Genomic DNA, 112713 nt, shown 5'->3' with positions numbered 1-112713 from the left:
ACACCATCTCCTGGTCGGTCAGTATGCAGGCCGCGATCATCGGCAGGATCGCGTTCTTGTTGCCGGAAGCGCGCACGGTGCCGCGCAGCGCAACGCCGCCTTCGATTTCAAAAGTAGACATGGTGTGGGTGGGTAGGGGGAGTGAGAGCCGAGTCGGGGTTTTTTTGCGACTAGCGCAGCCCCGGAATGGCGAAGCAGGCGATTACTATGGCAAAGGATGCGATTTTGCCACGCCGAGGGCCAGCTCCCGCGTCAGCTGCGCAGCCGGTACCGCCTTGCAGCCGCTCACGTTCTGGCCCGACCACAGCGGCGAGAAGTCGCCCAAGCCTTTGGCTTCGGCCTTGGCCCGCAGCGGGGCGATGGCGGTGGTGGCGGTTGGGAAGGCGGGTGCGGCCGGGTTCAGCGGCCCCAGCTCGCGCATCACGCGGTTGACGATGCCGCGGGCCGGCCGCCCGGTGAAGAGGTGGGTCAGTGCTGTGTGGCGTGCCGCATCGCTTTGCAACGCGGCGCGGTGCACGGCGCTGGTGGTGGCTTCGGGGCACAGCATATAGGCCGTGCCCACCTGCGCACCGGCGGCGCCCAATGCCATGGCGGCGGCCACGCCCTGGGCGTCGGCAATGCCGCCGGCGGCGATCACGGGCACCTGGAGCGCCCGTACCAACAGCGGCACCAGCGCAAACGTGCCCAATTGCGCGCTCAGGTCGTCGCTGAGGAAATGCCCCCGGTGGCCGCCGGCCTCCAGCCCCTGGGCGATGACGGCATCCACCCCCCGCTCTTGCAGCCACAGTCCTTCTTCTACCGTGGTGGCCGACGCGATGACCTTGGCCCCCCAGCCGCGCACCCGCGCCAGCAGCGCGGCGCTGGGCAGGCCGAAGTGAAAGCTCACCACCGGCGGTGCAAACGCGGCCACGATGTCGGCCACCTTGTCGTCAAAAGGCATACGCCCCAGGCCGGGGGCAATGGTGTCGGCGTCTATGCCGTATTCGCCGTAATAGGGTGCCAATGCGGCGCGCCAGGTAGCCTCACGCTGCGCGTCGGGCTCGGGCGGCGTGTGGCAGAAGAAGTTGACGTTGTAGGGCTTGTCGGTGCGGGCGCGTATGGCCGCCAGCTCCTGGTGCAGCGCCTCCAGGCTCAGCATGGCGCAGGGCAGAGAGCCCAGACCGCCGGCCTCCGAAACGGCGATGGCCAGCGCACTGGCCTGCACGCCCGCCAGGGGTGCTTGGATGATGGGGAGCTCAATGCCCAGAAGTGTTTGCAGCGTCATGGCAGTGTGTGGCTGGAGTGGGGTGGTGGTTGCAGGCTTGACTGCCCAGTGTGCACCAAGTGGCATAGCCCGACCCGGTGGGCAGGTCTTTTTGAGGCCATAGGCATTTGGCTGGTTTGGCTGCAGCCCTCGTACAATATGCGTATTCAGCTACTGAATTGGTAGCAAGCCACTTTTACAGTCTATTCCCATGACCTTCCACGCCCCCCTCATCATCGACATCGCCGGCACTGCACTGACCCGCCAAGACCGCCAGCGCTTGAAGCACCCGCTGGTGGGCGGGCTGATTTTGTTTGCCCGCAACTGGCAAGACCGTGCCCAGCTCACCGCTCTGTGCCACGACATCAAAAAGATACGCGCCGATCTGCTGATCTGTGTGGACCACGAGGGCGGCCGCGTGCAGCGCTTCAAGACCGATGGTTTCACCCACCTGCCGCCCATGCGCGCGCTGGGCGAGATGTGGATGCAGGAACCCAAAGGCAAGGGCCACACCGGCCCCATGGATGCCACCAATGCCGCCACCGCCTGCGGCTACGTGCTGGGCGCCGAGCTGCGCGCCTGCGGCGTGGACCTGAGCTTTACGCCGGTGCTCGACCTCGACTATGGTGGCAGTAGCGTCATCGGCGACCGCGCCTTTGCCCGCGACCCGCGCGTGGTCAGCCTGCTGGCCAAGAGTGTGATGACGGGGCTGCTGCAAAGCGGCATGGCCAACTGCGGCAAGCACTTCCCCGGCCACGGTTTTGTGGCGGCCGATTCGCACACCGCCATCCCCGTGGACAAGCGCAGCCTCAAGACCATTCTGGCCGACGACGCAGCCCCTTACCGCTGGCTCAGCAACACGGTGCGCAGCGTCATGCCCGCCCATGTGATCTACCCCAAGGTGGACACGCGCCCGGCCGGCTTCTCCAGCCGGTGGCTGAACGACATCTTGCGCGGCGAGCTGGGCTTTGGCGGCGCCATCTTCAGCGACGACTTGTCCATGGCCGGCGCGCGGCAGTTGGAAGGGCAGAGCCTGAGCTACACGCAGGCCGCCTTGGCTGCACTGGCTGCCGGCTGCGACATGGCCTTGCTGTGCAACCAATCACTGGCCAGCAGCGAAGGCGGTGGCAGCGCTATCGACGAGTTGATAGACGGGCTGACCGAGGCCCAGGTCAAGGGCCATTGGCAGCCCAACGACGCCAGCGAACTGCGCCGCCGCGCGCTGCTGCCCACCAGCCCTGCGGTGGAGTGGGATGCGCTGATGGTGCAGAGCACCTACATGCACGCGCTGGACTGGATCGTCTGACGTGGTGAAAGCCCCCCACACCCACCTGCGCCCGGCAGTGGCAGCGTGGGCGCTGGGTTTCGTTGCCTTTACCTTGGCGGCGCAGATGTGGCTGGGCCTGGCAAGGGCTTGGCAGTTTGACCGCGGCGCTTATGAAGCAGGAGCTGTGTGGCAACTGCTGAGCGCGCAATGGGTGCACTGGGGCATGCTGCACGCAGTTGCCAATGCGGCGGGCTTGGTGGTCTTGTTGCTGGCTTTTCAAAACCTCGTTGCCGGGTGGCTGCAGGCCCTTGCTTTGGTGGGGGGTTACGTGGGGGTGGCCGCTGTGCTGGCACTGAACGCCCATTGCACCCACTACGCGGGCGCTTCGGGCGCACTGCATGGCCTGCTGGCCGGCAGCGCGCTGGCGCTGGTGCTTGCGCAGGGGCATTGGCCGGCAGCATGGACACGAGCCCGCACCCTGGGCTGCCTGGTGTTACTAGGCCTGGCCGCCAAGCTGCTGGTGCAGCACGGGGGGGCAGATGCTTCCGCGCCCGGCTGGCTGGGTGTGGCTACCTACTACCCGGCGCACGAGGCCGGGGCGCTGGGTGGCCTGTTAGCGGTGCTCCTGGCGCATCTGCGGCGCAGGCTGGCTGCGGGCCCAAGCGGCAGCCGCTAGCAATAGCAGCCCGGCCACCAAGTCTAGCCAGCCTAAAGCGCCACCGCCCCCACCACCGCTAGGCGTGGCGATCGGGGTCAAGGTCAGGGGCGGGGCAACGACAGGGTCTGGTACGACCGGTGTCACGGGTGTAGCGGGTATGTTTGTCGTCACCGAAATTTTTACTGAGATGCTTGCGCCCAGCACCGCGCTATCCGTCGGCTGTATCACCACGGTGTAGTCGCCCGCCGGCGTGGCCTTGAGCCAGGTGAAGGTACCGGTCACTGCATTGAAGGTGGCGCCTGCGGGCACGCCGGTGGCAATGAAGGCGATCTCATCGCCATTGGCATCGCTGGCCGTCGCGGTGAACTGCAGCGCGCCATTGGGCAGCACATACTGTGTGGGCAAGGGGTTCATCACCGGCGCGGCATTGGCAATGCCCTGGGCCTGCAGCAGCGTGTGCACAGCCCGGAACGCATCCAGCAGGCCCGCGCCGCAGTCGGTGCGGGTGGCGCACAGCGTGCCAGCGGCATAGGGCCGCGCCGAATTCATGATGTAGGTCTGCACCTCCGCCGGGCTGGCGTCGGGCTTGAGCTGCATCAGCAGTGCGGCCACACCCGCCACCTGGGGCGACGAGAAGCTGGTGCCCGAGCGGGCATCAAAGCTATCCGCCGCGGGTACTGTGGTGCCCGTATTGCTGGTGGTGTAGATGTTGTTGCCCATGGCGCTGATGCTGGTGCCGGGGCCGATGTTGGCGTAGTCGGCATTGGCGCCTGTGGAGGTGTGGGCCGTCACCCCGATCACGCCCGCGCAGTTGGCCGGTTGGGTGATGGCGGTTTGCGAGCCTTCGTTGCCGCTGGACACCACGATGGTGGTGCCCGCATTGCGCGTGGCGGTGACGGCGGCCTGGTAGGTGGCCGAGCAGGCGCCGCTGCGCCCAAAGCTCATGTTCAGCACCTTGGCCGGGTTGGGGTTGGCGGGCACGCCCGGCACTGCCAAGCCTGCGGCCCATTGCATGGCGGCTGTGGTGTCGGACGTAAAGCCGCCGCACACGCCCAGCACGCGCAGCGGCAGGATCTTGGCGCGGTAGGCAATGCCAATGACGCCCGCATTGTTGTTGCCCACGGCGGCAATGATGCCGGCCACACGGGTGCCGTGCCATGACGAGTTTTCCGCGTCACACAGGCTGGTGTTGGTGTTCCAGTCACCGGGGTCCAGCGCATCGGCGTCGCGGCCATTGCCGTCGTTGGCGGTGGTGAAGTCGTTAAAGCCGTCCTGGCTGATGAAGTCGTAGCCAGCCACGATATTGGCCGCCAGGTCGGCATGGGGGCGGTAGCCGGTGTCCAGCACGGCCACCGTGACGCCCGCACCGCTGACCGGCACGCCGCCCACGCTGCGGCCCCAGGCATTGGGCAGGTTGGCGCCACCGGCCACCACATAGGGCGACTGCAGATTGCCTTGCTGGGCGGTGTAGAAGGTGTCGTTGGGCAGAAAGTGCGAATACACCTTTTCGTCCACCTCGGCGTATTCCACGCGCGGGTCTTGCGCCACCGTCTGCGCCAGTGCGCTCAGCTCGGCATGCGTCATGGGTTGGCTGGTGCGCGCCACATGCGTGTGGCCCGATACCGACTTCAGATACGACAGCGCTGCACCGCCGGCCCTACTGGAGACCGAGAAGGTGTTCAAGGCCTTCACACGCTCCTGCGCCGAGGCCACGCTGTGCGCACTGTTCTTGCTGCCGGTGCCCGCATCGTCTTTGAACTTGACGATCAGCCGGTTCAGGCGCGGCTGTTGGGCGCCAGCCCACACAGCTCGCCGCTCGGCTTGTGCGGAAGACTTGACGGCCGTGGCCGGGTTCTGGGTTTGCGCTAGCGCATATAGCGAAACGCTTGTTGCCACCAGCAGGGTGGTGGTGGCCGCCACGCCGTAGATGTGCATTCCTGACTTGGGCATCCCAGTGTTCTCTTGATTGAATGGCTCACTTTGCCAGTTAATTGGCTTTTACTTTTTCATCAATCTCCACCCGCTCCACCGAAGGCAGCGTGCCCAGGCGCTGCAGGGCGCCGGCCGGGTCTTGGTTGGCTGGAATCTGCAGGGTGTAGATATGGGTATCGACCGACACCGAAGCACTGTACTGCACCGGTGCCTGCGCCTGCTTTTGCAAAGTGTTCAGAAATGCAGGGTCGTTGTAGGCCACGCTTTCCTTGAACTGCACGACCACGCGCAGACTCACCAGACTGCCAGGTGGCATGCTGGTGACCAGGTCGGGCGGTGGCAAGGGCGGCGGCGGGTGGTAGCCCGTGTCACGCGCGCAGGCTAGCAAGACCAAGACTGATGCGCCAAGTACCAGAGCGTTACGGATGTTCACAATTTTTCTCCGGTCAGGGTGGGGTGGTGGTGACGACGTCGGTGCTCAGGGCGCACGGTGCAGTCGCGAGCCTTTGAGCGCGGCAATCTGGTCTTGCGTAGCGGCGTCCAGCACTGGGTTGCGCGCCAGTAGATTGGCCTTGGTCAGCAGCGTGCGCAGCTGCTCCACATCGGTGACCGAGGGTGCCACCTTGATCTGTGCCAACGCCGCCTGGGTGTTGCCACCCTGGATCAACGTGACAATCTTGCTGGCCCAAACATGGGGACGGGACATGGGGTAATCCTTTTCTCTTACTTTCGCTCTGCGGCCCGGCCGCTTTTGCTCTTTGCCATTGTGGCACATAGCCCTCGTGAATGGGGTGTGAATAGCTATCAAAACGATAGCGAATTCAGAGGTGACTAGGCGGTATGCTTGACCCCATGCAAGCCCAAGACCTCCAACTGCTGGTGACCCGCGAAATGCCCTTTGGCAAATACCAGGGCCGCCTGATCGCCGACCTACCCGGCGACTATCTGAACTGGTTTGCGCGCAACGGGTTTCCCAAGGGGGAGATTGGAAGGTTGCTGGCGTTGATGCAGGAGATTGATCACAACGGGTTGAAGGATTTGTTGAGGCCGCTGCGGGGTGGGTGAGGGGAGGGGGTAGCCCCCGACCCGTGCCAGCTTCACAACAATGGGTTTCGGATCAACCAACGCAAAGAACACGTACCGTTGCGGGTGATAGACTGACCGCATGGCAAGGATTAACCTTAGAAAATTCATCGCTGAACACTACAAGGGAGGCGTGAATGCCAGGGATGTCATTCGTGAAGCACTCACGAATTCCATTCATGCAGGCGGCAAATTCATTACTGTTGATCTCCACTTTTCTGAGAGGCAACAGGAACTGTCCCCCGGAAGCGAAGAAAGAAGAACGCTAGAGCAAATCACCATTACTGACGATGGTGAAGGCTTCACTTCCGAAAATCTGAATTTTTTCGATGAAATCTGTACAAGCCATAAAGACAGCATAGGCGGCAAGGGCGTGGGGCGCTTGGCATTTCTCAAGTACGCCAATAGGGTCCAAATCAGCAGTCAACTCGCGAATGAGTACGTCGAATTTTGGTACACGCCGGACTTCAATCCGGACGACGTCAAGAAGTCTGTCAAGCCAGGCGTAGCAAGTACCAGCATCACGCTTAGCGGTCTGAAAGAGAAAATCAACACTCAGGTGACCAAGCTGGTGAATTCGATATGTAATGATCTGCGTTTATTGCTTTTCCTGAAGCACCAGATCGGACAAAGCATCACCCTGAAATTCACCCACAATTCAAGACAGCCGTTTGATGACGCCTATGTCTTTTCGGGTGAAAGCATTCAGGCTGAACTAACTAGAGAATTCGAATTTCAGGGCGAGAAATTCAATTGTTACCTTTTCAGGGATGAGCCTCCTAAAAGAGGCATTGTGGCCATGCTCTGCGCTGATGAACTCTGCATTGAAGAGTACGTAATCAGCAAACGATTCGATATTTGTCAGCATCTGATTTTCATTACAGCAGACTACTTCAACAAGCGATCGAATATCGAGCGACAGAGACTGGAACTCCCAAAGACCGACGAGGATGTGGATATGGTTTCCCCCATCAGTCGCGAGACACTCATGCCACGCGTTCACGAAGAATGCATGGCGATGATCAATGAGTCCGCTGAGGGAGACGTTGAGCAGTTCAAGACAGACAACATCGAGAAGCTCAAGAAGTACTATCCCTTCATCAATATCGAGTCGTTGAACGGAGATGCCGCCATCCTAGATGCTGATGAGGTGGTCAAAACATACAGGGCACAGCAAGCACGCAAAGAGGACCAAATCGTAGAAGCGCTTGAGAGCGGGAAACCCGTGTCATGGGATGACGTCTCGCACCTTGCCAGTGAAGACCTAGCCAGATACATCGTTCATCGAGCCTTAGTAATCGACTCGCTTGCGAAGATGCCTCCTGAGAGTGCGGAAGACGCAATCCACAGTGCGATTCTTCCGAAAAAGAGCAATGGCGCTGAAATCCGTGAGAACAACGTCTGGCTTGTTGATGACAAGTTCTTGTCCTATTCGAGCATCTACAGCGATCAGACATTAGCGGCAATCGTTAAGGAAGTCGGGGATTCCGTGGAGTCGAAGCAGCAAAGAAGACCTGATGTTGCCGCCTTCTTTTCTAAGGACAGCGAGAACCATCCGAACAAGCTAGTAATCATCGAGTTCAAGAAGCCCGGTGCAGATATTTTCGACAACAACAAGGCGCTTACGCAGTGTCGCCTTTACGCGAGCGAACTTGCAGACAGGATACCTACCGTTAGGGAAGTGTTCGCCTTCTCGATTGTTGAAATTGACAATGAGTTTTATAGGGACCTGAAGCAAACAGGATTCAAGGACGTCTTTTCATTGACGGAACGAGTTGTCTATAACGACTTCCGGATTGGCTCGAAGGATGAAGTCCCGTTACATCTCTATGTAATGCCTGTGTATTCGCTCATTCAAGATGCACGAGCAAGAAATAGAGTGTTTGAGGAAGTCCTTCAGTTCAACTTGAAAAGTTAGTATTCGATTGCCCAGACTCGGCATTGTTGGCATGTCAGTCTTGATGCAAACGAACTGTTGAGAAATCGCAGCTAGCCATAACGCGCTATAGCCAACGTTAGCAACTCGCTTACCAAGGCACCTCCTCAAACCTCCCTACCAAATAATCGAACAACGCCCTGACCGCCGGCGACAAATTCCGCCGTGACGGATACAGCGCATAGATCGTCAGCGCCGGCACCTGCCAGTCGGGCAGCACCACTTGCAGCGCACCTGCGGCCACGCCGGGGTTGACCAGATAGGTGGGCAGCATGGTGATGCCGCCACCCGCCATGGCAGCCTTCAGCAGTGCGGTGGCCTCGTTGGCGCTGAAGGGGCTGGCCACGGCCACCTGGGCGGTCTCTGTGCCGCGTGCAAAGCGCCACAAACTTTTGCCGAAATTGGCGTGGCTCAAGCAGCGGTGCTGGGCCAGGTCTTGCGGCGCTTGGGGTGTATCGTGCTGGGTCAGGTAGGTGGGTGATGCCACCAGCAGCGAATCGCACCGCGCCAGCGGTCGGGCGATCAGCATGGGGTCGGGCTCGGCGCTGATGCGGATGGCCAGGTCTATGCGGGCGTCCACCAGGTTGAGCGCGCCTTCGCTGATGTTGAGGTCGATCTTGAGTTGTGGGTGCAGGGCCAAAAAGTCCGACAGCACAGCCGCCAGATGGGCATAGGCGAACGATGTGGAGCAGGTCAGGCGCAACTGGCCGCGCAGCGCGCCGCCGTCTGTGGTGGTGGCGGTTTCTTCCTCCACGTCTTCCATCAGCGCCAGCATTTGCTGGCTGCGCCGCAGGCAGGCCTCTCCGGCGTCGGTGAGGGTGACGCTGCGCGTGGTGCGCTGCAAGAGGCGGGCGCCCAGCCATTGCTCCAGCTCGGCCACGTAGCGCGTGACCATGGCGCGGGACATGTCCAGCTTGTCAGCAGTGGCGCTGAAGCTGCCGCTTGTGGCCACCTCGGCGAAGACCTGCATAGCAGTCAGTCGGTCCATGGTTGTGCGTGCTCCGGTATTTGATCGAATAGTGAAACAGTAATGGCCATTTTATGGGGTTTATTTGTCTGTTTATGGAAACTAAACTGGCGGAACTTTAGTTCACAACCCCCTCTATTTTTAGGAGTTCCACACCATGTTCCGCACCACCCTCATCGCTGCCACGCTGGCCATCGCCTTCTCGGGCGCACAGGCTGCCCAACCCTTGCAGATCAAGGTCTATAACGGCGACGGCAATAGCTTCAACGTCAACTCCACACTGGTCTATGGTGAGAAAGAAGCCATGGTCATTGACGCTGGCTTCACCCGCGCCGACGCGCTGCGCATTGCGGCCAACGTGCTGGACAGCGGCAAACAGCTCAAGACCATCTTTGTGAGCCAGGCCGACCCCGACTACTACTTTGGCGTGGAAACGCTGAAGGAAATCTTTCCCCAGGCCGAGGTGTTGGCCACGCCTGCGGTGCTGGAGAAGCTGAGCGCCAAGGTAGCCGGCAAGGTGGCCTTCTGGGGGCCCAAGATGGGCGCCAATGCACCCCGCACACCGGTGCTGCCCAAGCCGCTGGCCGGCACCACGCTGACCGTGGATGGCGAGAAGGTCGAGATCCGCGGCACCACGGGCGTGCTGGCGCACCGACCCTATGCCTGGATTCCGTCCATCAAGGCCATCGTGGGCAATATCGCCGTGTTTGGCAAGCTGCATGTGTGGACCGCCGACACGCAGACCACGGCCGAGCGCAGCGCCTGGGTGGCGCAGCTGGACGAGATGGCGGCTTTGAACCCCGTGGTGGTAGTGCCCGGCCACATGAACGCCGGCACCGCCCTGGATGCCAGCGCCATTGCCTACACCAAGACCTATCTGCAAGCCTTTGAGAAGAATCTGGCCGCTAGCAAGACCAGCGCCGAACTGATCACCAGCCTGCAAAAGGCCTACCCCGACGCGGGTCTGGGCGTGGCGCTGGACATTGGCGCCAAGGTCAACAAGGGCGAGATGAAATGGTGATCTGACCCCCACGCTCCGCCGCTGCGCGTGTCGCTGCCCCCCAAGGGGGCTAATTTTTCCCTGTCGGGGCTGACCGCCAAGCGGTTCAGAGCTTGGGGCGGCCCGGCGAAAAATTGCCGGCATACGCAAAGGGCGTCCGTTGGGGCGGGCCTTTGTGCCCGAACCGGTAGCCCGGATGCGGGGGCTGTGGTACACATGGGGTGTGGGCACCTGGCGTGCACACCCCCACAACCCCCTGCCACTCTCTGCGAAGGATGCGCATGAACCTGCTCAAACACGACATCGCCACCGAGTTTCCCCAGTTCAAGGACAAGATCCAGAACCTGCGGGCCAGCAATGCGCACTTCGCCAAGCTATTTGACAGCTATGACCAACTGAACCAGGCGATCACCAAGGTCGAGACCACCGGTGGTGCTGGCGCCGCCATGACGGATGAGGCGTTGGAGATTGAGAAGAAGAAGCGCCTGAAGCTCAAGGACGAGATTGTCCATATGCTGCTGCAGCCCTGACGGGGCGTTGCAGCTTTAAGCGCTGCTGTCGGCAGCCGACCAGCAGCGCGTGCCCACTGCGTCCAGGTGCGTCAGGTACAGGCGCACTTCAAACTCCAACTGGTGGTAAGCCGGCTCCATGTAGGTGCACAGTTGGTAGAAGGCCTTGTCGTGGTCGCGCTCGCGTAGGTGGGCCAGTTCGTGGACCACAATCATTTTCAAAAACGGCTCGGGCGTGTCCTTGAACAGCGATGCAATGCGGATCTCGCGCTTGGCTTTGAGCTTGCTGCCTTGCACGCGTGACACGGTGGTGTGCGTGCCCAGCGCGTGCTGGACGATCTGCAGCTTGCTGTCGAACGCCACTTTGGCCACGGGCTCCGCGCCACGCAGGTGTTCGGCCTTGAGCGTCTGCACGTAGTCGTACAGCGCACGGTCGGTGCGCACGCCGTGGGCGCTCGGGTATTTATGCCGCAGCCAAGTGCCAATGCGCTGGCCGTCCAGCATGTTCTGCACCTGGGCCAGCGTGTCGGCCGGGTAGCCCTGCAGAAACTTCCATTGCTGGTTTGCTACGTTTTTCATAGCTCTACTGCGAGGTGCGACGAGGGCTAGCGGATAGATTTACCAAATGCGATCTGGCGGCTACCCGCCGAACCGCCTTCAGACTTCCCTGCGCAGCGCCGGGAACAGGATCACGTCGCGGATGCTGGCGCTGTCGGTCAGCAGCATCATCAGCCGGTCGATACCCACGCCGCAGCCGCCGGTGGGGGGCATACCGTATTCCAGCGCGCGCACAAAGTCTGCGTCGTAGTGCATGGCTTCGTCGTCGCCACTGTCCTTGGCGTTGACCTGAGCCTGGAAGCGGGCGGCCTGGTCTTCGGCGTCGTTCAGCTCGCTGAAACCGTTGCCGAATTCGCGGCCGGTGATGTAGAGCTCAAAACGCTCGGTCACCTCGGGGCGCTCGTCGTTGGCGCGGGCCAGTGGCGAGATCTCGGTGGGGTGCTCCATGATGAAGGTGGGGTTCCACAGCTTCTCTTCCACGGTCTCTTCGAAATACAGCACCTGCAGGCTGGCCAGGCTGCGGCCTTCCAGGCGGTTCTTGGCTTCGGTCAGGCCCAGCTTCTTGACGGCGTTGGTCAGCCACACGGGGTCATTCACGTTGTCGCCCGCGTCGGTGTATTTGCGGATGGCTTCTACGATCGTCAGGCGCTCGAAGGGCTTGCTCAGGTCCACAGGCTTGCCGGCATAGGTGAGCTGCAGTGAACCGGTGGCGCGCTGGGCGGCGTCGCGGATCAGGGCCTCGGTGTAGTCCATCAGGTCCTGGTAGTTCCAGTAGGCCGCGTAGAACTCCATCATCGTGAACTCGGGGTTGTGGCGCACGCTGATACCTTCGTTGCGGTAACTGCGGTTGATCTCGAACACGCGGTCAAAGCCGCCGACGATCAGGCGCTTGAGGTACAGCTCGGGCGCGATGCGCAGGAACATCTCCTGGTCCAGCGCGTTGTGGTGGGTCTTGAAGGGCTTGGCATTGGCACCGCCAGGGATGGGGTGCAGCATGGGTGTTTCGACTTCCAGAAAGCTGTTGGCGACCATGAACTCGCGCATCGCCGATACAGCCTTGCTGCGGGCGGTGAAGCGCTTGCGGGCGTCCACGTCGGTCATCAGATCGACATAGCGCTGACGGTACTTCATTTCCTGGTCGGCCATGCCGTGGAACTTGTCGGGCATGGGGCGCAGGCTCTTGGTCAGCAGGCGCACGCTGGTGGCGTGGATGGACAGCTCGCCGGTACGGGTCTTGAACACCTTGCCTTCGGCGGCGACGATGTCACCCAGGTCCCAGTGCTTGAACGCGGCGTACAGCTCCGCGCCCACGTCTTCGCCCTTCACATAAATCTGGATGCGCCCGCCTGTGGTGCCAAAGGACGCGTCTTGCAGTGTGCAGAAACTGGCCTTGCCCATGACACGCTTGAGCATCATGCGGCCGGCTACCTTGGCGGTGGTGCCCAGGGCTTCGAGCTCTTCGGGGGTCTTGGCGTCAAACTCGGCAAACAGAGCCTCGGCCTTGTGGCTGGGCTTGTAGTCGTTGGGGAAGGCCACGCCCTTGCCCTCGGTCTGCTGCTGGCGGATGGCCTTGAGTTTTTCGCGGCGCTCCAGCATCAGTTGGTTTTCGTCCTGGGGTGCGGGGGCGGGAGCAGAGGCTTGGAGGTCAGACATGGAGGTGGGCTCGGAAAATCACAATAATTGGCCAAAGGACTTGGCCGCAACCCTCAATTCTAAGAGGGTGGCAGCCGCTATGATCCTGGCACCCTCCCAAGACACGCCATGCTGTACCAAATCATCTCGCTTTTGCTCGAAGTGGCCGCCGGTCTGGTGGCCAGCACCTGCCTGCTGCGCCTCTACATGCAGTATCAGCGCATCCCCATGTCATCCCGCTCGGGCAACCCCATGGGCAACTTCATTTTTGCGCTGACCGACTGGCTGGTGCTGCCGCTGCGCAAGGTCATCCCCGCGCTGGGCCGCTGGGATTTGGCCAGCCTGGTGGGCGCCTACCTTGTGGAATTGGCCCGCTTCGGCCTGCTATGGCTGATCAGCGGCTTGGCGGGTAGCCCGTTGCCCATGCTCGTCTACACCGTGTTTGCGCTGGTCTATCTGTGTCTGTATGGCATCACCATCCTGGTGATCGCCTTTGCCGTGCTGTCCTGGGTGCAAAACGACTCCGCGGTGGGCGATCTGCTGCAGCGCCTGGTGATGCCCGTGCTCAACCCCATTCGGCGTGTGCTGCCACTGGTAGGCGGCATCGACCTGTCACCCCTGGTGCTGCTGGTGGTCGTGCAGATTCTGTTGATCGTGATGGGGAATGTGCAGGCTGCCGTGCTGGTGGCGCTTTAGATCACTGCGTCGGCAGGCTGGCGCTGAAGCATTGCCAGCGAATTGGCAACCGTCTTGCGCAGATCACGGCGGTCGCAGATCAAATCCACTGCACCCTTGGTCTGCAGGAACTCCGAGCGCTGGAAGCCTTCTGGCAAAGTCACCCGCACGGTGGACTCGATGACGCGGGGGCCGGCAAAGCCGATCAGGGCCTTGGGCTCGGCAATCACGATGTCACCAATGAAGGCAAAGCCGGCACTGACGCCACCCATGGTCGGGTCGGTCAGCACGCTGATATAGGGCAGGCCCTTCTTGGCCAGGCGGGTCAATGCCGCATTGGTCTTGGCCATTTGCATGAGGGAGAGCAGGCCCTCTTGCATGCGTGCGCCACCGGTGGCGGTGAAGCATAGGAAAGGTACTTTTTGTTCGATGGCAGACTCTACGCCGCGCACAAAACGCTCGCCGACAACGGAGCCCATGCTGCCGCCCATGAAGTCGAATTCAAAGCAGGCTGCCACCAGGCTGATGCCATGCACGGCGCCGCCCATGACCACCAGCGCGTCGGTCTCTCCGGTGTTCTCCAGCGCCTCTTTCAGGCGCTCGGGATATTTGCGGCTGTCTTTGAACTTGAGCGGGTCAACGGGCAGCACTTCTTGGCCGATCTCGAAACGGCCTTCGTTGTCCAGGAACACATTGAGCCGGGCACGGGCGCCAATACGGTGGTGGTGGCTGCAGGTGGGGCAGACGTTCTGGTTTTGCTCCAGATCGGTCTTGTACAGCACAGATTCGCAGCTAGGGCACTTGACCCACAGACCTTCAGGGACGCTGCGGCGGTCGGCCGGGTCGGTTTGCTGAATTTTTGGGGGGAGTAATTTTTCGAGCCAGCTCATGGGTTCTCCTTCATCGCGAGGCGGAACCGTCCCCGGTTCCGCAAGGGTGCCATTATGAATCCAAAGCGGTCCGTATTTCTGTGAGGAAATTTTGCGCTATGAAACCGACTTTGTCACGCGGCTGGTCTTCCAGCAGTTGGATGATCTTGCTGCCGATGACCACCGCGTCCGCCACCTTGGAGATGGCCTTGGCCGTGGCCGCATCGCGGATGCCAAAGCCGACGCCCACCGGCGTGCTGATGTGTTTGCGGATGGTGGGCAGCATGGCTTCCACCGCACCGGTGTCCAGTGCGCCGGAACCGGTCACGCCCTTCAGCGACACGTAGTACACATAACCACTGGCCACGCGGGCCACCTGCTGCATGCGGGTCTCGGTGCTGGTGGGGGCCAGCAAGAAGATCAGGTCCATGCCATGGGCGCGCAGGTCGGCGGCGAAGTCTTCGCATTCTTCGGGCGGGTAATCGACGATCAGCACACCGTCCACACCGGCTTCTGACGCATCGCGCACAAAGCAGCTTTTGACACCGGGGGCCATGTGTCTCTGGTCGTAGCGCTCCACCGGGTTGGCGTATCCCATCAGCACTACGGGCGTGGTGCTGTTGGTCGTGCGGAATGCGCGCACCATGGCCAGCACCTGGACCAGGCCAATGCCAAAGGCCAGGGCCTTGTCGCCGGCTTTCTGGATGACCGGACCATCGGCGCTGGGGTCGGAGAAGGGCACGCCCAGTTCGATGACATCGGCTCCGCCCGCCACCATGGCGTGCATCAGTTCAGGCGTCACATCCGCGTAGGGATAGCCGGCGGTGACAAAGGGAATCAGCGCCTTGCGGCCCTGGGCCTTGAGTGCCGAGAAGGTAGTAGTGATGCGGCTCATGTTCAGGCTCCCTTCACCACGTGGCCGCGCATGGACGGCCGGTCATAGACGTCATCACCCGACAGATCAGCTACGGTGCCGATGTCCTTGTCGCCACGGCCGGAGAGGTTGATGAGCACCGATTGATCGGGTCGCATCGTCTTGGCCAGCTTCATGCCGTAGGCCACGGCGTGGCTGGATTCCAGCGCAGGGATGATGCCTTCGGTGCGGCACAGGTAGTGGAAGGCATCCAGCGCTTCCTTGTCGGTGATGCCCACATACTCCGCGCGGCCGATATCGCCCAGGAAGGCGTGCTCCGGGCCCACGCCGGGGTAGTCCAGGCCCGCGCTGATGCTGTGCGTTTCGGTCACCTGGCCGTTGTCGTCCTGCAGCACGTAGGTGCGGTTGCCGTGCAGCACGCCCGGGCTGCCGCGCTGGATGCTGGCGCTGTGTTTGCCGCTGTCCAGGCCTTCGCCGGCTGCTTCCACGCCGATCAGGCGCGTGTTTTCGTGCGGGATGTAGGGGTAGAAGATGCCCATCGCATTGGAGCCACCACCCACACACGCCATCACGGCGTCGGGCTGTTCGGTCTTGCAACCGGCGGCCTTCAGCATCTCGGGCATTTGCACCAGGCATTCGTTGCCGATCACGCTCTGGAAGTCGCGCACCATCATCGGATAAGGATGTGGCCCAGCCACGGTACCAATGATGTAGAAGGTGTTGTCCACATTGGCGACCCAGTCGCGCATGGCCTCGTTCAGCGCATCCTTCAGTGTCTTGCTGCCGCTGGTGACGGGCACCACGGTGGCGCCCAAGAGCTTCATGCGGTAGACGTTGGGGCTTTGGCGTTTGACGTCTTCGCTGCCCATGTAGACCACGCATTCCAGGCCATAGCGCGCGCAGATGGTGGCCGTGGCCACACCGTGCTGGCCAGCGCCAGTTTCAGCGATTACGCGCGGCTTGCCCATGCGGCGCGCCAGCATGGCTTGGCCAATGGTGTTGTTGACCTTGTGGGCGCCGGTGTGGTTCAGGTCTTCACGCTTCAGAAAGATCTGCGCGCCGCCCATTTCACGGCTCATGCGGTCTGCGTGGTAGACCGGGGAAGGGCGACCTACATAGTGGGCCAGCTCGGATTGGAATTCGGCGAGGAAGGCCGGGTCGTGCTGGTACTTCGCATAAGCGTCTTTCAGCTCATTGATGGCGTGGGTCAGTGTCTCGGAGACAAAGCTGCCGCCGTATTTGCCAAAGTGGCCCGTGGCATCGGGTTGTTGGTAGTCGTACATGGTCTTCTTTCCGGAGAGGCCAGTACCGACAATAAAGGACTGACCTGCGGTTAGGTGAATAGCTGATCCGCTGCGCGCACGGCGGCAACGAACTGAAAAATCTTGTTGGGGTCTTTGATGCCCTTGAGGGGCTTACCCTGAGCGTCCACGGCTTCTACACCGGAGCTCACATCCACGGCCAGCGTCTTACAGCGCGGCCGAAGCTGCGCGATCCCATCGCCCACGTTTGCAGGTGTGAGTCCACCACTCAAGACGAGGTGAGCGTCGACGCTTGGAGGAAGAAGTGACCAATTGAATGCCTTGCCGCCGCCGCCGAATCCGTCGACATGGGCGTCGAGCAGAATGGCCTGGGCGTTTGAGTAATCGTGGGCGAATTGTACGAGGTCAAAGCTGGCAGCACCATCGCCCAGCGGAATGCGGGCTGCACGCAACCAGGGGCGCTTGCTCTCCAGCGTGGCCAGATGGCAGTCTAACGGCGTCTCGTCTCCGTGGAATTGAACGGTAGCCCCCGCAATCATTGAGCATGCAGCTATCACTTCTGTAGCAGGTGCATTGACGACCAGGAGCACTGGGGTTACAAAGGCAGGCAGACGTTTGGCCAGCTCGGCCGCGCGCTCCACCGTGACTGCGCGCGGGCTCTTGGCGTACAGCACAAAGCCAATCGCATCGGCACCAGCGGCCACGGCCGCGTCGACCTGGTCTTCGCGGGTCAGTCCGCAGATCTTGATTCGGGTCCGGGATTGGTGTGTCATGGCAAACCATCATACGCAGGTGCTCGGTCGGGGATACCCCATTTGGCGTCGTAGCGTGGGCCCAGGAAGTACAGGCCGTCGGGCGAAAACGTTGGCGCAGCCGCGCGGCGGTCGCGGGCGGCCAGCACCTCGGCCATCCATTCGGGGGGCTTTTTGCCCTGGCCGATTTGTACCAGGCAGCCCATGATGTTGCGGATCATATGGTGCAGGAATGCATTCGCCTCGAACTCGATACGCCAGTACGCGCCACGCTTGCTGAAGGCGATCTCCATCAGGTTCTTGACCGGCGTCAGGGCCTGGCATTGCGAGGCCCGGAAGGATGTGAAGTCGTGTTCGCCGATCAGGATGTCTGCAGCCTTGCGCATGGCATCCAGGTCCAGCGAGCGGAAGGCCCAGCCCACGCGGCCATGGTCGATGCTGGGACGTATCACGGATTCGTACAGCACATAGGCATAGCGGCGCGAGGTTGCGCAGGCGCGGCAATGGAATTCGTCGGAGGTGAAAACTGCCCATTGCACGGCAATGTCTTTGGGCAGGTTGGCATTGGTGCCGCGTATCCAGGAGTAGGTGTCGCGCTCCAGCAGTGTGTCAAAGTGCACCACCTGCATGATGCCGTGCACGCCAGCGTCCGTGCGACCCGCGCACAGCGTGGATACGGGTTGGGCGGCAAAGGTGCTGAGCGCGGCTTCCAGCTTGTCCTGCACGGTCAGGCCCGAGGTCTGGCTTTGCCAGCCCTGGTAGGCCCGTCCGTTGTAGCTGATACCTAATGCGACCCGCACGGCAACAATGCTGCTGCGTCTGAGTTGTCACGAGCAAGCCGCCGTGCCCGCGAGGGCAGAGGGGCTTAGCTCAGATTGGCCAGCGCACGTTGCGCCTTGGCGCGCATCTCGCCCGTGGCTTCGGCAACCACTTCTTCGATCAGCGCGCGGGCGCCGTCTTCGTCGCCAATGGACACGAACTCCTCGGCCAGTGCCAGCTTGGTTTCCAGTGGGTCTTCGCCTACGCTGTCCGGGCCGTCGGTGGGGCGCTCGGTCGTTGGGCCGTCGAGGTCCAGCGACAGGGAGCCCAGGTCGAATTCGAGCATGCCCGAGTCAGGGGCCTCGGGCGGCAGTGGTGCTGCAGCGGCGACGGGGGCGGGTGTCGTGGGGTTGAACTCGGGCAATGGGGCAGGTGCGGGTGCGGGCTCGTCCAGATCCATGGACAAGGAGATTTCGGGCATCTCCACATGGGCTACAGGCTCGGGCTGGTATGCCGGCGCGGGCGCAGGGGCTGGCTCCTCGGCGGGCATCTCGAAGTCCATATCCATGTCCATGGGGGCATGGGCATTGCTGCCGGCCGGCGCAGGCATCTTGACGGTCTGTTCGACCTTGACCTGGCTGAAGTTGTCCTTAGCCATATCGCTGATCGCGCTGGCCGGTTCAGCCGGTTCGTCGAGTGAAAAGTCCAGGTCCAAGTCCAGGTCTACGCCCGATACGGACTCGCCTGCATCCGCCCGTGCGGGTTGGGGTACGGTGCTGCCACCGAAGCCGGAATTGCCTGCCGCAGCCACTGGCTGGGTTGCGCCGTGGACGGGGGCACCGCCGGGCTGGTACAAAGGATTGCCAGGGTCGAAGCCCATGCCCATTTCGCAGATGCGGGTCCATTCGGGGCTATTGGCACCGGCCAGTTGGAAGGCTTGCGTGGCGCTGGCTTCGAAGTTCTTGGCATCACGGCGCTTGGCGAAGATTTCCAGCAGTTTGGTGTGGATAGCCAGGCGACCGGGGTTGGTGCGCACAGCCTCGCGCAGGATTTCTTCGGCTTGCAGGTCACGGCCATAGGCCAGGTACACATCAGCCTCGGCAACCGGATCCACATCGTCTGCGGCATCCAATTGGCTGGCGGAGTAGACCATGGAGGAACCAGTGGCCGAATTCTCGTTGTTGGTGTCTACACGCTGGCCACCGCTGGCGCCGAAGAACGAATCGGGCTGCAGGCGGCTTTCCAGGAAGGAGCTGTCCATGTGGGACTGGCTGTTCTTGCGCTGGCGGGTGCGCCAGAACGCGAAACCACCCAGAGCGGCGATGAAGGCGCCAGCACCATAGGGCAGCCAGGGGTTACCCAGCAGGTCGTCGACGAAACTGGTTTCTTCCAGCGGCTGCGGTGCGGGCACGGCGGGCTTGGGTGCCGGAGCGGGGGCCGCAGAGGCTGGTGCAGATGCGGGTGCCGAAGCGGGTGCCGAAGCGGGTGCCGAGGCAGCCGGCGCAATAGGTGCCGGCGCAGATGCGGCGGGTGCTGGAGTGGAGGCTGGGGCTGCAGGTTTGGACGGTGCAGCGGCCGGTACGGGTGGCGTTACGGCCACTGCCACTGCGGGCATGGAAGGTGCCGCAGCGGGCTTGGGCTGGGAAGCTGGGGCCGCGGGGGCTGTTGCACTGGCACTTCCCAGTTTCTTCAGGTCGCTGATGTTCTTGTTAATCTCGTTGGCGCGGACGGCGGCTTCCTTGTCCGCGCGCTCCTTGGCGATCTTGGCGTCCTCCGACTTGGCTTGCACCGAGCCCTTGGACAGCGTCAATTTGTCGGGTGTGACTGCAGCGGTCTTCTTGTCTTCAACCTTGGTGTCGATGGCACCACTGGTCTTGCGTGCGGGTGCGGCTACGGCTGCGGTGGGTGCATTGGTGGCCAGGTTGCGGCGGAATTCGTTGAAGTCCTTGCTTTGGGCAATAACAGTCTGCGTGGCTTCTGCGGCCGACAGTGCCTGGGCCTGTTCGGTCGAGGGCAGGTCCATGACGGCGCCCGCGCGGATGCGGTTGATGTTGCTGTGGACAAATGCATCGGGGTTGGCACGCAACAGAGCGACCAGCATCTGGTCCAGCGACACACCAGCAGGTTTGTTGTTGGCGGCAATCTTGCCGGCCGTATCGCCCGATTTGACGACGATGCGCTTGGCATCCTCTGCCGATGCCGCAGGCTTGGGCGGGGCACTGGGTGCGGCCGACTTGAAGGGGGGCTGGGTGCGGAAAGGCTCGTTGGACAGCGGCGCCGTTGCGGGCGCACGCGGTGCGCTGGGGGGCGTGGACGTCGCTGCGGAAGTTTGGGGCAATGTGGCTGTCGCCGTGGCAGGCTTGCTGCGCGTCACCGGGGGATCGAACAGCATGGTGTAGTCGCGCAAGATGCGACCGGAAGACCAACTGGCCTCAATGATCATGTCCACAAAGGGATCGTTGACCGGGCGGTCACTGCTCAGGCGGATATAGGCCCGGCCATCGGCGCGGCGTTCCAAAGTGGCCCGCAGGCTGGACATGGCGGAGTTGTATTCCAGGCCGGCGGCAGTGAATGCTTCAGGTGAGGCGACACTGGTCTTGAGCGAAGCGGCCTCTTCGGCATTGATGTCGGGTACGTCGATTTCCGCACGCAACGGCTCGCCCAAAGCTGACTGAACCGTAATGCGGCCAAGCGACAGCGCCCAAGCCCCAGGGGTGGAAAGGCCGAGTAGCGCAATGGCCGCAGCCGCTACAGCGGTTTTTTGCCAACGATGTGACTTTGCTATCAATTTATATGCCTCCGGTGCTGCTCGCGAGCCGCAATTACTATGCTTATCTGCGGCCCAATAGCCAGACTCTCAAAACGTAAAAAGTACCATAACATCAATGTCTTAGGCTGACAAGCTAAGAAAGCGCTTAACTTTGCAAGCGGTGTCAGCCGACCTTGATCTAGGTACTCTTTTGTTGCCTTGCGACAACGACCCGGGAGTGTAATCTGTGTCGATGCTCCCGGGTTTGATTTTAATTACGCGGACAGCAAAATCCGTAGCATGCGGCGCAATGGTTCCGCGGCTCCCCACAGTAATTGGTCACCAATTGTGAATGCGCCCACATACTGCGGACCCATGGCGAGCTTGCGCACCCGGCCGACCGGGATGGTCATGGTGCCAGTCACGGCCACAGGCGTCAGGTCCTTGATGGTGGCTTCGCGGGTGTTGGGTACGACCTTGACCCACTCGTTGTCGGCCGCCATCATGGCTTCCAGGTCGGCCACAGGCACGTCCTTGTTGAGCTTGAAGGTCAGGGCCTGGCTGTGGCAGCGCATCGCGCCCACGCGCACGCAGAAGCCGTCCACGGGGATGGCGGGGCTGTTGAAGCCTTCGCCCATGCCCATGATCTTGTTGGTTTCGGCCATGCCTTTCCACTCTTCCTTGGACATGCCATTGCCCAGGTCCTTGTCGATCCAGGGGATCAGCGAGCCACCCAGTGGCACACCAAAATTGGCCGTCTCAGCGGAAGTTAGTGCTCGCTGCTTGGCGATGACCTTGCGGTCAATTTCCAGGATGGCGCTCTTGGGGTCGTCCAGCAGGGCTTTGACTTCGGCGTTCAGCGTGCCGTACTGGGTCAGCAGTTCGCGCATGTGCTGCGCGCCGCCGCCAGATGCAGCTTGGTAGGTCTGGGTGCTCATCCACTCGACCAGACCGGCCTTGTACAGCGCGCCCACGCCCATCAGCATGCAGCTCACGGTGCAGTTGCCGCCGATCCAGTTCTTGCCGCCCTTGGCCAGGGCGTCCTTGATGACGGGCATGTTGACCGGGTCCAGGATGATGACGGCATCGTCCTTCATGCGCAGCGTGGAGGCGGCATCGATCCAGTGGCCGTTCCAGCCGGCACCACGCAGCTTGGGGAAGACTTCGGTGGTGTAGTCGCCACCTTGGGCGCTGATGATGATGTCGCAGCGCTTCAGCGCGTCGATGTTGAACGCGTCTTGTAGCGTGGTTTCATTCTTGGCTTGTGCGGGCGCCTTGCCGCCGGAATTGCTGGTGGAGAAGAACAGGGGTTCGATTAGATCGAAATCCTTCTCCTGCACCATGCGGTCCATCAACACCGAGCCGACCATGCCGCGCCAGCCGACTAAACCTACCAACTTGCTCATATCAACGCCCTTTCTAGTTAACAACAAACAATGAAATGCATGCTGACCAGACTGGTTTGGCCCGGCTCGTCAGGCCGGGGAGGGCGCACGACGAACCGGGCTGTGTCAGCCTTTAATGGTCGTGGTTTTGGTGGAGATTGCGCGCATAGCCACGCCTGCCAGGGCGGCAGAAGCGGTGTTCAGAGGGAACGGGCGGGCGGCAAACATGAGGCCAGTATAACGGAGATGGCTGCAAATCCCGCCATGGTGGTGACAAATGGGTTACGGACTGTTGGTTGCCCGCTATAGTGGTCGCGCCATCCATGCAGGAGCCTGCCCGCTATGAAGATGATTCTGACCCCCGCCACCACGCCCGACGAATACATCACCTGCTTGAGCGGCTGGCCGCAAAGCTACGCCGAGGCCCTGCGCCACGCGGTGCAAGAGGCTTCGCCCGTATTGGAAGAGCGGCTCAAGTGGGGGCACCTGGTCTACTTCGCGAACGGCCCGGTGCTGCTGATCCGTGCGGAACCCACGCGGCTGTTGTTTGGTTTCTTCCGCGGGCAGCGCTTGCGCCACATCGAGCCGCGCCTGAAACCCGGCGGCAAGTATGAGCTGGCCACGTTCACGATCCTGGAGCAGACGCCCGTGGAGCGTGAGACGGTCTTGCGGCTGGTCCAGGAGGCAGTACACCTGAACCAGACCGTGGGCGACCCGACGCGTGCGGCTCGTTAGGCCAGCGCCTTCACCACCGCATCCCCCATCTGTGCGGTACCGACCTTGGTCGTGCCTTCGCTATAGATGTCGGCGGTGCGCAGGCCTTGGGCCAGCACCTTTTGCACGGCCGCTTCGATGCGGTCGGCGGCGGCGGCCTGGTTGAGGCTGAAGCGCAGCATCATGGCCGCGGACAGGATGGTAGCCAGCGGGTTGGCAATGCCTTTGCCGGCGATGTCGGGCGCGCTGCCGTGGCTGGGTTCGTACAGGCCCTGGTTGGCGCTGTTGAGGCTGGCCGAGGGCAGCATGCCGATGGAGCCAGTCAACATGGAGGCTTCGTCCGAGAGGATGTCGCCAAACATATTGCCGGTCACTAGCACGTCAAACTTCTTGGGCGCCTTGACTAGCTGCATGGCGGCGTTGTCGACCAGCATGTGGTCCAGCGCCACGTCGGGGTACTGCTGGCCGATCTCGACCATCACGTCCTTCCACAGTTGTGAGGTTTCCAGCACGTTGTTCTTGTCCACGCTGGTGACGCGCTTGCTGCGCTTTTGCGCGGCCTGGAAGGCGACATGGGCGATGCGCTCAATCTCGGGGCGGCTGTAGCGCATGGTGTCAAACGCTTCCTCGGCACCGGGGAAGTGGCCATCGGTGGCCACGCGGCGGCCGCGGGGCTGGCCGAAGTAGATGTCGCCGGTCAGCTCGCGGATGATCAGAATATCCAGGCCAGCGATCAGCTCGGGCTTGAGGCTGGAGGCACCCACCAGTTGCTCGTAGCAGATGGCGGGGCGGAAGTTGGCGAACAGGCCCAGGTTCTTGCGCAGACCCAGGATGGCCTGCTCGGGGCGGAACTGGCGCTCCAGCTTGTCGTACTTCCAGTCGCCGACGGCGCCGAACAGTACGGCGTCGGCTTCCTTGGCCAGCTTGAGCGTGGCCTCGGGCAGGGGGTGGCCATGGGCCTCGTAGGCGGCACCGCCGACCAGGGCGGTTTCCATTTCAAACTTCAGGTCCAAGGTGTTCAAGACCTTGACGGCCTCGGCCACGATTTCGGTACCAATGCCGTCACCGGGCAATACTGCGATTTTCATTTGTTAGGTTCTCGTGGAAATGCTCTGTAATTGATAGCTGCTTACGAAGACATGACGTGGGCTAGCCACGGTTTTTGCGCAAGGCGTTGGGCCTCGAAGGCCTTGATCTTGTCGGCGTGGCGCAGGGTCAGGCCGATATCGTCAAAGCCGTTGAGCAGGCAGTACTTGCGGAAAGCCTGCACATCAAACGGGATGGTCTCACCTTGCGGCTTGACAATGACCTGGCGCTCCAGATCGACGGTCAACTGGTAGCCGGGGAAGGCTGCGGCTTCATTGAACAACTGGTCCACTAGTGCTTCGCTCAGCACAATGGGCAGCAGGCCGTTCTTGAAGCAGTTGTTGAAAAAAATGTCGGCAAAGCTGGGCGCGATGATGGCACGAAAGCCGTACTGGTCTATGGCCCAGGGCGCGTGTTCGCGGCTGGAACCACAGCCAAAATTCTTGCGCGCCAACAGGATGGAGGCGCCTGCGTAGCGTGGCTGGTTCAGCACAAAGTCGGGGTTGGGTTTGCGGCTGGCCGGGTCTTGGCCGGGAAAGCCCGCGTCCAGGTAGCGCCATTCGTCAAACAGGTTTTGGCCAAAGCCGGTCTTGCGGATGGACTTGAGGAATTGCTTGGGAATGATGGCGTCGGTGTCGACGTTCTCACGGTCCATGGGCGCAACCAGGCCCTGGTGGATGGTGAAGGATTTCATGGTGTGTCTGTCCTTGGTATGGGGCTCAGGCGAACTTGCGGATGTCGACGAAATGGCCGTGGATGGCGGCGGCTGCGGCCATGGCCGGACTGACCAGGTGGGTGCGGCCACCGGCGCCCTGGCGGCCTTCGAAATTGCGGTTGCTGGTGGAGGCGCAGCGCTCGCCGGGCTCCAGGCGGTCGGCATTCATGGCCAGGCACATGGAGCAACCGGGCTCGCGCCACTCAAAGCCGGCGGCCTTGAAGATCTCGTGCAGGCCTTCGCGCTCGGCCTGTTCCTTCACCAGGCCGGAGCCGGGCACCACCATCGCCAGCTTGATGTTCTTGGCCACCTTCTGACCGAGCTTCTTGACCACGGCAGCGGCTTCGCGCATATCTTCGATGCGGCTGTTGGTGCAGGAGCCGATGAAGACCTTGTCCACGAACACATCGTCCAGCGCCTTGCCGGGCTCCAGGCCCATATAGGTCAGCGCGCGTTCGATGGCGCCGCGTTTGTTGGCGTCTTTTTCCTTGTCGGGGTCGGGCACGCGGGCGTCCACGCCCAGCACCATCTCGGGCGAAGTGCCCCAGGTGACCTGCGGCACGATCTGGGCCGCGTCCAGCTCCACCACGGTGTCGAAATGCGCGCCGGCGTCGGAGTGCAGCGTCTTCCAGAAAGCCACGGCTTGGTCCCACTCTACTGCGGCCGCGCCGGGGCTGGTGGCGTTGGCGCCGGGGGCCAGGGGGCGGCCTTTCACGTAGTCAATGGTTTTTTCATCCACGGCCACCAGGCCCGCGCGAGCGCCCGCTTCGATAGCCATGTTGCAGACCGTCATGCGGCCTTCCATGGACAGCGCGCGTATGGCCGAGCCGCCAAATTCGATGGTGTAGCCGGTGCCGCCCGCGGTACCGATCTTGCCGATGATGGCCAACACGATGTCCTTGGCGGTGATACCGGGGGCGACCGCGCCATCCACTTTGACCAGCATGTTCTTGGCCTTCTTGGCCAGCAGGGTTTGCGTGGCCATCACATGCTCCACCTCGCTGGTGCCAATGCCGTGGGCCAGCGCGCCAAAGGCGCCGTGTGTCGACGTGTGCGAGTCGCCACAGACGACCGTCATGCCGGGCAGCGTAGCGCCGTTTTCGGGCCCGATGACGTGGACGATGCCCTGGCGCTTGGACAGGAAAGGGAAAAATGCCGCGGAACCAAACTCCTTGATGTTGGCGTCCAGCGTCGTGACTTGCTCTTTGCTGGTGGGGTCTGCAATGCCGTCGTAGCCGCGTTCCCAGCCAGTGGTGGGCGTGTTGTGGTCGGCCGTGGCCACGATGGAGCTGACGCGCCAGACCTTGCGGCCCGCCTCGCGCAGGCCCTCAAAGGCCTGGGGGCTGGTGACCTCGTGCACCAGGTGGCGGTCGATGTAGAGGATGGCCGTGCCATCGTCTTCGGTATGGACAACGTGGTCGTCCCAGAGTTTGTCGTAAAGCGTGCGTGCCATGGCGTGGTCTTCCTTGTGAAAAGCAATTTTAGGTCGCGGCCTCGGGCGAGGCGGAGGTGTTGAGATGGTCCACCAGCAGCCGTGCGGTGCGCGGCAACGTGGAGAAATCGCGGGCCACCAGTTCGATGCGGCGGTTGGCCCAGGCATCGCTGAGCGCCAAGGCACTGAGCCCACCGCTGGCGCCGTGCGTCAAGCTGAAGGCGCGCAGCGGCATCACGCCCAGCCCCAGGCCGTTGCGGATCATGCGGCCCATGGCGTCCAGACCACTCACCTGGATGCGCAGTTTGATGGTCTGTCCCGCCGTAGCTGCTGCCTGGCGCATGGCCACATAGATGGAGCTGTTGGACTGCAGGCCCACGTGGTCATAGGCCAGCGTGTCGGCAAATGCCACCTCTTTTTGCGCGGACAGGGTGTGGCCTGTGGGCACGACCAGCACCAACTGGTCCTGCCGGTAAGGCAGGGTCTGCAACTCGCCCGCACCGTCGGCCGTGTTGCACACGCCGAAGTCGGCCGCCCCCTCTTGCACCGCGCGTACCACCTCGCTGCTCAAGTGCTCTTCCAGATCGATCTTGATGCCCGGGTGGGCGTGGACGAAGGCGCCCAGGTCTTCGGGCAAAAACTGCACCGTGGCCGAGATGCTGGCGTGTACCCGCACCTGACCGCGCGCGCCGTCGGCGTACTCACTCAACTCGGCCTGCATGCGCTCGACACTGAACAGCACGCTGCGCGCATGGTGCAGCAGGTTCTGCCCGGCCGGTGTCAGGTGCACGCCGCGCGAATGCCGGTGCAAGAGCGCGCTGCCCACAGCAGCCTCCAGGTCGCTGAGCCGCTTGCTCAGGGCCGAGGGGGCAATGAACTCCCGCTCCGCCGCCCGGCCGATACTGCCCAGCTCGCAGACGGCGGCAAAGAGCTGCAGCGAGGTCAGGTCGATGCGGCGGGCGAAGCTGCGGGTGGGGGTGGTCATTTTTTTCGAAAGCCATCGCTGATGGCGATGAATGTTCGCATTTTGCTACGGTATTGTGTGCTTTGACATCGCGTTTTGCGATGGTAGATGTGGTAAGCCATGTCTGCAGGGGGTGGGAGCGCTAAGAAGACGGAAGTGGGGCAGGCGCCACGCCAGTGGTGGCGGATACCCGCAGAATGGGTTTAAAAATACCTAATTTGGGTTTTTTACAGAAGCTGAATGGCACTTTATTGAAAAAATGGCCTCTAGCCCTCGTCGGATATGAATATGTAGCTATTGAATATATAGCAATCAATTCTCCACGGGTCTTAGAAAAAGCGGCTCGGCCAATAAAAAAGCCCGCCGGCGTCTACCGCCTGCGGGCTCTTTAGATGGATAGTGGCTTAGCGCTGCGCGATAGGCGCCACATCGCGCTTCACCGAGCCGGTGAACAGCTGGCGGGGGCGGCCGATCTTGTACTCGGGGTCGCCGATCATTTCGTTCAACTGGGCGATCCAGCCCACGGTGCGGGCCAGGGCGAAGATGGCGGTGAACAGGCTCACGGGGATGCCGATGGCGCGCTGCACGATGCCGGAGTAGAAGTCCACATTGGGGTAGAGCTTGCGCTGGACGAAGTAGTCGTCTTCCAGGGCGATCTTTTCCAGGGCCATGGCCAGCTTGAACAGCGGGTCGTTTTCCAGGCCCAGGGCCGCCAAGACTTCCTTGCAGGTCTCTTGCATCAGCTTGGCGCGGGGGTCGTAGTTCTTGTACACGCGGTGGCCAAAGCCCATCAGCTTGACGCCGGAGCTCTTGTCCTTGACCTGTTCCATGAACTGGCCAACCTTGGCGATGCCGCCCATCTTCTGGATGTCTTCCAGCATGTTCAGGCAGGCTTCGTTGGCGCCACCGTGGGCCGGGCCCCACAGGCAAGCCACACCGGCTGCGATGGCCGCGAACGGGTTGGTGCCCGAGCTGCCGCACAGGCGCACGGTGGAGGTGGAGGCGTTTTGCTCGTGGTCAGCATGCAGCGTGAAGATGCGGTCCAGCGCGCGCTCGATGACGGGGTTGACGACATAGGGCTCGCAGGGTGTGGCGAACATCATGTGCATGAAGTTGCCGGCGTAGCTCAGGTCGTTCTTGGGGTACATGAAGGGCTGGCCCACGCTGTACTTGTAGGCCATGGCCACCAGGGTCGGCATCTTGGCAATCAGGCGGATCGCGGAGATGTCGCGGTGCTCAGGATTGTTGATGTCGGTGCTGTCATGGTAGAAGGCCGACAGGGCGCCCACCAGGCCGGTCATGATGGCCATGGGGTGTGCATCACGGCGGAAGCCACGCAGGAAGAACTGCATCTGCTCGTTGACCATGGTGTGCTGGGTCACGCGCTTGGTGAAATCGGCCTTGCCGGCTGCGTCGGGCAAGTTGCCGTACAGCAGCAGGTGGCAGGTTTCCATGAAATCGCAGTTGGTGGCCAATTGCTCAATGGGGTAACCGCGGTACAGCAGTTCACCCTTGTCACCGTCGATATAGGTGATGGCTGACTGGCACGAGGCCGTGGACAAGAAGCCCGGGTCATAGGTAAACATGCCGGTTTGCGCGTACAGCTTGCGGATGTCGACGACATCGGGACCGACGCTGCCCTGGTACACAGGCAATTCGACGCTGGGGCTGCCATTGCTGAAGGACAGCGTGGCTTTGTTGTCAGCTAGTTTCATTTTCGACCTTTCAACAGTTTTTTCTCAACATACTCAAAACTTCGTCCACACCGTCTTCGCGGTCTAATGTCTCTGATACCTGTGCCAGTGACTTGCGGGCCAGGTGCAGGTCCAGCAGGTCGTTGTCACTCAAGTCCATCAACAGGCCCAGCGCGTGGGCCTGGCGCACCGTCAACGACGCCTGGAAGTTGTTGAAGAAGCGCTCGATAAACAGGTCGTTCTCCAGCAGCCCACGGCGACACCGCCACTTCAGCTTGCTTAAGCTCCGCTCGTCCAGCAATTCGTTGTCAACTTCAGCCATAAGCATCGCCGTCATCAGACGGTACGCATCACCATCATTTCCTTGATCTTGCCGATCGCCTTGGTGGGGTTCAGTCCCTTGGGGCACACGTCGACGCAGTTCATGATGGTGTGGCAACGGAACAGGCGGTAGGGGTCTTCCAGGTTGTCCAGGCGCTCACCGGTGGCTTGGTCGCGGCTGTCGGCCAGGAAGCGGTAGGCTTGCAAGAGGCCGGCGGGGCCGACGAACTTGTCGGGGTTCCACCAGAAGCTGGGGCAGGATGTGGAGCAGCTCGCGCACAAGATGCATTCGTACAGGCCGTTGAGCTCTTCGCGCTCTTCGGGGCTCTGCAGGCGCTCCCTCTCGGGCGTGGGCTCGTGGTTGATCAGGTAGGGCTTGATCGAGTTGTACTGCTTGAAGAACTGCGTCATGTCCACGATCAGGTCGCGCACCACGGGCAGGCCGGGCAGCGGCTTGAGCACGACGACGTCGGGCAGCGTGCGCATATTGGTCAGGCAGGCCAGGCCGTTCTTGCCGTTGATGTTCATGGCGTCAGAGCCACAGACGCCTTCGCGGCAGGAGCGGCGGTAGGACAAGGTGGGGTCGATCGCCTTGAGCTTGATCAGTGCGTCCAGCAACATGCGTTCGCTGCCATCGAGTTCCACCTCGATGGTTTGCATATAGGGCTTGGCGTCCTTGTCTGGGTCGTAGCGGTAGATGGAGAAAGTGCGTTTTGCCATTTTTGGGATTCCTTAATCTTTCTCGACCTAATCAGAACGTACGGGGCTTGGGTGGCACCGTCTCCGCCGTCAGCGGCTTCATGCGGACGGGCTTGTAGGACAGGCTGTTGCCGTCCTTGTGCCAAAGGGTGTGCTTCATCCATTCAGCGTCGTTACGGCCCAAGGGGCAGGTGGGGTGGTTCACGTCGTGTTCGTAATCGCGCACCAGGTGGGCGCCACGGCACTCCTTGCGGGCGGCGGCGCTGGTCATCGTGGCCTGGGCGGCTTCCATCAGGTTCTCGACTTCCAGCGCTTCGATGCGCGCGGTGTTGAAGACCTTGGAGTTGTCCTTCAGACCGATCTTGCCCATGCGATCGCGCAGGGCGTTGATCTTCTTGACGCCTTCGTCCATGGATTCCTGGCTGCGGAACACGCCGGCATGCGCCTGCATGATGGCGCGCATGTCGTTGGCCACGTCCTGGGCGTATTCGCCGTTGGGGTTGGAATCCAGGCGCGCCAGGCGTGCCTGGGTGGCATCTGTGGCACCGGCGGGCAGATCCTTGTGTGCCGCACCCGGCTTGACGTTGGCGATGATGTGGTCGCCAGCGGCCTTGCCGAACACCAGCAGATCCAGCAGCGAGTTGGTGCCCAGGCGGTTGGCGCCATGCACCGACACGCAAGAGCATTCACCGACGGCGTAGAGGCCGTTGATGGCCTTGTCCTGGCCATCCACTTGTTGAACGACCTGGCCATGGATATTGGTCGGGATGCCGCCCATCTGGTAGTGGATGGTGGGCACGACGGGGATGGGTTCGCGGGTGATATCGACGTTGGCGAAGTTGTGGCCGATTTCTTCCACCGAGGGCAGGCGCTTGCGGATGGTCTCTGCACCCAGGTGGTCCAGTTTCATGTGGATGTAGTCCTTGTTGGGACCGCAGCCACGGCCTTCCAGGATTTCCTGGCCCATGCAACGCGAGACGAAGTCGCGCGGTGCCAGATCCTTCAGCGTGGGCGCATAACGCTCCATGAAGCGGTCGCCGTTGCTGTTCAGCAAAATGGCGCCTTCGCCGCGGCAGCCTTCGGTCAGCAACACGCCGGCACCGGCCACGCCGGTGGGGTGGAACTGCCAGAACTCCATGTCTTGCAGTGCGATGCCGGCGCGGGCGGCCATGCCCAGGCCGTCACCGGTGTTGATGAAGGCATTGGTGGAGGATTGGAAGATACGTCCGGCACCGCCGGTAGCCAACAGCACGGTCTTGGCGTGCAGCACGTGCAGGTCGCCGGTTTCCATTTCCAAAGCGGTTACGCCGACTACGTCTCCTTCGGCGTCGCGGATCAGGTCCAGCGCCATCCATTCCACGAAGAACGAGGTACGGGCCGCGACATTGGCCTGGTACAGCGTGTGCAGCATGGCGTGGCCGGTACGGTCGGCCGCGGCGCAGGCGCGTTGCACGGGTTTCTCGCCGTAGTTGGCGGTGTGGCCGCCGAAGGGGCGCTGGTAGATGGTGCCGTCGGGGTTGCGGTCAAAGGGCATGCCCATGTGCTCCAGGTCATAGACGACCTTGGGTGCTTCGCGGCACATGAATTCAATCGCATCCTGGTCGCCGAGCCAGTCGGAGCCCTTGACGGTGTCGTAGAAGTGGAATTCCCAGCTGTCTTCGCTCATATTGCCCAGCGAGGCAGACACGCCGCCCTGCGCCGCCACAGTGTGCGAACGGGTGGGGAACACCTTGGACAGCACGGCCACGTTCAGGCCGGCGCGTGCCAGTTGCAGCGATGCGCGCATGCCGGAGCCGCCGGCACCGACGATGACGACGTCAAATTTTCTTGTTGTAGGGGAGTAGGTCATGGGTTCAATCTTTATCGTTCGGTGCAATCACAGGCGCCACAGGACTTGGATGGCCCAGCCCGCACAGGCCACGAGCCAGACAATGGAAAACACTTGCAGTGCCAGCCGGATATAGACGGGCTGGATGTAGTCCATGAAGATTTCGCGCATGCCCACCCAGGCGTGGTACAGCAGGGAGATGATGACGCAGAAGGTCAGTGTCTTCATCCATTGGCTGGAGAAGATGCCCGCCCATTTGTCGTACCCCATGGGGCCTTTGCGCAGCAGCACTTGGGCCAGCACGATGAGGGTGAAAAGGGCCATCAGCAAGCCGGTGACACGTTGGGCCAGCCAGTCGCGCAAGCCGTAGTGCGCGCCAACGACAAGGCGCTTGGATCCGTAGTTAACAGACATGATCGGTGTTCCTGTTGTTTATTGTTTTTGAAGAGGGAGCGCGCCGGGCTTAGTACAGCCCAAAAAGCTTGGCGCCGAAGGCCACGGTCAGGCTCAGACTCAGGCCCAAGGTCCACTGGGCGGTGGTGCGGCCGGCTTCTTTGCTGACGGTGTGGAACAGGTCCATGCGGATGTGGCGCAGGCCGGCGAAAAAGTGGTGCAGGTAGGACCAGATCAGCACCAGAGCCGCCAGCTTGACGATGAAGCCGGGAACAAAACCGATGCCGTTGTTGAACGCGGAGGTAAACCGCGCAAACGAATATTCGGAGCTGACGGATGTGTCAAACATCCAGATGACGAAGGGCATCAACAAAAACATGAACAAACCACTGCCACGGTGCAATATCGACACGATTGCTGCCACGGTCATGCGGTAGGTCGGCAAGTCCTTGAAGGCATTGATGTTACGGAACTCAGGCCGCTTGGCCCGGGTTGGAGGAGTGAGCTCAGACATGGATGGGCTTTCTGGTTGTAACCGTATGTAATTATTTTCCGCTGCGGACCAAAATTCTATTGCACTGCAACAGGCTGACGCCGGACTTGCACCAAGTCGGTGTCAAAGTGGCGTCAATTTAGCGCATTTCGATAGTAATGTTTGCTGGTCAGGTACAGGCCCCGGCGCATTTCCATCGGGGCATCGTTATAGGTGTAGGCAATGCGTTCCACGCTGAGTAACGGGGTTTGCGCTTCGGTCTTCAGCAGTGCGCACTGTTCCGCATCGGGCAGCACGGCGCGAATTTTTTCTTCGGCGCGCACCATGCGCACGCCGAATTCGGTTTCAAACAGCGCATACATGGGGCCGTTGTAGTCCCTCAGGCGCTCAGCCGTCAAGCCTTTGAAGGGCGCGGCAGGCAGCCACAGGTCTTCCAGAATGGTGGGCGTGGACGCAAACGACAGTACGCGGCGCACCTGCAGCACGGCATCGCCGGCGCGAATGGCCAGGGCGCGTGCCACTTCCACCGACGCGCGGATGCGCTTGCAATCGATGATGTGGCGCTGGGCGGGGCCCTCGCTATTAGGGTCGCCGTTGTCGGGAATGAGTTTCAAAAAGCGGTACTGGATCTGGCGTTCGGCATGGGTGGCTACAAACGTGCCCTTGCCCTGGCGGCGCACCAGCAGGTTTTCGGCGGCCAGCTCATCAATAGCCTTGCGCACCGTGCCCTGGCTGACCTTGAAACGCGCGGCCAATTCGATCTCGCTGGGGATGGCCGTGCTGGGCTTCCATTCGCCGGCCTGCAGGCTTTGCAGAATCAAGACCTTGATCTGCTGGTACAGCGGGCTGAAGGCCGGCGTGGGCTGCGCCAAAGCGACGGGCTCGCTGGCGTCCGCATAGGGCGCAGCGGCAGCGTCGTTTGGGAAATTGGGCGTGGCGGACATGAAAAGGCTTTTGGGAGGGCAGCTTGGACTCAGTCTCGGATTTGAGGTGCAATCATATCTTATATAAGACATAAGACAAATTGACTTTACCGCAATTTCGGGGGTAAACTCTAGAGCATTCTGAAGGATTCAATCTCCCTCCTTTGGGTCCCCGGACCGTCGCCGTTTTTACATCACTTCCTGGAGTCTTTACCATGAGCAAGAAACCCGTTCGCGTTGCTGTTACCGGCGCCGCTGGTCAAATCGGTTACGCCCTGCTGTTCCGCATCGCGTCCGGCGAAATGCTGGGCAAGGACCAGCCCGTCATCCTGCAATTGCTGGAAATCCCTGACGAGAAGGCCCAGAACGCGCTCAAGGGTGTGATCATGGAATTGGAAGACTGTGCCTTCCCCTTGCTGGTCGGCATTGAAGCCCATTCTGACCCCATGCAAGCCTTCAAGGACACCGACTACGCCCTGCTGGTCGGTTCGCGCCCCCGTGGCCCCGGCATGGAACGTGCCGAACTGCTGGCCATCAACGGCGCCATTTTCACGACCCAGGGCAAGGCACTGAATGCCGTCGCTTCGCGCAATGTTCGCGTGCTGGTGGTCGGCAACCCTGCCAACACCAACGCCTACATCGCGATGAAGGCCGCCCCCGATCTGCCAGCCAAGAACTTCACCGCCATGTTGCGCCTGGACCACAACCGCGCCGCTTCGCAAATCGCCGCCAAGACCGGCAAGGCCGTGGCCGATATCGAAAAATTGGCCGTGTGGGGCAACCACTCGCCGACCATGTACGCTGACTACCGTTTCGCCACCATCGGCGGCCAATCGGTCAAGGCCATGATCAACGACGAAACCTGGAACCGCGAAACCTTCTTGCCCACCGTGGGCAAGCGTGGTGCCGCCATCATCGCCGCACGCGGCCTGTCGTCTGCAGCGTCCGCTGCCAACGCGGCCATCGACCACATGCGCGACTGGGCGCTGGGCACCAATGGCAAGTGGGTCACGATGGGCATTCCTTCCAACGGCGAATACGGCATTCCCAAGGAAATCATGTTCGGCTACCCCGTGACCTGTGCCAACGGCGAATACAAGATCGTCGAAGGCCTGGAAATCGACGCTTTCTCGCAAGAGTGCATCAACAAGACCCTGGCCGAACTGCAGGGCGAGCAAGACGGCGTCAAGCACTTGCTCTAATCCCCAAGGAAAGAGACCGTGCGCAGCGCTGGGCCGCCCCGAGCAAGCACAGCCCCCTCGGGGGGCAGCGCAGCACATGGAATGGCAAGCGTGGGGGCCATGCATCCGCGCGACGTACTCTTAGGCGCCCAGGGCGCGGCAGGCATGTTGCCTGTTTGCGACCACTACAGCGGTGTCGAAGCGCGGATGGTCAAAAGCCTGCAGTTGCAGGCCGACATGACGGCGGAACTCGGGGTCTGCGTCTTCGACGTCACTTTGGACTGCGAAGACGGAGCCCCGGTCGGCGGCGAGAGGGACCAGGCCAATATGGTGGCAGCCCTCGCCAATGCTGCACATGTCGCTCCACAATTGATAGCAAGCGGCGTGAAGCGCCGCGTCGGCGTGCGTGTGCACGCGGTGGACCACCCGGCCTTTGCGGCCGATGTGGACACCATCGTCGGCGGTGCGGCCCAGTCGCTGAGCTACGTCATGGTTCCCAAGGTGGAATCTGTCGCCGACGTACAGATGGCCGTGGCCGCCATGGATGCGGCGGTGCAACCTGGCCAGCGGGCTGATGCATTGCCCTTGCATGTGTTGATCGAATCCCCGGCTGCTGCACACCGCGCGTTTGAGATCGCAGCCCATCCCCGCGTGCAGTCCATCAGCTTTGGCTTGATGGACTTTGTCTCGGCGCATGGTGGCGCCATTCCCCATGCCGCCATGGGTGTGCGTGCGGCAGGCGATGCCGCAGGCCTGGATCAGTTCCACCACCCGCTGGTTGTGCGGGCCAAGCTGGATATCGCCAGCGCCTGCCATGCGGCGGGCAAGGTCCCGTCCCACTGCGTGGTAACGGAGTTGCGCGATACCTCGGTGGTCGAGCGCTCGGCGCAGATGGCTGCAGCGTCCTTTGGCTATACCCGGATGTGGAGCATCCACCCATCCCAGATCCAACCCATTGTGCGGGCCTTTACGCCGTCGGTGGAAGACGTGGATTTGGCGGCGCGCATCATCGAACAAGCCAGCCTGGCCGAGTGGGCGCCGATATCGGTCGATGGCAAATTGCACGACCGCGCCAGCTTTCGCTATTTTTGGCAGGTGCTGGAACGCGCCCACCAAACCGGGTGTGTGGTCCCTGAGACCATGCGCCCGTATTTCCCGTCCCGGCGGGTTCACTAAAACAAAGAGGTTGACTTTCTCATGATGAAACAATGCGTACCGGGCTTGCTGTTACTGGCCTTGACCATGGCTCTGCCAGCTGTGGCTGCCGACAAGGCCGCCAGCAAAGCGGCCCCCAAGGCGGCTGCCCATGCGAGCGCCAAGCCCGCGGCCCATGCCGAGTCCGAGACCTTGGCACCCGTGGCCCTGTCAGCTGAACAAATGGCCGTGGCCAGCAAGGTGCTGGTGGGCAAGATCAATTGCGAACTCGGCACGGTCGTGTCCGTGTCGCCAGATGCCCAATCCCCTGGACGCTTTTTTCTAGAGATGGGCCACAAGCGCTACACCATGCTGCCCGTGACCACCACCACCGGCGCTGTGCGCCTGGAAGAGGAGTCCAGCGGTGCTGTGTGGTTGCAGCTGGGTAACAAATCCATGTTGATGAACCAGAAGGAAGGCAAGCGTCTGGCCGACGACTGCATGAACCCGGACCAATTGGCCGTGGCCCAGGCCATGGAGCGCAACCCCGTGCCGAGCTTGCTGGACGCGCCCAAGGACGCCCTGGTGCCCGTGGGCTCGGGTGGTGCGGTGCAGGAAATGGTGCCCAACCCCAAAGGCAAGGCTACCAAGCCGAAATCAAAATAGATAGCAGGCCAAGCCCTGTTGACGAGGGCTGGCGAGTAATTTGTGTTGCATAAGAAGGAGTGAATACCATGTTGAAAGCCTACCGTGACCATGTGGCCGAACGCGCCGCGCTGGGCATCCCGCCCCTGCCCCTGTCTGCCAAGCAAACCGGCGAACTGATTGAACTCCTGAAGAACCCACCAGTTGGTGAGGAGACCTTCCTGGTGGACCTGATCACCAACCGCGTTCCCGCCGGCGTGGACGATGCCGCCAAGGTCAAGGCCAGCTATCTGGCCGCTGTGGCCCACGGCACCGAGAAGTGCGCGCTGATCAGCCGCGCCCGTGCCACCGAGCTGCTGGGCACCATGCTGGGCGGCTACAACATCAGCCCCCTGGTGGACCTGCTGGATGACGCGGCAGTGGCCGCCGAAGCCGCTGCCGGCCTGAAGAAAACCTTGCTGATGTTCGACCAGTTCCACGACGTGAAGGAAAAGGCCGACAAGGGCAATGCCCACGCCAAGGCCGTGCTGCAAAGCTGGGCCGATGCCGAGTGGTTCACAAGCCGCCCCGAAGTCCCCCAGAGCATTACGTTCACCGTGTTCAAGGTGCCCGGCGAGACCAATACCGACGATCTGTCGCCAGCGCCCGATGCCACCACCCGCCCCGACATCCCGATGCATGCCCTGGCAATGCTGAAGAACAAGCGCGATGGCGCGGCTTTCGTGCCCGAAGAAGACGGCAAGCGCGGCCCCATCAAGTACATCCAGGACCTGGTCGCCCGTGGCCTGCCCGTGGCCTACGTGGGCGATGTGGTTGGCACCGGCTCCTCGCGCAAATCGGCTACCAACTCGGTGCTGTGGTTCACCGGTGAAGACATTCCGTTCATCCCCAACAAGAAGTTTGGCGGTATCTGCCTGGGAACCAAAATCGCCCCCATCTTCTACAACACCATGGAAGACGCGGGCTCCCTGCCCATCGAGCTGAACGTGGACCAGATGAACATGGGCGACGTGATCGAACTGCGTCCTTACGAAGGCAAGGCCTTGAAGGATGGCAAGGTCATCTCCGAGTTCACCGTCAAGAGCGAAGTGCTGTTCGACGAAGTACGCGCCGGTGGCCGTATTCCGTTGATCATCGGCCGTGGCCTGACCGCCAAGGCACGCGAAGCCCTGGGTCTGAAGCCCTCCACGCTGTTCCGCCTGCCACAGAACCCTGCTGACACCAAGAAGGGTTTCAGCTTGGCGCAGAAGATGGTCGGCCGCGCCTGCGGTCTGCCCGAAGGCCAGGGCGTGCGCCCCGGTACCTACTGCGAACCCAAGATGACATCCGTCGGCTCGCAAGACACCACCGGCCCGATGACCCGCGACGAGTTGAAGGATCTGGCCTGCCTGGGCTTCAGCGCTGATCTGGTGATGCAATCCTTCTGCCACACAGCCGCATACCCCAAGCCCGTGGACGTGAAGATGCACCACGAGCTGCCCGACTTCATCAGCACCCGCGGCGGTATCTCGCTGCGCCCCGGTGATGGCGTGATCCACTCCTGGCTGAACCGCCTGCTGTTGCCCGACACCGTCGGCACCGGTGGCGACAGCCACACGCGTTTCCCTATCGGTATTTCCTTCCCCGCAGGCTCGGGTCTGGTGGCCTTCGCCGCTGCAACCGGCGTGATGCCTTTGGATATGCCCGAGTCGGTGTTGGTGCGCTTCAAGGGCAAGATGCAAAACGGCGTGACGCTGCGTGACCTGGTCAACGCGATTCCGCTGTACGCCATCAAGGCCGGTCTGCTGACAGTCGAGAAGAAGGGCAAGAAGAACATCTTCTCCGGCCGCATTCTCGAAATCGAAGGTTTGCCAGACCTGAAGGTGGAGCAGGCGTTTGAATTGTCCGACGCATCGGCCGAGCGCTCTGCCGCCGGCTGCACGGTGCACCTGAACAAGGAACCGATCATTGAGTACATCAACTCCAACATCACGATGATGAAGTGGATGATTGCCAACGGTTACGCCGATGCCCGCACACTGGCCCGCCGCATTGCCGCACAGGAAGCCTGGCTGAAGAAACCCGAGCTGCTGAAAGGCGACGCCGATGCCGAATACGCCGCCGTTATCGAAATCGACCTGGCCGACATCCACGAACCCATCGTGGCTTGCCCGAACGACCCGGACGACGTGAAGACACTGGCCGATGTGGCCGGCGCCAAGATCGATGAAGTGTTCATCGGTTCCTGCATGACCAACATCGGCCACTTCCGTGCAGCCTCCAAGCTGTTGGAAAACAAGCGCGATATCCCGGTCAAGCTGTGGGTTGCACCACCGACCAAGATGGACGCGCACCAACTGACGGAAGAAGGCCACTACGGTGTGCTGGGCGGCGCTGGTGCGCGTATGGAAATGCCGGGCTGTAGCCTGTGCATGGGCAACCAGGCGCAGGTGAAGGAGGGCGCAACCGTGTTCTCCACTTCCACCCGCAACTTCCCGAACCGTTTGGGTAAGAACTCGAATGTGTACCTGGGTTCTGCGGAACTGGCTGCCATATGCTCCAAGCTGGGCCGTATTCCGACCAAGGAAGAGTACTTGGCTGACATGGGCGTGCTGACCGCCGCCAGCGACAAGGTGTATCAATACTTGAACTTCGACAAGATTCAGGATTACACCGAGTCTGCTGCTACTGTGAACGCGTAAGACTTAATTCGTTTTACATCGGAAGCCCTGCGGCGTTTGCTGTGGGGCTTTTTTATTTTGTGACAGTTGTGTTTTGTGTTTCTCGCACGCTACAGGGCGGGCGTGGCTGCTTTGCTCCGTGTCCCCCGCCCGTTCCGGGCTCCTCCTTTTACCTGCGCAAAACAGCCACGCCCGCCCTGCAGCTGGGTTGTGGCACTCCCAGATTGCTTTAAGCGCTGGTGCGCAAAAACCTCGGAGGATCGGATGGTCTGGGCGTTTTGCGCAGGTAAAAGGAGGAGGGCGGAGCCCGGGGGACACGGAGCAAAACGTCCAGGCCATCCGATCCGGAGCGAGAGAGCTAAAAGCCCACGAATGTGAAGCAAACAAGCCCAAGATAATGCACAACATGCAATTCCTCAGCACCATCCCCCTCTCCTGGCAAACCATTCTGCTTTTGCTAGCCAGCAACATCTTCATGACGGTCGCCTGGTACGGCCACCTCAAAAATCTGGCCACCGCCCCCTGGTACATCGCTGCCCTGGTGAGCTGGGGTATCGCCTTGTTCGAATACCTGCTGCAGGTCCCCGCCAATCGCATCGGCTTTCAGCAGGCCGGTTTTTCGGTCGCGCAGCTCAAAATCATGCAGGAAGTCATCACGCTGGTCGTCTTTGTGCCGTTTGCGATGATTTACTTGAACCAGCCTTTCAAGACCGACTATCTGTGGGCCGGCCTGTGCCTGGTCGGGGCGGTGTACTTCATCTTCCGCAGCGCCTGAACTGCGGGAAACCCGGAATGTCCTGGCGGGCTGTGCGGTTACACTTCGCCCCGTCATAAATACGTCATTTTCATGAGAACTGACGGACTCCATCGTTAGGAACCACCACCATGCTGTTTGGCAAACTGCTGCCCCGAGAGGGCAATTTTTTCGAAATGTTCAACCAGCACGCGGACCGCATCGTGGAGGCGGCGCAGGCTTTTTCCCGTTTGGTGGCCAATTACAACGACCTGGATTTGCGCGCCAAGTACAACCAGGAAGTGGACGACGCCGAGCGTGCGGCCGACCGTGTGACGCACGATTGCAACAAGGCCATCCACATCACCTTCATCACGCCCATTGACCGCGAACAGATCCATTCGCTGATCAACACCATGGATGACGTGGCTGACCTGATCCAGGACTCGGCCGAGACCATGGCGCTGTACGACGTGCGGCATATGACCGAAGAAATCGTCCGACTGACTGACCTCAGCGTGAAATGCTGCGAGCGCCTGCGTGATGCGGTCAAGCTCTTGGGCCATATCGCCGAGCCGCACACGGCCGAGGCGGCGCTGAAAACCTGCGAAGAGATCGACCGCCTGGAGTCCGATGCCGACCGCGTGATGCGCACCGCCATGAGCAAGCTGTTCCGCGAAGAACCCGACGTGCGCGAGCTGATCAAACTCAAGGCGATTTACGAATTGTTGGAAACCATTACCGACAAGTGCGAAGACGTGGCCAATGTGATCGAGGGCATCATCCTCGAGAACTCCTGATTCCCCAGGCGGATACGGCTATATGGAAATCGTACCAACGACCCTGTGGGTGGTGGTAATGCTGGTGGTGCTGGCATTGCTGTTTGACTTCATGAATGGCTTTCATGACGCGGCCAACTCGATCGCCACCGTGGTGTCCACGGGTGTATTGAAGCCGGGCCAGGCTATTTTGTTCGCGGCTTTCTTCAATGTCGTGGCCATTTTGATATTCCAGCTCAGCGTGGCGGCCACTGTGGGCAAGGGCATTGTGCAGCCTGGTGTGGTGGATACCCATGTGGTGTTTGGTGCGCTGCTAGGCGCCATCACGTGGAATGTCATCACTTGGTACTACGGCATCCCCAGCAGCTCGTCCCACGCGCTGATTGGTGGCATTGTGGGGGCCGTGATTGCCAAGTCTGGCGCGGGCACGTTGGTATCGGCCGGCATTCTGAAAACCGTGGTCTTCATCTTCGTTTCACCGCTGTTGGGCTTTGTGCTGGGCTCGCTGATGATGGTGCTGGTGGCCTGGATCTTTCGCAAGACCCGCCCATCCAAGGTGGACAAGTGGTTCCGACGTTTGCAATTGTTGTCGGCCGGCGCGTACAGCCTGGGCCATGGCGGCAACGATGCGCAGAAGACCATTGGCATCATCTGGATGCTGTTGATTGCCACGGGCTACACCGCAGCAGGCGCCGCATCGCCACCGACCTGGGTCATTCTGTGCTGCTATGCGGCCATCGGCGCGGGCACCATGTTTGGCGGCTGGCGCATTGTGAAGACCATGGGGCAGAAGATCACCAAGCTCAAGCCCGTAGGTGGCTTTTGTGCCGAAACGGGTGGGGCTATCACGCTGTTCCTGGCGACGGCCTTGGGCATACCGGTATCCACCACGCACACCATCACCGGTGCAATCGTGGGTGTGGGCTCTACACAGCGCGCGAGCGCCGTGCGTTGGGGCGTGGCTGGCAACATCGTGTGGGCGTGGATTTTCACCATCCCGGCCAGCGCCTTTGTGGCAGCTGTCGCTTACTGGATCAGCCTGCAGATTTTCTAAGGCCCTTGTCGGCCGCTGGAAGCCTAGCGCGCAAGCTGTGGCTGCGAAATCAGCTTGCTCTGTTCCACCTGGTATTCAAAATAGTGCTGAAAGCTGAAGGCCAGGCTGGCCATCAGCACCGTGGTGCCCACTAGTAGCGAAACCACCAAGGCGCCTATGGTCAACCAACTCGTTTGGCCCGCGGGAGCATCGGTGGGCGCCCCAGGGTTGAAGCGGGCGTTCCATTTCTCCGTCGCCATCAAGCCATAGACCAAAGCATTGATGGCGCAGCCCGCGATGGTGAACCCCAACAGGGGAATCAGCACCCAGCTTGCCGTGTCTTCTAAACCAAAGGTGCGGGCGCGGTGCACGCCATAGACGCCGAGCAGCGTGGGCAGGGGTAGCAGCCAAGCCAGACGGTTCGTGGCGCCAAAGAGATAGAAGCGGTGCAGTCCCAGTGGGCCACCCAAGAACGTGAGCCAGGCGGCCAGGGTTTTGTTTTTCATGCCCCGGATTGTGCCGGAGCCTGGGTGCTGCCCAGCCCGATGACGCGGTCCATCAGCACCACGTCCAGCCAGCGCTCGAACTTCCAGCCGCAATTGGCCAGCACGCCTACATGCTGAAAGCCACAGGCCTTGTGCACCCCCACCGAGCCTTTGTTGCTCGAATCCCCGATCACGGCGATCAGCTTGCGCACGCCGGCGCGCTCGGCCTGGGCCATCAATTCTTCCAGCAGCAGCCTGCCCAGGCCCTTGCCGGCGGCAGCGGGAGCGAGGTAAATGGAATCTTCGGCTGAAAAACGGTAGGCCGGGCGGGGTTTGAACCAGTTGCAATAGGCAAAACCCAACACGCCGTCCGCAGTCTCTATCACCAGGTAGGGCAGCCCCTTGGACAGCACGTCCGCCCGGCGGGAAGCCATGTCCTGCTCGGTGGGTGGTGTGGTTTCAAAGGTGCCGGTACCGTGCAGCACGTGGTGGGTGTAAATGGCTGTGATGGCGGGCAGGTCGGTATCCCGACTGGGGCGGATCATTGTCATGGATTGGGTTCAGGTTATAATGGAGAGCTATTCAGAGTGTCACTGGCCGGGTGGCCAGTTGCGTGTCTCAACTTTGAATCGAAATTCGGCTGGAAATCATTCCGCCACCCAAAGGATAAATCATGGTCGTCATTCGACTCGCCCGTGGCGGTGCAAAAGCACGCCCTTTTTTCAACATCGTTGTGGCTGACAAGCGCACACGCCGTGATGGTCGCTTCATCGAGCGCATCGGTTTTTACAACCCCATCGCCACTGCCAACGAAGAGAGCATCCGCATTGCGCAGGATCGCCTGACTTACTGGAAGGGCGTTGGCGCCCAGGCTTCTCCCACGGTGGAACGCCTGATCAACCAAGCCGCCAAGAAGGCAGCTTAACAAGCCATAGTGCCGAAAAGAGGGCCGTGTTGTGCCCTCTGACCGGCACACCCTACGCGTATGTTGACCGGACTCGAAGCTGCTGAATTGCCAGCAGACGCCATTGAAGTCGGACGGATTGCGGACGCGTGGGGCATCAAGGGTTGGTTCAAGGTCCTGCCCTACAGCGCCGATCCTGAGGCGCTTTTCTCTTCCAAGCGCTGGTTTCTGATGCCCACCGAACGCGGTGTGCAGACGTTCACGGGTGTGGCACGCCTGTCCGTCAAGGAAGCCAAGGAGCATTCCGACTCTGTTGTTGCATCTGCCCATGGCGTAGACGACCGCACGGCTGCCGAGGCCTTGCGCGGCGCCCGTATCTTTGTCGCGCGCTCCAGTTTTCCCACCGCAGCTGAAGACGAATACTACTGGGTCGATCTGATCGGCCTGGACGTCGTCAACCGCCAGGACGAAGCCCTGGGCACCGTCAAGGAACTGCTGTCCACCGGCCCGCAAACCGTGCTGGTGCTGGAATTCCTGCAAGACGACGGCAAGACGGGTGAACGCATGATCCCGTTCGTATCTGCCTATGTGGACGATGTGGACCTGAAGGCACGCCGCATCCGCGTGGACTGGCAGACCGACTACTGAAGGGTGGTGTGCATGCGCTTCGACGTTGTCACGCTGTTCCCCGAGCTTTTCACCCCGTTTCTGTCGGTAGGCATCAACCGCCGCGCCTTTGAGTCCGGCCAGGTGGATGTGCAATGCACCAACCCGCGCGACTTTGCCACCGGCAACTACCGCCGTGTAGATGACCGCCCCTTTGGTGGCGGCCCAGGCATGGTCATGATGGCCCAGCCGCTGGAGCTGGCACTTGCCCACATCCGCGCCCAGCGCAGCGACGCTGCACCCGTGGTGCTGTTCTCTCCCATTGGCAAACGCCTGGACCATGCCGAAGTGCAGCGTTGGTCCAGCAGCAGCGGCGCCATCCTGATATGTGGCCGCTACGAGGGAATAGACCAACGCTTCATCGACACCCATGTAGACGAGCAGATCAGCCTGGGTGACTTTGTGCTGTCGGGCGGCGAAGTACCAGCCATCGCCCTGCTGGACGCGGTGGCCCGCCTGCAGCCCGGCGTGTTGTCGGACAGCGATAGCCACCACATGGACAGCTTCAATCCCGCGCTGGACGGCCTGCTGGATTGCCCGCACTACACCCGGCCCGAAGAGTGGGCCGGCCAGCGCGTGCCGGATACCCTGCTGTCGGGGCACCACGGCCAGATCGAGCGCTGGCGGCGTGACCAGCGGCTCAAACTGACCGCCCAACACCGCCCGGATGTGCTCGACGCAGCCCGCAATGCCGGCCTGCTCAGCCCGCAGGACGAGGCCGTATTGCGTGCCAAGAACTGAATTTGCTATAATAGAAGGCTAACCAGATCCTCTGTACGGCCAAGACTGCGGGTATTGACCCGACGGTTTCGCACCATTCGGTGCAGGCGCATGCAAGATCTAATGAGGTAACTATGAACCTGATCCAAATCCTCGAGCAAGAAGAAATTGCTCGCATCGGCAAGAACATCCCCGAATTCGCACCTGGCGACACCGTTGTCGTCAGCGTCAATGTGGTTGAAGGCAACCGCAAGCGCGTGCAGGCTTACGAAGGTGTGGTGATCGCCAAGCGCAACCGTGGCCTGAACAGCGGCTTCATCGTGCGCAAGATCTCCAGCGGTGAAGGCGTGGAGCGTACGTTCCAGACCTACAGCCCGCTGATCGCCGGTATCGAAGTCAAGCGCCGTGGTGACGTGCGCCGTGCCAAACTGTACTACCTGCGTGACCGCAGCGGCAAGTCGGCACGTATCAAGGAAAAACTGCCAGCCAAGAAGACAGCGGCTTAATTCTTCAAGCCTTTGTTTTCAGCAAAACCGCCCGGCGCAAGCTTGTGGCGGTTTTTTTATGACCCAACTGCCTTCCCCTCCGCTGAACTTTGACCCGCGCCAGGTGCCGGTGGCCGGTGTCGACGTGCAATTGCCCAAGGTGCCGCCAGAGGCCCTGCAGGCGCAGTCCTTGGTGCAGCGATTCGCCAATGTCCCGCCTTGGACCCCCGAGCTGTTGGCCGAGCCCCGCTTCTCGCAGCGGGCGCCGGTGCATGCCTCGGTGCTGGTGCCGCTGGTGGTGCGCGACAGCGGTCTCACTGTGCTGTTGACTGAGCGCACCACACACCTGTCCAGCCACTCGGGCCAGGTCGCGTTTCCCGGCGGCAAGGCTGACCCCGAAGATGCCGACGCGGTCGCCACCGCGCTGCGCGAGGCCGAAGAAGAGATTGGCCTGGAGCGCCGTTTTGTGCAGGTCTTGGGCACGTTGCCCATCTACACCACGGGCAGCGCCTTTCTGGTGACACCGGTCGTGGCTTTGGTCAATGCGGCGCACCGCGTGACACCCAATCCGCACGAAGTGGCCGACGTCTTTGAGGTGCCGCTGGCCTTCCTGATGGACCCTGCCAACCACCGGCGCCATGTCGTGGAGTGGGCGGGCGCACGGCGTGAATGGCTGTCCATGCCCTATACCGATGCGGTTGCCGAGCGTTTCATCTGGGGCGCCACGGCCGGTATGTTGCGTAATTTCTACCGTTTCCTGCTGGGTTGATCGCACCAGGCCTTGCAGTCAGCGCTTGGCAAGCACGGGCGCGGCAGGCCTCGCTATCATTGGCCCATGAGTTTTCTCGCCATACTTTTCGCACTGCTGCTGGAGCAGGCGCGCCCCTTGGGGCAGGGCAATCCTATCCACCTGGGTGTGCGCACCTGGGTGCGCTGGGTGATCCGCAATCTGGACACCGGCAAGGCCCACCATAGCTGGCTGGCCTGGTGGATTGCGGTGGTGTTGCCGGCCGCGCTGGTATTTGGAATCCATTGGTTGCTGGTGTGGTCCATGGGCTGGATTGCGGCGGCCGTGTGGAGCATCGCCATTCTCTACTCCACGCTGGGTTTTCGCCAGTTCAGCCACCACTTCACCGCCATCCGCGACGCGCTGCTGGCCGGTGAGGAGGACGTGGCCCGCAAGGAGTTGGCAGCGTGGATGCGCATGGATGTCAGCGCCCTTCCACGCAGCCAGATCGTGCGCCATGTCATCGAGCACTCGGTGCTGAACGCCCACCGCCATGTCTTCGGTGTCTTTGCCTGGTACTCGCTGCTGGCGGCCCTGGGCCTAGGGCCAGCGGGTGCCGTGCTATACCGCATTGCAGAGTACATGGCCAGCTACACCAATCGCCCAGCGCGTCCTGCCAGCGCCCCGCTCAGCGATGCCCTCAAGACTGCGGCCAGCCAAGCCTGGTATGTGATGGACTGGATGCCAGCACGCATCACCGCCCTGGGCTTTGCCTTTGTCGGCAGCTTTGAAGATGCCGTGGACAGCTGGCGCCAGCGCGAGGCCCAGTTCCCCGGTGACAACAACGGCGTGGTGCTGGCCGCCACCGCCGGCGCGGTCAATGTCAAATTGGGCGACGCCGACAGCCCTGGCAGCGGTGCCACACCGCAGGCCGTGCACCTGCGCGCGGTGGTGGGCCTGGTCTGGCGCACCGTGGTGACATGGATGGTGTTTCTGGCCCTGCTGTCGCTGGCCCGATTGCTGGGCTAGTAGCGTTTCTCAGACAGCTCTGCAAACAGGTTGCTATATATTTTGTAGCGGCTTGCGCTTATTTCGTGAGGGCTAGGGGCTGAATAGCCATCTTCTGTCTTCTGTACAGCAGCCAACACGCCGCAACCGGGCTCGTGCAAGTGGCTGCAGTTGTAGAACTTGCAATCCGAGGCATGGGCCTTGATATCGGGCATCAGGCTGGCCAGGGCCATGGGCTCGATGTGGTTCAAGCCAAACTCTTGAAAACCCGGTGAATCGATGACGGCCGTCGTGCGGGCCGCGTCCACCCAGTACAGCGTGGTGCTGGTGGTCGTGTGCTTGCCGGAGTTCAGTGCGGTGGAGATGGCATTGGTCAGAACCTGCGCATCGGGGATCAGGCGGTTGATCAAGGTGCTCTTGCCCGAGCCGGATGGCCCCAGCACCAGGGTCGTCTTGCCAGCCAGCACGGCATCCAGGTGGTGCTCGGTCTGCGGGTGTTCGTCGCCCCGGGGCTTGAGCGCCATGGGCAGCACGGTGTAGCCCATGTCGCGGTACACGGCCATGCGGGCCCAGGCGCGGCCGAAGGGCTCGGCCAAGTCGCTCTTGTTCAGCGCGATGATGGGGCGTATCTGCTCGGCCTCCGCGGCGATCAGCGCGCGCGACAGCTGGCTTTCGGAAAACTCGGGCTCGGCCGCAATCAGTATCAGCACCTGGTCCAGGTTGGCGGCAAAAGACTTGGTGCGGATTTCATCCTGCCGGTAGAACAGGTTGCGCCGCGGCTCCACCTTTTCTATCGTGCCCTCGTCTTCGCTGGCCTGCCACAGCACGCGGTCGCCGACCACAGTCTGGCTTTTCTTGCCGCGCGGGTGGCAGATCAGGCGCCGCCCGTCGGGCGTCTCTACCCACACGTGGCGGCCATGGCCCGCAATGACCAGGCCGGGTTCCAGAGGGGCGGGTGCTGCCATGTTTGCCGACGCTCAGCGCGCCGTACCCAGGAAGTGCCCCAAGCGCTCGGTGGCCGGCGGGTGCGAGTAGTAGAAGCGCACGTAGACCGGGTCTGGCGTCACGGTGGAGGCATTGCCTTCAAACAGCTTCAGCAGGGCGCTGGCCAAGGCTTTGCCGTCGGTCTGGGCGACGGCAAAGGCATCGGCCTCGAACTCGTGCTTGCGCGACATCTGCGCGAATGCGGGGCCTATGAACGTGCTGACCAGTGGCAGAACCATCATGAACAACAACAGGGCCAGCGCATCATTGGGTGCACCCAGGTTGGGCAGCACGCCCAGGCCTGTGTAGAACCAGACTTGCTGGCTGACCCAGCCCAGCGCAAACAAGCCCGCCAGGCTCATCGCAAACATCGTGACAATGAGCTTGGTCACGTGGCGGTGTTTGAAGTGACCCAATTCGTGGGCCAACACGGCATCCACCTCGGCGGGGCTGAGCTGGGCCAAGAGCGTGTCATAGAACACCACGCGCTTGGAGCTGCCAAAGCCAGTGAAGTAGGCATTGGAATGGGCGCTGCGCTTGCTGCCATCCATGACGAAAAAGCCCTTGGCGGTGAAACCGCAGCGTGCCATCAGCTGAGTGACCCGTTCCTTGACGCTGGCGTCTTCCAGCGGTTGGAATTTGTTGAACCAGGGTGCAATCCAGGTCGGGTAGATGAGTTGGGCCAGCAGGTTGAAGCCCATCCACACCGCCCACACCCACAGCCACCACCACGGGCCCGTGGCGCCCATCATCCATACCACCAGGGTGATGAATGGGAGGCCGATCAACGTGGAAATCAACAGCGACTTGGCGGCGTCTTGTAGCCACAGCTTGGCCGTCATCTTGTTGAAACCGAAACGCTCCTCGATGACAAAGGTCTGGTACAGCGAAAACGGCACATCCAGCACACTGCCAATCACCACAAAGGCCACCATCAAGGCCACTTGCTGGGCCAAGCCGTGGCCCATCCAGCCGACCAAGGCCTGGTTCAGTGCCGACAAGCCGCCCAAGAGCGTCCACGCGATGCCGATGGCCGCGCCCCAGGCCAGCTCCAGCAGGCCAAAGCGGGTCTTGGTGATGGTGTAGTCGGCGGCCTTCTGGTGGGCCTCCAGCGTGATTTTTTCGGCGAAGGCCGTGGGCACAGCGCTGCGGTGCTGGGCTACATGGCGGATCTGGCGGCTGGCCAACCAGAACTTCAGCACCAGGCTGGCTGTCAGGGCCAGCGCGAAGGCCAAAGTCATATTCAATGAGGCGGCGTTGCCGGTGAAGGGATCATGCATGGGGCTGGAGTTTAGCGCCGCCGGTCAGCAGGGCCTGTTTTGCGCTCGGCGCGGGCATGGGCGACCCTAGGCGACAATGGCTGCCATGGACGCATCCAACACAACCACAACGACGCCCGCATTGGGCAAATCCGACAAGAACCTGGTCTGGCTTGACTGCGAGATGACAGGCCTGGACCCTGAAGTCGACCGCATCATTGAAATCGCCGTCATCGTGACGGGCCCCAACCTGGAGAAGCGCACCGAAGGCCCGGTGTTGGTCATCCACCAAAGCGATGCCCAACTGGACAAGATGGACGCTTGGAACAAGGGTACACATGGCAAGAGCGGCCTGATCGACAAGGTCAAAGCCTCTACCGTGACCGAAGAGCAGGCGCAGGACGCCTTGATCGCCTTCTTGAAGCAGTACGTGCCCGCCAATGGCTCGCCCATGTGCGGCAACTCCATCGGACAGGATCGGCGCTTTCTGGTCAAGTACATGTCCAAGTTGGAAGCCTTTTTCCACTACCGCAACCTGGATGTCAGCACGCTGAAGGAGTTGGCCAAGCGCTGGAAGCCCGAGGTGCATGCTTCGTTCAAGAAGCAGCAGCGCCATACCGCGCTGGCCGATGTGCACGAGTCGATTGATGAGCTGGAGCACTACCGCCAGCACCTGTTGAAACTCGACTAAACGCCATCCCGAAAAAAGGATTAGGTAGAAACCCGAATCCATGGCATAATCGAAGGCTGCGCTGCAAACAGCAGTGCATTTGCACATCTCCCCTCATTCACCGGGTTCGCAAAGTCGGGCCCCAAGCGCTGGAATGTATTCAGACGCAGGTTCCGTTTGATGGTTGATGTTTTTTAACCATTGACGGAGTAGCCGCATATTGCGCGGCACTCGCGTGTGAGTAAAACCATGACTGACGCTTTTGAAGTGGCAGGTGCCTTTGCGCCCGCCGAAATTTCCACCAACACATCTTTCGCCAGCGAAACCGCGGCTGCTGTTGCCGACTCCAGCCTGGAGAACGATGCCCCCGTTGCTACTGAGCAGCCCGAAGAGCCCAATGGCTTTGTGGACTTGGGCCTGGCGCCCGAGCTGGTTGCCGCCGTCAAGGACCTGGGCTACACCCAGCCCACATCGGTGCAGTCCAAGACCATTCCCCTGGCCTTGCCGGGTGACGGCGACCAAGCCGGCAAGTTCATCGACCTGATGGTGTCCAGCCAGACGGGTAGCGGCAAGACGGCAGCCTTCCTGCTGCCCGTGTTGCACACCTTGCTGAAACAGGCAGCCCAGGCCGAAGCCGACGAGCGCGCCGCCTTCGAGCGTGAAACCGTTGAAGCAGTGGCCCGTGGCGAACCCCCCCCCAAACGCACCAAGCGCAAGGACCCCACCAACCCCCGTAACTTCAAGGCGCCCAGCCCCGGCGCGTTGATCGTGTGCCCCACGCGTGAATTGGCCCAGCAGGTGGCCAACGACGCCATCGACCTGGTGCGCCATTGCCGCGGCCTGCGCATTGCCAACATCGTGGGCGGCATGCCCTACCAGTTGCAAATCGCCAAGCTGCAAAACGCCAATCTGGTTGTGGCTACGCCCGGCCGCTTGCTGGACTTGCAGCGCTCCATGCAAGTCAAGCTGGACCAGGTGCAGTTCCTGGTGGTTGACGAAGCCGACCGCATGTTGGATCTGGGCTTTGCCGATGATTTGGCAGAAATCAACCAGCTCACCATCGACCGCAAGCAGACCATGATGTTCAGCGCCACTTTCGCGCCGCGCATCCAGCAACTGGCCGCCCGCGTGATGCGCGAGCCTCAGCGCGTGACCATCGACAGCCCGCAGGAAAAGCATTCCAACATCAAGCAGGTGCTGTTCTGGGCCGACAACGCCACCCACAAGCGCAAGCTACTGGACCACTGGTTGCGCGATACCAGCATCAACCAAGCCATTGTGTTTGCCAGCACCCAAATCGAGTGCGATGGCCTGGCCAACGATCTGCAGCAAGACGGCTTTGATGCCGTGGCTCTGCACGGTGCCCTGAGCCAGGGACTGCGCAACCGCCGCCTGATGGCGCTGCGCAATGGCCATGTGCAAGTGCTGGTGGCCACCGATGTGGCGGCCCGCGGCATTGACGTGCCCACCATCACCCACGTGTTCAACTTCGGTCTGCCGATGAAAGCCGAAGACTACACGCACCGCATTGGCCGTACGGGCCGTGCTGGTCGCGATGGTCTGGCCATCACCTTTGCCGAGATGCGCGACCGTCGCAAGATTTTCGACATCGAAGGCTATACACGCCAGCCCATCAAGGCCGAAACCATCCCTGGTCTGGAACCCCAGCAACGCGCACCCGAATCGCGCCCCAGCTTTGCTGGTCGCGGCCGTGGTGGTGACTTCCAGCCGCGTGAACGCAAGTTTGGCAATGGCCCGCGCGAAGGCGGCCGTGAAGGTGGCGGCAGTTATGGACAAGTACGCGGTTTCGGTGATCGCCCCGCCCAAGCACCCCGTGAATTCGGTGGCAAGACACGCGACTTCGGTGGCGCAGCCCGTGAAGGCTTCAGCTACGAGCGCAAGGGTGGTTTCAATGACCGCTTTGCCGGCCAGGGCGCTCCCCGTGGCGGTGACGCACGCCCCCCCCGTGGTGACTTCCAACCGCGCGGCGACTTCCAGCCCCGTGGCGATTTTGGTGGTGGAGCACCCCGCGGTGACTTCGCGGCCCGCAAGCCTGGTTTTGGCAAGCCCATGGGCGTGAAGCCCGGCAATGCTGGCAAGGTTTTTGTACCCCGCGATGCCAAGAAGCGCACGGCCCGTACGTTTGATTGAGCGACGCTGATGCTTCCAAGAGTGCCGTAGCTGGCACTCCTGAAAAAGAAAAGGACCCGAACGGGTCCTTTTTTTATGGACGCAAGTGCTTCATTCAAGCCATGCCATTGCGGCTGGCCAGCTCCACAAACAAACCCGAGTGGTCCAGATCGGCCAGACCATGCTCAATGCCTTGGGTATAGAGCTGCTCGAAGAGCGCGGTGATAGGCGCGTCAAAACCCACTTCGGCGGCCGTGGCCATGGCGTTGCGCAGGTCCTTGAGCTGCACCGACATGCGCCCGCGCGGTGTGAAGTCGCGCTCGACCATACGCTGGCCATGTACCTGCAAGATGCGGCTGTCGGCGAAGCCACCGGTGATGGCCTCCTTGACCTTGCCCATATGGGCACCGCCGCGCTCGCACAGCAGCAGGGCCTCAGCCACGATGCCAATCGTGCCGCCCACAATCATCTGGTTGGCGAGCTTGGTCAACTGGCCTGCGCCAGTGGGGCCAACGTGCGTGGCCTTGCCAAACACGTGGAACACCGGCAGCGCGCGCTCAAAGCTGCTGAGCTTGCCGCCCACCATGATGGCCAGCGTGCCGTTGTCTGCGCCGATAGTGCCGCCCGAAACAGGCGCGTCCAGGTAGGCAATGTGGCGTTCGTTGAGGCGGGCCGCGTGGTCTCTGGCCTCCACGGGTTTGATAGATGACATGTCCACTACCAGGCAGTTGGGGGGCAGGGCGTCAGCAACACCGAGTTCAAACAACACCTGGCCGACGACGGCACCGTTGTCCAGCACGGTGATGACCATTTCGGCGTCTCGCACGGCGTCGGCGGCCTGGGTGTGGACGACGGCTCCAGCGCTGGTCAGGCGCTGCGCCTTGTGCAGTGTGCGGTTCCAGACGTGGACCGTGTGCCCGGCTTCGCACAGGCGTCGCCCCATAGGGAAGCCCATCAGGCCGATACCCAGTATTGCAATTTTCATGCTGTCTCCCTCCGCATGGCACCAGAATAGCGCCGCTTCCGCAGCGAAGGGGCAGGAATGCTGTCAGGCGACTGACGGTGATGTGTGAGCCCCACGTTCGCCCACTGCGTGTGGCTCTCTGCCCCCGAGGGGCCGCACTTCTCCTTGGGGCGGCCCTGCGGAGAAGCACCGGTGGGTTACATCAGCAGGTGCTCACCTGCGTTGTCACCGCCTAATGTCACGTAATTGACCTTGCGGATGTCCATCAGCTTTTTGCCTCCGGCATAGCTGATGGAGCTTTGCACGTCTTGCTCCATCTCCACCAGCGTGTCGGCCAGCTTGCCCTTGATGGGTTCCAGAATGCGTTTGCCTTCCACGTGTTTGTATTCGCCTTTGTTGAAGTCGCTGGCCGAGCCGTAGTATTCCTTGTACAGGCTGCCGTCCACTTCCACCGTCTTGCCGGGCGATTCCTCATGGCCTGCAAACAGCGAGCCGATCATCACCATGCTGGCACCAAAGCGGATGCTCTTGGCAATGTCGCCATGGCTGCGGATCCCGCCGTCGGCAATGATGGGTTTGGTAGCCACCCGTGCACACCATTTCACCGCGCTGAGTTGCCAGCCGCCGGTGCCGAAACCGGTCTTGAGCTTGGTGATGCAGACCTTGCCCGGCCCGACACCCACCTTGGTGGCATCGGCGCCCCAGTTTTCCAGGTCGATGACGGCTTCGGGCGTGGCCACATTGCCGGCAATGACGAAGCTGCCAGGCAGGTGCTTTTTCAGGTAGATGATCATGTCGCGCACGCTGTCGGCGTGGCCGTGCGCGATGTCGATGGTGATGTACTCGGGGGTAACGCCCAGCGCGACCAACTGGTCCACGGTGGCGTAGTCGGGCTTCTTGACCCCCAGCGAGATGGAGGCAAACAGCCCCTTCGCGTGCATGGCCTGGATGAACTGCACGTTGTCCAGGTCAAAACGGTGCATCACATAGAAGTAGCCGTTCTGCGCCAGCCATTCGCAGATGGATTCATCCACCACGGTTTTCATATTGGCCGGCACTACCGGCAGGCGGAATTTGCGGCTGCCCAGTTCTACGCCCGCATCGCACTCCGAGCGGCTCTCCACGCGGCATTTGCGTGGCAGCAGCAGGATGTTGTCGTAGTCAAAAATTTCCATGGCCCAAGCTCCTCGTCAAAAACACTAAACAAAAGAATAGGCGCTTGGACGGGACCCGGCATAAAAAAACCGGGTCCCAATTGCTTGGGCCCGGTGATTGATTGTATACAAACTCGGCGTATCGCGTGCGGTTCGATTACATATGGCCGAGTAAAGAGTCTTTAACCTTCGGGTCGGCGGGAAACTCACCCATCCAGACCCCCATGGCGGCCTTGAACAGCTCGGGCTCGCGGTAGGGCTGGCCTTGCAGCTTGCCGCCCAGGTAAATGACCAAGCCCGAGATGGGCACCCAGTCCAGGGTCATCACGTCGCCGGGTTTCAGTATGCGGTTGGCCTTGAAAATTTCGCCAATGCTCATCAAGCCGGGGATCAGCTTTGCGCGATCACTCTTGCCGGCGACGTCGTCGACGCTGCGGTTGAACATCTTGACGATGGGCCCCGTGTCCACTTCCTTGATGGCCGTCAGCACCAGCCGTTTGGGGCCGGGCATCGCAAACAGCTCATCCTGGGTCTTGAACTTTTGTTTGGCGTAGATCTGGGCCACATAGGATGGCGTCTTGCCGTTGGAAATCAAGCCGGCGCCATTCAAAACCAGGGTGTTGTTGTAAATGGTGAGCGTGTCTTCGACCTTCACGCCGCCGATGTCCAGGGTAGCGGACATGGCATGCGTGCACAGTAACAGGGCTGCGGTAACAGCCACAAGTGACTTGAAAAGCATGGATGGAGCAGTCATTCAGCACGGTGCCTTAACATGGTGGAGCGGGGTCATGATACTGGTTGTTACATACTTTTTACGGCCATCCGGGAAGACACCTAGTGCACGCAAATACCAGTTATTTCGGTCTTTCTACAATCGCTTATGTTTTCAAGCCCTGCACACGCAAATTCCGCACCATCCCCCCTGTTGGCCACCCTGAACCCTGAGCAATGCGCCGCGGTCACGCTGCCCGCCGAGCACGCGTTGATACTGGCCGGTGCCGGGTCCGGCAAGACGCGGGTGCTGACGACGCGGATTGCCTGGCTGTTGCAAAACAGCTACGTTTCGCCGGGCGGCATCTTGGCGGTTACCTTCACCAACAAGGCCGCCAAGGAAATGATGACGCGCCTCTCCGCCATGCTGCCGGTCAATGTGCGGGGCATGTGGATAGGCACTTTCCACGGTCTGTGCAACCGCTTTCTGCGCGCCCATTTCAAGATCGCCAACCTGCCCCAGGCCTTTCAGATCCTGGACACGCAGGACCAGCTCAGCGCCATCAAGCGCCTGTGCAAGCAGAACAATGTGGACGATGAGCGCTTTCCTGCCAAGCAGTTGCAATGGTTCATCAGTGGCTGCAAGGAAGATGGCCTGCGCCCCAATATGGTGGAAGTGCGTGACGACGAAACCCGGCGCAAGGTCGACATCTACCAGTTGTATGAAGAACAGTGCCAGCGCGAAGGCGTGGTGGATTTTGGTGAGCTGATGCTGCGCTCTTACGAGTTGCTGCGCGACAACGACCCCATCCGCGAGCACTACCAACGCCGGTTTCGTCACATACTGATTGACGAGTTCCAGGACACCAACAAGCTGCAGTACGCCTGGATCAAGATGCTGGCGGGGCAGGGCGACGGCGTGGCCAGCCCGGATACCCCCGGTGGCGCCGTGCTGGCGGTGGGTGACGATGACCAGAGCATCTACGCCTTTCGTGGTGCGCGGGTGGGCAATATGGCCGACTTCGTGCGAGAGTTCAATGTGCAGCACCAGATCAAGCTGGAGCAGAACTACCGCAGCTACAGCAACATCCTGGACTCGGCCAACGCGCTGATCAGCCACAACAGCAAACGCCTGGGCAAGAACCTGCGTACCGATCAGGGCGCCGGCGAGCCGGTGCGTGTCTACGAGGCACCCACCGACTTTGCCGAGGCGCAGTGGATGGTTGATGAAATGAAGCAGCTGGTGCGCGACAACGGCACCGAAGCCGGTTTCGAGCGCAAGGAAATTGCGGTGCTGTACCGCAGCAATGCGCAAAGCCGTGTGATCGAAACGGCGCTGTTCAACGCGGGCCTGCCCTACCGCGTCTACGGTGGCCTGCGCTTCTTCGAGAGGGCCGAGATCAAGCACGCGCTGGCCTATCTGCGCCTGTTGGAGAACCCCAACGACGACACCAGCTTCATGCGGGTCGTGAATTTCCCGGCCCGCGGCATTGGCGCACGCAGTCTGGAGCAACTGCAGGACCTGGCCCGTGCCACCGGTTGTTCGCTGCACGATGCAGTCAGCACATTGAGCGGGCGTGCGGGCACTGCCATTGCCAGCTTCGTCGCCAAGATCGACGTGCTGCGGGAGCAAACCGTCGGCATGAACCTGCGCGACATCATCGCGCAGACTCTGGACCAAAGCGGTCTGATCGAGCACTACAAGGCTGATCGCGAAGGCGCCGATCGGCTGGAGAATCTGGACGAGTTGATCAATGCCGCCGAGAGTTTTGTGATGCAGGAAGGCTTTGGCCGTGACGCCGCTGCGATGGCCGTTACCGCAGGAGCAGGGCAGAGCCCGGCCAGCCAAGGGCTGGATTTGAATGCACCCGCCTTACCCCCCGATGTGGTGGGCGATACTGGCGAGACCCTGTCTCCCTTGGTCGCCTTCCTGACCCATGCCGCACTGGAGGCCGGGGACAACATGGCCGAGGCCGGCCAAGACGCCATCCAGTTGATGACGGTGCACTCCAGCAAGGGCCTGGAGTTCGATGCGGTCTTCATCACCGGTATGGAAGAGGGTTTGTTTCCCCATGAAAACTCGCTGAACGATCGCGACGGCCTGGAGGAAGAGCGCCGCCTGATGTATGTGGCCATCACGCGCGCGCGCAAGCGCCTGTACCTGAGCCATTCGCAATCGCGCATGCTGCACGGCCAGACTCGCTTCAATATGAAGAGCCGCTTTTTTGAAGAGCTGCCCGAGGCCGCGCTGAAGTGGCTGACACCCAAACACCAAAATGCCAACCGCGGTTGGGGTGCGGACACTGCTATGCAATCAGGAGCGGTCTACTCAGGTTTCACGAGGGCTGGCGGCTCATTTGGCCAAAGCGTTCCGCGCAAGGAAGAAACCAACAAGCATGGCCTGCGTCTGGGCATGCTGGTGTTCCACGCCAAGTTCGGCGAGGGTACGGTGTTGACGTTGGAAGGCGCCGGTGACGATGCACGGGCCCAGATCAACTTCCCACGGCATGGCACCAAATGGCTGGCACTTAGCGTGGCTAAGCTGACACCGGTGCCCTGAAAGAGGGCCTTGTGCGCCCGCGTGGGGCCTCCTTTTGCGCGCTCCAGATCCGTGAGGCTGTGCGTTTTGCTCCGTGTCCCCCGCCCTTCGGGCTCCTCCTTTACCTGCGCATAACGCCCAAGCCATGCCCGACGCGTGCGAGTGAAGCGGGCTCTGACTGCACAAAGGAAGTCGACGTAAAAAAGCCCGCACAGAGCGGGCTTTTTGTTGGGGTTTGTAAAGCAGCTTAGGCTTTAGCGACCGTTGTTGGTTGCCACTTGCAGCAGCTTGTTGACGTCCTTGTCATTGGGCAAGGCGTAGTCATAAGCGCGGATGATGCGGCTGTCTTCGGTGCGCACAAATTTCAGGCTGACATAGGTGAAGTTGGCGGCGGCCGAGTAGGTGCCGACCAGCACCATATTGGCGTTGTGGCTGCGGGCAATGTCCTTGATCTCGCGGGATAGCAACAGTTCACCGGTTTCTTCGCGGATGAACACGTCGCCACGCAGCTTCATTTCCTTGACATTGAAGCCGGCGGTCGCCATTTGCGAGGCATATTGCTCGGACAGCGTGCGGCCCAGGGGAGCGGTGCGGCGCATGTCGTTGACGTTGACGATAGTGGCCACCAGAACGGGTTCGCCGCCGGGGCCGTAGTTGGCGATCAACTGGCTGATCGCGTCCTTGTTCAGCGCGACGAACTTGCTGGAAGCGGCTTCGTCATAGGTGGGGTCCGTGCGGACATTGCTGGGGGTGCCGCAGGCACCCAGCACAGCCACCGCTGCGAGTGCGGAGAGGATCAGTTTGTAGTTCATGGGCCCACCACTTTCATGATTTGGGGAGCTTTGTACTGCAGCAAGGTCGTATCCGCTTCTTCGACGTAGTAAATATCGGTCTTGCGCACCAGGTAGCGTCCACCTTGGGAAATCGTGGTGGTCAGGATCAGCTCGGTGGAGGTGGGGCCGCCGGAGTCGACGCTGGCGATGTAGTCGGCCGCCACGGCAGCATGCAAGCCACCCACCATCTTGTCACCCACGGGGGCCAAGCCCAGACCATACGCGGCGTACAAGCCGGTGGTGATCATCGTGAAGCGGCCGGGCACAAAATGGGGACGCGGGCTGTTGTGGCGAACCACTTGGGTCTGGTAGCTGACTTCCAAGGCGCGGTCTGGGTACTGCTGCACCACACGGCCACTTTTCACCAGGTCGGTGATCAGAAACTGTTGGAAGGCCTTGTCAAACTCCGTAGCGTTGGCGGGAAGCGCAACATACAAATTGCCGTTGACGCCCAGCTTGCCCAGGGAGTCCAGGGTTTGCTTCACGACGTCATTCGACAAAAGGCCCCAGTGGCCAGCAGATCGAACTTTGGGCTCAACGGTAAGGGGAAAGTTTGCAGAAACTGGAATCGGCGACGAAGCGCAGCCGACCAGCAACGCTGCGCCGGCACCGATTGCCATCTGCATCAGAGTTTTGGGAATCAAGGTAGCCCCCTTTATCCAAGGTTATTAAAACAAAGACGCCGTTTTCGCGCCATCAACGGGATTCATTATCAGCCGATCGGAACCATAAAAACAAGACAAATCAATACCTTCGACCGCTTTTTTCATGTTGTTTGGGGGATTTGTTGTGGCTTTGGCAACACCTCCCGCCCGGTCAGCCCCCGTATTCCCGTTCCAGCGTCTTGGTGCCCTTGCGGCCGCTGATCTGCCAGGCCGTGCGCTCGCCAATCAGGCGGGCCAGGAACTCCAGCTCCTCGTCGGTGTGGTTGATGGCCCGGGCCGGGGTCAGTGCGGCGCGACCATCCAAAAGGGGCTCACCCCACATGGCCTGGTGGTACTGGGACTCGGACGTTTCGCGGTCGGTGCCGGAGCTCAGGTCCACGGTGCCGTAGCAGTTGCAAAAATAGGTGCGACTTCCTTGCTTGGGGAAAACTTCGGTATAGACCCCAGTGCCGCGGATGCCGGCCGTCAGCGTTGGCGTGGCGATCTGGCGGGAGCTGCCCTTGCCCCAGACGCTGACCACAGCGCCGGTCAGCAGGCGCAGCAGGCTGACGGCATTCAGATTGGGACCGCGTTCGACGGTCAGCGTCGAGTTCTGGCGCACATGGAAGGCGGAATTGCCGACGACGAAGATCAGCGTGGAGCGTGGGCCGGTCATGATCTCATCACCCGTCTGCACCGATTGGTTGGGCAGCAGGGGCTGGCCGTTGACGGTCGCATCCCCCCGCAATTCGACGACATTGCCGCGCGCCTGCGCATGGGCCGCGCTCAGACCGCCCACCGCCGTCCACGCGGCGGCGGCTTGTAAAAAGCTGCGCCGCTGGTACCACAGTACCTCGGTCTCGGTGCGTCCTTCTAGGCTGTGTTGTGTCATGTGTCGTCTCCTGAAGTGAACTCAAAGCTGTCCTGGAACGTGAAATAGATGGATGTGGTCACCATCGCGGCCATCAGCATCGCCGCCGGATACAGCGCGGTAGCAAAGGCTTCGGCGCTGCCAAATGTCCGTACCAATGTTGCCATAACGATGATGAACAGCAGGAAGATGCCCATCCAGGCCAGACCAAAGACGGTGAAGGCGCCGAAGTTGCGCAGGCAGGCCACCAAGCTGAAAAACAGGCTTTTGACGGGGGGGACGCCGTGCCAATGCAACAGCGCCGGCGCGTGCCAGAACATTTGTGTCAGCGGCAGCGACAGAATGGCTGCCACAAAAGCGGCCCACTGTAGGTCACTTTGCTGCAGCATCTCTGCCGTGGCCGGACCACCGAATAAGTAGAGCTTGGCGAACTTGCCACCATCAATCAGCGCAGTGCAGCCCAGCAACAAGAGCAGGCCCAGCGCGTACAGCACGCCCAGCATCAGCATGGAGCGCACCTGCGCGCGGTCGCCGCGAAAGGCGGTCAGCAGCACCCAGGGCATCGGGAATTTGCCATCCGCAGCCTCGCGCGTGGCTGCCATCAGGCCCAAGGTGGCGCCGGGCAGGAGGAGGAGCATCAAGGCACTGCCCAGCACTGGCACGATGCTCAGCACCGACATCACGGCCACAAACAAAAAGAACAAGCCCGACAAGGCCAGGGGTTGGCGGAAAAACGTTTGCAAGCCCAACTTGACCCATTGGATGCCCCTGCTGGCCGGGACGATGTGAAGTTTCATGCAGTAGTGGTGGGTTGGGGATAGGTCAGGGGGTAGAGGATACGCTGACGCAGCACGCGTTGGAAGTGCTCGGGGTCGTGGGCCTGCAAAACGGAGGCCTCGCGCGGCAGGTGCAGGTCCCACAGGCGCGAGATCCAGAAGCGCAGCGCCGCGGCCCGGGCCATGGCGGGCAACAGCTGGCGCTCGGGTGCCAGCAGTGGGCGCACGCTGGCATAGGCTTCCAGAAAGGCCTGGGTACGCTGCGGATCGCTGGTGCCGGTGGGCAGGTCTATGCACCAGTCGTTGAGGCACACGGCGATGTCGAACAGCCAGGTGTCGATGCCGGCAAAGTAAAAGTCAAAGAAACCGGTCAGCACGGGCGCTGTGTCGCCGTCCTCGGCCGTCTCGAACATCACGTTGTCGCGGAACAGGTCGGCGTGTATGGGGCCGCGGGGCAGTGCGCCATAGGTGGAGAAGCTCGCCACGTGGTTTTGGTAGGCCAGCTCGCTGTGCAGCATGGCGGCCTGTTCGGGCGTCACAAAGGGCAGGATGACGGGCACCGTCTCGTTCCACCAGTCCAGCGCCCGCAGGTGGGGTTGTTGCATGCTGAAGTCGCGCCCGGCCAGGTGCATGCGCGCCAGCATGGCGCCGACCTGCTTGCAGTGCGCCACGGTGGGCGCCAGCTCGCTCTTGCCGCGCAAGCGGTTGACCACGGCTGCGGGCTTGCCCTTCAGTGCATGCACCACGTCGCCATCGCGGTTGGTGGCCGGGTCAGGCACCGGAATACCGTGGTGGGCCAGGTGCTTCATCAGCCGCAGATAGAAGGGCAATTGCTCCATGCTCAGCCGCTCGAACAGCGTCAGAACATAGGGCGCCTGGTCGGTGGTGACGAAGTAATTGGTGTTTTCTATGCCGCCCGAGCAACCCGCCAGGGTCTGGAGGGTTCCCAATTGAAGGCCTTGCAAGAATTCGCTGGCCTCGTCGAAAGAGACCTCTGTGTAAACCGCCATGTGTATCAGCCAGCCCGAAAGAGTCAGAATCCCACCGTGCCCCAGACGGGGTCCGGCCGGGCGGGAGATGGAAAAACAATATGTGTGCCCGGATTGTAGGGCCGGCCACAATGCAAAATGCACCCATGACTGACAAGAAAAAACTGCTGCTGGTTGATGGTTCCAGCTATCTCTACCGTGCCTTTTTTGCGGGCGGCGGTGACATGAGCATCACACTGCCCGACGGCACCGTGCAAAAGACTGGCGCGATCCGCATCATGGTCAACATGATGCAGTCCCTGCGCAAGGAATACCCGGCCGAGTATGTGGCCTGTGTGTTCGATGCCAAGGGCCCCACCTTCCGCGACACCATCTACCCGCAGTACAAGGCCAACCGCGACCCCATGCCCGACGATCTGCGCAGCCAGATCGCGCCCATCCACGAAGTGGTGCGCCTGCTGGGCTGGCCGGTGCTGGATGTGCCGGGCGTGGAAGCCGACGATGTGATCGGCACGCTGGCCGCTGCCGCAGCCAGCCAAGGCATCGAGGTCATCGTCAGCAGCGGCGACAAGGACTTGGCCCAACTGGTCAACGAACACATCACCATCATAGACACCATGAACGGCAAGCGCCGCGACCTGGCCGGTGTGGAAGCCGAGTTTGGCGTCCCGGCTAGCCTGATGCTGGATTACCAGACCCTGGTGGGCGACGCGGTGGACAACGTGCCTGGTGTGCCCAAGGTCGGTCCCAAGACCGCGGTGAAGTGGTTGCAGGAATACGGCTCATTGCAGGGTGTCGTCGACAACGCCGCCAACATCAAGGGCGTGGTCGGCGAGAACCTGCGCCAGGCCTTGGCATGGCTGCCTACGGGTCGTTCGCTGCTGACCATCAAGACCGATTGTGATCTGACAGGATGGGTCTCGGGGCTGCCCGCTATGGAATCAATAGCGGTTGGTGCCCAAGATACGAGGGCTCTGCGGGTCTTTTGCGAAAAGTATGGATTCAAGGGGCTGGCTAAATCGCTGGAAGCCCAGGAGGCGGCTGCAGGCGGAAATGGGGCCGCAGGAATTGGGGCCAAGCCACCCGGCGGTGCTCCCGGCTTGTTCGATGAACCCGAAGCCACAGCCGCCGCCCCGCGTACCAGCAATCTGGCCTACGACACCGTTCTGACTTGGGACCAGTTCGACGCCTGGCTGGCCAAGCTGCAGGCGGCCGAGCTGACGGCGCTGGATACCGAAACCACGTCGCTGGACGAGATGCGCGCCGAGATCGTTGGCATCTCCTTTAGTGTCAAACCGGGTGAGGCGGCCTATGTCCCGCTGACACACCGCTACCCCGGCGCGCCCGAGCAATTGGAGCGCGACGCGGTATTGGCCAAGCTCAAGCCCTGGCTGGAAGACGCCACAAAAAAGAAGCTGGGCCAGCACATCAAGTACGACCGACACGTCTTTGCCAACCACGGTATCGAAGTGCAGGGCTATGCCCACGACACCATGCTGCAGAGCTATGTGCTGGAGGTGCACATGCCCCACGGCCTGTCCAGCTTGGCCGAGCGCCATGTGGGCCGCAGCGGCATCAGCTACGAAGACATCTGTGGCAAGGGCGCCAACCAGATTTCGTTCGATCAGGTGGACATCGCCAAGGCGGCGGAGTATTCCTGCGAAGACTCGGACCAGACGCTGGATGTGCACAACGCTTTGTGGCCCAAGCTCGCCGCCGACGCCAAGCTGCAATTCATCTACGCGCTGGAAATGGCCAGCAGCGAGACGCTGTACCGCATCGAGCGCAATGGTGTGCTGATCGACGCGCCCACGCTGGCCAAGCAGAGCCATGAGCTGGGCCAACGCATCCTGCAATTGGAGACCGAGGCCTATGAGATTGCGGGCCAGCCTTTCAATCTCTCGTCACCGAAGCAACTGGGCGAAATCTTCTTCGACAAGCTGGGCATGCCGGTCGTGAAGAAGACCGCCACCGGCGCCCGCAGCACCGACGAAGAGGTGCTGGAGAAGCTGGCCGAAGACTACCCCTTGCCGGCCAAGCTGCTGGAGCACCGCAGTCTGTCCAAGCTCAAGGGCACCTATACCGACAAGCTGACGCTGTTGACGCTGCCCCGCACCGGCCGTGTGCACACGCATTACGCGCAGGCTGTGGCGATCACCGGCCGCCTGTCCAGTAACGACCCCAACCTGCAGAACATTCCCATCCGCACGCCCGAAGGCCGGCGTGTCCGTGAGGCCTTTGTGGCACCTGCCGGCAGCGTCATTGCCAGTGCCGACTACTCGCAGATCGAGCTGCGCATCATGGCCCACATCAGCGGCGATGCGGCCCTGCTCAGTGCCTTCCACAGCGGCCTGGACGTACACCGTGCTACGGCAGCCGAAGTGTTCAGCGTGCCGGTGGATCAGGTGAGCAGCGAACAGCGCCGCTACGCCAAGGTCATCAACTTCGGCCTGATCTATGGCATGAGCGCCTTTGGCCTGGCGCGCAATCTGGGCATAGACAACACGGCGGCCAAGAACTACATCGCCCGCTACTTTGAGCGTTATCCCGGCGTCAAGACCTACATGGAGACAACGCGCGAACTCGCCAAAAAGCAAGGCTATGTGGAAACCGTGTTTGGCAGGCGCTTGCAACTGGCCGGTATCCAGAACGCCAAGGGCGCGCAGCTCGCGGGGTTGGAGCGCGCCGCCATCAACGCGCCGATGCAGGGCACGGCGGCCGATCTGATCAAGCTCAGCATGAACAAAGTGCAGCAGGTGCTGGATGCCGAGCAACGCACCACCAAGATGATCATGCAGGTGCACGATGAACTGGTGTTCGAGGTTCCCGAGGCCGAGGTCGACTGGCTCAAGACCGAAATTCCGCGCCTGATGGCGGGTGTGGCGGAGCTGAAAGTGCCGCTGCTGGCCGAGGTGGGGGTTGGTCCTAACTGGGACAAGGCCCACTGATTACCGTAGACTGTGCCGGTTTCTTCCCCCACCCAACCCCTTGATTGAAGGACTTAAGCGATGCTGACTGCAGACCAAAAAGACGAATTCAACGCCTTGCTCCCCGGCAAGTCCACCGAGGCCGGCGCCACGCGCCGTACCGCACTCAAGACCGCATTGGGTGTGGGCTACGCCGCCACTGCCATGCCCATCATGGCGCAGACCGCGATCAAGACGCCCGACACCGGTTTGATCACCGGCACGCCGGTATTCGAGGTCGACAACTACCCGGTGCCGATGTATTACGCAGCGCCTGCGGGTAAGAAGAACCTGCCCATCATCCTGGTGGTGCAAGAGATTTTTGGCGTGCACGAATACATTGCCGACACCTGCCGCCGCTTTGCCAAGGCCGGTTACCTGGCCATCGCGCCCGACCTCTATGCCCGCCAGGGCGATGCCAGCAAATACACCGACATCAGCAAGCTGCTGGCTGAAATCGTGGCCAAGGTGCCCGATGCCCAGGTCATGGCCGATCTGGACGGCGCGGTGCAGTGGGCCGGCGAAAACGGTGGCAACACCAAGCGCGTGGGCGTCACCGGCTTCTGCTGGGGCGGCCGCATCACCTGGCTGTATGCCGAGCAGAGCAAGAACGTCAAGGCGGCTGTCGCCTGGTATGGCCGCTTGGTTGGGGCTTCGTCGGCCGTCACACCCAAGCATCCTGTCGACCTGGCCGCAGGTCTGAAGGCCCCGGTGCTGGGCCTGTATGGCGGGCAGGACGGCGGCATCCCGCTGACCACGGTCAACCAGATGAAGGACGCCTTGGCCGAGGCGGGCGCCAAAGGCAACAAGGCCGCCAAGGCTTCGGAGTTTGTGGTGTACTCTCAAGCCCCCCATGCCTTCCATGCAGACTATCGCCCCAGCTATGTGAAGGAAGCGGCAGAAGACGGCTTCAAGCGGGCCCTGGAGTGGTTCAAGGGCCACGGCGTCTGACCCACCGCAGACGCCTGATGGCAGGACCGCCCTTCGGGGCGGTTTTTTGTTTTTCGGTTTGATGATTTCGGGCGCTAGCCCTCGAGAAATATACGTAAGCAGCTATGACATTGATAGCAATTTTGGTCGGAACCCTGGTCGCCGGCATTGGCTCGGTCTGGCTGGCCGCAGCCCTGAGCTTTGGTGCCCTGGCCCGCTACACGCAGCACATGCTGAGCCTGGCGGCCGGCGCGCTGATGGCCACTGCCTTCATGCATCTGCTGCCCGAGGCCTTTGAGAGCCGCGTTGCCGCCCACGACCTGTTTTTGACGTTGTTGCTGGGCCTGGTGTTTTTCTTTTTGCTGGACAAGGCCGAGCTGTGGCACCACGGCCATGAGCACCACCATGCGGATGCGGGGCATGACCATGCCCACGGGCACCACCACCATCACCACGCTCCCGCGCACCCCCACAAGCACAGCCATGGCCACCAGGGTGCCGCGGCCGTTCATGTGCATGACCATGCGCATGATGGCCCGGTGCAGCCTGGCAGTTGGGCCGTGCTGACCGGCGACAGCGTTCACTGCTTTGGCGACGGTATCCTGATTGCGTCGGCCTTCATGGCCGATATGCGGCTGGGTGCCATCGCTGCCTTGGCAGTGTTGGCTCACGAGGTGCCCCACCACATGGGCGATCTGATGGTGCTGCGCTCCGGCACCAGCAACAAGCGCATGGCCTTGGTCAAGGTGTCACTCGCCGGAGCTGTTACTGCGTTGGGTGGTCTTGCGGGGTATTGGCTGGTGGACTCCTTGCACAGTTATCTGCCCTACTTTTTGGTTGTGGCATCCAGCAGCTTTGTTTATGTGGCCTTGGCTGACTTGATCCCGCAGTTGCAGAAGCGGTTGACGTTGAAGGAGACGTTGGCGCAGATCACTTGGCTGGCCTTGGGGATTGGGCTGGTGACGGTGATGAGTGGTCTGGCGCACGGGGGGCATTAAGCGGCCAGTGCTTGCGTCGCTGTTGGTTGTATCAGCCGGGTAGCGGGTTTTGCTCCGTGTCCCCGGGCCTTCGGCCTCCTCCTTTACCTGCGCAAAACCCGCTACCCGACTGATACCGCGTGGCGTGGTTTGTGTCGCTCTGCAGAGCCACTTCCAGCGGCAGGGCTGGGGTGAGCGCCAAAGTGAGGTAAAGGGGGAGGCCGAAGGCCGGAGGACACGAACGGCGGCGCTTACCCCAGCCCTGTTGCGGGCGAGTCGTTAAGACGTGGCACTATCTTCAGCCCTGTGCAACGGGCCGCGACGGATCGCTGCACCATTCGCTCCAGCTACCGGCAAACAACTGGGTGCGGCCCAGGCCGGCAATTTCCATGGCGATGATGTTGGGCACAGCGCTGACGCCGCTGCCGCAGTGGTGCACCACGGTGGCGGGGTCGCGGCCGCCCAGCAGCGCGTCAAACTCGGCGCGCAGTTCAGCAGCGGGGCGAAAGCGCCCGTCGGCGGCGATGTTGAGGTTGAACGGGCGGTTCAGCGCTCCGGGTATGTGGCCGGCCACCGGGTCCAGTGGCTCCACTTCACCGCGAAAGCGCGGTGTGGCGCGCGCATCGATGACGGTTTGGCCGCCGGGCGCGGCAGACTTGCCCACCTGGCTTGCTATTGAATCGATAGTGACTAGTACAGTCTTTTCGGGGGCTAGCACGTAGTTGGCCATATGGCGCTGGGTTTGGGGGCCGCTTTCGACTGTTTCACCAGCGGCCTGCCAGGCCTGCAACCCGCCATCCAGCACGGCTACATTGTCATGGCCGGCCCACTTGAGCATCCACCACAGGCGGCCGCAGTAGTTGGCGCCTTGGCGGTCGTACACCACGGCTTGTTGTGTGTTGTCAAAGCCGACCGAGCCCAGCCAGGCGGCAAAGGCTTCGCGCGTGGGCAGCGGGTGGCGTCCGCCCGATGCGCTGGTGCCGGGCGCGGGTTTGCCGGTGGCGGGGTCTTTGGCGGCGCTCAAATGCTTGTCCAGGTGGGCGTAGACGGCGCCGGGGATATGGGCCTCGGCATACATGGCCTCGCCGGCCTGTGGGTCGGTCAGCAAGAAGCTGCAGTCAAACACGGTATGGGGCTGGCCGCTGGTGCGCAGGGCCTGGAGTTGCTCGACGGAGATCAGGGTGGTGTAGGCCATGAATGGTTTCCTTGGTGCAGAACTTGGGTGCTGCCGGTCAGCCACATATGCTAATGGTCTTCGGCAGGGGTATCAGGCAGGGCGCGGGCGCGTAGCGCGGTGGCCAGCACGCCACTGATCACGATGACTGCAATACCGGCCCAACCTATGGGCGCAATGTATTCGCCAAACAGTGTCAGGCTGTAGATGGAGGCGAACACAATGCCGGTGTATTGCATGCTGGCCACCACCAGCGTGGCGCCATGGCTGTAGGCGCGTGTCATGCACCACTGGCCCAGCGATGCAAGCACACCGATGGGAATCACCCAGGCCGCCGCCGTCCAACTCACCGCGGACCACGGCGTCAATCCGGTAAACAAAGAGCCCACCGCTCCGACGACGGCCGTGCCGATGGAGAAGTAGAACACGGTGCGCACTTCGGGTTCACCCACTTTGCCCAGGGCGGTCACCTGCATATAGGCGAGCGCGGCACCCATGCCCGACAGCAGTCCGATGACACCAGCAAACAACTGGTCATGGTCTATCGTGGGGCGCAGCGTCATCACCACACCGGTAAAGCCCAGCAATACCGTGCCCAGGAGCGGCCCCTGGCGTTGCGACTGTCCATAGAGCAGGGCACCGCCCACGATAAAGGCCGCCACCCAGACGCCGCTCATGTAATTCAGTGTCATAGCCGTGGCCAGCGGCAGATGGGCAATGCCATAGAACCAGGCGCTGAGCGATAGGATGCCGATGGTGCTGCGCCACACATGCATCATGGGCACGGGTGTGCGCAGGCTGGTGCCGCGTGCGCGCAGCACCACGGCCATGAAGACCACGCTGACGATGCCGCGGTAGAACACCAGCTCCAGCGTGCCAAAACTGGCGGATGCGAACTTGATTCCGACTGCCATGGTGGCAAACAGAAACGAGCCCAGCACCATCCAGAGGGCTTGCACTAGATATTGCCCATTTGGCGGCGGTACCAGTTGTGGAAGTGGGGCATGCCGTCTTCCATGGGAGTCTGGTAGGGGCCGACTTCGTTGTCGCCGCGGGCATAGAGGGCGGCGCGGCCGGCGTCCATGCGCTCACCGATCTCATCGTCTTCGAGGCAGGTCTCGTTGTAGGCGGCTTGCTGGGCCTCGACAAACTCGCGCTCGAACGCGGCTATCTCTTCGGGGTAGTAGAACTCCACCATGTTCATGGTCTTGTTCGGCCCCATGGGGTGCAGCGTAGAGACGGTCAGCACATGGGGGTACCACTCGACCATGATGTGCGGGTAGTAGGTCAGCCAGATGGCGCCCTGCTGGGGCGGCACGCCGTTGCGGTAGGCCAGCAGGGCCTTTTGCCAGCGTTCGTAGACCGGCGAACCGGCGCTGGAGCTGGCGCGCGCCAACTGGGCGGCCACACCCACGGTCTGCACTGAGTAGTGGTCGGCGAACTGCCAGCTCAGGTCTTCGCAGGTCACAAACCCACCCAGGCCGGGGTGGAAGGGGCCTACGTGGTAGTCCTCCAGGTAGACCTCGATGAAGGTCTTCCAGTTGTAATTGCACTCGTGCATGACCACCTTGTCCAGCACAAAACCGTCAAAATCCAGCGCCGCGCGCGGGCCCATGCCGGCCAGATCGGCCGCCACATCGCGCCCGTTGTGCTCAAACAGCAGGCCATTCCACTCTTGCAGCGGGTAGTTCTTCAGGTTCAGGCAGGGGTCTTGGTCGAAATGGGGCGCGCCGATCAACGTGCCGGCCTGGAAAGGGGCGCCATTGGTGTTGGCGCCGCTGTAGGTCCAGCGGTGCAGCGGGCAGACGATGTTGCCGCCGGCACTGGCCACCTGGCGGCCGTGGTCGGTGCTGGGGTGTATCAGTGAATCGCGGCCCTTGAGCATCAGTGCCTGGCGGTGGCGGCAGATGTTGGAGATCAGTTCCACACCGCCGGTATTGCGCACCAGGGCCCGGCCCTCTTTCTCTTGGGGCAGGGCGTAGTAATCGCCCACATTGGGGACGCTCAGGGCATGCCCCACATAGCGGGGGCCATTCTGGAAGATGGTCTGCATCTCGCGCTGGTACAGCGCGGTGTCAAAATAGCTAGAAACTGGTAGTTGGCAAGAAGCCTGCTGCAGTTGAAGACTTAAATCAGACATGTTGTCCTGACCTAAAGACTCCCCACAGGGAGATGCGCTTCATAAGGCGCGTTACAAAGGGAAGGCCGGTCGCAGTGAAGCGGGGTTACCGGGGGCGGGTTGGGCATTGTACCCGGGGGCGACAAGCCCCTAGCCCTTGCAAAGGCCTAAAATCGCGATTCACAGTTTTCTGTCCCTATTCCACTCCTCCTCCCAAGCCGCCCATGCCCAAGGCCCCCGCCAAATCCGACACGACCGTTGACGCCACCTCCAGCAGCCCCGTGCCAGCCACCTACGAAGCCGCGCTGCAGGAGTTGGAGCAACTGGTCGGCCAATTGGAGTCTGGCACCATGCCGCTGGATCAATTGCTGTCGGGCTACCAGCGTGGCGCCCAGTTGCTGCAGCTGTGCCGCGACAAGCTGCAGGCGGTGGAAGACCAGATCAAGGTGCTGGATGAAGGCATGCTCAAGGTATGGAAGCCACAATGAGCGCGATGATGACCACCGATACCTTGGCCCCACCAGCCCGCCAACCCGCTGCACCGGCGCGTACCGGCTTCGATCTGGACGCCTGGAGCCGCGCCCGTCTGCAGCAGGTCGAGCAGGCGCTGGACCGCTGGGTCACTGCCGATGTGCCCCAAGGCCTGAGCCATGGCGCCCCCGCCCAGTTGGTTGAGGCCATGCGCTATGCCGTGCTCGATGGCGGCAAACGTCTGCGCCCCTTGCTGGTGCTTGCGGCGCATGAGGCCGTGTGCGAGAGCGCCAGCTCCGTACAAGGCGACGCCATGTACGAGGCGGCCCTGCGCGCCGCCTGCGCCGTGGAGTTGATCCACGCCTATTCCCTGGTGCATGACGACATGCCCTGCATGGACAACGATGTGCTGCGCCGGGGCAAGCCCACTGTGCATGTGCAGTTTGGCCAAGCCAGCGCCTTGCTGGCCGGTGATGCTTTGCAGGCCTTGGCATTTGAATTGTTGACCCCGCAAGACGGCACGGTGCAGCCGGCCACCCAGGCCCGCTTGTGCGCCTTGCTGGCCCGCGCCGCCGGTAGCGCCGGTATGGCAGGCGGCCAGGCCATTGACCTGGCCAGCGTGGGCCTGCCGTTGAACGAAACGCAGTTGCGCCAGATGCACGAGCTCAAGACCGGTGCGCTGCTGCAAGCCAGCGTCGTGATGGGTGCCCATTGCGGCGTGGCCACGGCCCAGGCACTGGCGTCTTTGCAGTCCTATGGCGCCGCCATGGGGCTGGCGTTCCAAGTCGTGGACGACATACTGGATGTCACCGCCGATTCCACAACGCTGGGCAAGACCGCCGGCAAGGATGCCGACAACAACAAGCCCACCTATGTCTCGCTGATGGGCCTGCAGGCCAGCCAAGCTTATGCCCAGCAGTTGCTGGAGCAGGCCTTGCAGGCGCTGGACAGTAGTGGCCTGCCCCACACCGAGGCGCTGCGCGCCTTGGCCGATATGGTCGTGAACCGGGCCCATTGACGGCAGGTGTCATATATAAAAATGGCCGCTAGCCCTCGAAAAATATGCGTAAGCAGCTACTAAAAAGATAGCATATGTCAAAAACCAAGTATCCCCTGTTGCAGACTATCAACGATCCTGCCGACCTGCGCGAGGTGCCGCGTGCGCAACTGCGTGAGTTGAGTGATGAGCTGCGCGCCTATTTGCTCGACAGTGTGGCCAAGACCGGTGGACACCTCAGTTCCAACCTGGGCACGGTGGAGCTGACCGTGGCCCTGCACTATGTCTACAACACACCGCGGGATCGCATCGTCTGGGACGTGGGCCACCAGACCTACCCGCACAAGATACTGACCGGTCGCCGCGACCGCATGGACACGCTGCGCCAATTGGGCGGGTTGAGCGGCTTCCCGCAGCGCGCCGAAAGCGAATACGACACCTTTGGCACGGCGCACTCCAGCACCTCCATCTCCGCTGCGCTGGGCATGGCCCTGGCCGCGCGCATACAGGGCGAAGACCGCCATGCCATCGCCGTCATTGGCGACGGTGCCATGACGGCCGGCATGGCCTTTGAAGCCTTGAACAACGCGGGCGTGTCCGATTGCAACCTGTTGGTCATCTTGAATGACAACGACATGAGCATCAGCCCGCCCGTGGGTGCGTTGAACCGCTACCTCGCGCAGTTGATGAGCGGCCGTTTCTACGCAGCGGCCAAGAATGCCGGCAAGTCCGTGCTTAAGGGTGCGCCGCCATTGTTTGAGCTGGCCAAGCGCCTGGAAGAGCATGCCAAGGGCATGGTCGTTCCGGCTACGCTGTTCGAGAAATTCGGCTTCAACTACATCGGCCCCATCGATGGCCATGATCTGGATTCGCTGATCCCCACGCTGGAAAACATCCGCCAGCTCAAGGGTCCGCAATTCCTGCACGTGGTCACCAAGAAGGGCCAGGGCTACAAGCTGGCCGAGGCCGACCCGGTGGCCTACCATGGCCCCGGCAAGTTCGACCCCAGCGTGGGTTTGCAAAAGCCCGCAGTGGCACCCAAGCAAAGCTTCACCCAGGTGTTTGGCAACTGGCTGTGCGCCATGGCCGAGGCCGATCCGCGTCTGGTCGGCATCACTCCTGCCATGCGCGAGGGCTCGGGCATGGTGGAGTTCGAACAGCGCTTCCCCGAACGCTATTTCGATGTCGGCATTGCCGAGCAGCACGCCGTCACTTTCGCCGGCGGTTTGGCCACCGAAGGCCTCAAGCCCGTGGTGGCGATCTATTCCACATTCCTGCAGCGCGGTTACGACCAGTTGGTGCACGACATCGCCATCCAAAACCTGCCGGTGGTGTTCGCACTGGACCGTGCAGGCCTGGTCGGTGCCGATGGTGCGACCCATGCCGGCGCCTACGACATCGCCTACCTGCGTTGCATTCCCAATGTCAGCGTGGCCTGCCCGGCCGATGAGAACGAATGCCACCAGTTGCTGAGCACGGCCTTTGCGCAAAACCACCCCATCGCGGTGCGTTACCCCCGCGGTGCCGGTGCGGGCGTAGCCGTGCAGGCGGGTCTGGAGACCCTGCCATTCGGCAAGGGAGAAGTGCGCCGCACCGGCAAGGGCATTGCCATCCTGGCCTTTGGCACGCTGCTGTACCCCGCGCTGGAGGCGGCCAACGCCTTGAACGCCACGGTGGTCAATATGCGCTGGGCCAAGCCGCTGGATACCGAACTGCTACTGCAGGTTGCCCGCAGCCACGATGCCCTGGTGACGGTGGAAGAGGGCTGTGTGATGGGTGGCGCCGGCAGTGCCGTGCTGGAGGCCTTGCACGCCGCCGGGGTGGAGTTGCCCGTGCTGCAACTGGGCCTGAAAGACCAATTCATCGAACACGGCGACCCTGCACGCCTCTTGACCCTGCAAGGTCTGGACGCCGCCGGCATACAGGCGTCCATCGCGCGCCGCTTCGCAGCGCTGTTGGCGCCCATCGTGCGAGCGGCCTGATCAAGCAAGGCTCCACCCGCTCCTACGCACCGGTCTACGGTGTGCGCGAGTGCCAAAACAAGCACTCGCGTTTCAATCCTTTCAGAATCCTGAAGAGCCCTTTTTCAGGGCTGTTATCGAGGGAAAACCCCCAGGGTTGGGGTAATACCGGTTCCTACAATGCGCAGTGACTCATAGCAGTCCTTGCTGGGCGGTATTGGCTGGCCGGCGAGATTGTTTCAAACCTCTTTTGGAGTACACGGAATGGATCGTCGTTCGATTATTAAAAACGCTGGCATGGCCGGTGTGTTGGCTGCAGGTGTCGCGCCAGCCGTGCATGCGCAAGCGGCTGTGCGCTGGCGCCTGTCATCGAGTTTCCCCAAGGCCTTGGACACCATCTTTGGCGCAGCCGAAACCTTTGCCAAGCACGTCAAGGAATTGTCGGGCGGCAAGTTCGAAATCTCGGTCCACGCTGCGGGTGAAATCTCCCCCGCGCTGGGTGTGGTCGATGCCGTGCAACAGGGTTCGGTGGAATGCGCGCACACAGCGCCCTACTACTTCTTCGGCAAGAACGAGGCATTCGCCCTGGGCTGTGCCATCCCCTTCGGTCTGAACAGCCGCCAGATGACAGCCTGGATGTACCAAGGCAATGGCTTGACGCTGATGCGCGAGTTCTATGCCAAGTACAGCATGATCAACTTTCCCATGGGCAACACCGGTGCGCAAATGGGCGGCTGGTTCCGCAAGGAAATCAAGACGGTCCAGGACCTGAAGGGCCTGAAGTTCCGTACCGGCGGCTTCCCCGGCAAGGCCATCGAACGCCTGGGCGTGATCCCGCAAAACATTCCTGGCGGCGAAATCTACACCGCGCTGGAAAAGGGCACGATCGACGCCTGCGAATGGGTCGGCCCTTACGATGACCAGAAGCTGGGCTTCAACAAGGTTGCTCCGTTCTACTACTACCCCGGCTGGTGGGAAGGCGGTCCCCAGTTGGACCTGTTCGTCAACCAGAAGGCCTACGACGCGCTGTCGCCCGAGTTCAAGTCCATCGTGCAAAACGCTGCGGCCTATGCCCACACCGACATGCAGGCCAAGTACGATGCCAAGAACCCCGCGGCACTGAAGCAGTTGGTCGGCTCCGGCACCAAGCTGCGCCAGTTCCCCAAGGAAGTCATGGAAGCCGCCTTCAAGGAAGCCATGGCCCTGTACGAAGAGCTGAACCAGAAGAACGAAGACTGGAAGAAGATTTACGCCGACTACTCCAAGTTCCGCGCCGATTCCAACCTGTGGTTCCGCTTCACCGAAGCCACCTTCGACCGCTTCATGCAGTCGCAAAAGCTGTAATCCATTCAGCTTGTTGCATTAGAAGACCGCGCCTCGGCGCGGTTTTTTGTTTCTGGGGCATGGTTTTTTAGGTGACTGGCCTCGCTTTTTTTGACAACCAAAGAGCCAAATAGCCGGACTCCCCACTCTCCCCCCGCCCTCTCGCCCCCGTCGGGCGAGAGGGAGCCTTCAACAGCCGATTTTGCTTCTGTGCTCCGGCTGTGGCATTACGGCAGTGAGGTTGCGTTGCAGGTTGGCGCACATAGGCTTTGAACCAACTGTCCTAGAGACCTCGTGTACGGTGGCGTGGAGCCGCTGGCGCGCGCAGCGGCCAGTGTGGGTGCACCCAAGTGGCAGCCGTTTACTCCAACCGCAGCGCCAGGGCCGTGGTGTACCAGTAAGTACCGCGCCGCATCGCCAGTAGCGCCTTAGCCGGCGCGACGTAACCTAATCGGCTGTTAAAGGCTCCCCTCGCCCGACGGGGGCGAGGGGTTGGGGGAGTGGGGAGTCCGGATATTCGGCTATCCAGCGGTTTGGCTGTTTAAACCCGGCCTCGTTAACCAGAGACCCAGGTGCCCAATGCCGATCACTGAGTGACCACCATCAACGCCGCTCACGCGCCGCCTGCAGCGCGCTGGCCAGACGTTCAAACTCCAGCAACATCTGCGGCGAGGCCGCGTAAAACACCGTCAGCTTGTTCGAGAAGGTGCGGGTGTACAGGCGCGGTGCAATCAACCAATCCAGGCCCCGCACCCGCATCAACCGGGCATAGGCCAGGTCGCCAATGGCCACCTTTTTGTGCGATACCCAAGTCTGCTGCAGCGCCGTGCCGTCCAGCGTGGTGGTGCCGCGCAAGATGTGCCATTCGGTATAGACCATCATGGCCAGGGCCGCCACCAGCCAGCCGCTGGACTGCAATGTGGGTGCCAGTTGGCCGCTGCTCCACAGCTGCACACCCCACAGCACGGCCGCTGTCACGATGACCACCGCCATGCACTTGAAGGCTGGCGAATAGGCTGGGCTGCGCACCACACCGCCCGTGGGTTCGAAAGTAAAGGCGGCTGGCAATGCTGCGGATGCCGGTGTGTTGTCGGTTGAAGTGGTCATAGGGGCCTCTGGCAAAAAAATACCCCACACACGATCAGGTGGTGGGGCAGGGGCTGGCCGAAGTACCGTGCGCGTCACTTCGGCGGTTCAGCCATTTGCTATTTCTTGAACAGCTCGTCGATGCGCTTCTGTTCTTCGTCCGCTTCCTTGTCGGCGGCGGCCTTGCTGGCAGCTTCGGTCTTGGCGGGGGCAGCAGCAGCGTCGGGGGCGGACGCGCCCTCTGCAGGCTTGGCGTCGCTGGCTGCTGGGGCTGGGGCGTTGCTGCTCTCGTCGGTGGGCATGTCGATCTTGACCTTGTCCACATCGACGACCACTTCCTTGTCCAGGAACACGGTGACGGACTGGGGCAGGAAGATCACGACCACGACCAGGATGATCTGCATCGCCACCCAGGGCAGGGCGCCCAGGTAGATGTCGTTGGATTTCACCGGCACGGGAATGCGTTTGTCCTTGAACAGCGTGTCGGCAATGCCGCGCAGGTAGAACAACGCAAAACCAAACGGTGGGTGCATGAAACTGGTTTGCAGGTTCACGCACAGCAGCACGCCAAACCACACCAGGTCGATACCCAGCTTGGCGGCCACGGGTGCCAGCATGGGCACGATGATGAACGCGATCTCAAAGAAATCCAGGAAGAAGGCCAGGAAGAACACGAACACGTTGACCACCACCAGGAAGCCCACCTGTCCACCGGGCAGGCCAGTCAGCAAATGCTCCACCCACTTGGAGCCGTCCACACCCTGGAAGACCTGGCTGAACACGCGTGAGCCGATCAGGATGAACACCACCATGGCGGTCAGGCGCATGGTGCCGCTCATGGCTTCCCACAGCAGTGCCTTGGTCAGGCGCTTGGACATGGCGGCCAAAATCATCGCACCCACCACGCCCATGGCACCGGCTTCGGTGGGGGTGGCCACGGCCGAGTCCTGGAAGGGCAGGCCGCCCATGGAACCCAGCACCGTGAAGATCAGCACGGCCGAGGGGATGATGCCTTTGAGGCACTTGCGCCACAGTGGCCAGCCGTTCAGGGTGCGCTCGGTCACAGGAATGGCGGGCAGGTAGTCGGGGCGCGCACGCGTCAGGAAGAAGGTGTACAGCGCGAACATTGCCACTTGCAGGATGGACGGGCCCCATGCGCCCTTGTACATATCGCCGACGGGCTTGCCCAACTGGTCGGCCAGCACCACCAGCACCAAAGAGGGGGGCACCAGTTGCGTGATCGTGCCTGATGCCGCCAGCACGCCGGTGGCATAGCGCATGTTGTAGTTGTACTTCATCATCACCGGCAGAGAGATCAGCGCCATGGCGATCACCTGGCCCGCCACCGTGCCGGTGATCGCGCCCAGGATGAAGCCCACGATGATGACCGAGTAGCCAATGCCGCCGCGGCGTGGACCAAAGAGCTGACCCATGGAGTCCAGCATGTCTTCGGCCAGACCGCACTTCTCCAGGATCGTGCCCATGAAGGTGAAGAAGGGAATGGCCAACAACAAATCGTTGTTCAGAATCGAAAAAATCGATATCGGCAGATTGCCCATGAAGGCCGATGGAAACCAGCCCATATTGATGGCATAGGCCGCGCTGGCCAAGCCCAGGGCCGCTAGCGAGAATGCGACCGGGAAGCCGATCAGCATGATGATGATCATGCCCGCAAACATGACGGGAGGAAAATTTTCCAATTGCATAGTGTTGTGTTCCTGAGTCTCTGATTGCGTGCCTGCTTATTGCAGGGGCTTCTCGTAATGCGTGTCCATCTCGTACTGGCCCATCAGGTAGCCAATGCGCTTGATGACCTCGGACAGGCCTTGCAAGAACATCATGGCAAAGCCCAGGGGCATGGCCAGCACCACGGGCCAACGGATCAGGCCGCCCGCGTTTTCCGACATCTCATGCATGGTGTAGGAGTTGAGGAAGTAGGGCACCGAGAGGTAGAGCAGCGTGCCGGCTGCGGGCAGCAGGAACACGATCAGGCCGAACAGGTCCACATACACCGGCCCTTTGCCTTTGAGCTTGCCGTAGACCAGGTCCACGCGTACATGCTCGTTGAGCTTGAGCACAATGGGGGCGCCCACCATCACGGTGTAGGCAAACAGGTACCACTGCACCTCGATGTAGGCGTTGGAGGTCCAGCCCAAGCCATAGCGCACAAAGGCGTTGAGTGCGCTGATCAAAGCGGCCAACAGCACCGTCCAGGATGCCAGCACCCCGAATTTTTTGCTGATCCAGTCCATGCCCAGCGCGAGTTTCAATAGTCCTGCCACTGCAAACCTCCATCCATCAAATTGCATTTGGCATGCACGGTCATCCCCGTCACATGCAGAGCGCCAATGGTGCCTGAAATGCCTGTGAAAAACCTGACACGCCGTCTTGGTGTTTACCCTTGCGTTCCCTCGGAAAAACAAGCTTGCGTATGCAAGCGCACGGACGGTTTTGCGCGCATTTTCTAGCATGCCCCCATGAATACCCAGACCCCTCGTGACATGCGCTTTGTCCTGTACTCGGCGAGCACCTTGGCCGAGCGCGATGGCGCCGGCTTTTGGTCCAAGGACGTGGGCTGGGTGGAATTTCGCTTTGCCACCCAGTTCACGCTGGACAGCGTGCGGTCCTGCGTGCTGCCGCGTGACATAGCCACAGATGCCCAATGGATGATGTGGCCCGGCACCGCTGCGCCCAGCGCCTCCACGGCCATGCTGGCCAGCGAAGCCCTTGGCGCCGGGGCGGCACCTCGCTTCGCCTCCAACCCTTTTCCGCACACCAACTCGGCGAGAACACTATGCAAAAGACAGCTGACCTGACCCCCGTTGAAACCCTGCGCCGCGATGCCCGCGCGCACCTGGACCAAGGTGCGGTGACCGCCGACTACCGCGCGGACCGTGCCACGGTACTCAAGCTGTTGAATGAGGCGCTGGCCACCGAGTGGGTGTGCGTGCTGCGCTACCGCCGCCACTACTTCATGGCGCGCGGCATCCATGCCCGTGGCATTGCTGCCGAGTTTCTGGCCCATTCCAACGAGGAAATGGGACACGCCGACCTGCTGGCGGCGCGCATCGTGCAACTGGGCGGGGCACCTGATCTGGCGCCGGACAACCTGTCTGGCCGCAGCCACGCGCAGTATGTGGCCGGCAAGACACTGGTGGACATGATCCGTGAAGACCTGGTGGCCGAGCGCATCGCCATCAACAGTTACCGGGACATGATCCGCTACCTGGGCCACGACGACCCCACCACCAGCGACATGCTCAAGACCATACTCGCAGTGGAAGAAGAACACGCTGACGAGCTTGCCGACCTGCTGGAAGATTTGCCACAATCGGAATGACCACCGCACCCCTGCCCGCATGTTTGGCAGGGCGGTAGCGCCAGGAGGCAGGCCGCCATGAAGACTCCGCACCCGCACCGCATTGAGCACGATTCCATGGGCGATATCGCCGTGGCCAGCGACGTCCTATGGGGCGCGCAGACCCAGCGTTCGCTACAACACTTTGCCATTTCGACCGAGCGCATGCCACGGGCCTTGTTGTACGCACTGGCCCGCACCAAACGCGCGGCCGCCCAGGTGAACCGGGAACTGGGGCTGCTGGACGGACGCATTGCAGACGCGGTTGTGCAGGCCGCCGAGGAGGTGCTGGCGGAGAAGCACGCCGACGCCTTCCCACTGTCAATCTGGCAGACCGGTTCCGGCACCCAAACCAATATGAACATGAACGAGGTGCTGGCCAACCGCGCCTCCGAGATTTTGGGCGGCCCGCGCGGCATGGGGCGCCTGGTACACCCCAATGACCATGTCAACATGGGGCAGTCGTCCAACGACATCTTTCCCACCGCCATGCACCTGGCCGCATTGGCAGGCCTGACCCAGAACGTGCTGCCAAGCCTTATCGCGCTGCAGACTACGCTGATCACCAAGGCCGACGCCTTTGCGACGGTGGTCAAGATGGGACGCACGCATTTGCAAGACGCCACGCCGATCACGCTGGGCCAGGAGATGTCTGGCTGGGTGGCGCAACTGGTGCAGGGCCAAGAGGCTATCGAGCGCAGCCTGGATGCGCTGCTGGAGCTGGCGGTGGGCGGCACCGCAGTGGGGACGGGCCTCAATACGCACCCGGAGTTCGGCGCCCGCGTGGCTGCACGCCTGGCCAGGGAATCGGGGCTGGCGCTGCGCTGCGCCGACAACCGCTTTGCCGCCCTGGCCGCGCACGATGGTCTGGTCCATGCCCATGGGGCCTTGAAGACCCTGGCCGTTGCACTGATGAAGATTGCCAACGATGTGCGTTGGCTGGCCAGCGGGCCACGCGGTGGTCTGGGTGAACTGCGCATCCCGGAGAACGAACCCGGCAGCTCCATCATGCCGGGCAAAGTCAACCCCACACAATGCGAGGCGCTGACCATGGTGTGCTGCCAGGTCATGGGCAACGATGTCGCGCTGGCCATAGGTGGCGCCATGGGCAACTTCGAACTCAATGTGTTCAAGCCGCTGATCATCCACAACTTTTTGCAAAGCGTGCGCCTGCTGTCCGATGCCATGGCCAGCTTCGACCACCACTGCGCTCAGGGTCTGGAGCCGGACCGCGCACGCATTGCCGAACTGGTTGACCGCTCACTGATGCTGGTGACCGCGTTGAATCCCCATATTGGCTACGACAAGGCGGCGGAGATCGCGAAATACGCGCACCAGCATGGCACGTCTTTGCGCGACGCCGCGGTGACTTTGGGAACGGTCAGCGCCGCGGACTTCGACGCCTGGGTGCGACCGCAGACCATGGTGTAGGTGCCGCGCATTTCTGCGGCAACATCAGCGGCGCGCGCAGGGTCTGTGGCCGCGGGAATGGGCTCTGGGTATTATCGAGAGCACGTCTTCCTTGTTCTCGACCTCACGCCCCCATGCCAACCGACGAAGCCAAGCCACAGCCTCCCCAGCAGAGCGCCCCCCAGGTGCTGGGTGACTATGTAGTCCCCAGCTACGCGCCCGACCAGCCCAACCGCAAGTGGGTGGTGATGAAGTGGGCCGCGCGTGGGGTGGCAGCCACCGTGATACTGGCCATCCTGCTGGGCGTGGGGGCCAATGGCCGTTGGGCCCGGCGCGTGGATGCGCATTTGCAGGCGCTGGAAGCCGCATCCCCCCCCGCCCGCGCCCAGCGCTACGAGGACGATGAATTGAAAGCCCTGCCGCCCGTGGTGGGCCGTTACCTGTCTCTGGTGCTTAACCCTTACCAGCCCATGGTGCGCGGGCTGTACTTGGAGCAGACCGGCAGCTTCAACCGCAGTAGCGATCCGCAGGCCCCACGCTGGAATCCCTTCACGGCGCGGCAACGGGTGACGACGCAGCGGCCCGGCTTTGTGTGGGATGCCTCGGTCGACATCCTACCCGGGATCAGCGTGCGCGCTATCGACACCTATGCAGCCGGTGCGGGCAGTCTGCAGCCCTCGTTGTTTGGCTTGCTGGACTTTGGGGGCAGCAAGGCCGGTGATCCCGATATGGCGCGCAGCGAGTTGATCCGCTACGTTGCCGAGAGTGTGTGGTACCCCACGGTGCTGCTACCCAGCCAGGGCATGCAGTGGCAGGCAGTTGATGCGCACTCGGCACAAGCCCGCTTCAGCGATGGCCCATTGACCGTCACACTGCTGTTCAGTTTCGACGCCAATGGCCTGGTGGAGCGCATCAGCAGCACCGAGCGCAGCGCTTGGCTCGATGGCGCCATGGTGCCCATGCCGTGGGAGGTGCGGCTGTCCCACTACCACACGCTAGGCGGCATGTTGGTGCCCCTGGAGGCCGAAGTGGCGTGGTCGGCACCGGGTGGCCGCTGGCCCTATTGGCGCGGCAAGATCGAGAAGCTGGAATACGACATGCCCCGATAAGGGGTTGATCGCGGCAGTACCCAGTATTGCGTGCCTTGCAATGCCCGTCAACGCCCTCAGGTGTGGGGCACGATGGTGAAGATGAACATCAAGCTCAACTGGCGGCGGCCTCTCTTTTATCTGCTGTTGCCGGTGCTTTTTGTACTGGCCTTTGTGGGCTTTCCGCCGCCGTTTGCACCGCCGCCACGTATCAAGGCTGCGCAGGAGCAGTCGGTGCCGGCTGACAAGAAGCAGCAGGGTGGTGGATAGGGTTGTATGCGCTTTGCTCTGCATTTGATAGCTGAACCATCAATATGCACAGGGGGCTAGAGGCTGATTCTTTGAAAACCTATTGGGCCACCAATAGGTTTGGCGCGGTGGCGCTAGCCGCCAGCGTTTCAGAAGGATGCTCTTTCAGTTGCCGTAGGCAGGCGCTGCTATCGCTCCATTGGGGCAGGGCTTTGCAGCGTGCAATCGCCGTTGCGTGTTGGGCCAAGGCTTGCTGGCGCAGCGCGCCGGCCTGCGTGGCGCCGTGGACAACACGGTAGAAAACAGCCAGCAGCACCACGACCAGCAGCGAGACCACGAACGTGGTCCAGCGGGATTCCAGCACCCGTAGTGCGGTCATGGGCACAGTGTGTGCGTCGTTCATGGTGGCCGGCTTGCTAGCGCAGCGCGTGCTGCTTGATCCAGTCCACATAGCGGTCCATCCAGCTCTGCAGGAAGGCACGGCTGCTTTCACCTATGCGCCCGCTGGTGTCGAACAGATTGTCCTTGGCCTGGATGAAGGCTTCGGGCTGCCCCAGCGTGGGCACGTCCAGATAGGCCAGCACATTGCGCAGGTGTTGTTGCGCCATGGCCGTGCCCGCGGCCCCGACCGACACGCCCAGCACACCGGCCGGCTTGCCGGCCCAGGCGCTGTGGCCATAGGGGCGCGAAGCATGGTCGATGGCGTTCTTCAGCACACCGGGAATGGAGCGGTTGTACTCCGGCGTTACGAACAGCAGGCCTTGTGCCTTGCTGATCTCCGCCTTCAGCCGCTGCACGCAGGGCGCGGGATCAGTGTCCCCATCCTGGTTGTACAGCGGCAGATCGTCAATCTGGGACTGCTCAAACGTGAAATCCGTAGGCGCCAGCAGCGCCATGGCATGGGCCAGTTTGCGGTTGAAAGAATCGCGGCGCAGGCTGCCCACGAAGACGGCGATGGTGTAGGTGCGGCTCATGGCGTTCTCCAAAAGCTGCATGCTGACCCCAAGCGTGCGGGAATACTGTGCTCTAGCGCACAGTAGCTGGCATAGCCCGCCTTATTTGGAGCGAATCAGGTCGCGGAACCAATCGCGCAGGGCGCGCAATGATTGAGTCATGGCGCGCACCGATGCCGCCATCGTCCGCCAGGTGACGGATGCCTTCAAGCGGGCAATGAGCCCGTCTTTCCAGGGCTTCCAGCGGTTGTAGAGCCGGGCAAACCAGGCCAGGCGCATCAACGCGGGTTGGGTGAGTGCAAACAGGCGCGCCACCGCCGCCGTTCCTAGCATCTTGGCAGCCAACACCACGGCCAGACCCATCAACGCATGGCCGCGGCTGATCCAGTACAGGGCCAGCAGCTTGATCGGCAACAGCAGCAGCGCTGGCACAAAGAAGACCGCCAGAGCCAGGTAGGGCGGCAGGCGCACGATGAACGCTTCCATGCGCGCCCACAGCGGTAGGCGGGCCAGGCGCGCCATCAGGCGCTGCAGCGGCTCCCAACCCCATTCCTCAAAAATCAATACCAGGGCCAGTGCTGGCCCTACCGTGAGGTGGAAGAGACCGCGCAGCAGTCGTTTGAGGAATGACATAGTGTCTTAGTGTGCCCTAAGCGCCTGTGCGGACCAAGTCCGTACGGCGTAGATGGCTATGCGCTGGCCAGCCAATGGTTGGCCGTCCAGATGCCGGCCACGGTCAGCAGCAGCGAGCCCGCCACGTGCACACCGGCTGTGCCCAGCGCCAGCGCATAGCGCTGCTCCAGCAGCATGGTCACCACCTCGGCACTGAAGCTGGAGAAAGTGGTCAGCCCACCCAGGAAGCCGGTGACCAAGGCAAGCCGCCACACCGGGTCTAGCTGGGGCATGGCCTGGAATACGGCCACGCAAATGCCGATCAGGTAGCCACCAACCAGGTTGGCCGCCAGTGTGCCCCAGGGTATGACCCCACCCGGGCTTAGCCACAGACCTAGGCCCCAGCGTGCCAACGCGCCAGCACTGGCGCCCAGACTGATTGCAATGACGGCCAGCATGGTGGTGTGTTCTCGCTTTTGGGTGGTGGATCGGTTAGCTGCAAATCATAATGGGCCATGAACCTGCGTTTTGTGGAAGCCTTTTATTGGGTCGCATCGCTGAAGAGCATCTCGCGTGCGGCCGACAAATTGTTCTTGACCCAATCGGCCATGTCCAGCCGCATCGCCACGCTGGAAGAGGAACTGGGCGTGTTGCTGCTGGACCGGCGCGACAAGCAGTTCAAGCTGACCACGGCCGGCGTGCGCTTCCTGGTCTATGCCCAAAAGCTGCTGGAGCTGCAGCGCGAGGTCAAGACCGAGATGGGCTCGGACGCACCCATGGCCGTGTCCATGCGCATAGGGGCCATCGAGTCGGTGCTGCACTCCTGGCTGATACCGTGGCTGGAAAAACTGCGCCGCGACCAGCCCGGCCTGGAGCTGGACCTGACGGTGGAAACCACGCCCATTCTGATGGACCATATCCGCCACGGTGCGCTGGATCTGGTGTTTGCGGCTATGCCGGCATCGGCCGACGGTGTGCGCAACCGCGCGCTGCCGACGATGGAAATGGCCTTTGTCGGCAACCCGACTTTGCATAAAAAGCGCAAATATCGGCTTGATGAATTGGCCGAAATGGAGTTGCTGACCTTCCAAAAGGGCTCGCAGCCCCATGTCACGCTGCTCGACCTGTTCCGTCAACACCAGTTGGAGCCCAAAAGGGTGCATGCCATCTCGTCGATATCGGCCATGGTGCAGTTGGTGCAAGGGGGCTTTGGTGTGGCTCTGTTGCCACGCGTGGCGGTGCAGCGCCTGACCGGCTTTGCCAGCCTGAAGCCGCTGAGTTGCGATGCCAAATTGCAAGCCCTGCCCATACACGCCAGCTACCGCACCGACCCCACGTCGCAGGCGGTGGAGACCGTCGTCAAGTCGGCCATCGCCTTCGTCGATGGTGCAAGCCGCGCACCAAAACGGGCGGCAAAAACAATTCCAAAGGGTAAACCCTAGTCATCGAAAAAATCGATGCCAGTAGCAAAAAATTTTGAATTTGCGAAACACGGTTTGCGCTTCCACAATCCGCCCATCGTCATGCAATTGACATGTGATTTGAGGATTTCAAGTGAGTACTGTGTCGCAATCCATCGCATCGGTCTTCAGCGCTGAAGAGGCCAAAAACGCGCAGCAGGTGCGCAAGCACATCCGCAGCGGTGACTGGCATTCACACACCAGCGGCCTGGCTAGCGACCATGTGCAAGGCAATGTGGTCATACTGCCCGAAGTGATGGCGACCGACTTTCTGCGCTACTGCCAACGCAACCCCAAGCCCTGCCCACTGTTGGCCGTATCCGAGCCCGGCAATCCGCTGCTGCCTAGCCTGGGTGCCGACGTCAACATCTGCACCGACCTGCCGCGCTACCGCGTGTGGCACCACGGCAATGTGGTCGATGAGCCCACTGACATTACCAAGCTGTGGCGCAACGACCTGGTGACCTTTGTGCTGGGCTGCTCGTTCTCGTTCGAGCAGGCCTTGCTCGAAGCCGGTCTGCCACTGCGCCATATCCAGCAGGGCCGCAATGTGGCCATGTACCGCACCAATATCCAGACCCATGCGGCCGGCGTGTTCAGCGGCCCCATGGTCGTGTCGATGCGACCCATGAAGGCGGCAGCCGCCATCCGCGCTGTGCAGGTCACCTCGCGCTTTCCGAATGTGCATGGCGCACCGGTGCACCTGGGCGATCCGGCTCTGATCGGTATTCGCGACCTGGCCAAGCCCGACTATGGGGACGCGGTCGAGGTGATGGCTGATGAGCTGCCCGTGTTCTGGGCCTGCGGTGTCACGCCCCAGGCGGCGTTGGCCCAAGCCCGCCCCGTTTTCTGCATCACGCACGCACCGGGCGCGATGTTGATCACCGATCTGCTGAACCAGCAGTTGGCGTCTTTTTAAGTGTTGGTACGGTAGTGCGCAAATAGCCCTAATTATTTTCAATCGAGGAGAACAGAAATGAAGAAACTGCTATGGATCAAGATGGCCGCCGTCGCGGTGGGCGTGGGCCTCAGCTGGGGCGTGCAGGCCCAGCAAGAAGTGAAGATCGGTGTGATCTACCCATTGACCGGCCCGGGTGCCGCCGTGGGCGCCGAACTGCGCAATGCGCTGGAACTGGCGGCCGACGTCATCAACAACGGAGCACCCGGCATTGCCGACCTGCCGTTCTCCGCCGGCAAGGGCCTGCCCAACCTGAAGGGCGCCAAGATCAAGCTGGTCTTTGCCGACCACCAGGCCAATCCGCAGATTGGTGCGACCGAAGCCGAGCGCTTGATCACGCAAGAAAAAGTGGTCGCCATCGTCGGGGCCTACAACAGCGCGGTCACCGCCACCGCCAGCCAGGTGGCTGAGCGCGCGGGCATTCCCTTCCTGAACCCCGAGTCGTCCTCGGCTTCGCTGACGCAGCGCAACTTCAAATGGTTCTTCCGCACCACACCGCATGACGATCTGTTTGTGCACAACGCGTTTGAATTCCTGAAGGAGCTGGAGGCCAAGAAAGGCATAAAGCCCAAGACCGTTGCGTCGTTGAATGAAAACGGTTTGTGGGGTTCCGAGACCACCAAGCTGCAAACCAAATTGGCGGCAGAGTTTGGCCAGAACATCGTGAAGCAGGTGTCGTACGCGGCCAAGACCACGCAGCTCACCTCGGAAGTGCAAACCCTGAAGGCGGCCAACCCCAACCTGCTGCTGCAGTCGTCGTACACGGCGGACGCCATCATGTCCATCAAGACCTACAAGGAACTGGGCTTTCTGCCGGACATGATTCTGGCCAATAACGCCGGCTTCACCGACACCGACTTCATCAAGACGCTGGGCAAGGATGCCGAGTACATCATCACCCGTGAAGTCTGGGCACTGGACCTGGCGGCACGCAACCCGCTGATCAAGCAGGTCAACGACTTGTACAACGCAAAGTACAAGATCAACTTCACTGGCAACAGCTCGCGCACCTTCACGGGGCTGATGGTCATGGCCGATGCGGTCAACCGTGCCGGCTCCACCGAGCCCGAAGCCATCCGCAAGGCGCTGACCGAAACCAATATCCGCGCCGACAACCTGATCATGCCGTGGAAGGGTGTGAAGTTTGACGCCACCGGCCAGAACACGCTGGGCCGCGGCATCCTGGTGCAGATCATCGACGGCAAGTACAACACCGTGTGGCCCTTCAACATGGCTGCGAAAGATGTGGTGTGGCCCATGCCGAAGTGGGATCAGCGCAAGTAAGACAGGCTTGATCACAGAGAAATGATCCGAGAAATACCATGACTACCGAAATTCTGTTGCAGACACTCGCCTCGGGTGTGCTGATTGGCTTGATTTACGCGTTGGTTGCCATCGGCCTGACCATGATTTTCGGGGTCATGGACATTGTGAACTTCGCCCATGGCGAGTTCCTGATGCTGGGCATGTACTCCAGCTTCTGGCTGTTCTCGCTGTACGCGCTGGACCCGATGCTGACGCTGCCGCTGACCGTGCTGATGCTGTTTGCCTTTGGTGTACTGCTGTACAAGCTGGTCATTGTGCGCATCATGCAGGCGCCCATGCTGTCGCAGATCTTCACAACCTTTGGCATCATGATCCTGCTGCGCGGCGTGGCCCAGTTCCTGTGGAAGCCTGACTTCCGCTCCATCGAAAACTCCGCCGTGAGCGGCACCGTCAAACTGTTTGATATCCAGGTCGGCATGCCCCAGTTAGTGGCCGGTATCGGTGCCATCCTGGTCACCGGGCTGATCTACTTTTTCCTGAACAAGACCCGCCTGGGCGCTGCGCTGGAAGCCACAGCATCCGACAAGGAAGCCGCCCGCCTGATGGGCATTGATTCGCACAAGATGTTTTCGCTGGCCTGGGGCATTGGTGCCGCCTGTGCCGGTGCGGCCGGTGTGCTGCTGTCCACCTTCTTCCCCATCTTCCCGGATGTCGGCGCCAACTTCATCTTGCTGGCCTTTGTGGTCGTCAACCTGGGTGGCTTTGGTAGCGTCACCGGTGCGTTCTGGGCCGGCATCATCGTCGGCGTGATCGAAGTCATGGGCGGCCTGTTGCTGGGGCCCCAGTACAAGACGGCCATCGTGTTGGTGATGTTCCTGGGCGTGCTGATGTTCCGTCCCCAAGGGCTGATGGGCAAGGCCTGAATCCGGAGCAAAGAACATGAAAAACACTCTCTTCGCAATCGCAGCCGGCGCCCTGGCCCTGGTGCTGCCCATGGTACTGGATACGTCCCACCTCAACATGGTCATTCTGGTGCTGATGGCCGCCCAACTGGGCGTGGCCTGGAACATCGTGGGCGGCTATGCCGGCCAGGTGTCGCTGGGGCATGCGGCCTTTGTCGGTCTGGGCGCCTACACCTCGACTCTCTTGCTGATCAAGTTCGGCATCAACCCCTGGATCGGCGTGCTGGCCGGTGGCTCCGTGGCCGCGCTGTTGAGTCTGGGCTTTGGCTGGTCGTGCTTTAGGCTCAAGGGCCACTACTTCGCGATGGCCACCATCGCCGTGGCCGAGCTGGTGCAGATTTTCTTCACCGAATGGGAATACGGTGGCACCGCGGTGGGCCTGTATGTGCCCATGGACCAGCAGGGTTGGCTGTGGATGAACTTTGCCACCAAGCTGCCCTACTACTGGCTGGCCCTGGGCCTGCTGCTGATCACCCTGGCGGCCAATCTGTGGATCGAGCGCAGCTATCTGGGCTACTACTTCCGCGCGATCAAGGATGAGCCCGATGCCGCACGCAGCGTGGGCGTCAACATCGCCCGCTACAAGCAGGTTGCCTTGTCGGTGAGTGCCTTCTTCTCCGCCCTGGGTGGCAGCCTGTATGCGCAGAAGGAGCTGTACATAGACCCCAACTCGGTGCTGTCCACCGCGCTGTCCATCAAGATGGCCCTGGTCGCCATCCTGGGTGGTGTGGGCACGCTGTTGGGTCCCGTCGTGGGCTCCGTGGTGCTGACCAGCATTGAGGAGTTCACCCGCATCCTGTTTGGCGGTACCGGCCGTGGCACTGATGTGATCATCTATGCGAGCCTGATCATTGTGATCGCGGTCTTCTACCCCACGGGCCTGCTGGGCTGGGTGCGCAGCTTCAAGGAACGCAGCCAGGCACGCGCCGATGCATCACGGCAGTTGGCTGCGCATGCAGCCACACAGCAGCCACAAAAGGGAGAGGCGGCATGAGCTTGCTACAAGTCAACAGCGTCAGCAAACAGTTCGGCGGGCTGACCGCCAACCAGGACGTGTCATTCACCGTGGACAAGGCCCAGGTCGTCGGTTTGATCGGCCCCAACGGCGCCGGCAAGACCACGATGTTCAACTGCGTGGCGGGCTTCTTCGCCCCCACGGCTGGCAGCATCCTGCTGAATGGCCGCAATATTGCCGGCCTGCCGCCCGAGGCCTGCGCCCGGGCCGGCGTGGGCCGCACCTTCCAGGTCGCCCGTACCTTCACCAGCATGACGGCCTGTGAGAACGTCATGACCGGTGCGCTCTTGCGCCAGCACAACGTGGCCAAAGCCCGTGTGTCGGCCATGGAATGGCTGGGCTTTGTGAATTTGAAACAGTTCGCCGACAAGCCAGCCGGCAGCATGACCATCAGCGAGCAGCGCCGCCTGGCTGTCGCCCGCGCCATGGCCATTGAGCCCAGCATCTTGCTGATGGACGAGGTGATGGCGGGCCTGAACCCCTCTGAAGTACGCGAAGCGGTGGACGTGGTGCTGAAGATACGCGACCGCGGAACGGCCTGCCTGATCGTGGAGCACGTGCTGGAGGGCATCATGCCCATCGCCGACAAGATCGTGGTGCTGGACCGTGGTGTCAAGATCGCCGAGGGCACGCCGCAACAGGTGTCGAATGACCCCACCGTCATCACCGCCTACCTGGGAGATTGAGAACATGTTGGAAATCAAGAACCTCAAGGTCTGCTACGACGACGTGCTGGCCATCTCCGATGTCTCGCTGAAGGTGGCTACCGGCAAGATCGTGGCCCTGGTTGGTGGCAACGGCAATGGCAAATCCACGACGCTGCGCGCGGTGGCCGGGCTGAACCCCGCTGCGGCCGGTAGCATCCATTTCAACGGTGCACCCATCCAAGGCATTGCGGCCGACAAGCGGGTGCCGCTGGGCCTGTCGCTGGTGCCCGAGGGCCGCCGCCTGTTCCCGCGCCTGACGGTGCTGCGCAACCTGGAGCTGGGTGCCTTCACCCGCAAGGACAAGCACGAAGTGGCCAGCAGCATCGACGAGATGCTGGGCCTGTTCCCCATCTTGAAGGAGCGCGCCACGCAACTGGCCGGCACCATGAGCGGTGGCGAACAGCAGATGCTGGCCATTGCCCGCGGCCTGATGGCCAAGCCCAAGCTCTTGATGCTGGACGAGCCCTCATGGGGTATCGCACCCAAGTTTGTAACCAAGGTGCTGGACGTCATCCAGCAGGTCAACGCCAAGGGCGTTTCTATTTTGCTGGTCGAACAGAACCTGCAAAAGGCGCTGAACATTGCGCACTATGGCTACGTCATCCAGACGGGCCGCATTGTCATGGAGGGGGCCGGGCAGACCCTGCTGCATGACGAGCACATCAAGAAAGCGTATCTGGGCCTCTAGGCCCGGCCACTGCAGGAGCACGCCATGAAAACCATTTGGATCGCTGCGCTGTGCGCGGCAGGGATGAGCTACGCCTCCACACTGCAAGCGCAAACCCCAAACGCGGTGGTATGGAGGTTTGCAACCGGCTACCGCGCCGAGTCCTTCCACACCGAAAACCTTATGCAGTTTGGCCATGCGGTCGAGGCGGCGACCAACCGGCAACTGCGTGTGGATGTGGCGCCCAACGGCAGCCTGTTCAAGCTGGGCGACATCCGCCAGGCCGTGCAGGACGGCAAGGTGGAGGCGGGCGAGACCATCATGACCAGCATGGTCAAGGACATACCCATTGCGGGTGCGGACTCGGTGCCCTTCGTCGTGGGCTCCTACCAGCGGGCACAGCGCCTGTGGCAGCTGCAGCGCCCCGGCATGGAGCGCGAATTCGCGCAGCGCGGCCTGAAGATCCTGTACGCCGTGCCCTGGCCACCCCAGGGCCTGTACACCACACGGCCGGTCAACTCGGTTAGCGATTTCAAGCACATGAAGATGCGCACCTACAACCAGACTACGGTGCGCATCGCCGAGATGCTGGGCGCCACGCCCGTGGATGTGGCCATGGTGGATGTGGACAAGGCTGTTAAGAGCGGGCGCCTGGACGCCATGATCACCTCGGCCGTGACCGGTGTGGAGAACAAGGTCTGGGGCCCCATCAAGTACTACTACGAGATCAGTGCCTGGTACCCCAAAAACATTGTCTTCGTCAGCACCAAGAGTTTTGATGCGCTGGCGCCCGAGGCGCGCGCCGCCGTGCTCAAGGCCGCGGCCGACGCGGAGAGCCGCGGCTGGATCGCCAGCGAATCCATCGCCCAGACATCGACCAAGGAACTGCAGGCCAACGGCATCAAGGTGGAGCGCATCTCCACCGACCTGGACACCGACTTCAAACGCATAGGCGAGCGCTTCTCCCGCGAATGGGTGCGCTCCGTGGGCCACCAGGCCAGCGACATCTTTGTGCCCTATTACTTCAACTAGACAAGCTCTATCTGTCACTCTCCATCAAAAGGTTCAGCACCATGCAAAACGGCAGCACCCCATCGGACTCCAAGCTCTGGCAATTCTGGATCGACCGTGGCGGCACTTTCACCGACATCGTGGGCAAGCGCCCCGACGGCACCCTGGTCACCCACAAACTGCTGAGCGAAAACCCCGAGCAGTACAAGGACGCAGCCGTGGCCGGCATACGCCACCTGCTGGGCCTCAAAAAGGGCGAGCCGGTCACTCCCGACCGCGTGGCCTGCGTGAAGATGGGCACCACGGTGGCCACCAATGCGCTGCTGGAGCGCAAGGGTGAGCCCACCCTCTTGGTTACCACGCGCGGCTTTCGCGACGCGCTGCGCATTGCCTACCAGAACCGCCCGCGCATCTTTGACCGCAACATCCAGTTGCCCGAACTGCTGTACAGCGCCGTCGTAGAGGCCCAGGAGCGGGTCGGTGCGCACGGCGAGAAAATCGAGGCGTTGAATGAGTTGCTATTAAAAGAAGAGCTGCAGGCTCAATACGGACGAGGGCTGCGCAGCGTTGCGATTGTGTTCATGCACGGCTACCGCTATACCGCACACGAACTGGCAGCCAAGCGGTTGGCAGAGGAGATCGGCTTCACGCAGATCAGCACCTCACACGAAACCAGCCCGATGATGAAGTTCGTCAGCCGCGGCGATACCACGGTGGTCGATGCCTACCTGTCGCCCATCCTGCGCCGCTACGTGGAGCAGGTGGCGGGTGAGATGCCAGGCGTCAAGCTGTTCTTCATGCAGTCGTCCGGCGGCTTGACCGACGCCCACAGCTTCCAGGGCAAAGACGCGATTCTGAGCGGCCCGGCCGGTGGCATTGTGGGTATGGCCCGCACCGCGGCCATAGCCGGCATCCAGAAGACGATTGGCTTTGACATGGGCGGCACGTCCACCGATGTGAGCCACTACGCCGGTGAGTTCGAACGCGAGTTCGAGACCCAGGTGGCCGGCGTGCGTATGCGCGCGCCGATGATGAGCATTCACACCGTGGCGGCCGGTGGTGGCTCGCTGCTGACCTTTGACGGTTCGCGCTTTCGCGTAGGGCCCGAGAGTGCCGGCGCCAACCCCGGGCCGGCCAGCTACCGCCGTGGCGGCACCTTGGCCGTGACCGATGCGAATGTGATGCTGGGCAAGATCCAGCCGCGCTACTTCCCCAAGGTGTTTGGCCCCCACGCCAACGAGGCGCTGAGCCTGGACGCCGTGCAAACCCAGTTTGCGCGCCTGGCCGAGCAGACCAAGCTGCCCGCCGAAGAGGTGGCCGAGGGCTTCATCAACATCGCCGTGCAGCAGATGGCCAATGCCATCAAGAAAATCTCGGTAGCCCGGGGCTATGACGTGACCGGCTACACGCTGCAGTGCTTTGGCGGTGCCGGCGGACAGCATGCCTGCCTGGTGGCCGACGCGCTGGGCATGACCCGCGTGTTTGTGCACCCGCTGGCGGGCGTGCTCAGCGCCTACGGCATGGGCTTGGCCGACCAGTCGGTGATACGGGAGCGTGCCATCGAAATCCAGCTCAGCCCGGAGGCCCTGCCCACTATTGCCGCCCAGCTGGATGGGCTGGCCTCACAGGCCGAAGGCGAGTTGACACGCCAGCAGGTCAACCACGGAGCCATCACCACGCACCACCGCGTGCATGTGCGCTACGAAGGTAGCGACTCGGCTCTGGTAGTGCCTTACCCCGCGGGTGGTGCGGACGCCCAGGGCACAGTGGCACTGATCATGGCGGGCTTTGAGGCAGCCTACCGCCAGCGCTTTGCCTTCCTGATGGAGGGCAAGGGCCTGGTCGTGGAAGCCGTGTCGGTGGAGGCGGTGATTGCCGGGGATGCGCCCGAAGAGCCCCGCCATACCGTGCACCCGGTGCGTGACCTGCAGGCCAGCGGTGCCGTGCGCGAGCGTGTGCGCATGTACTCGGGCGGGAACTGGGTAGAGGCATCGCTGGTGGTGCGCGAGGACCTGCGCCCCGGCGATGTGGTGGCCGGGCCGGCCATCATTGCCGAGAAGAACGCGACCACCGTGGTGGAGCCCGGCTGGCAGGCAACGCTTACGGAGTTTGACCATCTAGCCCTCGTCCGCACTGAAAAACGTGCTATCAAATTTGCAGTAGGCACGACGGTGGACCCGGTGCTGCTGGAGGTCTTCAACAACCTGTTCATGAATATTGCTGAGCAGATGGGCCTGCAACTGCAGAACACGGCCTACTCGGTCAATATCAAGGAGCGCCTGGACTTCAGCTGCGCGCTGTTCGATGCAGAGGGCAACCTCATCGCCAACGCACCCCACATGCCGGTGCACTTAGGGTCAATGGGCGAGAGCATCAAGACCGTGGTGCAGGAGAACGCTGCCACGATGCAGCCCGGTGATGTCTATGTGCTGAACGACCCCTACCACGGTGGCACGCACCTGCCCGACATCACCGTCATCACGCCGGTGTATCTGGATGGCAAGCCGACCTTCTACGTTGGCAGCCGTGGCCACCATGCGGACGTGGGCGGCACCACACCGGGTTCCATGCCCCCGTTCTCCACCCGTATTGAAGAAGAGGGTGTGCAGATCACCAACTTCAAGCTGGTGGACCGTGGTGTGCTGCGCGAGGCCGAGATGGTGGCCCTGCTCAGCAGCGGCGAATACCCCTCGCGCAACACGCAGCAGAACATGGCCGACCTGAACGCACAGATCGCTGCCAACGAAAAAGGCGTGCAGGAGCTGCGCAAGATGGTGGAGCACTTTGGGCTGGATGTCGTGCAGGCCTATATGCGCCATGTGCAGGACAACGCCGAGGAGTCTGTGCGCCGCGTCATCACGCGCCTGAAGGATGGTGCCTTCACGCTGCCGCTGGACAACGGCGCGCAGATCCAGGTTGCGATACGGGTGAACGCCAAGGCACGCAGCGCCGTCATCGACTTCACTGGCACCTCGCCGCAGCAGATCAACAACTTCAATGCGCCCACCGCGGTGTGCATGGCGGCTGTGCTGTATGTGTTCCGCACGCTGGTGGACGACGACATTCCGCTGAACGCAGGTTGCTTGAAGCCCCTGCAGGTCATCATTCCGCAGGGCTCCATGCTCAACCCCAACCCGCCGGCCTCCGTGGTGGCGGGCAATGTGGAGACATCCAGCTGCATCACCAATGCGCTCTACGGCGCGCTGGGTGTGATGGCAGGCAGCCAGTGCACGATGAACAACTTCACCTTTGGCAATGCGCGCTACCAGTACTACGAGACGATCTCGGGTGGCTCGGGCGCGGGCGCGGTGTTGAATGCAGCGGGCGAAGCCGTAGGGGGCTTCAATGGCACCAGCGTTGTGCAGACGCACATGACCAATTCGCGATTGACCGACCCGGAGATCTTCGAGTTCCGCTTTCCGGTGCGGCTGGACAGCTACGAGATCCGCGAGGGCTCGGGCGGCGCGGGCCAATGGCGGGGCGGCAATGGCGGTGTGCGCCGCGTGCGCTTCCTGGAGACCATGACGGCCAGCATTCTGTCCAACGGCCGCACGCAGGGCGCATTCGGCATGGCTGGCGGGGGGGCGGGCGAGGTCGGCCGCAACCGCGTGCTGCGGGCCAATGGCCGCATCGAAGAAATTGGCCACATCGGCCAGGCCGAAATGCAGGCTGGCGATGTGTTTGAAATCGCCACCCCCGGCGGTGGGGGCTACGGGACCTGACCCACGGCGAGCCACCCGATACCTAGGCACTTTGAAGGAGAAACACCATGCAAACCCATTCCTGGATGCGCCGATTCACGATCCGTTTTCGGATGTGGGCCACACTGTGCGTGGTGACAACCCTGGTGTGTGTGTTGGGTGGGGCGGGCTTGTATGGCATGGCGCGCATCTACGGCATGAGCGAGCAGTCCACGCACCAGTCCAATGTGCTGGTAGGGCAGATGAACGCGCTGCGCACCGACATGAACATGGCCCGCCGGCACGACAAGGACATGATCATCCAGTACGAGAGCGCAGAGGGCGTGAAGGCCGCGCAGGCCAAGTGGCAGGCCAGCCTGCAGCATGCCGATGGCGTGGTTCAAGAGTTGCAGACGGGCCTGCAGGACGCGAGCAAGGCCAATGTGCAAAAGGTATCAGACGCGCTGCACGCCTACCGCGACCTGTTCCTGCCCATCGCGCGCCAGTTGGAGGCCCAGGGCTACGACACGGCCACCATCGCCAACCGCCTGAGCGCCAAGGCCTTGCTGAAGTTTGACGAAGCCGAGGCGGCGCTCAACCTGGTAGACACCGCGCTGCGCCAGGACGTGGAGCACGCCGTGGGCGAGCAGGCCGCCGTGGCGCAGCAGATGGAGCGCCTGTTTGCGGTGGCCGTGGTGTTGGGCCTGTTGCTGGTGGTGCCGGCCACCTTGGTCAATATGCGCTCTATCTGCCAGCCCATAGACCGGGCCTTGCAGTTCTCGCGGGCCATCGCCCAGGGCGATCTGACGGACCATGGCATTGACACCGGCGGTAATGACGAGGCGGCCGGTTTGCTGAAGTCTCTGGAGGCCATGCGCCTGGCACTGGGCCATCTGGTGGGCCAGGTGCGCCACTCCACCGACAACCTGTCGACGGCCAGTGCCGAGATCGCGTCCGGCAACCAGGACCTGAGCGTGCGCACCGAGCAGACCGCCATCAACCTGCAGCGCACGGCCTCCAACATGGACCAGCTGACAAACGCGGTGCGGCAGTCGGCCGATGCGTCGCAGCAGGCCAACCAGCTGTCGTCATCGGCCGGTCAGGTGGCCGCACGTGGCGGGGCCGAGGTGACCCAAGTGGTGCGCACCATGCAGGAAATCAACGCCAGTTCCAAGAAGATCAGCGAGATCATTGGCGTCATCGATGGCATTGCCTTCCAGACCAATATTCTTGCGCTGAATGCGGCGGTGGAAGCAGCGCGCGCCGGCGAGCAGGGCCGTGGCTTTGCCGTCGTTGCGAGTGAAGTGCGGTCCTTGGCCGGGCGCAGCGCCGAGGCTGCGAAGGAGATCAAGCAGTTGATCAACGCCAGCGTGGAGCGCGTGGAAGTGGGCACGCAACTGGTGGACAGCGCAGGCCAGACCATGGCCGAGATCGTGCAATCGGTGCAGCGGGTATCGGACATCATTGGCGAGATCACGGCCGCATCGGCCGAGCAAAGCCACGGCATCGATGCCGTCAACACCGCGGTGGCCCAGCTGGACCAGATGACGCAGCAGAACGCGGCGTTGGTGGAGGAATCTGCGGCGGCCGCCGAAAGCATGCGCGAGCAGACCGAGCGCATGGCCGAAGTGATGGCGACCTTCAAGCTGGGTGCGGGCCATACCCCGGGCGGTGTACCGGCGGGTAGCCGGCTATCGGGAGCCGCGCCCGTTGTGCCCCTGGTACCCCTCGCACGTTTGCGCGCGGCCTAGCCGCAAGAGGCGCAGACCGCAGGCGGCCAAGGTGCCGCTGTCCATTGTTTTCAAGAACGGAGAATCACCATGTGGTTTTCAAAGCTACTGCTCGCCTGTGCGCTCGCCACTGCGGGGGCCGCCTGGGCCGACACCTTCAAGCTGGTGACCTTTGAGTACCCGCCCTATGAGTACACCGAAAACGGCGAGGTCAAAGGGATGGCGGTGGACATCATCCGCGCGGCCTTCAAATTGATGAACCACGAGGCCAGCATCGAGGTCTTGCCCTGGACCCGTTGCCAGGTCTTGTTTGAGCGCGGCGAGGTGGATGGCATCTTCACCTTCTTCCAGAACGAAGAGCGGCAGGCCTTCACGCTGTTCTCCAAAGAGGTTGTGGTGACGCAGACGATTGCGCTGTGGACGCTGAAAAACACAAAAATTGAATTCAACGGAGACCTGACCCGGCTGCAACCCTATAACTTTGGCATCACCCCCAAGACCAGCTATGGCGAGCGCTTTGACACGGCGATCAAATACGGGCTCTTGCGCACCGAGCCGGCGGCTTCCATCGAGAGCAATATCCGCAAGCTGGTCAATGGGCGCATCGACATCTGGGTCAGCAACCGCGATGGCGCACACCATGAGCTCAAACGCCTGGGTCTGTTTGGCAAGGTGCGCGAGCTGAAGCAGCCCATCCAGGTGGTGCAGGCCTACGTGGGCTTTTCCAAGCTGCGCAACCATACTGCGCTGCGAGACGCTTTTGACCAGGCGCTGTTGATGCTGAAGCAATCGGGTGCCTACGACAGGCTCGTCAAAAAATACTCAGAGTAGAGAGCCCTGATTTGTCGCCTTGCGGGAACCCACGCGTTCGTTCTTCTTCTCCGCGAACACTTCATCAGGCCACAGTTTCATGTTCAATGCCAGCTTTGACTTCAACAGTGTTTTGCCGATGCCGCCGGAGCTGCAGATTGAGTCCGACAGTATGGTGGAGACGGGATATGCTGCTTTGTACGGAGACTGGCAGTTGGAAGCGCAGCGATGGATGTTCAAGGAGCCGGCGGAAAAGTTTGGATTCCCGTTTCCACTAGAGTCTCGCGAGCAGGTTATCGCGTGTTTGCGTTCATTTGATTGTGCTGACATGTACCTTGTTCCGGCGCAGGCCTTTCGCAGCAATGTCTTGCAACACGGCCATGGTGATTGGTACGGATGGTGCAACGCGCACTGGGGCACCAAATGGAACGCTGAGGAAATTCGCCTGCTCATCGAGCCCGACTGCATCAGCTTGAGCTTTGTTACCGCGGGTGCATATCCCAAGCCCATTCTCAAAGAGCTATCCTTTTCGAATCCCGAGACTGCGTTTCACGTACGTTACTACGACGAACACTACCGATGGGCCAAGGATTTCGTGCTGGTGAAGGGCAAGGAAACCAAGAAGACCAAGCGGTTGCCCAGAGACGTGGCAGCAGAGGTTCAGGCTTTTCGCATGCATGCGTCTTGATACCGAGGTTGATTCTCATGATGCGGATCCCCCATTGTGCAGACGGAAGAAGTCTGACGCTGCACAATGCGGCGCATGAACGATTCTTTCAACGACAACTACCGTTTCCTGGCCCGCTACAACCAGTGGTTCAATGCCAGGCTGTTCGATGCCTGCGAGCGGCTGACCGATGCACAGCGCAAGCAGGATCGCGGGGCCTTTTTCGGCTCCATCCACCACACGCTGAACCATGTGCTGGTGGGTGACCAGATCTGGCTCAAGCGCTTTCGACAATGCGGGTTGGACCACGGTTGGCAGGCACCCAGCCTGAGCGATGCGGTGCTGGATCTGCCAGAAGGTGCGACGCTGAATACGGTGCTGTTTGAGGATTGGACCGCTCTGCGAGTCAAGCGGGCACAGATGGATGCGGCTATCGTGCAATGGGTGGCCGATATGCCCGAGGACTATGCGCAGTTCACGATGCGTTATGCCAATTCCAAGGGTGTGCAGCGCGCCCACCCGGCTTGGCAGGCCCTGACCCATTTCTTCAATCACCAGACCCATCACCGTGGCCAAGTGACGACCTTGCTGATGCAGGCCGGTGTGGACCCGGGGACCACGGATCTGATTGCCTTGCTCAATACCTGATTTGCTCTATTTTTAATAGCAACTCACGCAGTAACGGTGAGGGTTAGTGGCGAGTTTGATAAAAACAAAACCCGCCGAAGCGGGTTTTGGGGTGAAAGCGCAAATAAGGCTTACTTCTTGGGGGTGCTGGCAGCAGCGGCAGGTGCGTCAGTCTTGGCCTTCTTGGCATCTTCCTTGGCTTGCTTGGCAGCCTCTTTCTTGGCCTTGGCTTCTTCAGCCTTCTTTGCCTTTTCTTCGGCCTTGGCCTTCTTGGCTTCGTCGGCCTTCATCTTGGCTTCGGCCTTGGGGTCCTTCTTTTCTTCCTTGGCAGCAGGAGCGGGTGTTGCTGCTGCGGGGGCAGAGGCTGCCGCGGCGGGCTTGGCTTCGGTCTTGGCGGCGGGAGCTGCAGGTGCCGCTGGTGCAGCGGCTGCGCCCTTGAAGCCGGCACCATTGACGGTCAGGCCTTCGGCAGAGAACTTGGTGGCATTGCCTTCACCGACGCCTTTGACGCGCTCGATGAAGTCGTTCCAGTCTTTGAAGTTGCCTTTCTTGCGTTCGTCCACAATCTTGCCGGAGATGGCGGGGCCAATGCCCTTGACGCCATCCAGTTCAGCGGCAGTTGCCTTGTTGACATCGACCGCGGCGAAACTGAGCGAGGCGTACAGCATGACCATAAGGGCCAGAATCTTTTTCAACATGTGCGTGTCCTTCAGGAAGAGGGGGTGAACCGGGGAGGTGTGTGGCACCAGAAGCTGGTGTCCACTGCACAACGTGTGGTCTGTCGCCGTGGTTGACCCGCGCCTCAAACGCCTGCCGTCAGCGCCTGCACATAGGAGCGCACGCCGCTTTGCACATTGGCGAACACATGCTGGCAGCCGGTGCTGCGCAGGGCGCTGAGGTCGGCCTGGGTGTAGCTCTGGTACTTGCCGCGCAAGGCATCGGGGAAGCTGATGTACTCGATCAAGCCGTTGGACACGGCCTCTTGCAGGCTGAGAGCGCCTTGGCCAGCCTGCTCGCGCAAGGTGTTGACCACGGTGATGGCCACGTCATTGAAGGGCTGGGCCTGGCCGGTGCCCAGGTTGTAGATGCCCGATTCGGCCGGGTGGTCGAAGAACCACAAATTGACCGCCACTACATCGTCGATGTAGACAAAATCGCGCATCTGGCCACCGGCCTGGTAGCCACCATAGTCGCCAAACAATTTGACCTTGCCGTCGGCACGGAACTGGTGGAATTGGTGAAACGCCACGCTGGCCATGCGGCCCTTGTGCTGCTCGTGCGGGCCATAGACATTGAAGTAGCGAAAGCCCACGACCTGGTTGGTTTTGCCGGCTTTGGTGCGCTCGAAGTGGTTACCGCACTCGCGGCGCATGCGCTGGTCGAACAGAAGCTTGGAGTAGCCGTAGACATTCAGCGGGCGCTCGAAGGCAGGCTCTTCGCGGAAGGTGTCGGAGCCGCCATAGGTGGCGGCGGACGATGCATACAACAAGCGCGCACCGCGCTTCTGGCAGGCCTGGAACAACTGGCACGACAGCGTGTAGTTGTTGGCCATCATGTACTTGCCATCCAGCTCCATGGTGTCGCTGCAGGCGCCTTCGTGGAACACGGCCTCGATCTGGCCATAGGCACCATTGGCGAAAGCCTCGTAGAAGGTGTCGGCATCCACATAGTCGGCAATGCGCAGGCCGGCCAGGTTGCGGAATTTGTCGCCCTGCTTGAGGTCATCCACGGCGATGATGTCGTCAATGCCGCGTGCATTCAGGCCCTTGATGATGTTGCTGCCAATAAAGCCTGCGGCTCCGGTTACCACGATGCGTGTCATAGCTGGGTTCTTTCTGTGCTGCTCAGTTCAGTGGTTGGCAAACAACTCGTCGTAGCTGACGGTGGCCGTACCAAACTTGCCGACCACGATGCCACCGGCCCGGTTGGCGATGGGCACGGCGTCGCGTAGGCTGGTGCCGCCTGCGACCAGCGCGGCCATCGTGGCGATGACGGTGTCGCCCGCGCCGGTCACGTCAAACACCTCGCGCGCCTGGGCGCTGACGTGCAACTCGCCGTGGTCGTCAAACAGTGTCATGCCTTCTTCGCTGCGGGTTAGCAAGATGGCTTGGAGTTTGGAGGCTTTGCGCAAGTTGTGCACCTTGCTACGCAGATCGTCCTCGTCACGCCATGCGCCAATGACCTGTTGCAGCTCGGCCCGGTTGGGTGTGATGACGGTGGCGCCTTGGTAGCGTATGAAGTCACTGCCCTTGGGGTCTACCAGGATGGGTTTGCCGGCCGTGCGGGCGCGGGCAATCATGTCGGTGATATGGCCCAGGCCACCCTTGCCGTAGTCGGAAAACAGCACAGCGCCATGCACGGGCAGCAGGTTTTCAAAGGCGGCGGTTTGCGAGGCCAGCAGTTCGTTCTTGGGGGTGTTTTCAAAGTCCAGGCGCAGCAACTGCTGCTGGCGGCCAATGACCCGCAGCTTGACGGTGGTCTTGAGGTCGGCGTCACGGCCGAAATGGGGCTGGATGCCGGTCTGCGCGACCAGGGCTTCCAACTTATGGCTGGCCTCGTCGTCACCGACTACGGTCAACAGCGAGGCTTGCGCGCCCAAAGTGACCACGTTGTAGGCGACGTTGGCCGCACCACCATTGCGCTCTTCTTCGCGTGTGATGCGCACCACGGGCACGGGTGCCTCGGGCGAGATGCGGTCCACAGCGCCGTACCAGTAGCGGTCCAACATTACGTCGCCAACCACCAGCACCTGGGCGGTGGCCATTTTTTCTTTGGAAATTGTCATAACTCTTCAACTCTACGGGCGGGATAACTGTCCCAGGCTTGGCAGCCGGGGCAGTGCCAGAAATGCTGCTTGGCCTCAAAGCCACAGGCCGCGCAACGGTAGCGGGTCAGGGGTTTGACGGCCTGGTCCAGCGCGCGTTGCACCTGGGGATGGAATTGCTCGTGCTCCAGCTTTTCGCCTGCAATCCATTTAGCGGCAGCTACCAGCGAGGGCTCGTTCTCCAGATGGCGGGCATACCATTCACGCGCAGTGGCGGTAGGTGCGCCGCTGGCGGCCTCCAGCGCAACGATGGCATCCAACACATCTAAAGAGGGGGTATGGGTATAGACCGCCTTCAGTCGGGCCAGTGTGCGCACGCCTTGACCGGCAGCAATGGCATTGCGGGCCAGCAGCGGCGCAATCAGGGCCGTGGCCGAGGGCGCTGTGGTCAGGGCCTGGGTCAGCGTCTCGCAAGCCAGCGCGTGCTGGCCTTGCTGGCTTTGCAGTTGGGCCAAGTCCATGCGCGCGCGCGGGGCTTCGGGTGCGATGTGCATGGCCTGGTTCAGGTATTCCGTGGCCTGGGTCAGGTCGTTCGCAGCCGCGCTGGTGGCGGCTTGTTCACACAGGTAGTGGGACAGGCGCCCCTTGAAGCTACCCTGGCCCGAGGACTCCAGTTTTTGCGCGATGTGCGCCGCATGTTCCCAGTCACGTGAGCGCTCGTAATTGGCCAGCAGTGCCAATCGGGCCTGGCCTTCAAAGCGGGTGCCATCGAGTTTGAGCAGAGCCTCTTCTGCCCGGTCCAACAAACCGGCCTTCAGGTAGTCCAGCGCCAGTGCATGCTGGGCACGGTGCCGGTCGTCCTGGCTCAGGTCTCCGCGGGACAGCAGGTGCTGGTGCACACGCACGGCGCGCTCGTACTCGCCACGCCGGCGGAACAAGTTGCCCAGTGCGAAGTGCAGTTCGGAGGTGTCGGGGTCGTTTTGCACGGCCTCGATAAAGGCGTCGATGGCCTGGTCCTGCTGCTCGTTGAGCAGGAAGTTGAGGCCTTTGAAGTAGGCCTTGGGTGCTTGGCGGTTCTCCATGCGCAACTGGCGCATATCGAATCGCGATGCCATCCAGCCCAACACAAAGACGACTGGCAGCGCCAGCAGCATCAGGCTGAGATCAAATTCCATACGGGGGCTGTTGGGGTTGTTGTGGGGGCAAAGGGGCTTTTTCCGGCATGGCCGCGGCGGCCGTGGAGGCTGCGGCTGCCGTCTGGCGTGCCTGTGCGGCTTCGCGGCGGTGGCGCCACCAGCGGGGCACCATGCCCAGCACGCCAATGACCAGTCCGATCGCAAAGGCTATCAGCACGACCAGGACCAAGGGGGCCGTCCACTGTTGTCCGAAGAAAAAGCGCACCGTGGCATCGTGCTGGTTGTTCAGCGCGAAGGCAAAAAGGGTAAAAAAAATGGCTGCTTTAAGCATCCACTTAAAGAACCATACAAGTTGTTTCATCGATCTCCCCGGTGTGTGGAGATTCTAATAGCCTGCAAGGGCAGAACGCCCAGTCGGGGTACTACGGTTTGGTCTTGGTTTCCAACTCGGCTGTGCGCTGGTCCACGGATTCGCGCAAGGCTTTGCCCGGCTTGAAATGGGGGACGCGTTTTTCGGGGATGGCGACACTCTCACCGCTGCGGGGATTGCGGCCCATGCGGGGCGGGCGGTGGTTGATGGAGAAACTGCCGAAGCCACGGATTTCGATGCGGTGGCCAGCAACCAGGGCGTCGTTCATCGCGTCCAGAATGGCCTTGACGGCGAATTCAGTGTCGCGGTGCGTGAGTTGCGCAAAGCGGTTGGCGAGTTCTTCAACGAGGTCAGAGCGTGTCATGGGAGAAGATTCTTATCCAAGAAAAACGGCCGGTATCCCAACACCTGTTTGGGGTAACGGCCGTTTGTTCAATTCAACAGCATATTAAAAATCGTGCAGGGCAGGTTTTGCATGCTGCCCTTGCGGATTTTTAGTTGTTGTTGTCGAGCTTGGCACGCAGCAGTGCGCCCAGGCTGGTTGTGCCAGCGTTTTCACGGGCAGATTGCTGGCTCAGCGTTTGCATGGCTTCGCTTTGGTCAGCAGCGTCCTTGGCCTTGATGGACAACTGGATGTTGCGGGTCTTGCGATCCACGTTCACAACCACGGCTGTCACTTCGTCGCCTTCCTTCAGCACGTTGCGAGCATCTTCCACGCGGTCGCGGGAGATTTCGGAAGCGCGCAGGTAGCCGATGATGTCGTCGCCCAGGTCGATTTCAGCGCCCTTGGGGTCCACAGTCTTGACCTTACCGGTCACAACCTGGCCCTTGTCGTTGATCGACACGAAGGTGGTGAAAGGATCGGAGTCCAGTTGCTTGATGCCCAGGGAGATGCGTTCGCGGTCCACGTCCACAGCCAAGACCAAAGCCTCGACTTCTTGACCCTTCTTGAATTCGCGCACGGCAGCTTCGCCGGTTTCGTTCCAGGACAGATCGGACAGGTGCACCAGACCGTCGATACCAGCAGCCAGACCGACGAACACGCCGAAGTCGGTGATGGACTTGATCGGGCCCTTGACGCGGTCGCCGCGCTTGGTGTTTTGAGCGAACTCTTGCCATGGGTTGGCCTTGCACTGCTTCATGCCCAGGGAGATGCGACGCTTGTCTTCGTCGATTTCCAGAACCATGACTTCGACTTCGTCACCCAGGGCAACGATCTTCGAAGGTGCAACGTTCTTGTTGGTCCAGTCCATTTCGGACACGTGGACCAGGCCTTCGATACCGGGTTCGAGTTCCACAAACGCGCCGTAGTCGGCGATGTTGGTGATCTTGCCGAACATGCGGGTACCTTGGGGGTAACGGCGGTTCACGCCCATCCAAGGATCGTCGCCCATTTGCTTCAGACCCAGCGAGACACGGTTCTTTTCGGTGTCGAACTTCAGGATCTTGGCAGTGATTTCTTGACCAGCGGTCACCACTTCGGATGGGTGACGGACGCGGCGCCATGCCATGTCGGTGATGTGCAGCAGGCCATCGATACCGCCCAGGTCCACGAACGCACCGTATTCGGTGATGTTCTTGACCACGCCTTGGACCACAGAACCTTCTTTGAGGGTCTGCATCAGCTTGGCGCGTTCTTCGCCCATGGAGGCTTCGACCACGGCACGGCGGGACAACACGACGTTGTTGCGCTTGCGGTCCAGCTTGATGACCTTGAATTCCATGGTCTTGTTTTCGTACGGAGACAGGTCCTTGGTAGGACGTGTGTCAACCAACGAACCTGGCAGGAAGGCACGGATGCCGTTGACCAGAACGGTCAGGCCGCCCTTGACCTTGCCGGAAGTGGTACCGGTGACGAATTCGCCGGATTCCAAAGATTTTTCCAGAGACATCCACGAAGCCAGGCGCTTGGCGGTGTCGCGGCTGACGATGGTGTCGCCGTAACCGTTTTCCATGGCCACGATGGCGACGGAAACGAATTCACCTACTTGAACTTCGAGTTCACCCTTGTCGCTCTTGAATTCGGACAATGGAACGTACGCTTCGGACTTGAGGCCGGCATTGACCACGACGAAGTTGTGTTCGATGCGAACGACTTCAGCGGTAACGACTTCACCGATGCGGGTTTCCGAGCGTTTTTGTGACTCTTCAAATAGGTCTGCGAAAGATTCTGACATTTGCTTTGCGGTCAAAAGACCACGGGGTTAAGTTGTTGAACCACACAACCGGTGCGCTTGCTGCGCGAGAGGAGTTGTGTGGACCGACAGTCTTCTCAAACGGCTTGAAAAGGCTGTTTGCCCTGCCACCAGTTCAACACCAGATCGACCGATTCTTCAACCGTCAAATCCGAGTTGTCCAGCAACTGGGCGTCTCCTGCGGGCTTGAGTGGCGCAACGGCTCGGGAAGAGTCCCGGGCGTCGCGAGCCTCCAGGTCCGCGCGAAGAGATGGGAGTGTAGTTGAAATTCCCTTAGAAATCAACTGCTTATAGCGCCGCTCGGCTCGGCGCTCGGCGCTGGCGGTCAGGAATACCTTGAGCGGGGCGTCCGGGAAGATCACGGTGCCCATGTCACGCCCATCGGCAACCAGGCCCGGCAACTGGCGGAAACTGTGCTGCAAGTCGATCAAAGCGTCACGCACACGGGGGAGGGAGGACACTTTGGATGCGGCCATGCCGGCTTCTTCGGTGCGGATGGTGTCGCTGACGTCGTCGCTGTCCAGCAGCACGCGGCCATTGGTGAAGTGGATGTGCAGACCCTTGACCAAGTCTGCGATGGCAGCTTCATGGGCGGCATCCAGCCCCAAACCGGCGCGCTGGGCCGCCAAGGCGGTGATGCGGTACAGCGAACCGGAATCCAGGAAGTGGTAGCCCAGCTTCTCGGCCAGCACTGCGGCCAGCGTGCCCTTGCCCGAGGCGGTGGGTCCGTCCACACAGACGACAGGAATGTTCACCTGTGGCGCGTGGGCCAGCGAAAACAGGGCTTCGAAGTAGTCCGGGAAGGTTTTGGCCACGCACTTGGGGTCTTCAATGCGCACCGGGATGCCGGCCGGATTGAAGGCGGCCAGCGAGAAACACATGGCGACGCGGTGGTCGTCATAGGTGTGGATGCTGGCGGCTTTCCACTGGGATGTTGCCCCCACGCTCCCCACTGCGTGTGGTTCGCTGCCCCCCAAGGGGGCGCTCGCGCCTTGGGGCGGCCCGGCGTCGCTCGGTGCATGCCCAGGCGGCGTCACCTGGATGAAATCCGCGCCCTCGACCACGGTGGCGCCCAGTTTGCGCAGTTCGTTGGCCATCGCGGCAATGCGGTCCGTCTCTTTGACGCGCCAGCTGGCGATATTGCGCAGTGTGGTCGTCCCGTCGGCGTACAGGGCCATCACAGCCAGCGTCATCGCCGCGTCGGGGATATGGTTGCAGTCCAGGTCTATGGCCTTCAGCGGCCAGGCGCCTTGAGAGACCTCCAGCCAGTTGGGGCCGCTGGCAATGTGGGCGCCCATTTGCTGGGCCGCATCCATGAAGCGGATGTCGCCCTGGATGGAATCGGCTCCCACGCCGAGTATCCTTATGGAATTTTGGCCGCTAGCCCTCGTCGCTATTGCACCAAGCGCTATGAAATAGCTAGCAGATGATGCGTCGGCCTCCACATGGATATCGCCGGGTGATTGCAACTTGCAACCCGCCGGAATCGTGAAACGCTGCCAGCCGTCACGCCGCACCTGTACGCCAAAGCGTGCCAGCAGGTTCAGCGTGATTTCGATGTAGGGCTTGGAAATCAACTCGCCCACGACCTCAATCACGATATTCTTCCGGGCCACCAGAGGCAGCGCCATCAAAAGAGCCGTCAGAAACTGGCTGGACACGTCGCCGCGGACCTGGATGGGTGCATCGAGTTGCAGTGCTGGCTGGCCGATACGCAGTGGCGGAAAGCCGTCGTTGCCCAGGTAGTCAATGCGGCAGCCCAATTGGCGCAGCGCGTCCACCAGATCGCCAATGGGGCGTTCGTGCATGCGGGGGATGCCGCCCAGCTCAAAGTCGCCACCCAAGACCGCCAGTGCTGCGGTCAGCGGGCGCATGGCGGTGCCTGCGTTGCCCAAAAACAATTTAGCCGTGTTGGCACCCAGTTGACCGGCCAATCCGTCGATTTGCACGGTGTTGCCGTCTTGGCGGATACCGCAGCCCAGCGTGCGCAGGGCGTCCAGCATCACGCGGGTGTCGTCCGAGTCCAGCAGGTCGTGGACGGTGGTGGTGCCTTGGCTGAGGGCCGCCAGCAACAGAACGCGGTTGGAAATGCTCTTGGAGCCTGGCAGTGTGACGGAGCCCGAAGCGCCGGCCAGTGGGGGGAGGTCTAGGAAGGCGGTGGAATACATCAATCAGGGGTTGTGTCTGGAGGTCATGCTCCAGGTGCCACGGGTGTTGCTGGCTTGTTCGATCAAGCCCTCCAGAGCCTCCGTGTTGCCGCTGGAAATCATCAGCTCCAGGGCATGCAGGTTGCGCTGGAAGATCTTGGATTGGGCCAGCAGTTCTTCGCGGTTGGAGATCAGAATGTCGCGCCAGACCTTGGGGTCGCTGGCGGCAATGCGGCTGAAATCCCGGAAGCCTGGGCCGGCCAGTGACAGGTAATCCGCGCCCTGGGGCTGGCCCGAGATGGAGTTCATCAGCGCAAAGGCAATCAGGTGCGGCAGGTGGCTGACGGCGGCAAAGGCGGCGTCGTGCTGCTCGGGCGACATCTTCAGTACGCGGCAGCCCAATGCGGTCCAGACTTCGACGGCTTTTTGCAGTTGCACGGTCAGCGTGCGCTCGATGGGCGTCAGAATGACTTGGCGGCCGGAATACAGATCGGGATCGGCATTGTCCACGCCCGACACTTCCTTGCCGGTGATGGGGTGGGCGGGCACAAAGGAGCCCACATGCTCCCGCAGTGCACGCCGGCCCGCGTCAATGACGTCGCGCTTGGTGGAGCCCACGTCCATGACCAGCATATTGGCGGTGACCAGGTGTTTGATGGCCTTGAAGGTGGCTTCCGTGGCCGCCACGGGCACGGCGATCAGCACGATGTCGGCGCCCGAGACTGCCAGCAGAGCCGAGGGTGCCTCCACGTCGATGACGCCCATCAGGCGGGCTCGCTCGGTGGTGCTGGGGGATTTGCTGTAGCCGACCACGCGCTTGACCAAGCCCGCACGTTTGAGGGCGAGCGCAAAAGAGCCGCCCATCAGGCCGCATCCGATCAAGCCGAGTTGTTCAAACATAGGAATTCCAAAGAATATGCATCCATCAATCGGCCAGTGGGTAGGTTCCCAGCACTTTGTAGAAAGCGCACAGGTTTTGCAAGTCCTGCAACGCGGCCGCGACGTGCGGTTGCGTGGGGTGGCCTTGCAGATCGATGTAGAAAAAGTATTCCCACTGGCCAGAGCGCGCGGGGCGCGACTCAAAGCGCGTCATGGACACGCCATGCAGCTTCAGCGGGACCAGCATGTCGTGCACGGCGCCTGGCTTGTTGGGCACCGACACGACCAGGCTGACGCAGTCTTTGCCAGTGGCCTGCGGCGCCGGCATGGTGCTGGGCAGGCAGACGACGACAAAACGGGTGCGGTTGAAGGCCTCGTCCTGGATGGCGTGGGATGCGATGTGCAAGCCAAATTCCGAGCCAGCCCGTTCGCTGGCAATGGCGGCCCAGGCGGGGTTGCCGGCGGCTTGGCGGGCGCCTTCGGCATTGCTGGAGACGGCTCGCCGCTCGGCGTTGGGCAAATGGGTGTTGAGCCACTGCTGGCACTGGGCCAAGGCCTGGGGATGGGCCAAAACGACCTCAATGCCTTCCAGTGACGCCGATTTGCGCAGCAAATGGTGGCGCACCAGCAGACTGATCTCGCCCACGATGTGCAGCGGCGAATGCAGCAGCAGGTCCAGTGAGCGGGTGACCACGCCCTCGGTGTTGTTTTCCACCGGTATGACGCCAAACTCGGCCGCGCCCGAGGTGGTCGCATGGAATACTTCGTCGAAATTGGCGCAGGGGATGTGCTGGATGCTGGAGCCAAAAAAGCGCAGCGCCGCCTCTTCACTGAAGGTGCCGGTCGGGCCCAGGTAGGACACCCGCTGCGGTGCCTCCAAGGCCCGGCAGGCCGACATCACTTCGCGCCAGATCATGGAGACGCTGGCATTCTTCAGCGGGCCGGCATTGGCCTCCTGCAGGTGGTGGATGACCTGGGCCTCACGCTCGGGGCGGAACACCGCAGAGCCCTCCAGGCGCTTGATCTCGCCCACTTCGTTGGCCAACGCCGCACGCTGGTTGAGCAGTTTCAGCAATTCCCCATCGACTGCGTCAATCTGGATGCGAAGTTCGGCGAGCGTTCGGGCCATGGATGGGAAGTGTGCGCTAAGTTACGGGATAGTGTTACAGAAATAGGCCGGCTATGCTTATGGCGCCTCGGTCTCACCGCCGTCGGTGCTCGGAGTCTCTTCGCCTGTTGCATTGGCATCGTTCTCGACGATGCGCTGCAGGCCGCTGAGCTTGGAGCCTTCGTCCAGGCCTATCAATGTCACGCCCTGCGTGGCACGGCCCAGTTCACGGATCTCGGCCACGCGGGTGCGTACCAGTACGCCCTTGTCGGTGATCAGCATGATTTCGTCATCAACATGGACCAGGGTGGCGGCCACGACCTTGCCGTTGCGCTCCGACTGCTGGATCGCAATCATGCCCTTGGTGCCACGGCCGTGGCGGGTGTATTCGACGATGGATGTGCGCTTGCCGTAGCCGTTTTCGGTGGCGGTCAACACGCTCTGTTGCTCGTCTTCGGCCACCAGCATGGCGATCACGCCCTGGCCGTCTTCCAGCATCATGCCGCGCACGCCGCGGGCATTGCGGCCCATGGGGCGGACATCGTTTTCGTCAAAGCGTACGGCCTTGCCGCCGTCGCTGAATAGCATCACGTCGTGCTTGCCGTCGGTCAGTGCCGCGCCGATCAGGAAGTCGCCAGCGTCCAGGTCTACGGCAATGATGCCGGCCTTGCGCGGGTTGCTGAATTCGTCCAGCGCCGTCTTCTTGACCGTGCCCATGCTGGTTGCCATGAAGACGTACTGGTCGGCGGGGAATGTGCGCTTTTCGCCGGTCAGCGGCAGCACCACCGTGATCTTCTCGCCCTCTTGTAGCGGGAACATGTTGACGATGGGGCGGCCGCGCGAGCCGCGCGAGCCCTGCGGCACTTCCCAGACCTTGAGCCAGTACAGGCGGCCGCGGTTGGAGAAGCACAGGATGTAATCGTGCGTATTGGCCACAAAGAGCTGGTCGACCCAGTCGTCTTCTTTGGTGGCGGTGGCCTGCTTGCCGCGGCCGCCGCGCTTCTGGGCGCGGTATTCGTTGAGCGGCTGGCTCTTGATGTAGCCGCTGTGGCTCATGGTGACCACCATGTCGGTGGGGGTGATCAGGTCTTCGGTGGATAGGTCAAACGAGGAATGCTCGACCAGGCTGCGGCGTGTGCCCAGCTTGTTTTGGCCGAATTCTTGTTTGATGGCACCCAGTTCTTCACCAATGATGACCGATACGCGCGCGGGCTTGGCCAAGATGTCCAGCAGATCGTCGATTTCGGCCATGACTTGGCGGTACTCGGCAACGATCTTGTCCTGCTCCAGGCCAGTCAGGCGTTGCAGACGCATCTGCAAAATTTCCTGGGCTTGGGTTTCAGACAGGCGGTACAGGCCGTCGCTGCCCATGCCGAATTCTTTTTCCAGGCCATCGGGGCGGTAATCGTCGGCATTGATCAGGCCACCGTCGGCACGGGTCCGGGTGAGCATTTCGCGCACCAGCTTGCTGTCCCAGGGGCGGTTCATCAGTTCCTGCTTGGCCACCGGTGGGGTGGGCGATTCGCGGATGATGCGGATGAAGTCGTCGATATTGGCCAGCGCTACGGCCAAGCCTTCCAGCACATGGCCGCGTTCGCGCGCCTTGCGCAGGTTGAAGATGGTGCGGCGCGTCACCACTTCGCGGCGGTGGTCCAGGAAAACCTCGATCAGGTCCTTCAGGTTGCACAGCTTGGGCTGGCCATTGACCAGGGCCACCATGTTCATGCCGAAGGTGTCCTGCAACTGGGTCTGCTTGTACAGGTTGTTCAGCACTACCTCGGGCACGGCGCCGCGCTTGAGTTCGATGACCAGGCGCATGCCGGATTTGTCGGACTCGTCCTGGATGTGGCTGATGTCCTCGATCTTCTTCTCGTGGACCAGCTCGGCCATGCGCTCCTGCAGCGTTTTTTTGTTGACCTGGTAGGGCAACTCATCGACGATGATGGCCTGGCGCTGGCCCTTGTCAATGTCTTCAAAATGGCAACGCGCACGCATCACCACCTTGCCGCGGCCCGTACGGTAGCCGTCCTTGACGCCATTGATGCCGTAAATGATGCCGGCGGTGGGGAAGTCGGGCGCAGGCACGATTTCCATCAACTCGTCGATGGAGGCTTCGGGGTTCTTCAGCAGATGCAGGCAGGCATCCACCACTTCGTTCAGGTTGTGCGGCGGGATATTGGTGGCCATGCCGACCGCAATACCGCCCGAGCCATTGACCAGCAGATTGGGCAGCCGCGTGGGCAGCACCAGGGGTTCTTTTTCGGAGCCGTCGTAATTGGGGCCGAAATCGACGGTTTCCTTGTCCAGGTCGGCCAACAACTCGTGGGCGATTTTGGACAGGCGGATTTCGGTGTAACGCATCGCCGCAGCGTTGTCGCCGTCGACCGAACCGAAGTTACCCTGACCGTCGACCAGCATGTGGCGCATGGAAAAGTCCTGCGCCATGCGGACGATGGTGTCGTATACCGACTGGTCGCCGTGCGGGTGGTACTTACCGATCACGTCGCCGACGATACGTGCGGACTTCTTGTACGCGCGGTTCCAGTCGTTGTTGAGCTCGTGCATCGCGAACAACACGCGGCGGTGCACTGGCTTCAGGCCATCCCGCGCATCGGGTAGGGCGCGTCCCACGATCACGCTCATGGCGTAATCGAGGTAGCTGCGCCGCATTTCCTCTTCGAGGCTGATTGGCAGGGTTTCTTTGGCGAACTGGGTCATGGAATGGCTTCAGGCAATGTCGGAGACAACCTTGCATTCTACGACCCGCCAGATGTCGCAAGATGGCAACATTCTGGGACTTTGTGTGCAACGCCGCACATTAAGCCCTATTTGGGTATGGCACAATGTCCTGAACGTCCCTGATCTGGGTCGTCCTAAAAATTATTCGCAGCGATGCTGCAGCTTGTTACGCAAAAGGAACCTCATGAAACAACTGAATAAAGTAGCAATCGCCATCGCTGCTGCAGTACTTGCTACTGCAGCAGGTGCACAGGAAATCCACAACTGGAGGAGCTCGTCCGGTGAAGTGTGGAAGAGCAATTTTGGTCTGTGCTGGCGCGACAGCGCTTGGACGCCAGCTACTGCAGCCCAAGGCTGCGACGGCGCCATCGCTCCCCCCGCACCCGCTCCTGCTCCCGTGGTGACACCTCCTCCCGCTCCGGCACCTGCTCCAGCACCCGCGCCCGCACCCGCTCCCGCTCCCGTGGTGAGCAAGGTGACATACGCCGCTGACGCATTCTTTGACTTTGACAAAGCCGTGCTGAAGCCAGAAGGCAAGGCCAAGCTGGACGATCTGGCCAGCAAGGTCAAGGGCATCAACCTGGAAGTCATCATCGCCGTGGGTCACACTGACTCCGTCGGTACCGATGCTTACAACCAGAAGCTGTCTGTGGCACGTTCCGAAGCTGTGAAGGCTTACTTGGTGTCTCAAGGCATCGAAAAGAGCCGTGTCTATACCGAAGGCAAGGGTGAAAAGCAACCCGTTGCTGACAACAAGACCAAAGAAGGCCGTAGCAAGAACCGCCGCGTTGAAATCGAAGTCGTGGGTACACGCACTTCCAAGTAATCCGGCAGGGTTTTCTACCCTCCCAACAAAAAACCCGCTTCGGCGGGTTTTTTGTTGCCCAAACGCTGCCTCAGCATGGCCTATTGGCGGCTCGAAGGCAGATACGCAACCTGATGTGTACATAATCGCAGCATGAGCAACACCACTTTGAATGCCGACCCGGCCGAACTGGCCAAATTCTCCGAGCTGGCCCACCGCTGGTGGGACATGGACAGCGAATTCCGCCCCCTGCACATGATCAATCCGCTGCGGCTGGATT

110 protein-coding genes (2 of these 110 running past the window's edge) are annotated in these 112713 nt (G+C 61.7%); 51 read left to right on the top strand and 59 right to left on the bottom strand.

All coding sequences use genetic code 11. The annotated features are described in order from the left end of the window. On the bottom strand, nt 1–121 hold the start of the coding sequence (gene murA, locus AC07OO_RS10260; RefSeq protein ID WP_495082006.1) for a UDP-N-acetylglucosamine 1-carboxyvinyltransferase. The gene continues 1160 nt to the left of window position 1, outside the view; 121 of the gene's 1281 nt are visible here — the first part of the coding sequence; the start codon lies at nt 119–121; its stop codon lies off the left edge, out of view. A gap of 84 nt (nt 122–205) precedes the next feature. Then, complete coding sequence (locus AC07OO_RS10255) at nt 206–1264, bottom strand: NAD(P)H-dependent flavin oxidoreductase (RefSeq protein ID WP_495082005.1); 1059 nt, start codon at nt 1262–1264, stop codon at nt 206–208. A 190-nt stretch (nt 1265–1454) separates the two neighbouring features. On the opposite strand from AC07OO_RS10255, the gene nagZ reads away from it, so the two are divergent. Next, entirely contained in the window at nt 1455–2549 is a 1095-nt protein-coding gene (gene nagZ, locus AC07OO_RS10250) for a beta-N-acetylhexosaminidase (protein ID WP_495082004.1), read from the top strand. A gap of 1 nt (nt 2550) precedes the next feature. Then, complete coding sequence (locus AC07OO_RS10245; protein WP_495082003.1) at nt 2551–3186, top strand: rhomboid family intramembrane serine protease; 636 nt, start codon at nt 2551–2553, stop codon at nt 3184–3186. Here the strand turns inward: AC07OO_RS10245 and AC07OO_RS10240 are convergent. The 3 genes from AC07OO_RS10240 to AC07OO_RS10230 are packed head-to-tail and all read right to left on the bottom strand — an operon-like array spanning nt 3124 to nt 5806. Then, entirely contained in the window at nt 3124–5118 is a 1995-nt protein-coding gene (locus AC07OO_RS10240) for a S8 family serine peptidase (protein WP_495082002.1), read from the bottom strand. The genes AC07OO_RS10245 and AC07OO_RS10240 overlap by 63 nt on opposite strands. A gap of 37 nt (nt 5119–5155) precedes the next feature. Beyond that, on the bottom strand, nt 5156–5533 hold the full coding sequence (locus AC07OO_RS10235; RefSeq protein WP_495082001.1) for a hypothetical protein: 378 nt from the start codon (nt 5531–5533) through the stop codon (nt 5156–5158). Between the two features lie 45 nt (nt 5534–5578). Further along, nucleotides 5579–5806: a hypothetical protein gene (locus tag AC07OO_RS10230; protein WP_495082000.1), complete on the bottom strand. Its 228-nt coding sequence runs from the start codon at nt 5804–5806 to the stop codon at nt 5579–5581. 146 nt (nt 5807–5952) lie between these two features. On the opposite strand from AC07OO_RS10230, the gene AC07OO_RS10225 reads away from it, so the two are divergent. Further along, nucleotides 5953–6165: a DUF3820 family protein gene (locus AC07OO_RS10225; protein WP_495081999.1), complete on the top strand. Its 213-nt coding sequence runs from the start codon at nt 5953–5955 to the stop codon at nt 6163–6165. Between the two features lie 100 nt (nt 6166–6265). After that, nucleotides 6266–8101 carry an ATP-binding protein gene (locus tag AC07OO_RS10220; RefSeq protein WP_495081998.1) on the top strand — a complete coding sequence of 612 codons (1836 nt, stop codon included), beginning with the start codon at nt 6266–6268 and terminating at the stop codon, nt 8099–8101. Nucleotides 8102–8210: 109 nt separating this feature from the next. Here AC07OO_RS10220 and AC07OO_RS10215 read toward each other — a convergent pair whose 3' ends face one another. Further along, nucleotides 8211–9107, bottom strand: coding sequence for a LysR family transcriptional regulator (locus tag AC07OO_RS10215; protein WP_495081997.1), 897 nt, complete (start codon nt 9105–9107; stop codon nt 8211–8213). 136 nt (nt 9108–9243) lie between these two features. On the opposite strand from AC07OO_RS10215, the gene AC07OO_RS10210 reads away from it, so the two are divergent. Together AC07OO_RS10210 and AC07OO_RS10205 are read left to right on the top strand one after the other, a co-directional pair. Continuing rightward, entirely contained in the window at nt 9244–10107 is an 864-nt protein-coding gene (locus tag AC07OO_RS10210; RefSeq protein ID WP_495081996.1) for an MBL fold metallo-hydrolase, read from the top strand. Nucleotides 10108–10367: 260 nt separating this feature from the next. After that, nucleotides 10368–10616, top strand: coding sequence for an HP1242/YdcH family protein (locus AC07OO_RS10205; RefSeq protein ID WP_495081995.1), 249 nt, complete (start codon nt 10368–10370; stop codon nt 10614–10616). Nucleotides 10617–10631: 15 nt separating this feature from the next. On the opposite strand, the gene AC07OO_RS10200 is transcribed toward AC07OO_RS10205, so the two are convergent. Both AC07OO_RS10200 and lysS read right to left on the bottom strand, forming a co-directional pair. Continuing rightward, a complete protein-coding gene (locus AC07OO_RS10200) occupies nt 10632–11174 on the bottom strand; it encodes a YgjP-like metallopeptidase domain-containing protein (RefSeq protein WP_495081994.1) in 543 nt (180 codons plus the stop codon). A gap of 78 nt (nt 11175–11252) precedes the next feature. Next, the gene (gene lysS, locus AC07OO_RS10195) at nt 11253–12806 is read right to left on the bottom strand and encodes a lysine--tRNA ligase (protein ID WP_495081993.1); all 1554 of its coding nucleotides are present in this window, start codon (nt 12804–12806) and stop codon (nt 11253–11255) included. Between the two features lie 108 nt (nt 12807–12914). Between lysS and AC07OO_RS10190 the strand changes: the two genes are divergently transcribed. Further along, nucleotides 12915–13481, top strand: coding sequence for a YggT family protein (locus tag AC07OO_RS10190; RefSeq protein WP_495081992.1), 567 nt, complete (start codon nt 12915–12917; stop codon nt 13479–13481). Here the strand turns inward: AC07OO_RS10190 and accD are convergent. From accD to asd, 7 genes are all read right to left on the bottom strand, one after another. Next, nucleotides 13478–14350, bottom strand: coding sequence for an acetyl-CoA carboxylase, carboxyltransferase subunit beta (gene accD / locus AC07OO_RS10185; protein ID WP_495081991.1), 873 nt, complete (start codon nt 14348–14350; stop codon nt 13478–13480). The two genes, AC07OO_RS10190 and accD, sit on opposite strands and share 4 nt — an antisense overlap. A gap of 52 nt (nt 14351–14402) precedes the next feature. Next, the gene (trpA, locus tag AC07OO_RS10180) at nt 14403–15224 is read right to left on the bottom strand and encodes a tryptophan synthase subunit alpha (protein WP_495081990.1); all 822 of its coding nucleotides are present in this window, start codon (nt 15222–15224) and stop codon (nt 14403–14405) included. 2 nt (nt 15225–15226) lie between these two features. Further along, the gene (gene trpB, locus AC07OO_RS10175; RefSeq protein WP_495081989.1) at nt 15227–16486 is read right to left on the bottom strand and encodes a tryptophan synthase subunit beta; all 1260 of its coding nucleotides are present in this window, start codon (nt 16484–16486) and stop codon (nt 15227–15229) included. 50 nt (nt 16487–16536) lie between these two features. Continuing rightward, nucleotides 16537–17238 carry a phosphoribosylanthranilate isomerase gene (locus AC07OO_RS10170; RefSeq protein ID WP_495081988.1) on the bottom strand — a complete coding sequence of 234 codons (702 nt, stop codon included), beginning with the start codon at nt 17236–17238 and terminating at the stop codon, nt 16537–16539. Continuing rightward, on the bottom strand, nt 17235–18017 hold the full coding sequence (gene truA, locus AC07OO_RS10165) for a tRNA pseudouridine(38-40) synthase TruA (protein WP_495081987.1): 783 nt from the start codon (nt 18015–18017) through the stop codon (nt 17235–17237). The genes AC07OO_RS10170 and truA overlap by 4 nt, the downstream gene beginning before the upstream one ends. Nucleotides 18018–18082: 65 nt before the next feature. Next, nucleotides 18083–20764 (bottom strand): motility hub landmark protein FimV, encoded by a 2682-nt coding sequence (locus AC07OO_RS10160; protein ID WP_495081986.1) that lies wholly within the window; start codon nt 20762–20764, stop codon nt 18083–18085. 236 nt (nt 20765–21000) lie between these two features. After that, entirely contained in the window at nt 21001–22131 is a 1131-nt protein-coding gene (gene asd, locus AC07OO_RS10155) for an aspartate-semialdehyde dehydrogenase (protein WP_495081985.1), read from the bottom strand. A gap of 321 nt (nt 22132–22452) precedes the next feature. On the opposite strand from asd, the gene AC07OO_RS10150 reads away from it, so the two are divergent. Beyond that, nucleotides 22453–22845 carry a DUF1801 domain-containing protein gene (locus tag AC07OO_RS10150; protein WP_495081984.1) on the top strand — a complete coding sequence of 131 codons (393 nt, stop codon included), beginning with the start codon at nt 22453–22455 and terminating at the stop codon, nt 22843–22845. On the opposite strand, the gene leuB is transcribed toward AC07OO_RS10150, so the two are convergent. The 11 genes from leuB to AC07OO_RS10095 form a co-directional block, all read right to left on the bottom strand. Next, entirely contained in the window at nt 22842–23912 is a 1071-nt protein-coding gene (gene leuB / locus AC07OO_RS10145; RefSeq protein WP_495081983.1) for a 3-isopropylmalate dehydrogenase, read from the bottom strand. The two genes, AC07OO_RS10150 and leuB, sit on opposite strands and share 4 nt — an antisense overlap. 41 nt (nt 23913–23953) lie before the next feature. Further along, nucleotides 23954–24604 carry a 3-isopropylmalate dehydratase small subunit gene (gene leuD / locus AC07OO_RS10140; protein WP_495081982.1) on the bottom strand — a complete coding sequence of 217 codons (651 nt, stop codon included), beginning with the start codon at nt 24602–24604 and terminating at the stop codon, nt 23954–23956. A 25-nt stretch (nt 24605–24629) separates the two neighbouring features. Next, nucleotides 24630–26078 (bottom strand): 3-isopropylmalate dehydratase large subunit, encoded by a 1449-nt coding sequence (leuC, locus tag AC07OO_RS10135; RefSeq protein ID WP_495081981.1) that lies wholly within the window; start codon nt 26076–26078, stop codon nt 24630–24632. 28 nt (nt 26079–26106) lie between these two features. Continuing rightward, nucleotides 26107–27042 carry a LysR family transcriptional regulator gene (locus AC07OO_RS10130; protein WP_495081980.1) on the bottom strand — a complete coding sequence of 312 codons (936 nt, stop codon included), beginning with the start codon at nt 27040–27042 and terminating at the stop codon, nt 26107–26109. 383 nt (nt 27043–27425) lie between these two features. After that, nucleotides 27426–28736, bottom strand: a complete 1311-nt coding sequence (locus AC07OO_RS10125; RefSeq protein ID WP_495081979.1) for a citrate synthase — start codon at nt 28734–28736, stop codon at nt 27426–27428. 10 nt (nt 28737–28746) lie between these two features. Then, nucleotides 28747–29043: an FAD assembly factor SdhE gene (locus AC07OO_RS10120; RefSeq protein WP_495083331.1), complete on the bottom strand. Its 297-nt coding sequence runs from the start codon at nt 29041–29043 to the stop codon at nt 28747–28749. Between the two features lie 8 nt (nt 29044–29051). Beyond that, complete coding sequence (locus tag AC07OO_RS10115; protein WP_495081978.1) at nt 29052–29756, bottom strand: succinate dehydrogenase iron-sulfur subunit; 705 nt, start codon at nt 29754–29756, stop codon at nt 29052–29054. Nucleotides 29757–29787: 31 nt separating this feature from the next. After that, nucleotides 29788–31584, bottom strand: a complete 1797-nt coding sequence (gene sdhA, locus AC07OO_RS10110) for a succinate dehydrogenase flavoprotein subunit (protein ID WP_495081977.1) — start codon at nt 31582–31584, stop codon at nt 29788–29790. Nucleotides 31585–31611: 27 nt separating this feature from the next. Beyond that, nucleotides 31612–31977: a succinate dehydrogenase, hydrophobic membrane anchor protein gene (sdhD, locus tag AC07OO_RS10105; RefSeq protein WP_495081976.1), complete on the bottom strand. Its 366-nt coding sequence runs from the start codon at nt 31975–31977 to the stop codon at nt 31612–31614. A gap of 49 nt (nt 31978–32026) precedes the next feature. Next, entirely contained in the window at nt 32027–32470 is a 444-nt protein-coding gene (sdhC, locus tag AC07OO_RS10100) for a succinate dehydrogenase, cytochrome b556 subunit (protein WP_495081975.1), read from the bottom strand. Between the two features lie 113 nt (nt 32471–32583). Then, a complete protein-coding gene (locus AC07OO_RS10095; RefSeq protein ID WP_495081974.1) occupies nt 32584–33393 on the bottom strand; it encodes a GntR family transcriptional regulator in 810 nt (269 codons plus the stop codon). A 194-nt stretch (nt 33394–33587) separates the two neighbouring features. On the opposite strand from AC07OO_RS10095, the gene AC07OO_RS10090 reads away from it, so the two are divergent. The 7 genes from AC07OO_RS10090 (at nt 33588) to AC07OO_RS10060 (ending at nt 41558) form a co-directional block, all read left to right on the top strand. Next, complete coding sequence (locus AC07OO_RS10090; protein ID WP_495081973.1) at nt 33588–34574, top strand: malate dehydrogenase; 987 nt, start codon at nt 33588–33590, stop codon at nt 34572–34574. 99 nt (nt 34575–34673) lie between these two features. Then, on the top strand, nt 34674–35729 hold the full coding sequence (locus AC07OO_RS10085) for an HpcH/HpaI aldolase/citrate lyase family protein (RefSeq protein WP_495081972.1): 1056 nt from the start codon (nt 34674–34676) through the stop codon (nt 35727–35729). A 21-nt stretch (nt 35730–35750) separates the two neighbouring features. After that, nucleotides 35751–36353 carry a hypothetical protein gene (locus tag AC07OO_RS10080; RefSeq protein ID WP_495081971.1) on the top strand — a complete coding sequence of 201 codons (603 nt, stop codon included), beginning with the start codon at nt 35751–35753 and terminating at the stop codon, nt 36351–36353. Nucleotides 36354–36421: 68 nt separating this feature from the next. Beyond that, nucleotides 36422–39013, top strand: coding sequence for a bifunctional aconitate hydratase 2/2-methylisocitrate dehydratase (locus AC07OO_RS10075; RefSeq protein ID WP_495081970.1), 2592 nt, complete (start codon nt 36422–36424; stop codon nt 39011–39013). Nucleotides 39014–39398: 385 nt separating this feature from the next. Next, nucleotides 39399–39767, top strand: coding sequence for a DMT family protein (locus tag AC07OO_RS10070; protein WP_495081969.1), 369 nt, complete (start codon nt 39399–39401; stop codon nt 39765–39767). 110 nt (nt 39768–39877) lie between these two features. Next, the gene (locus AC07OO_RS10065) at nt 39878–40525 is read left to right on the top strand and encodes a DUF47 domain-containing protein (protein WP_495081968.1); all 648 of its coding nucleotides are present in this window, start codon (nt 39878–39880) and stop codon (nt 40523–40525) included. A 22-nt stretch (nt 40526–40547) separates the two neighbouring features. Beyond that, entirely contained in the window at nt 40548–41558 is a 1011-nt protein-coding gene (locus AC07OO_RS10060; RefSeq protein WP_495081967.1) for an inorganic phosphate transporter, read from the top strand. A 23-nt stretch (nt 41559–41581) separates the two neighbouring features. On the opposite strand, the gene AC07OO_RS10055 is transcribed toward AC07OO_RS10060, so the two are convergent. Continuing rightward, nucleotides 41582–42043: a TM2 domain-containing protein gene (locus AC07OO_RS10055; RefSeq protein ID WP_495081966.1), complete on the bottom strand. Its 462-nt coding sequence runs from the start codon at nt 42041–42043 to the stop codon at nt 41582–41584. Continuing rightward, nucleotides 42040–42573, bottom strand: coding sequence for a GNAT family N-acetyltransferase (locus AC07OO_RS10050; RefSeq protein WP_495081965.1), 534 nt, complete (start codon nt 42571–42573; stop codon nt 42040–42042). The genes AC07OO_RS10055 and AC07OO_RS10050 overlap by 4 nt, the downstream gene beginning before the upstream one ends. 122 nt (nt 42574–42695) lie before the next feature. On the opposite strand from AC07OO_RS10050, the gene rpsP reads away from it, so the two are divergent. From rpsP to AC07OO_RS10020, 6 genes are all read left to right on the top strand, one after another. Beyond that, nucleotides 42696–42947: a 30S ribosomal protein S16 gene (gene rpsP, locus AC07OO_RS10045; RefSeq protein ID WP_310341612.1), complete on the top strand. Its 252-nt coding sequence runs from the start codon at nt 42696–42698 to the stop codon at nt 42945–42947. Nucleotides 42948–43007: 60 nt separating this feature from the next. Beyond that, the gene (gene rimM / locus AC07OO_RS10040; protein ID WP_495081964.1) at nt 43008–43574 is read left to right on the top strand and encodes a ribosome maturation factor RimM; all 567 of its coding nucleotides are present in this window, start codon (nt 43008–43010) and stop codon (nt 43572–43574) included. Between the two features lie 12 nt (nt 43575–43586). Continuing rightward, nucleotides 43587–44333, top strand: coding sequence for a tRNA (guanosine(37)-N1)-methyltransferase TrmD (gene trmD / locus AC07OO_RS10035; RefSeq protein WP_495081963.1), 747 nt, complete (start codon nt 43587–43589; stop codon nt 44331–44333). 113 nt (nt 44334–44446) lie between these two features. After that, nucleotides 44447–44818 (top strand): 50S ribosomal protein L19, encoded by a 372-nt coding sequence (gene rplS / locus AC07OO_RS10030; protein ID WP_495081962.1) that lies wholly within the window; start codon nt 44447–44449, stop codon nt 44816–44818. A 58-nt stretch (nt 44819–44876) separates the two neighbouring features. Next, nucleotides 44877–45566 carry a CoA pyrophosphatase gene (locus AC07OO_RS10025; protein WP_495081961.1) on the top strand — a complete coding sequence of 230 codons (690 nt, stop codon included), beginning with the start codon at nt 44877–44879 and terminating at the stop codon, nt 45564–45566. Between the two features lie 66 nt (nt 45567–45632). Further along, complete coding sequence (locus AC07OO_RS10020; protein ID WP_495081960.1) at nt 45633–46553, top strand: cobalamin biosynthesis protein; 921 nt, start codon at nt 45633–45635, stop codon at nt 46551–46553. Here the strand turns inward: AC07OO_RS10020 and rsgA are convergent. Further along, nucleotides 46550–47497 (bottom strand): ribosome small subunit-dependent GTPase A, encoded by a 948-nt coding sequence (gene rsgA, locus AC07OO_RS10015; RefSeq protein WP_495081959.1) that lies wholly within the window; start codon nt 47495–47497, stop codon nt 46550–46552. The two genes, AC07OO_RS10020 and rsgA, sit on opposite strands and share 4 nt — an antisense overlap. Before the next feature lie 12 nt (nt 47498–47509). Then, a complete protein-coding gene (locus AC07OO_RS10010) occupies nt 47510–48796 on the bottom strand; it encodes a M48 family metallopeptidase (protein WP_495081958.1) in 1287 nt (428 codons plus the stop codon). A gap of 85 nt (nt 48797–48881) precedes the next feature. Between AC07OO_RS10010 and orn the strand changes: the two genes are divergently transcribed. Next, nucleotides 48882–49466: an oligoribonuclease gene (gene orn / locus AC07OO_RS10005; RefSeq protein WP_495081957.1), complete on the top strand. Its 585-nt coding sequence runs from the start codon at nt 48882–48884 to the stop codon at nt 49464–49466. 228 nt (nt 49467–49694) lie between these two features. After that, nucleotides 49695–51596 carry a DEAD/DEAH box helicase gene (locus tag AC07OO_RS10000; RefSeq protein ID WP_495081956.1) on the top strand — a complete coding sequence of 634 codons (1902 nt, stop codon included), beginning with the start codon at nt 49695–49697 and terminating at the stop codon, nt 51594–51596. A gap of 94 nt (nt 51597–51690) precedes the next feature. Here AC07OO_RS10000 and AC07OO_RS09995 read toward each other — a convergent pair whose 3' ends face one another. The 3 genes from AC07OO_RS09995 to AC07OO_RS09985 all read right to left on the bottom strand — a co-directional run bounded on the left by AC07OO_RS09995 (nt 51691) and on the right by AC07OO_RS09985 (nt 54375). Further along, entirely contained in the window at nt 51691–52560 is an 870-nt protein-coding gene (locus AC07OO_RS09995; protein WP_495081955.1) for an NAD(P)-dependent oxidoreductase, read from the bottom strand. A gap of 176 nt (nt 52561–52736) precedes the next feature. Beyond that, nucleotides 52737–53714, bottom strand: coding sequence for a GMP reductase (locus AC07OO_RS09990; RefSeq protein WP_495081954.1), 978 nt, complete (start codon nt 53712–53714; stop codon nt 52737–52739). Nucleotides 53715–53850: 136 nt separating this feature from the next. After that, the gene (locus tag AC07OO_RS09985) at nt 53851–54375 is read right to left on the bottom strand and encodes a chalcone isomerase family protein (protein ID WP_495081953.1); all 525 of its coding nucleotides are present in this window, start codon (nt 54373–54375) and stop codon (nt 53851–53853) included. A 198-nt stretch (nt 54376–54573) separates the two neighbouring features. Between AC07OO_RS09985 and AC07OO_RS09980 the strand changes: the two genes are divergently transcribed. Continuing rightward, the gene (locus tag AC07OO_RS09980) at nt 54574–56964 is read left to right on the top strand and encodes a UvrD-helicase domain-containing protein (RefSeq protein ID WP_495081952.1); all 2391 of its coding nucleotides are present in this window, start codon (nt 54574–54576) and stop codon (nt 56962–56964) included. Between the two features lie 233 nt (nt 56965–57197). Here the strand turns inward: AC07OO_RS09980 and AC07OO_RS09975 are convergent, their stop codons facing one another. From AC07OO_RS09975 to AC07OO_RS09955, 5 genes are all read right to left on the bottom strand, one after another. Further along, nucleotides 57198–57755 carry a FlgO family outer membrane protein gene (locus AC07OO_RS09975; protein WP_495081951.1) on the bottom strand — a complete coding sequence of 186 codons (558 nt, stop codon included), beginning with the start codon at nt 57753–57755 and terminating at the stop codon, nt 57198–57200. Beyond that, on the bottom strand, nt 57752–58261 hold the full coding sequence (locus AC07OO_RS09970; protein WP_495081950.1) for a hypothetical protein: 510 nt from the start codon (nt 58259–58261) through the stop codon (nt 57752–57754). Before AC07OO_RS09970 ends, AC07OO_RS09975 begins: the two co-directional genes overlap by 4 nt. Nucleotides 58262–58592: 331 nt before the next feature. Beyond that, nucleotides 58593–59312 carry a FecR family protein gene (locus AC07OO_RS09965; protein WP_495081949.1) on the bottom strand — a complete coding sequence of 240 codons (720 nt, stop codon included), beginning with the start codon at nt 59310–59312 and terminating at the stop codon, nt 58593–58595. After that, the gene (locus AC07OO_RS09960; protein ID WP_495081948.1) at nt 59309–60088 is read right to left on the bottom strand and encodes a BPSS1780 family membrane protein; all 780 of its coding nucleotides are present in this window, start codon (nt 60086–60088) and stop codon (nt 59309–59311) included. Before AC07OO_RS09960 ends, AC07OO_RS09965 begins: the two co-directional genes overlap by 4 nt. Continuing rightward, entirely contained in the window at nt 60085–61077 is a 993-nt protein-coding gene (locus AC07OO_RS09955) for a homoserine kinase (protein ID WP_495081947.1), read from the bottom strand. The genes AC07OO_RS09960 and AC07OO_RS09955 overlap by 4 nt, the downstream gene beginning before the upstream one ends. A 125-nt stretch (nt 61078–61202) precedes the next feature. Here AC07OO_RS09955 and polA point away from each other — a divergent pair, with 125 nt between their 5' ends. From polA to AC07OO_RS09940, 3 genes are all read left to right on the top strand, one after another. Beyond that, on the top strand, nt 61203–64004 hold the full coding sequence (gene polA, locus AC07OO_RS09950) for a DNA polymerase I (RefSeq protein ID WP_495081946.1): 2802 nt from the start codon (nt 61203–61205) through the stop codon (nt 64002–64004). A 60-nt stretch (nt 64005–64064) separates the two neighbouring features. After that, a complete protein-coding gene (locus tag AC07OO_RS09945; RefSeq protein WP_495081945.1) occupies nt 64065–64973 on the top strand; it encodes a dienelactone hydrolase family protein in 909 nt (302 codons plus the stop codon). 104 nt (nt 64974–65077) lie between these two features. Next, nucleotides 65078–65950: a ZIP family metal transporter gene (locus tag AC07OO_RS09940; protein ID WP_495081944.1), complete on the top strand. Its 873-nt coding sequence runs from the start codon at nt 65078–65080 to the stop codon at nt 65948–65950. 277 nt (nt 65951–66227) lie between these two features. Here the strand turns inward: AC07OO_RS09940 and AC07OO_RS09935 are convergent, their stop codons facing one another. The 3 genes from AC07OO_RS09935 to AC07OO_RS09925 are packed head-to-tail and all read right to left on the bottom strand — an operon-like array spanning nt 66228 to nt 69243. After that, complete coding sequence (locus AC07OO_RS09935; RefSeq protein ID WP_495081943.1) at nt 66228–67124, bottom strand: sulfurtransferase; 897 nt, start codon at nt 67122–67124, stop codon at nt 66228–66230. Between the two features lie 50 nt (nt 67125–67174). Continuing rightward, nucleotides 67175–68062 carry a DMT family transporter gene (locus AC07OO_RS09930; RefSeq protein ID WP_495081942.1) on the bottom strand — a complete coding sequence of 296 codons (888 nt, stop codon included), beginning with the start codon at nt 68060–68062 and terminating at the stop codon, nt 67175–67177. Continuing rightward, entirely contained in the window at nt 68062–69243 is a 1182-nt protein-coding gene (locus tag AC07OO_RS09925; RefSeq protein ID WP_495081941.1) for an aromatic ring-hydroxylating oxygenase subunit alpha, read from the bottom strand. The genes AC07OO_RS09930 and AC07OO_RS09925 overlap by 1 nt, the downstream gene beginning before the upstream one ends. Nucleotides 69244–69446: 203 nt before the next feature. Here AC07OO_RS09925 and xseB point away from each other — a divergent pair, with 203 nt between their 5' ends. From xseB to AC07OO_RS09905, 4 genes are all read left to right on the top strand, one after another. Next, complete coding sequence (gene xseB / locus AC07OO_RS09920) at nt 69447–69710, top strand: exodeoxyribonuclease VII small subunit (protein WP_495081940.1); 264 nt, start codon at nt 69447–69449, stop codon at nt 69708–69710. A gap of 8 nt (nt 69711–69718) precedes the next feature. Beyond that, entirely contained in the window at nt 69719–70711 is a 993-nt protein-coding gene (locus AC07OO_RS09915; protein ID WP_495081939.1) for a polyprenyl synthetase family protein, read from the top strand. Between the two features lie 74 nt (nt 70712–70785). Then, nucleotides 70786–72672, top strand: a complete 1887-nt coding sequence (gene dxs, locus AC07OO_RS09910) for a 1-deoxy-D-xylulose-5-phosphate synthase (RefSeq protein WP_495081938.1) — start codon at nt 70786–70788, stop codon at nt 72670–72672. 243 nt (nt 72673–72915) lie between these two features. Continuing rightward, nucleotides 72916–73995 carry a TRAP transporter substrate-binding protein gene (locus tag AC07OO_RS09905; protein ID WP_495081937.1) on the top strand — a complete coding sequence of 360 codons (1080 nt, stop codon included), beginning with the start codon at nt 72916–72918 and terminating at the stop codon, nt 73993–73995. A gap of 582 nt (nt 73996–74577) precedes the next feature. Here AC07OO_RS09905 and AC07OO_RS09900 read toward each other — a convergent pair. From AC07OO_RS09900 to AC07OO_RS09890, 3 genes are all read right to left on the bottom strand, one after another. Further along, nucleotides 74578–75081: a hypothetical protein gene (locus AC07OO_RS09900; RefSeq protein ID WP_495081936.1), complete on the bottom strand. Its 504-nt coding sequence runs from the start codon at nt 75079–75081 to the stop codon at nt 74578–74580. Between the two features lie 98 nt (nt 75082–75179). After that, nucleotides 75180–76766, bottom strand: coding sequence for a TRAP transporter large permease (locus AC07OO_RS09895; RefSeq protein WP_495081935.1), 1587 nt, complete (start codon nt 76764–76766; stop codon nt 75180–75182). 36 nt (nt 76767–76802) lie between these two features. Further along, a complete protein-coding gene (locus tag AC07OO_RS09890; RefSeq protein ID WP_495081934.1) occupies nt 76803–77342 on the bottom strand; it encodes a TRAP transporter small permease subunit in 540 nt (179 codons plus the stop codon). Between the two features lie 195 nt (nt 77343–77537). Here AC07OO_RS09890 and AC07OO_RS09885 point away from each other — a divergent pair, with 195 nt between their 5' ends. The 5 genes from AC07OO_RS09885 (at nt 77538) to AC07OO_RS09865 (ending at nt 81186) form a co-directional block, all read left to right on the top strand. Beyond that, nucleotides 77538–77876 (top strand): hypothetical protein, encoded by a 339-nt coding sequence (locus AC07OO_RS09885; RefSeq protein WP_495081933.1) that lies wholly within the window; start codon nt 77538–77540, stop codon nt 77874–77876. Continuing rightward, nucleotides 77855–78400, top strand: a complete 546-nt coding sequence (locus AC07OO_RS09880; protein WP_495081932.1) for a ferritin-like domain-containing protein — start codon at nt 77855–77857, stop codon at nt 78398–78400. The genes AC07OO_RS09885 and AC07OO_RS09880 overlap by 22 nt, the downstream gene beginning before the upstream one ends. A gap of 57 nt (nt 78401–78457) precedes the next feature. Next, nucleotides 78458–79849 (top strand): class II fumarate hydratase, encoded by a 1392-nt coding sequence (fumC, locus tag AC07OO_RS09875; RefSeq protein WP_495081931.1) that lies wholly within the window; start codon nt 78458–78460, stop codon nt 79847–79849. A 113-nt stretch (nt 79850–79962) separates the two neighbouring features. Then, entirely contained in the window at nt 79963–80937 is a 975-nt protein-coding gene (locus tag AC07OO_RS09870; protein WP_495081930.1) for a DUF6920 family protein, read from the top strand. Between the two features lie 72 nt (nt 80938–81009). Then, the gene (locus AC07OO_RS09865) at nt 81010–81186 is read left to right on the top strand and encodes a hypothetical protein (protein ID WP_495081929.1); all 177 of its coding nucleotides are present in this window, start codon (nt 81010–81012) and stop codon (nt 81184–81186) included. Between the two features lie 79 nt (nt 81187–81265). Here AC07OO_RS09865 and AC07OO_RS09860 read toward each other — a convergent pair whose 3' ends face one another. The 4 genes from AC07OO_RS09860 to crcB all read right to left on the bottom strand — a co-directional run bounded on the left by AC07OO_RS09860 (nt 81266) and on the right by crcB (nt 83188). Beyond that, a complete protein-coding gene (locus tag AC07OO_RS09860) occupies nt 81266–81568 on the bottom strand; it encodes a hypothetical protein (RefSeq protein WP_495081928.1) in 303 nt (100 codons plus the stop codon). Nucleotides 81569–81581: 13 nt separating this feature from the next. After that, nucleotides 81582–82139, bottom strand: a complete 558-nt coding sequence (locus AC07OO_RS09855) for an NADPH-dependent FMN reductase (RefSeq protein WP_495081927.1) — start codon at nt 82137–82139, stop codon at nt 81582–81584. Nucleotides 82140–82220: 81 nt separating this feature from the next. Beyond that, nucleotides 82221–82751 carry a hypothetical protein gene (locus tag AC07OO_RS09850; protein ID WP_495081926.1) on the bottom strand — a complete coding sequence of 177 codons (531 nt, stop codon included), beginning with the start codon at nt 82749–82751 and terminating at the stop codon, nt 82221–82223. A 56-nt stretch (nt 82752–82807) separates the two neighbouring features. After that, on the bottom strand, nt 82808–83188 hold the full coding sequence (gene crcB / locus AC07OO_RS09845; protein WP_495081925.1) for a fluoride efflux transporter CrcB: 381 nt from the start codon (nt 83186–83188) through the stop codon (nt 82808–82810). 57 nt (nt 83189–83245) lie between these two features. Here crcB and AC07OO_RS09840 point away from each other — a divergent pair, with 57 nt between their 5' ends. The 13 genes from AC07OO_RS09840 to AC07OO_RS09780 all read left to right on the top strand — a co-directional run bounded on the left by AC07OO_RS09840 (nt 83246) and on the right by AC07OO_RS09780 (nt 98311). Next, on the top strand, nt 83246–84172 hold the full coding sequence (locus AC07OO_RS09840; RefSeq protein ID WP_495081924.1) for a LysR family transcriptional regulator: 927 nt from the start codon (nt 83246–83248) through the stop codon (nt 84170–84172). A 112-nt stretch (nt 84173–84284) separates the two neighbouring features. Continuing rightward, complete coding sequence (locus AC07OO_RS09835; RefSeq protein ID WP_495081923.1) at nt 84285–85109, top strand: putative hydro-lyase; 825 nt, start codon at nt 84285–84287, stop codon at nt 85107–85109. A 57-nt stretch (nt 85110–85166) separates the two neighbouring features. After that, nucleotides 85167–86432 carry an ABC transporter substrate-binding protein gene (locus tag AC07OO_RS09830; RefSeq protein ID WP_495081922.1) on the top strand — a complete coding sequence of 422 codons (1266 nt, stop codon included), beginning with the start codon at nt 85167–85169 and terminating at the stop codon, nt 86430–86432. Between the two features lie 38 nt (nt 86433–86470). Next, nucleotides 86471–87337, top strand: a complete 867-nt coding sequence (locus AC07OO_RS09825; RefSeq protein WP_495081921.1) for a branched-chain amino acid ABC transporter permease — start codon at nt 86471–86473, stop codon at nt 87335–87337. 16 nt (nt 87338–87353) lie between these two features. Next, the gene (locus AC07OO_RS09820) at nt 87354–88370 is read left to right on the top strand and encodes a branched-chain amino acid ABC transporter permease (RefSeq protein ID WP_495081920.1); all 1017 of its coding nucleotides are present in this window, start codon (nt 87354–87356) and stop codon (nt 88368–88370) included. Continuing rightward, nucleotides 88367–89077, top strand: a complete 711-nt coding sequence (locus AC07OO_RS09815; RefSeq protein WP_495081919.1) for an ABC transporter ATP-binding protein — start codon at nt 88367–88369, stop codon at nt 89075–89077. Before AC07OO_RS09820 ends, AC07OO_RS09815 begins: the two co-directional genes overlap by 4 nt. 4 nt (nt 89078–89081) lie before the next feature. After that, the gene (locus AC07OO_RS09810) at nt 89082–89786 is read left to right on the top strand and encodes an ABC transporter ATP-binding protein (protein WP_495081918.1); all 705 of its coding nucleotides are present in this window, start codon (nt 89082–89084) and stop codon (nt 89784–89786) included. A 24-nt stretch (nt 89787–89810) separates the two neighbouring features. Then, nucleotides 89811–90797 (top strand): TRAP transporter substrate-binding protein, encoded by a 987-nt coding sequence (locus tag AC07OO_RS09805; protein WP_495081917.1) that lies wholly within the window; start codon nt 89811–89813, stop codon nt 90795–90797. Nucleotides 90798–90838: 41 nt separating this feature from the next. Then, nucleotides 90839–94498, top strand: coding sequence for a hydantoinase B/oxoprolinase family protein (locus tag AC07OO_RS09800; protein WP_495081916.1), 3660 nt, complete (start codon nt 90839–90841; stop codon nt 94496–94498). 47 nt (nt 94499–94545) lie between these two features. Further along, nucleotides 94546–96207, top strand: a complete 1662-nt coding sequence (locus AC07OO_RS09795) for a methyl-accepting chemotaxis protein (protein ID WP_495081915.1) — start codon at nt 94546–94548, stop codon at nt 96205–96207. Between the two features lie 69 nt (nt 96208–96276). Continuing rightward, the gene (locus AC07OO_RS09790; protein ID WP_495081914.1) at nt 96277–97017 is read left to right on the top strand and encodes a substrate-binding periplasmic protein; all 741 of its coding nucleotides are present in this window, start codon (nt 96277–96279) and stop codon (nt 97015–97017) included. Between the two features lie 79 nt (nt 97018–97096). Continuing rightward, nucleotides 97097–97684: a hypothetical protein gene (locus tag AC07OO_RS09785; protein WP_495081913.1), complete on the top strand. Its 588-nt coding sequence runs from the start codon at nt 97097–97099 to the stop codon at nt 97682–97684. Nucleotides 97685–97759: 75 nt separating this feature from the next. After that, nucleotides 97760–98311 (top strand): DinB family protein, encoded by a 552-nt coding sequence (locus tag AC07OO_RS09780; RefSeq protein ID WP_495081912.1) that lies wholly within the window; start codon nt 97760–97762, stop codon nt 98309–98311. Between the two features lie 110 nt (nt 98312–98421). Here AC07OO_RS09780 and AC07OO_RS09775 read toward each other — a convergent pair whose 3' ends face one another. The 11 genes from AC07OO_RS09775 to gyrA all read right to left on the bottom strand — a co-directional run bounded on the left by AC07OO_RS09775 (nt 98422) and on the right by gyrA (nt 111607). Next, complete coding sequence (locus tag AC07OO_RS09775; RefSeq protein ID WP_495081911.1) at nt 98422–98988, bottom strand: ComEA family DNA-binding protein; 567 nt, start codon at nt 98986–98988, stop codon at nt 98422–98424. 104 nt (nt 98989–99092) lie between these two features. Beyond that, on the bottom strand, nt 99093–100112 hold the full coding sequence (gene rfaD / locus AC07OO_RS09770; protein WP_495081910.1) for an ADP-glyceromanno-heptose 6-epimerase: 1020 nt from the start codon (nt 100110–100112) through the stop codon (nt 99093–99095). A gap of 27 nt (nt 100113–100139) precedes the next feature. Beyond that, complete coding sequence (gene rfaE1, locus AC07OO_RS09765; RefSeq protein WP_495081909.1) at nt 100140–101075, bottom strand: D-glycero-beta-D-manno-heptose-7-phosphate kinase; 936 nt, start codon at nt 101073–101075, stop codon at nt 100140–100142. Continuing rightward, complete coding sequence (gene lapB / locus AC07OO_RS09760; protein ID WP_495081908.1) at nt 101072–102229, bottom strand: lipopolysaccharide assembly protein LapB; 1158 nt, start codon at nt 102227–102229, stop codon at nt 101072–101074. The genes rfaE1 and lapB overlap by 4 nt, the downstream gene beginning before the upstream one ends. After that, nucleotides 102219–102551: a LapA family protein gene (locus AC07OO_RS09755; RefSeq protein WP_495081907.1), complete on the bottom strand. Its 333-nt coding sequence runs from the start codon at nt 102549–102551 to the stop codon at nt 102219–102221. Before AC07OO_RS09755 ends, lapB begins: the two co-directional genes overlap by 11 nt. 61 nt (nt 102552–102612) lie before the next feature. Beyond that, the gene (locus AC07OO_RS09750; protein WP_495081906.1) at nt 102613–102924 is read right to left on the bottom strand and encodes an integration host factor subunit beta; all 312 of its coding nucleotides are present in this window, start codon (nt 102922–102924) and stop codon (nt 102613–102615) included. A gap of 130 nt (nt 102925–103054) precedes the next feature. Then, nucleotides 103055–104737 (bottom strand): 30S ribosomal protein S1, encoded by a 1683-nt coding sequence (rpsA, locus tag AC07OO_RS09745; protein WP_495081905.1) that lies wholly within the window; start codon nt 104735–104737, stop codon nt 103055–103057. A 95-nt stretch (nt 104738–104832) separates the two neighbouring features. Beyond that, nucleotides 104833–106923 carry a bifunctional 3-phosphoshikimate 1-carboxyvinyltransferase/cytidylate kinase gene (locus AC07OO_RS09740; protein WP_495081904.1) on the bottom strand — a complete coding sequence of 697 codons (2091 nt, stop codon included), beginning with the start codon at nt 106921–106923 and terminating at the stop codon, nt 104833–104835. Between the two features lie 3 nt (nt 106924–106926). Beyond that, entirely contained in the window at nt 106927–107802 is an 876-nt protein-coding gene (locus AC07OO_RS09735; RefSeq protein ID WP_495081903.1) for a prephenate dehydrogenase, read from the bottom strand. A gap of 25 nt (nt 107803–107827) precedes the next feature. Further along, nucleotides 107828–108910 (bottom strand): prephenate dehydratase, encoded by a 1083-nt coding sequence (pheA, locus tag AC07OO_RS09730; RefSeq protein WP_495081902.1) that lies wholly within the window; start codon nt 108908–108910, stop codon nt 107828–107830. Nucleotides 108911–108967: 57 nt separating this feature from the next. After that, nucleotides 108968–111607, bottom strand: a complete 2640-nt coding sequence (gyrA, locus tag AC07OO_RS09725) for a DNA gyrase subunit A (protein ID WP_495081901.1) — start codon at nt 111605–111607, stop codon at nt 108968–108970. A 205-nt stretch (nt 111608–111812) separates the two neighbouring features. Between gyrA and ompA the strand changes: the two genes are divergently transcribed. Together ompA and ubiG are read left to right on the top strand one after the other, a co-directional pair. Next, nucleotides 111813–112454 carry an outer membrane protein OmpA gene (gene ompA / locus AC07OO_RS09720; RefSeq protein ID WP_495081900.1) on the top strand — a complete coding sequence of 214 codons (642 nt, stop codon included), beginning with the start codon at nt 111813–111815 and terminating at the stop codon, nt 112452–112454. A gap of 132 nt (nt 112455–112586) precedes the next feature. Next, nucleotides 112587–112713, top strand: the start of a protein-coding gene (ubiG, locus tag AC07OO_RS09715; protein ID WP_495081899.1) for a bifunctional 2-polyprenyl-6-hydroxyphenol methylase/3-demethylubiquinol 3-O-methyltransferase UbiG. 590 nt of this gene lie beyond the right edge of the window; 127 of the gene's 717 nt are visible here — the first part of the coding sequence; it begins with the start codon at nt 112587–112589; the stop codon falls past the right edge of the window.

Source organism: Rhodoferax sp. GW821-FHT07G04, from assembly GCF_059418585.1.
This window is presented reverse-complemented; position numbering and strand designations above follow the sequence as displayed.

Coding starts and splice junctions, on each gene's coding strand:
- AC07OO_RS09880 (WP_495081932.1), top strand. CDS start 77,855: ATGCAAAAGACAGCTGACCTGACCCCCGTTGAAACCCTGCGCCGCGAT.
- dxs (WP_495081938.1), top strand. CDS start 70,786: ATGTCAAAAACCAAGTATCCCCTGTTGCAGACTATCAACGATCCTGCC.
- AC07OO_RS10190 (WP_495081992.1), top strand. CDS start 12,915: ATGCTGTACCAAATCATCTCGCTTTTGCTCGAAGTGGCCGCCGGTCTG.
- AC07OO_RS10090 (WP_495081973.1), top strand. CDS start 33,588: ATGAGCAAGAAACCCGTTCGCGTTGCTGTTACCGGCGCCGCTGGTCAA.
- AC07OO_RS09780 (WP_495081912.1), top strand. CDS start 97,760: ATGAACGATTCTTTCAACGACAACTACCGTTTCCTGGCCCGCTACAAC.
- fumC (WP_495081931.1), top strand. CDS start 78,458: ATGAAGACTCCGCACCCGCACCGCATTGAGCACGATTCCATGGGCGAT.
- AC07OO_RS09800 (WP_495081916.1), top strand. CDS start 90,839: ATGCAAAACGGCAGCACCCCATCGGACTCCAAGCTCTGGCAATTCTGG.
- polA (WP_495081946.1), top strand. CDS start 61,203: ATGACTGACAAGAAAAAACTGCTGCTGGTTGATGGTTCCAGCTATCTC.
- AC07OO_RS10150 (WP_495081984.1), top strand. CDS start 22,453: ATGAAGATGATTCTGACCCCCGCCACCACGCCCGACGAATACATCACC.
- AC07OO_RS09805 (WP_495081917.1), top strand. CDS start 89,811: ATGAAAACCATTTGGATCGCTGCGCTGTGCGCGGCAGGGATGAGCTAC.
- AC07OO_RS10215 (WP_495081997.1), bottom strand. CDS start 9,107: ATGGACCGACTGACTGCTATGCAGGTCTTCGCCGAGGTGGCCACAAGC.
- leuC (WP_495081981.1), bottom strand. CDS start 26,078: ATGGCACGCACGCTTTACGACAAACTCTGGGACGACCACGTTGTCCAT.
- AC07OO_RS09915 (WP_495081939.1), top strand. CDS start 69,719: ATGACCACCGATACCTTGGCCCCACCAGCCCGCCAACCCGCTGCACCG.
- rsgA (WP_495081959.1), bottom strand. CDS start 47,497: ATGGCAGCACCCGCCCCTCTGGAACCCGGCCTGGTCATTGCGGGCCAT.
- AC07OO_RS10130 (WP_495081980.1), bottom strand. CDS start 27,042: ATGACCACCCCCACCCGCAGCTTCGCCCGCCGCATCGACCTGACCTCG.
- AC07OO_RS10020 (WP_495081960.1), top strand. CDS start 45,633: ATGAGTTTTCTCGCCATACTTTTCGCACTGCTGCTGGAGCAGGCGCGC.
- AC07OO_RS10120 (WP_495083331.1), bottom strand. CDS start 29,043: ATGCTTATGGCTGAAGTTGACAACGAATTGCTGGACGAGCGGAGCTTA.
- xseB (WP_495081940.1), top strand. CDS start 69,447: ATGCCCAAGGCCCCCGCCAAATCCGACACGACCGTTGACGCCACCTCC.
- trpA (WP_495081990.1), bottom strand. CDS start 15,224: ATGAGCCGCATCACTACTACCTTCTCGGCACTCAAGGCCCAGGGCCGC.
- AC07OO_RS09990 (WP_495081954.1), bottom strand. CDS start 53,714: ATGGAAATTTTTGACTACGACAACATCCTGCTGCTGCCACGCAAATGC.
- leuB (WP_495081983.1), bottom strand. CDS start 23,912: ATGAAAATCGCAGTATTGCCCGGTGACGGCATTGGTACCGAAATCGTG.
- AC07OO_RS09735 (WP_495081903.1), bottom strand. CDS start 107,802: ATGTTTGAACAACTCGGCTTGATCGGATGCGGCCTGATGGGCGGCTCT.
- orn (WP_495081957.1), top strand. CDS start 48,882: ATGGACGCATCCAACACAACCACAACGACGCCCGCATTGGGCAAATCC.
- rimM (WP_495081964.1), top strand. CDS start 43,008: ATGTTGACCGGACTCGAAGCTGCTGAATTGCCAGCAGACGCCATTGAA.
- trmD (WP_495081963.1), top strand. CDS start 43,587: ATGCGCTTCGACGTTGTCACGCTGTTCCCCGAGCTTTTCACCCCGTTT.
- AC07OO_RS09860 (WP_495081928.1), bottom strand. CDS start 81,568: ATGAACGACGCACACACTGTGCCCATGACCGCACTACGGGTGCTGGAA.
- rplS (WP_495081962.1), top strand. CDS start 44,447: ATGAACCTGATCCAAATCCTCGAGCAAGAAGAAATTGCTCGCATCGGC.
- AC07OO_RS09840 (WP_495081924.1), top strand. CDS start 83,246: ATGAACCTGCGTTTTGTGGAAGCCTTTTATTGGGTCGCATCGCTGAAG.
- AC07OO_RS10075 (WP_495081970.1), top strand. CDS start 36,422: ATGTTGAAAGCCTACCGTGACCATGTGGCCGAACGCGCCGCGCTGGGC.
- AC07OO_RS10225 (WP_495081999.1), top strand. CDS start 5,953: ATGCAAGCCCAAGACCTCCAACTGCTGGTGACCCGCGAAATGCCCTTT.
- AC07OO_RS10080 (WP_495081971.1), top strand. CDS start 35,751: ATGATGAAACAATGCGTACCGGGCTTGCTGTTACTGGCCTTGACCATG.
- AC07OO_RS10240 (WP_495082002.1), bottom strand. CDS start 5,118: ATGCCCAAGTCAGGAATGCACATCTACGGCGTGGCGGCCACCACCACC.
- AC07OO_RS09935 (WP_495081943.1), bottom strand. CDS start 67,124: ATGGCCTACACCACCCTGATCTCCGTCGAGCAACTCCAGGCCCTGCGC.
- AC07OO_RS09865 (WP_495081929.1), top strand. CDS start 81,010: ATGGTGAAGATGAACATCAAGCTCAACTGGCGGCGGCCTCTCTTTTAT.
- AC07OO_RS09940 (WP_495081944.1), top strand. CDS start 65,078: ATGACATTGATAGCAATTTTGGTCGGAACCCTGGTCGCCGGCATTGGC.
- AC07OO_RS09945 (WP_495081945.1), top strand. CDS start 64,065: ATGCTGACTGCAGACCAAAAAGACGAATTCAACGCCTTGCTCCCCGGC.
- AC07OO_RS09810 (WP_495081918.1), top strand. CDS start 89,082: ATGTTGGAAATCAAGAACCTCAAGGTCTGCTACGACGACGTGCTGGCC.
- AC07OO_RS09795 (WP_495081915.1), top strand. CDS start 94,546: ATGCAAACCCATTCCTGGATGCGCCGATTCACGATCCGTTTTCGGATG.
- AC07OO_RS09775 (WP_495081911.1), bottom strand. CDS start 98,988: ATGTTGAAAAAGATTCTGGCCCTTATGGTCATGCTGTACGCCTCGCTC.
- AC07OO_RS09830 (WP_495081922.1), top strand. CDS start 85,167: ATGAAGAAACTGCTATGGATCAAGATGGCCGCCGTCGCGGTGGGCGTG.
- AC07OO_RS09980 (WP_495081952.1), top strand. CDS start 54,574: ATGTTTTCAAGCCCTGCACACGCAAATTCCGCACCATCCCCCCTGTTG.
- lapB (WP_495081908.1), bottom strand. CDS start 102,229: ATGGAATTTGATCTCAGCCTGATGCTGCTGGCGCTGCCAGTCGTCTTT.
- AC07OO_RS09960 (WP_495081948.1), bottom strand. CDS start 60,088: ATGAAACTTCACATCGTCCCGGCCAGCAGGGGCATCCAATGGGTCAAG.
- AC07OO_RS10025 (WP_495081961.1), top strand. CDS start 44,877: ATGACCCAACTGCCTTCCCCTCCGCTGAACTTTGACCCGCGCCAGGTG.
- AC07OO_RS09975 (WP_495081951.1), bottom strand. CDS start 57,755: ATGAACTACAAACTGATCCTCTCCGCACTCGCAGCGGTGGCTGTGCTG.
- AC07OO_RS09985 (WP_495081953.1), bottom strand. CDS start 54,375: ATGTCCGCTACCCTGGACATCGGCGGCGTGAAGGTCGAAGACACGCTC.
- AC07OO_RS09820 (WP_495081920.1), top strand. CDS start 87,354: ATGAAAAACACTCTCTTCGCAATCGCAGCCGGCGCCCTGGCCCTGGTG.
- AC07OO_RS09905 (WP_495081937.1), top strand. CDS start 72,916: ATGGATCGTCGTTCGATTATTAAAAACGCTGGCATGGCCGGTGTGTTG.
- AC07OO_RS09870 (WP_495081930.1), top strand. CDS start 79,963: ATGCCAACCGACGAAGCCAAGCCACAGCCTCCCCAGCAGAGCGCCCCC.
- AC07OO_RS10095 (WP_495081974.1), bottom strand. CDS start 33,393: ATGTCCGCCACGCCCAATTTCCCAAACGACGCTGCCGCTGCGCCCTAT.
- AC07OO_RS10170 (WP_495081988.1), bottom strand. CDS start 17,238: ATGACACACCAATCCCGGACCCGAATCAAGATCTGCGGACTGACCCGC.
- AC07OO_RS09925 (WP_495081941.1), bottom strand. CDS start 69,243: ATGTCTGATTTAAGTCTTCAACTGCAGCAGGCTTCTTGCCAACTACCA.
- asd (WP_495081985.1), bottom strand. CDS start 22,131: ATGAGCAAGTTGGTAGGTTTAGTCGGCTGGCGCGGCATGGTCGGCTCG.
- rpsA (WP_495081905.1), bottom strand. CDS start 104,737: ATGTCAGAATCTTTCGCAGACCTATTTGAAGAGTCACAAAAACGCTCG.
- AC07OO_RS09855 (WP_495081927.1), bottom strand. CDS start 82,139: ATGAGCCGCACCTACACCATCGCCGTCTTCGTGGGCAGCCTGCGCCGC.
- pheA (WP_495081902.1), bottom strand. CDS start 108,910: ATGGCCCGAACGCTCGCCGAACTTCGCATCCAGATTGACGCAGTCGAT.
- AC07OO_RS10060 (WP_495081967.1), top strand. CDS start 40,548: ATGGAAATCGTACCAACGACCCTGTGGGTGGTGGTAATGCTGGTGGTG.
- AC07OO_RS10205 (WP_495081995.1), top strand. CDS start 10,368: ATGAACCTGCTCAAACACGACATCGCCACCGAGTTTCCCCAGTTCAAG.
- AC07OO_RS10065 (WP_495081968.1), top strand. CDS start 39,878: ATGCTGTTTGGCAAACTGCTGCCCCGAGAGGGCAATTTTTTCGAAATG.
- AC07OO_RS10125 (WP_495081979.1), bottom strand. CDS start 28,736: ATGAAACTAGCTGACAACAAAGCCACGCTGTCCTTCAGCAATGGCAGC.
- AC07OO_RS10010 (WP_495081958.1), bottom strand. CDS start 48,796: ATGCATGATCCCTTCACCGGCAACGCCGCCTCATTGAATATGACTTTG.
- leuD (WP_495081982.1), bottom strand. CDS start 24,604: ATGAAATCCTTCACCATCCACCAGGGCCTGGTTGCGCCCATGGACCGT.
- AC07OO_RS09965 (WP_495081949.1), bottom strand. CDS start 59,312: ATGACACAACACAGCCTAGAAGGACGCACCGAGACCGAGGTACTGTGG.
- AC07OO_RS09740 (WP_495081904.1), bottom strand. CDS start 106,923: ATGTATTCCACCGCCTTCCTAGACCTCCCCCCACTGGCCGGCGCTTCG.
- trpB (WP_495081989.1), bottom strand. CDS start 16,486: ATGTACGACTACCAACAACCCGATGCCACGGGCCACTTTGGCAAATAC.
- sdhA (WP_495081977.1), bottom strand. CDS start 31,584: ATGACCTACTCCCCTACAACAAGAAAATTTGACGTCGTCATCGTCGGT.
- AC07OO_RS10050 (WP_495081965.1), bottom strand. CDS start 42,573: ATGACAATGATCCGCCCCAGTCGGGATACCGACCTGCCCGCCATCACA.
- AC07OO_RS10255 (WP_495082005.1), bottom strand. CDS start 1,264: ATGACGCTGCAAACACTTCTGGGCATTGAGCTCCCCATCATCCAAGCA.
- rpsP (WP_310341612.1), top strand. CDS start 42,696: ATGGTCGTCATTCGACTCGCCCGTGGCGGTGCAAAAGCACGCCCTTTT.
- AC07OO_RS10055 (WP_495081966.1), bottom strand. CDS start 42,043: ATGAAAAACAAAACCCTGGCCGCCTGGCTCACGTTCTTGGGTGGCCCA.
- AC07OO_RS09755 (WP_495081907.1), bottom strand. CDS start 102,551: ATGAAACAACTTGTATGGTTCTTTAAGTGGATGCTTAAAGCAGCCATT.
- AC07OO_RS09825 (WP_495081921.1), top strand. CDS start 86,471: ATGACTACCGAAATTCTGTTGCAGACACTCGCCTCGGGTGTGCTGATT.
- AC07OO_RS10230 (WP_495082000.1), bottom strand. CDS start 5,806: ATGTCCCGTCCCCATGTTTGGGCCAGCAAGATTGTCACGTTGATCCAG.
- AC07OO_RS10200 (WP_495081994.1), bottom strand. CDS start 11,174: ATGAAAAACGTAGCAAACCAGCAATGGAAGTTTCTGCAGGGCTACCCG.
- AC07OO_RS09815 (WP_495081919.1), top strand. CDS start 88,367: ATGAGCTTGCTACAAGTCAACAGCGTCAGCAAACAGTTCGGCGGGCTG.
- ompA (WP_495081900.1), top strand. CDS start 111,813: ATGAAACAACTGAATAAAGTAGCAATCGCCATCGCTGCTGCAGTACTT.
- AC07OO_RS09750 (WP_495081906.1), bottom strand. CDS start 102,924: ATGACACGCTCTGACCTCGTTGAAGAACTCGCCAACCGCTTTGCGCAA.
- nagZ (WP_495082004.1), top strand. CDS start 1,455: ATGACCTTCCACGCCCCCCTCATCATCGACATCGCCGGCACTGCACTG.
- AC07OO_RS09995 (WP_495081955.1), bottom strand. CDS start 52,560: ATGAAAATTGCAATACTGGGTATCGGCCTGATGGGCTTCCCTATGGGG.
- AC07OO_RS10115 (WP_495081978.1), bottom strand. CDS start 29,756: ATGGCAAAACGCACTTTCTCCATCTACCGCTACGACCCAGACAAGGAC.
- sdhD (WP_495081976.1), bottom strand. CDS start 31,977: ATGTCTGTTAACTACGGATCCAAGCGCCTTGTCGTTGGCGCGCACTAC.
- AC07OO_RS10000 (WP_495081956.1), top strand. CDS start 49,695: ATGACTGACGCTTTTGAAGTGGCAGGTGCCTTTGCGCCCGCCGAAATT.
- lysS (WP_495081993.1), bottom strand. CDS start 12,806: ATGTCTGACCTCCAAGCCTCTGCTCCCGCCCCCGCACCCCAGGACGAA.
- rfaE1 (WP_495081909.1), bottom strand. CDS start 101,075: ATGACAATTTCCAAAGAAAAAATGGCCACCGCCCAGGTGCTGGTGGTT.
- gyrA (WP_495081901.1), bottom strand. CDS start 111,607: ATGACCCAGTTCGCCAAAGAAACCCTGCCAATCAGCCTCGAAGAGGAA.
- accD (WP_495081991.1), bottom strand. CDS start 14,350: ATGAGCTGGCTCGAAAAATTACTCCCCCCAAAAATTCAGCAAACCGAC.
- AC07OO_RS09785 (WP_495081913.1), top strand. CDS start 97,097: ATGTTCAATGCCAGCTTTGACTTCAACAGTGTTTTGCCGATGCCGCCG.
- crcB (WP_495081925.1), bottom strand. CDS start 83,188: ATGCTGGCCGTCATTGCAATCAGTCTGGGCGCCAGTGCTGGCGCGTTG.
- AC07OO_RS09885 (WP_495081933.1), top strand. CDS start 77,538: ATGAATACCCAGACCCCTCGTGACATGCGCTTTGTCCTGTACTCGGCG.
- AC07OO_RS10210 (WP_495081996.1), top strand. CDS start 9,244: ATGTTCCGCACCACCCTCATCGCTGCCACGCTGGCCATCGCCTTCTCG.
- AC07OO_RS10070 (WP_495081969.1), top strand. CDS start 39,399: ATGCAATTCCTCAGCACCATCCCCCTCTCCTGGCAAACCATTCTGCTT.
- sdhC (WP_495081975.1), bottom strand. CDS start 32,470: ATGTCTGAGCTCACTCCTCCAACCCGGGCCAAGCGGCCTGAGTTCCGT.
- AC07OO_RS09900 (WP_495081936.1), bottom strand. CDS start 75,081: ATGACCACTTCAACCGACAACACACCGGCATCCGCAGCATTGCCAGCC.
- AC07OO_RS10085 (WP_495081972.1), top strand. CDS start 34,674: ATGCATCCGCGCGACGTACTCTTAGGCGCCCAGGGCGCGGCAGGCATG.
- rfaD (WP_495081910.1), bottom strand. CDS start 100,112: ATGACACGCATCGTGGTAACCGGAGCCGCAGGCTTTATTGGCAGCAAC.
- AC07OO_RS09955 (WP_495081947.1), bottom strand. CDS start 61,077: ATGGCGGTTTACACAGAGGTCTCTTTCGACGAGGCCAGCGAATTCTTG.
- AC07OO_RS10220 (WP_495081998.1), top strand. CDS start 6,266: ATGGCAAGGATTAACCTTAGAAAATTCATCGCTGAACACTACAAGGGA.
- AC07OO_RS09790 (WP_495081914.1), top strand. CDS start 96,277: ATGTGGTTTTCAAAGCTACTGCTCGCCTGTGCGCTCGCCACTGCGGGG.
- AC07OO_RS09895 (WP_495081935.1), bottom strand. CDS start 76,766: ATGCAATTGGAAAATTTTCCTCCCGTCATGTTTGCGGGCATGATCATC.
- AC07OO_RS09850 (WP_495081926.1), bottom strand. CDS start 82,751: ATGTCATTCCTCAAACGACTGCTGCGCGGTCTCTTCCACCTCACGGTA.